The 115,343-nt window shown below is 49.5% G+C and carries 85 protein-coding genes, 1 pseudogene, 1 riboswitch and 2 other annotated features (2 of these 89 only partly in view); of the genes and pseudogenes, 21 read left to right on the top strand and 65 right to left on the bottom strand.

Features of this window, described 5'->3' with window-relative positions; translation table 11 throughout:
- Positions 1 to 348: the end of a spore photoproduct lyase gene (gene splB, locus DQG23_RS02995; protein WP_113029287.1), read on the top strand. It extends 720 nt beyond the left edge of the window; 348 of the gene's 1,068 nt are visible here — the last part of the coding sequence; its start codon lies off the left edge, out of view; it ends in the stop codon at positions 346 to 348.
- A gap of 92 nt (positions 349 to 440) precedes the next feature.
- Here splB and DQG23_RS02990 read toward each other — a convergent pair whose 3' ends face one another.
- From DQG23_RS02990 to DQG23_RS02980, 3 genes are read right to left on the bottom strand one after another with little or no spacing between them, the layout of a single operon-like run.
- Entirely contained in the window at positions 441 to 1,640 is a 1,200-nt protein-coding gene (locus DQG23_RS02990; protein ID WP_113029286.1) for an MFS transporter, read from the bottom strand.
- A gap of 2 nt (positions 1,641 to 1,642) precedes the next feature.
- A complete protein-coding gene (locus tag DQG23_RS02985; RefSeq protein ID WP_113029285.1) occupies positions 1,643 to 2,893 on the bottom strand; it encodes an amidohydrolase in 1,251 nt (416 codons plus the stop codon).
- 4 nt (positions 2,894 to 2,897) lie between these two features.
- The gene (locus DQG23_RS02980) at positions 2,898 to 4,157 is read right to left on the bottom strand and encodes an amidohydrolase (protein ID WP_113029284.1); all 1,260 of its coding nucleotides are present in this window, start codon (positions 4,155 to 4,157) and stop codon (positions 2,898 to 2,900) included.
- A 211-nt stretch (positions 4,158 to 4,368) separates the two neighbouring features.
- Between DQG23_RS02980 and DQG23_RS02975 the strand changes: the two genes are divergently transcribed.
- Positions 4,369 to 5,247 (top strand): LysR family transcriptional regulator, encoded by an 879-nt coding sequence (locus DQG23_RS02975; protein ID WP_113029283.1) that lies wholly within the window; start codon positions 4,369 to 4,371, stop codon positions 5,245 to 5,247.
- A gap of 313 nt (positions 5,248 to 5,560) precedes the next feature.
- On the opposite strand, the gene DQG23_RS02970 is transcribed toward DQG23_RS02975, so the two are convergent.
- Positions 5,561 to 5,971, bottom strand: a complete 411-nt coding sequence (locus DQG23_RS02970; RefSeq protein ID WP_113029282.1) for a VOC family protein — start codon at positions 5,969 to 5,971, stop codon at positions 5,561 to 5,563.
- A 187-nt stretch (positions 5,972 to 6,158) separates the two neighbouring features.
- Positions 6,159 to 7,061 (bottom strand): NAD(P)/FAD-dependent oxidoreductase, encoded by a 903-nt coding sequence (locus tag DQG23_RS02965; protein WP_113029281.1) that lies wholly within the window; start codon positions 7,059 to 7,061, stop codon positions 6,159 to 6,161.
- An 839-nt stretch (positions 7,062 to 7,900) separates the two neighbouring features.
- A riboswitch (PreQ1 riboswitch) is annotated at positions 7,901 to 7,944 on the top strand.
- A 133-nt stretch (positions 7,945 to 8,077) separates the two neighbouring features.
- Here DQG23_RS02965 and queC point away from each other — a divergent pair.
- The 4 genes from queC to queF are packed head-to-tail and all read left to right on the top strand — an operon-like array spanning position 8,078 to position 10,465.
- Positions 8,078 to 8,743: a 7-cyano-7-deazaguanine synthase QueC gene (gene queC, locus DQG23_RS02960; RefSeq protein ID WP_113029280.1), complete on the top strand. Its 666-nt coding sequence runs from the start codon at positions 8,078 to 8,080 to the stop codon at positions 8,741 to 8,743.
- Positions 8,743 to 9,186 carry a 6-pyruvoyl trahydropterin synthase family protein gene (locus tag DQG23_RS02955; protein WP_113029279.1) on the top strand — a complete coding sequence of 148 codons (444 nt, stop codon included), beginning with the start codon at positions 8,743 to 8,745 and terminating at the stop codon, positions 9,184 to 9,186. Before queC ends, DQG23_RS02955 begins: the two co-directional genes overlap by 1 nt.
- Positions 9,179 to 9,928: a 7-carboxy-7-deazaguanine synthase QueE gene (gene queE, locus DQG23_RS02950; RefSeq protein WP_113029278.1), complete on the top strand. Its 750-nt coding sequence runs from the start codon at positions 9,179 to 9,181 to the stop codon at positions 9,926 to 9,928. The genes DQG23_RS02955 and queE overlap by 8 nt, the downstream gene beginning before the upstream one ends.
- A 39-nt stretch (positions 9,929 to 9,967) precedes the next feature.
- A complete protein-coding gene (gene queF / locus DQG23_RS02945; protein WP_113029277.1) occupies positions 9,968 to 10,465 on the top strand; it encodes a preQ(1) synthase in 498 nt (165 codons plus the stop codon).
- Positions 10,466 to 10,533: 68 nt separating this feature from the next.
- Here the strand turns inward: queF and DQG23_RS02940 are convergent, their stop codons facing one another.
- From DQG23_RS02940 to DQG23_RS02870, 15 genes are all read right to left on the bottom strand, one after another.
- Complete coding sequence (locus DQG23_RS02940) at positions 10,534 to 12,078, bottom strand: histidine kinase N-terminal 7TM domain-containing diguanylate cyclase (protein ID WP_113029276.1); 1,545 nt, start codon at positions 12,076 to 12,078, stop codon at positions 10,534 to 10,536.
- 208 nt (positions 12,079 to 12,286) lie between these two features.
- Positions 12,287 to 13,372, bottom strand: a complete 1,086-nt coding sequence (gene asd, locus DQG23_RS02935) for an aspartate-semialdehyde dehydrogenase (RefSeq protein ID WP_113029275.1) — start codon at positions 13,370 to 13,372, stop codon at positions 12,287 to 12,289.
- 114 nt (positions 13,373 to 13,486) lie between these two features.
- Positions 13,487 to 13,745: a binding site (T-box leader), on the bottom strand.
- A gap of 100 nt (positions 13,746 to 13,845) precedes the next feature.
- Positions 13,846 to 14,157 carry a hypothetical protein gene (locus tag DQG23_RS02930; protein WP_113029274.1) on the bottom strand — a complete coding sequence of 104 codons (312 nt, stop codon included), beginning with the start codon at positions 14,155 to 14,157 and terminating at the stop codon, positions 13,846 to 13,848.
- A gap of 719 nt (positions 14,158 to 14,876) precedes the next feature.
- On the bottom strand, positions 14,877 to 15,521 hold the full coding sequence (locus tag DQG23_RS02925) for a YfbR-like 5'-deoxynucleotidase (protein WP_113029273.1): 645 nt from the start codon (positions 15,519 to 15,521) through the stop codon (positions 14,877 to 14,879).
- A 390-nt stretch (positions 15,522 to 15,911) separates the two neighbouring features.
- The gene (locus DQG23_RS02920; RefSeq protein ID WP_113029272.1) at positions 15,912 to 18,053 is read right to left on the bottom strand and encodes an MMPL family transporter; all 2,142 of its coding nucleotides are present in this window, start codon (positions 18,051 to 18,053) and stop codon (positions 15,912 to 15,914) included.
- 31 nt (positions 18,054 to 18,084) lie between these two features.
- Positions 18,085 to 19,230, bottom strand: coding sequence for an NAD(P)/FAD-dependent oxidoreductase (locus DQG23_RS02915; RefSeq protein WP_113029271.1), 1,146 nt, complete (start codon positions 19,228 to 19,230; stop codon positions 18,085 to 18,087).
- Between the two features lie 25 nt (positions 19,231 to 19,255).
- Entirely contained in the window at positions 19,256 to 19,966 is a 711-nt protein-coding gene (locus DQG23_RS02910; protein WP_113029270.1) for a methyltransferase domain-containing protein, read from the bottom strand.
- A complete protein-coding gene (locus tag DQG23_RS02905) occupies positions 19,959 to 21,110 on the bottom strand; it encodes a type III polyketide synthase (protein ID WP_113029269.1) in 1,152 nt (383 codons plus the stop codon). Before DQG23_RS02905 ends, DQG23_RS02910 begins: the two co-directional genes overlap by 8 nt.
- 295 nt (positions 21,111 to 21,405) lie before the next feature.
- Complete coding sequence (locus DQG23_RS02900; RefSeq protein WP_113029268.1) at positions 21,406 to 22,587, bottom strand: MFS transporter; 1,182 nt, start codon at positions 22,585 to 22,587, stop codon at positions 21,406 to 21,408.
- 597 nt (positions 22,588 to 23,184) lie between these two features.
- Positions 23,185 to 25,290 carry a glycosyl hydrolase family 28-related protein gene (locus DQG23_RS02895; RefSeq protein WP_113029267.1) on the bottom strand — a complete coding sequence of 702 codons (2,106 nt, stop codon included), beginning with the start codon at positions 25,288 to 25,290 and terminating at the stop codon, positions 23,185 to 23,187.
- A gap of 96 nt (positions 25,291 to 25,386) precedes the next feature.
- Positions 25,387 to 27,453 (bottom strand): glycosyl hydrolase family 28-related protein, encoded by a 2,067-nt coding sequence (locus DQG23_RS02890; protein ID WP_158560268.1) that lies wholly within the window; start codon positions 27,451 to 27,453, stop codon positions 25,387 to 25,389.
- A gap of 23 nt (positions 27,454 to 27,476) precedes the next feature.
- Entirely contained in the window at positions 27,477 to 29,432 is a 1,956-nt protein-coding gene (locus DQG23_RS02885; RefSeq protein WP_113029265.1) for a family 10 glycosylhydrolase, read from the bottom strand.
- A gap of 31 nt (positions 29,433 to 29,463) precedes the next feature.
- Entirely contained in the window at positions 29,464 to 30,342 is an 879-nt protein-coding gene (locus DQG23_RS02880; protein ID WP_113029264.1) for a carbohydrate ABC transporter permease, read from the bottom strand.
- Between the two features lie 146 nt (positions 30,343 to 30,488).
- Complete coding sequence (locus DQG23_RS02875) at positions 30,489 to 31,388, bottom strand: ABC transporter permease (RefSeq protein WP_113029572.1); 900 nt, start codon at positions 31,386 to 31,388, stop codon at positions 30,489 to 30,491.
- A gap of 62 nt (positions 31,389 to 31,450) precedes the next feature.
- Positions 31,451 to 33,127 (bottom strand): extracellular solute-binding protein, encoded by a 1,677-nt coding sequence (locus DQG23_RS02870; protein WP_158560267.1) that lies wholly within the window; start codon positions 33,125 to 33,127, stop codon positions 31,451 to 31,453.
- A 371-nt stretch (positions 33,128 to 33,498) separates the two neighbouring features.
- On the opposite strand from DQG23_RS02870, the gene DQG23_RS02865 reads away from it, so the two are divergent.
- Entirely contained in the window at positions 33,499 to 35,757 is a 2,259-nt protein-coding gene (locus DQG23_RS02865; RefSeq protein WP_113029262.1) for an AraC family transcriptional regulator, read from the top strand.
- A gap of 188 nt (positions 35,758 to 35,945) precedes the next feature.
- Entirely contained in the window at positions 35,946 to 36,239 is a 294-nt protein-coding gene (locus DQG23_RS02860; protein ID WP_113029571.1) for an RNA polymerase alpha subunit C-terminal domain-containing protein, read from the top strand.
- 40 nt (positions 36,240 to 36,279) lie between these two features.
- Here the strand turns inward: DQG23_RS02860 and DQG23_RS02855 are convergent, their stop codons facing one another.
- The 6 genes from DQG23_RS02855 to DQG23_RS02830 form a co-directional block, all read right to left on the bottom strand.
- Positions 36,280 to 37,335 carry an NAD(P)/FAD-dependent oxidoreductase gene (locus tag DQG23_RS02855; RefSeq protein ID WP_113029261.1) on the bottom strand — a complete coding sequence of 352 codons (1,056 nt, stop codon included), beginning with the start codon at positions 37,333 to 37,335 and terminating at the stop codon, positions 36,280 to 36,282.
- 239 nt (positions 37,336 to 37,574) lie between these two features.
- Entirely contained in the window at positions 37,575 to 38,000 is a 426-nt protein-coding gene (locus tag DQG23_RS02850) for a hypothetical protein (protein ID WP_146762240.1), read from the bottom strand.
- 58 nt (positions 38,001 to 38,058) lie between these two features.
- Entirely contained in the window at positions 38,059 to 38,943 is an 885-nt protein-coding gene (locus DQG23_RS02845) for a carbohydrate ABC transporter permease (protein ID WP_113029570.1), read from the bottom strand.
- A gap of 22 nt (positions 38,944 to 38,965) precedes the next feature.
- Positions 38,966 to 39,859: an ABC transporter permease gene (locus DQG23_RS02840; protein WP_113029259.1), complete on the bottom strand. Its 894-nt coding sequence runs from the start codon at positions 39,857 to 39,859 to the stop codon at positions 38,966 to 38,968.
- Between the two features lie 85 nt (positions 39,860 to 39,944).
- Positions 39,945 to 40,226 (bottom strand): hypothetical protein, encoded by a 282-nt coding sequence (locus DQG23_RS02835; RefSeq protein ID WP_113029258.1) that lies wholly within the window; start codon positions 40,224 to 40,226, stop codon positions 39,945 to 39,947.
- A 50-nt stretch (positions 40,227 to 40,276) separates the two neighbouring features.
- The gene (locus tag DQG23_RS02830; protein WP_158560266.1) at positions 40,277 to 47,548 is read right to left on the bottom strand and encodes a DUF2341 domain-containing protein; all 7,272 of its coding nucleotides are present in this window, start codon (positions 47,546 to 47,548) and stop codon (positions 40,277 to 40,279) included.
- 324 nt (positions 47,549 to 47,872) lie between these two features.
- On the opposite strand from DQG23_RS02830, the gene DQG23_RS02825 reads away from it, so the two are divergent.
- From DQG23_RS02825 to DQG23_RS02810, 4 genes are all read left to right on the top strand, one after another.
- Positions 47,873 to 50,119 carry a helix-turn-helix domain-containing protein gene (locus DQG23_RS02825; protein WP_158560265.1) on the top strand — a complete coding sequence of 749 codons (2,247 nt, stop codon included), beginning with the start codon at positions 47,873 to 47,875 and terminating at the stop codon, positions 50,117 to 50,119.
- 131 nt (positions 50,120 to 50,250) lie between these two features.
- The gene (locus DQG23_RS02820; protein WP_113029255.1) at positions 50,251 to 51,087 is read left to right on the top strand and encodes a helix-turn-helix transcriptional regulator; all 837 of its coding nucleotides are present in this window, start codon (positions 50,251 to 50,253) and stop codon (positions 51,085 to 51,087) included.
- A 110-nt stretch (positions 51,088 to 51,197) separates the two neighbouring features.
- On the top strand, positions 51,198 to 52,403 hold the full coding sequence (locus DQG23_RS02815) for a Gfo/Idh/MocA family protein (protein WP_158560264.1): 1,206 nt from the start codon (positions 51,198 to 51,200) through the stop codon (positions 52,401 to 52,403).
- A gap of 16 nt (positions 52,404 to 52,419) precedes the next feature.
- The gene (locus DQG23_RS02810) at positions 52,420 to 53,283 is read left to right on the top strand and encodes a sugar phosphate isomerase/epimerase family protein (protein ID WP_113029253.1); all 864 of its coding nucleotides are present in this window, start codon (positions 52,420 to 52,422) and stop codon (positions 53,281 to 53,283) included.
- A gap of 125 nt (positions 53,284 to 53,408) precedes the next feature.
- Here DQG23_RS02810 and DQG23_RS02805 read toward each other — a convergent pair whose 3' ends face one another.
- From DQG23_RS02805 to DQG23_RS02745, 13 genes are all read right to left on the bottom strand, one after another.
- Positions 53,409 to 53,747, bottom strand: a complete 339-nt coding sequence (locus DQG23_RS02805) for a hypothetical protein (RefSeq protein ID WP_113029252.1) — start codon at positions 53,745 to 53,747, stop codon at positions 53,409 to 53,411.
- Positions 53,748 to 54,084: 337 nt separating this feature from the next.
- Positions 54,085 to 56,751: a glucosidase family protein gene (locus DQG23_RS02800; protein WP_146762239.1), complete on the bottom strand. Its 2,667-nt coding sequence runs from the start codon at positions 56,749 to 56,751 to the stop codon at positions 54,085 to 54,087.
- A 38-nt stretch (positions 56,752 to 56,789) separates the two neighbouring features.
- On the bottom strand, positions 56,790 to 57,671 hold the full coding sequence (locus DQG23_RS02795) for a carbohydrate ABC transporter permease (protein WP_202865859.1): 882 nt from the start codon (positions 57,669 to 57,671) through the stop codon (positions 56,790 to 56,792).
- A gap of 26 nt (positions 57,672 to 57,697) precedes the next feature.
- Positions 57,698 to 58,588, bottom strand: coding sequence for an ABC transporter permease (locus DQG23_RS02790; protein WP_113029249.1), 891 nt, complete (start codon positions 58,586 to 58,588; stop codon positions 57,698 to 57,700).
- 73 nt (positions 58,589 to 58,661) lie between these two features.
- Positions 58,662 to 60,308, bottom strand: a complete 1,647-nt coding sequence (locus DQG23_RS02785; RefSeq protein WP_113029248.1) for an extracellular solute-binding protein — start codon at positions 60,306 to 60,308, stop codon at positions 58,662 to 58,664.
- Positions 60,309 to 60,474: 166 nt separating this feature from the next.
- A complete protein-coding gene (locus DQG23_RS02780) occupies positions 60,475 to 61,896 on the bottom strand; it encodes a response regulator transcription factor (RefSeq protein ID WP_113029247.1) in 1,422 nt (473 codons plus the stop codon).
- Between the two features lie 4 nt (positions 61,897 to 61,900).
- Positions 61,901 to 63,655 carry a sensor histidine kinase gene (locus tag DQG23_RS02775; RefSeq protein WP_113029246.1) on the bottom strand — a complete coding sequence of 585 codons (1,755 nt, stop codon included), beginning with the start codon at positions 63,653 to 63,655 and terminating at the stop codon, positions 61,901 to 61,903.
- 303 nt (positions 63,656 to 63,958) lie between these two features.
- Positions 63,959 to 65,008, bottom strand: a complete 1,050-nt coding sequence (locus tag DQG23_RS02770) for an HD domain-containing phosphohydrolase (protein ID WP_113029245.1) — start codon at positions 65,006 to 65,008, stop codon at positions 63,959 to 63,961.
- Positions 64,998 to 65,369, bottom strand: a complete 372-nt coding sequence (locus tag DQG23_RS02765; protein WP_113029244.1) for a response regulator — start codon at positions 65,367 to 65,369, stop codon at positions 64,998 to 65,000. Before DQG23_RS02765 ends, DQG23_RS02770 begins: the two co-directional genes overlap by 11 nt.
- 34 nt (positions 65,370 to 65,403) lie before the next feature.
- Entirely contained in the window at positions 65,404 to 66,324 is a 921-nt protein-coding gene (locus DQG23_RS02760) for a methyl-accepting chemotaxis protein (RefSeq protein WP_113029243.1), read from the bottom strand.
- Position 66,325: 1 nt separating this feature from the next.
- Entirely contained in the window at positions 66,326 to 68,662 is a 2,337-nt protein-coding gene (locus tag DQG23_RS02755; protein ID WP_158560263.1) for a hybrid sensor histidine kinase/response regulator, read from the bottom strand.
- Between the two features lie 684 nt (positions 68,663 to 69,346).
- A complete protein-coding gene (locus DQG23_RS02750; protein WP_113029241.1) occupies positions 69,347 to 69,736 on the bottom strand; it encodes an MmcQ/YjbR family DNA-binding protein in 390 nt (129 codons plus the stop codon).
- On the bottom strand, positions 69,726 to 70,190 hold the full coding sequence (locus tag DQG23_RS02745) for an acetyltransferase (RefSeq protein WP_113029240.1): 465 nt from the start codon (positions 70,188 to 70,190) through the stop codon (positions 69,726 to 69,728). The genes DQG23_RS02750 and DQG23_RS02745 overlap by 11 nt, the downstream gene beginning before the upstream one ends.
- A 296-nt stretch (positions 70,191 to 70,486) precedes the next feature.
- Here DQG23_RS02745 and DQG23_RS02740 point away from each other — a divergent pair, with 296 nt between their 5' ends.
- From DQG23_RS02740 to DQG23_RS02720, 5 genes are read left to right on the top strand one after another with little or no spacing between them, the layout of a single operon-like run.
- Complete coding sequence (locus tag DQG23_RS02740) at positions 70,487 to 71,230, top strand: polyphosphate polymerase domain-containing protein (protein ID WP_113029239.1); 744 nt, start codon at positions 70,487 to 70,489, stop codon at positions 71,228 to 71,230.
- The gene (locus DQG23_RS02735; RefSeq protein WP_113029238.1) at positions 71,223 to 71,909 is read left to right on the top strand and encodes a DUF4956 domain-containing protein; all 687 of its coding nucleotides are present in this window, start codon (positions 71,223 to 71,225) and stop codon (positions 71,907 to 71,909) included. Before DQG23_RS02740 ends, DQG23_RS02735 begins: the two co-directional genes overlap by 8 nt.
- A gap of 23 nt (positions 71,910 to 71,932) precedes the next feature.
- The gene (locus DQG23_RS02730) at positions 71,933 to 73,843 is read left to right on the top strand and encodes a carbohydrate-binding domain-containing protein (RefSeq protein ID WP_113029237.1); all 1,911 of its coding nucleotides are present in this window, start codon (positions 71,933 to 71,935) and stop codon (positions 73,841 to 73,843) included.
- A 32-nt stretch (positions 73,844 to 73,875) separates the two neighbouring features.
- Entirely contained in the window at positions 73,876 to 74,832 is a 957-nt protein-coding gene (locus DQG23_RS02725; protein WP_113029236.1) for a phosphodiester glycosidase family protein, read from the top strand.
- 6 nt (positions 74,833 to 74,838) lie between these two features.
- Positions 74,839 to 75,849 (top strand): bifunctional glycosyltransferase family 2/GtrA family protein, encoded by a 1,011-nt coding sequence (locus tag DQG23_RS02720; RefSeq protein ID WP_113029235.1) that lies wholly within the window; start codon positions 74,839 to 74,841, stop codon positions 75,847 to 75,849.
- Positions 75,850 to 75,907: 58 nt separating this feature from the next.
- Here DQG23_RS02720 and DQG23_RS02715 read toward each other — a convergent pair whose 3' ends face one another.
- From DQG23_RS02715 to DQG23_RS02700, 4 genes and pseudogenes are all read right to left on the bottom strand, one after another.
- The gene (locus DQG23_RS02715; RefSeq protein ID WP_113029234.1) at positions 75,908 to 76,420 is read right to left on the bottom strand and encodes a GrpB family protein; all 513 of its coding nucleotides are present in this window, start codon (positions 76,418 to 76,420) and stop codon (positions 75,908 to 75,910) included.
- Positions 76,421 to 76,609: 189 nt separating this feature from the next.
- Positions 76,610 to 77,086 (bottom strand): low molecular weight protein-tyrosine-phosphatase, encoded by a 477-nt coding sequence (locus DQG23_RS02710; RefSeq protein ID WP_113029233.1) that lies wholly within the window; start codon positions 77,084 to 77,086, stop codon positions 76,610 to 76,612.
- A gap of 265 nt (positions 77,087 to 77,351) precedes the next feature.
- Positions 77,352 to 78,344 (bottom strand): zinc-dependent alcohol dehydrogenase family protein, encoded by a 993-nt coding sequence (locus tag DQG23_RS02705; protein ID WP_113029232.1) that lies wholly within the window; start codon positions 78,342 to 78,344, stop codon positions 77,352 to 77,354.
- A 124-nt stretch (positions 78,345 to 78,468) separates the two neighbouring features.
- Positions 78,469 to 80,148 (bottom strand): annotated as a pseudogene (locus tag DQG23_RS02700) (glutamine--tRNA ligase/YqeY domain fusion protein).
- Positions 80,149 to 80,217: 69 nt separating this feature from the next.
- Positions 80,218 to 80,471: a binding site (T-box leader), on the bottom strand.
- A 223-nt stretch (positions 80,472 to 80,694) separates the two neighbouring features.
- Between DQG23_RS02700 and DQG23_RS02695 the strand changes: the two are divergent.
- On the top strand, positions 80,695 to 81,282 hold the full coding sequence (locus DQG23_RS02695; protein WP_113029231.1) for a sigma-70 family RNA polymerase sigma factor: 588 nt from the start codon (positions 80,695 to 80,697) through the stop codon (positions 81,280 to 81,282).
- Positions 81,260 to 82,021, top strand: coding sequence for a DUF4179 domain-containing protein (locus tag DQG23_RS02690; RefSeq protein WP_113029230.1), 762 nt, complete (start codon positions 81,260 to 81,262; stop codon positions 82,019 to 82,021). Before DQG23_RS02695 ends, DQG23_RS02690 begins: the two co-directional genes overlap by 23 nt.
- A gap of 103 nt (positions 82,022 to 82,124) precedes the next feature.
- Here the strand turns inward: DQG23_RS02690 and DQG23_RS02685 are convergent, their stop codons facing one another.
- The 7 genes from DQG23_RS02685 to DQG23_RS02655 form a co-directional block, all read right to left on the bottom strand.
- Positions 82,125 to 83,540 (bottom strand): alpha-L-fucosidase, encoded by a 1,416-nt coding sequence (locus tag DQG23_RS02685; protein WP_113029229.1) that lies wholly within the window; start codon positions 83,538 to 83,540, stop codon positions 82,125 to 82,127.
- 96 nt (positions 83,541 to 83,636) lie between these two features.
- On the bottom strand, positions 83,637 to 85,250 hold the full coding sequence (locus DQG23_RS02680; protein WP_113029228.1) for an ABC transporter substrate-binding protein: 1,614 nt from the start codon (positions 85,248 to 85,250) through the stop codon (positions 83,637 to 83,639).
- A 34-nt stretch (positions 85,251 to 85,284) separates the two neighbouring features.
- On the bottom strand, positions 85,285 to 86,181 hold the full coding sequence (locus tag DQG23_RS02675) for a carbohydrate ABC transporter permease (RefSeq protein WP_113029227.1): 897 nt from the start codon (positions 86,179 to 86,181) through the stop codon (positions 85,285 to 85,287).
- 12 nt (positions 86,182 to 86,193) lie between these two features.
- Positions 86,194 to 87,009 (bottom strand): ABC transporter permease, encoded by an 816-nt coding sequence (locus DQG23_RS02670; RefSeq protein ID WP_420330199.1) that lies wholly within the window; start codon positions 87,007 to 87,009, stop codon positions 86,194 to 86,196.
- A gap of 255 nt (positions 87,010 to 87,264) precedes the next feature.
- Positions 87,265 to 89,079: a cache domain-containing sensor histidine kinase gene (locus DQG23_RS02665; protein WP_113029226.1), complete on the bottom strand. Its 1,815-nt coding sequence runs from the start codon at positions 89,077 to 89,079 to the stop codon at positions 87,265 to 87,267.
- Positions 89,079 to 90,098, bottom strand: a complete 1,020-nt coding sequence (locus DQG23_RS02660; RefSeq protein ID WP_113029225.1) for a response regulator transcription factor — start codon at positions 90,096 to 90,098, stop codon at positions 89,079 to 89,081. The genes DQG23_RS02665 and DQG23_RS02660 overlap by 1 nt, the downstream gene beginning before the upstream one ends.
- Before the next feature lie 121 nt (positions 90,099 to 90,219).
- On the bottom strand, positions 90,220 to 91,578 hold the full coding sequence (locus tag DQG23_RS02655; protein ID WP_113029224.1) for a sulfatase family protein: 1,359 nt from the start codon (positions 91,576 to 91,578) through the stop codon (positions 90,220 to 90,222).
- Between the two features lie 85 nt (positions 91,579 to 91,663).
- Between DQG23_RS02655 and DQG23_RS02650 the strand changes: the two genes are divergently transcribed.
- The gene (locus tag DQG23_RS02650; protein ID WP_113029223.1) at positions 91,664 to 92,551 is read left to right on the top strand and encodes a helix-turn-helix domain-containing protein; all 888 of its coding nucleotides are present in this window, start codon (positions 91,664 to 91,666) and stop codon (positions 92,549 to 92,551) included.
- A gap of 212 nt (positions 92,552 to 92,763) precedes the next feature.
- Here the strand turns inward: DQG23_RS02650 and DQG23_RS02645 are convergent, their stop codons facing one another.
- The 3 genes from DQG23_RS02645 to DQG23_RS02630 form a co-directional block, all read right to left on the bottom strand.
- The gene (locus DQG23_RS02645; protein ID WP_113029222.1) at positions 92,764 to 93,570 is read right to left on the bottom strand and encodes a uroporphyrinogen-III synthase; all 807 of its coding nucleotides are present in this window, start codon (positions 93,568 to 93,570) and stop codon (positions 92,764 to 92,766) included.
- A 765-nt stretch (positions 93,571 to 94,335) separates the two neighbouring features.
- Positions 94,336 to 95,316: a zinc-dependent alcohol dehydrogenase gene (locus DQG23_RS02635; protein WP_113029220.1), complete on the bottom strand. Its 981-nt coding sequence runs from the start codon at positions 95,314 to 95,316 to the stop codon at positions 94,336 to 94,338.
- Between the two features lie 2 nt (positions 95,317 to 95,318).
- Complete coding sequence (locus DQG23_RS02630; RefSeq protein WP_113029219.1) at positions 95,319 to 96,875, bottom strand: ThuA domain-containing protein; 1,557 nt, start codon at positions 96,873 to 96,875, stop codon at positions 95,319 to 95,321.
- 230 nt (positions 96,876 to 97,105) lie between these two features.
- Here DQG23_RS02630 and DQG23_RS02625 point away from each other — a divergent pair, with 230 nt between their 5' ends.
- Positions 97,106 to 97,951, top strand: a complete 846-nt coding sequence (locus DQG23_RS02625) for a helix-turn-helix transcriptional regulator (protein WP_113029218.1) — start codon at positions 97,106 to 97,108, stop codon at positions 97,949 to 97,951.
- 142 nt (positions 97,952 to 98,093) lie between these two features.
- On the opposite strand, the gene DQG23_RS02620 is transcribed toward DQG23_RS02625, so the two are convergent.
- The 12 genes from DQG23_RS02620 to DQG23_RS02565 all read right to left on the bottom strand — a co-directional run.
- Positions 98,094 to 99,101, bottom strand: a complete 1,008-nt coding sequence (locus DQG23_RS02620; RefSeq protein ID WP_113029217.1) for an SGNH/GDSL hydrolase family protein — start codon at positions 99,099 to 99,101, stop codon at positions 98,094 to 98,096.
- 67 nt (positions 99,102 to 99,168) lie between these two features.
- On the bottom strand, positions 99,169 to 100,098 hold the full coding sequence (locus DQG23_RS02615; RefSeq protein ID WP_113029216.1) for a carbohydrate ABC transporter permease: 930 nt from the start codon (positions 100,096 to 100,098) through the stop codon (positions 99,169 to 99,171).
- Between the two features lie 4 nt (positions 100,099 to 100,102).
- Positions 100,103 to 101,026, bottom strand: a complete 924-nt coding sequence (locus DQG23_RS02610) for a carbohydrate ABC transporter permease (protein WP_238177716.1) — start codon at positions 101,024 to 101,026, stop codon at positions 100,103 to 100,105.
- On the bottom strand, positions 101,026 to 103,308 hold the full coding sequence (locus tag DQG23_RS02605) for a DUF5696 domain-containing protein (RefSeq protein ID WP_113029215.1): 2,283 nt from the start codon (positions 103,306 to 103,308) through the stop codon (positions 101,026 to 101,028). The genes DQG23_RS02610 and DQG23_RS02605 overlap by 1 nt, the downstream gene beginning before the upstream one ends.
- A complete protein-coding gene (locus DQG23_RS02600; protein ID WP_158560262.1) occupies positions 103,301 to 105,376 on the bottom strand; it encodes a YIP1 family protein in 2,076 nt (691 codons plus the stop codon). The genes DQG23_RS02605 and DQG23_RS02600 overlap by 8 nt, the downstream gene beginning before the upstream one ends.
- A 14-nt stretch (positions 105,377 to 105,390) precedes the next feature.
- Complete coding sequence (locus DQG23_RS02595; RefSeq protein ID WP_192894539.1) at positions 105,391 to 106,272, bottom strand: carbohydrate ABC transporter permease; 882 nt, start codon at positions 106,270 to 106,272, stop codon at positions 105,391 to 105,393.
- On the bottom strand, positions 106,269 to 107,186 hold the full coding sequence (locus tag DQG23_RS02590) for a carbohydrate ABC transporter permease (RefSeq protein ID WP_113029212.1): 918 nt from the start codon (positions 107,184 to 107,186) through the stop codon (positions 106,269 to 106,271). Before DQG23_RS02590 ends, DQG23_RS02595 begins: the two co-directional genes overlap by 4 nt.
- Positions 107,183 to 110,116 carry an extracellular solute-binding protein gene (locus DQG23_RS02585; protein WP_113029211.1) on the bottom strand — a complete coding sequence of 978 codons (2,934 nt, stop codon included), beginning with the start codon at positions 110,114 to 110,116 and terminating at the stop codon, positions 107,183 to 107,185. Before DQG23_RS02585 ends, DQG23_RS02590 begins: the two co-directional genes overlap by 4 nt.
- A complete protein-coding gene (locus DQG23_RS02580; protein WP_113029210.1) occupies positions 110,110 to 111,234 on the bottom strand; it encodes an ABC transporter ATP-binding protein in 1,125 nt (374 codons plus the stop codon). Before DQG23_RS02580 ends, DQG23_RS02585 begins: the two co-directional genes overlap by 7 nt.
- Positions 111,235 to 111,328: 94 nt before the next feature.
- Entirely contained in the window at positions 111,329 to 112,744 is a 1,416-nt protein-coding gene (locus DQG23_RS02575) for an extracellular solute-binding protein (protein ID WP_113029209.1), read from the bottom strand.
- A gap of 407 nt (positions 112,745 to 113,151) precedes the next feature.
- Positions 113,152 to 114,939: an alpha/beta hydrolase gene (locus DQG23_RS02570; RefSeq protein ID WP_113029208.1), complete on the bottom strand. Its 1,788-nt coding sequence runs from the start codon at positions 114,937 to 114,939 to the stop codon at positions 113,152 to 113,154.
- A 54-nt stretch (positions 114,940 to 114,993) separates the two neighbouring features.
- Positions 114,994 to 115,343: the 3' end of a right-handed parallel beta-helix repeat-containing protein gene (locus DQG23_RS02565; protein ID WP_113029207.1), read on the bottom strand. 931 nt of this gene lie beyond the right edge of the window; only the last 350 of its 1,281 coding nucleotides appear in the window; the start codon falls outside the window, past its right edge — the gene reads right to left on this strand; it ends in the stop codon at positions 114,994 to 114,996.

The raw sequence follows: 115,343 nt of genomic DNA, 5'->3' as shown, positions 1-115,343 counted from the left end.
TATCCGCTCGGATTTATCATAGCGCCGATCATTTGGCATGACGGATGGGAGGACGGATATGCAGCGCTCGTCAACAAACTGAAAGAAACGCTGCCGCATGATTCAACGTCCGATTTAACGTTCGAGCTAATCCAGCACAGGTACACCAAAACGGCAAAAAACATTATTCAGCAGCGCTATCCCAAAACAAAGCTCGAAATGGACGAAGAAAAACGGAAGTACAAGTGGGGGCGCTGGGGGCAAGGCAAATACGTGTATCCCGATGAACAAGCGACGGCGCTTAAAACATTTATTTCCGAGCAAATCAATCATCATTTCCCCCAAGCAAAAATCGAATATTTTACTTAACCGCTTTACTTATCGCCTGTAAAACGCACAAAAATCAGCTATGACAGAGGCGCTACGATCCACGCCCTGCAAGGCTGATTTTTTATTTTGCTTTACATTTCCCTTTCCATGCTGAGCAGACGACTCTTTCCTCCCAAGCGGCCAACAGTCACGAAGCTGCTGGCAAGCAGCACGAACGCGCCGAACAGATAAGGCAAATTCATATGGATATCGAATAAAATGCCCGCAAGGGCCGGTCCGAAAATATTGCCCAGGCTCATATAAGCATTGTTCATGCCTGCAACGAATCCCTGTTCCTCTCCTGCCTCCTTGGACAGCATCGTATTTATCGTCGGTCGCAAAATATTGTTAAACGTGAAGAAAAGCATCGTGATAAACATGACATAAAGAAAATTCCCTGATAACAACAAGAACGCGAGCGAAACGGCGGATAACATAAGCATGGAGCTGATCGTCCGCTTTTCCCCGAAACGGCGCGTCAACCGTTCGGTCAAGACAACCTGATTAAACGTCCCGACAAAGGAGCAAACCGTAATCAGGATGGCGATTTCACGGGTGCTGAAGCCATAGCGCTCAACAACGAAGAGAGGAAAGATCGCTTCAAAATGGGTGAGTCCGAACGTAGTCGCGAAAACAATAAGCAAGAGGATGAAATATCGGGATTTGATCGAGCGCACGATTTGCCGAATCGTATTTTCCTTCTTGATCTTAGATTCCCGATGCATCAAACGAACTTGCGGCGATAACGATTCCGGCAGCACTTTTATGCTGCATATCATTGCCAGTAGGCCGATGGCGGCCGCAGCGTAAAAAGGACCTTTGATGCCGAATTCGGCAAGAAATCCGCCGGCGCCCGGCCCGATGATGAAGCCCGACGACATCGAAGCGCCTAGCCACGACATCGCCTTGCCGCGTTTCTCATCGGATGTAATATCGGCTACATAAGCCATGATGGATGGCACTAAAGCCGCTGAACCTGCACCTCCGATTAGCCGGGAAACGAATAATAACGTCAAATCGGCGGAAACGGCCGCCAATATATTCGAGACGGCGAACAAGAATAACCCTAACAGAATCATCGGCTTACGCCCGTAATGATCCGACCATTTGCCTGCAATCGGCGAGAATAAAAACTGGGTCAGGCCGAAGCAGGATACCAAATACCCTGCCGCTTGTCCCCCGGCACCGAATTCCTTCAGCAGGTCGGGTAAAATCGGAATGACAAGCCCCATGCCAAGCATGGCGAGAAACATATTGATTAACAATAACGGAAACGCTGACTTGGCTAACATCTTTAAGGTAAGTTCGCAGCTCCTTCCGTCAATGACCCCGAAACGATCGCGCCTCCGAATAAAACCGCTTTCCGTTTCGCTCTCCGCGCTACCGCCTCTGCAGAGCAGCTTGCTTGCACAAATACGGCGTCGGCCGCGAGGCCGACTGAAGGCCACACTCGTTTGCCCTCGGCGTTAAGCGGCGTCACGCCTCCGGTAATGAAGCCAAGCGACTCGGCGAGCGAGCGTTCGTCGACGAACAGGTACAACTCGGCTAGCTTGCCGGCCTTCTCCAGACAGTCCCCGGTGCCGAAAGGCGACCAGTGGTCGGTGATGCTGTCGTTTCCGAGCTCGACTTGTACTCCTTTGCCGCGCAGCATCGGAATAGGCATAATCAAGCTGCCGAACGGCACCGTCGAGGTGATGGAAATGCCAAGACCCGCGAATCGCTCCGCCAGCTCGGCGGCCGCCGCAGCATCGCCTGCAAAGCCGAATGCGTGACTCACCGTCACCCTGTTCTGCCAGCCGGCTTGCTCCGTCAGCTCGGCGAGCCTGTGCATGGTTGATATCCCGGTTTCGCCGCGGTCATGAATATGAATATCGACGCAGGCATTCGTTTCAAAGGCGATGTCCATAATCGTCTGCAGCGATTTCTCGATGTTTTCGTCTACCGTTGCGGGGTCTACGCCGCCGACGTGAGTGGCGCCATGCCGCATCGCTTCGCGCACCAGCCCGACCGCATCCGAGCGAAGCAGTCCGTGCTGAGGGAAGGCGACTACCTCATGAGACAGCTTGCCGGAATACGTCTCTAACGCCTTCATCGTAGCCTCCAGATTTTTCAAGCCGACCACCGGATCGATGTTGCAATGAGTGCGGACATGGGTAGAGCCAAAGCCGAGAAGCAAGCCGAGCATGTTCTCCGCCCGTTCCTGTGCGGACGGCAGCAGCTTCGGGAGCAGCTCCCTCTCTTCTTCAATTCTGCCGAAAATATACGACACCGGCCTTACCGCTCTCCATGGCCCGCTAAAGTACGTTTTGTCGATATGAATATGCATTTCCTTGAAGGCGGGCAGCATTAACAAACCGGCTGCATCGTGCTGCGGGAGGCCGTCGTTCGGCAGACTGCCTGCCGCTGCCGGGACAATATCCGCGATCTTGCCGTTTTCAACGCGAATATGGCAAACTTCCGTTTCCGTTCCGGCAACAACGCCGTCCTCATAATGGTAGCCGCTTTCCAAACGAACGTTTACAAACCAATAAGCCGAGTTATTCATCCTCTCATCCTCTCTGCAGTGATCCCGAAACGATCATGCCCTTGTTCATGATAGCAGGCCGTTTCGCTCTTCTGGCGACAGCCTCAGCCGAACAGCTCGCTTCCGCAAAAACGATGCTTGCATCGACGCCGGGCTTTGGCCAAGCTTGTCGTCCTTCCGCATCTAAAGGCGTTACGCCTCCCGTTATAAAGCCAAGCGTCTCCGCCAGCGCTGTCTCGGTGCTTCTTCCGAAGCGTTCCGCCAGACGCCCCGCCCGTTCGAGTATATCTCCGTTGCCGAAAGGCGACCATGAATCGAAGATATTGTCGCAGCCTACCGCAACCGGAACCCGATTCGCATGAAGGAACGGAATAGGTGGAATCGTACGGCCGATCGGCACGCTCGTGATGATCGTGATGCGATTGTCCGCCAAGAGCTGCGCCATTTCATCGGCTTCCCGGCCATCCATATCGCCTAAAGCGAACGCATGGCTGACTGAAACGCGTCCCTGCCAGCCGGCTTCCTCCGTCAGCTGCGCCAGACGCTTGATCGTATCCAACCCGATACGGCCGCCGTCGTGCAGATGCAAATCGACATCGGCATCCGCTTCCACAGCCAGCTCCATCATTTGCTGCAGCGATTTCTCCATGTCGCCGTCAACGTTGTGAGGATCGACGCCGCCGACCAACCCGCAGCCGCTGCGCAGCGCTTCTCTTACAAGTCCGGCGCTTTGCGTGCGAAGAAGTCCGTGCTGCGGAAAAGCGACGATTTCGTATGACAATTTGCCTTCAAAAACGGCAAGCGCCTCCCGTACAGCTTCCAGATGACGAAGACCTGCTTCCGGGTAAATATCGACATGCGTGCGGACATGCGTCGAGCCTGCTTGCAGCAGTATGCCAAGCAGCGTTTCAGCCCGTTTCTTCATCGTCGTATCCAGCTTCGTCAGCGCATGCTTCTCGATATCGAAGCGTTCGAATATGGAAGGCGCCGGCCGAACCGGACGCCACTGGTCGCCGAGCAGCGTTTTGTCCAGATGACAATGCTTCTCCACGAAAGGCGGCAGTGCGAGCAGACCGTGCGCATCAACTACAGGCAGCGTATCTCCCGATTCGGCTCCTTCGGTCTTCACCTCATGAGGCTTCCCGCTTGCAGGAGCGATTTCCGTGATTTTACCGTTTTCGATTTTCATACAGTATAAATCCGTAGTCGTTCCGATGATCGTATCGTTTTCTTTCAGATGCCCGTTCTCCAGCCTGACGTTTATCAACCAATAAGCCGAATGCATGCTGCAGCTCCTCCTCTTAAAGATCCTTACATTCCAACCCAGCGCTTCATGAACGCGAAGGCCTTATTGCTGCTGTTCAACCGAACTATAGGCAGCTTTTCCCTTTCACACCGTCTTACCGTATGCTACCATAATGGATATGTATATGAAAAATATTAATAAAATTGAAATTGCATATGTTTTGCATATGGACGAAGGGGGGTTAAAGCGAATGGATATCAGACAGCTCCGTTATTTTATAGCAATCGTAGAAGAACGGCAAATTACGGCTGCGGCCAGAAGACTGCACATCGCACAGCCGCCGCTCAGCCAGCAGCTTCGTTTGTTGGAGAAAGAGCTCGGCGTCAAGCTCGTCGAACGAACCGGCAAACAGCTGGAAATTACGGAGGCCGGAAATATTTTGTACAAGCGCGCGATCGGCATCGTGAAACTGATGGAAGAGTCGCAAATCGAAGTGAAGGAAACGGGTAACGGGCTGAGCGGACAGCTTGCGATCGGGGTCAATACGCTTTCCGATGAAAGGCTGCCGGAGCTGCTGCGTACCTTTCGGGAGATGTTTCCAAGGATCACTTATAAAATTCAGCAGAATGAATCGGCCCAGCTGTGCAAAATGGTTAAGGAGCGCGCGATCGAGCTTGCGATCGTCCGGTTTCCGCTCGAGCTTAGCGAGTTTTCGATCATGCATCTGCGTACGGAGCCATTTTATTTTGTCACATCCGGGAAATTCAATGCCTCACAAAGGAAAGTGTCGATCGAACAAATCGTCGGTTATGAGCTCATCTTGCCGAGCACGACAGGACTGGGCGTTTATCAAATGATCGTAGAGGCGTTTACGCGGCAACAGCTGAAGCCGAACGTCATCTGCGAATGCTCGGACATCGCGACGCTGCTGGAGCTCGTTTCCACGGATTTCGCCGCGACCATCGTTCCCGAAACCATTCTGAAGGTGCACAAAGGCTACAACGTGCAAGCGTTCGAAATCGAGGGCACCAGCCTGTCGGCTTCATCCGTGTTGATCTGGTTGAAGCACCATGTGCTCTCCAAAGCTGCTCAGAACTTTATTGATATGATGGCGAAACAGCCGGTATAAGCGACAGCCGTAGCGTCTACCAGATTGGAGGATATGCTTGTCAAAACACAAGGATAAACGGCTTCGCCGTCCTTAAGGACAGGCGCGTTTACCGTTGAAATATGAGCACTTGATGGTGAAACATATAAATTCTTATATTTTAAGAAAACCGCCCGGTACATTCACCGGACGGTCTCATGTTCAAATCCTTCAATTGGTACTTGAGCAGGCAATGGGACTCGGTCTTTTGCGGTTTTTGAAATCGCGGCCGGATATATAATGGTATCCTTACCCATGAACATCCTTTTCAGCACGTCTGTCTCGATGTGCCGCTCTAGCCTAGATCCGCTTTAGGTTCGGCGGTAATCATCCACTTTATACCGAATTTATCTACAAGATCGCCGTAATATATGCCGAACGGCTGCTTTTCGATGGGATGCCCCACGCTACCGCCAGCGGCAAGCTTCGAAAATGCTTCATAGGCTTCGGATTCCGTATGATACGCTATCGTTAGGGCAACGCCGTTGCCTTGGATAAGCGGCTCCATGCTGTCCGCCATAAAAATATAGTTTTCGCCGGCAACGGACAGACACATATGCATGACTTTGTCCTTGAACTCATTTTGGGCACCCATAAGATCTCCATGCGTGCTTAACGACACGATCTCGCCGCCGAGCGCTTCCGTGTAAAAAGCGGCTTGCGCCCTCGCATCCTCCGAAATAATGTATGGCTTCATTACGCCCATCTTCAAACATCCTTTCCCTTGGCATTGAAATGTGTACAAGCTTATTTTATCAAAATGAAGCCTGTTTCATTTCTTATGAATTGCTAAGATGCTCAAGAAAGTCCCCTACCATTCCGAAGTTGAGTTAAATCGCTTGCAGCAACCTCTAGAAAGAGCTCCCGAGCGGCTTTCCCGAATGCTTTCGCAGCTACTCAAAATCTTCTTCCGTCAACTCCATATTTACGCCTGCGGCGGTACGGCTCCCTGCGGCCGCTGCATAAACCAATTGCGAAGGCATGAATTGCGCAGCATCCCCTGCGGCATATAAACCGGGTATCGAGGTTCTGCCCGATTCATCAATGCTGACCCCTCCGGCCTTCGTCATTTCACAGCCCAGCTGATCTAAGAACGGAGCGCTTTGCACAAGCTTCGGAGTCACGAAACCGCCGACCCTTGGAACTGCCGTCCCATCCGTAAAACGCACCTCCTCCAGCCGTCCGTTGTTCCCGGCGAAAGAAGCGATAGGCTTCTCCATCACTACGATCCCCTTCGATTGAAGCCGTATGATTTGTTCGCTCGTCAGGGATGAGACGCCATTCGTGCAGACGACCAAATTCTTGCTCCAATTCAGGAGAAGCTTGGCGGTATGAAAAAGGGACGGCTGCTCGGACACGACGACAAGAGGCTGATCCCGCAGCTCCCAGCCGTCACAATAAGGACAATTAAACAGGCTTTTCCCATATAGCGGATAAAAGCCTTCAATCTCAGGAAATATTTCCTTTACCCCCGTTGCGATAAGCAGTTTGCGCGCAAGAATACGACCGCCTGACGAATCAAGCACCTCAAACCCGGAATCGAGTCGGCGTGCCGTAACAATCTCTGCCGGCACATGCTCGACGGAAAGATAACGACGTATTTCTTCGTGTGCAATCCGGCGAAACTCGGACGGCGAAACGCCGTCTCTCGTAATGAAGCCGTGTGACGCATGCGTAACGGCATTTCTCGGCCGGTTATCATCAATTAAAGCGACATTTCTTCTTGCCATGCCAAGCACGAGGGCTGCATTCAGCCCGGCGGGTCCGCCGCCAATGATGGCGCAATCGTAAATCATAACATTCATCCTTTCCATATCCACTATTGTAGATTCATTATGTCTATAATTTAAGCAAAAAACTCATTTATCAAGCGCGAATGATATCCATAAGGCGATACCATTTCTTTCGCGGACTTATCGTATCTATAATATCCATAAAGTAATGACCGTGTCAAGCTTGTAGCTTGACCACTTATAATCCATGGCTTGCTGCCGCCTTTTCCTGAAAGATTGTTTGCATAACGGATAAGTCGTCCACATAAATCCCCACAATATTTCAAAGCTTAAGATGCATGCTCGATGCCACTGATGACTTGTGTTCTGGAGAAATAGTAAGGAAAAGTTTACTGTTCATAAGGTAAACCTCACTATCTCTCGCCAAATACCCGTGTTCTGGCGAGTTAATGAGGCAAACACAACTATTAGTGAGACAAACGAAAGGAATCGTTGCGTTTGCCTCACTATGGGGCGAGAACGAGCATATTACCTGCGAAACAGTGAGGGCAGCCTCATGAACAATAAGATTTTCTCCACTAATCGGACGGTTCGTGCAAGAGTTGGGTGCTATTGTGCCTCGTAAGAGCCATCGGTTTGTGGACGGCACTTTCATGACATGTGTGGGCAGCAAACCTTAGATCATATGCGGTCAAGGCACTTGACTCCCGCATCTAGAGGATGACTGCAAACCATTCACGAAAAACCGCTAAACAAAAACGCGTATCCGCCGCTCCTGACGATCAGACACCACACCGCCCCAATACCCTCCTATTCACAATACTCCGCATCTGTGCTATAGTACGGTAGAAAAACTAAAGAAGAAACTCCGGCTGACGAGCGCTGCACTTAGGCACTGCACACCGGGAGAGGTTCGCGAACTCCCTCTATAAAAAACTAAGTCAAAGCGATGACCGTGCAATGGTATCGTCGTTTTTGCGTTCGGCGCGAACCGGTAATCCGGTTCGCGCCGATTCTTTAGTTAAAGCAGGGAGCGTTCTTGAATCTCGTTCTTCTCTACAAGAGAGGGAGATACTTAGATGAATCAATCGAAAGCTGTCGTCGTATTCAGCGGCGGACAGGACAGCACGACATGCCTGTTTTGGGCACTGGAGCGTTATGTCGAAGTGGAAGCCGTAACCTTCGATTACGGACAAAGGCATAAGCTTGAAGTGGAATGCGCAGCGGCGATCGCCGATGAACTTCGCGCGAAGCACAGGATTATCGATATGTCGCTGCTCGGGCAGCTGGCACCCAATGCTTTGACGCGGAACGATATCGCCATCGAGCAGCAGGAAGGCGCACTTCCTACTACGTTCGTAGACGGCCGGAACATGCTTTTTCTGACCTTCGCCGCCGTACTCGGCAAACAGATCGGCGCGAAGCACATCGTATCCGGCGTTTGCGAAACCGACTTCAGCGGATACCCGGATTGCCGGGACGTGTTTGTCAAATCGTTAAACGTCACGTTAAATCTTGCGATGGATTATCCGTTCGTCCTTGAAACCCCGCTTATGTGGCTGAACAAAAAAGAAACCTGGGAGCTGGCGGACCGTTTGGGCGCCTTTGATTTTGTCAGGGAACGTACGCTCACCTGCTACAACGGAATCATGGCGGACGGCTGCGGCGAGTGTCCGGCTTGCGTGCTGCGGAGAAAAGGGCTTGACGACTATTCGGCCGTTCGGATTCGAGGTGTTTTGTCCTAATGCTGCATCAGCTGTATCCGTCCGTTCCTCACCACTATAGCTATGAGCTCAATAAGGATATGCAGTTTGCAGCCGCTCATTATGTGCCTGCCGAAGAGGCGGGCAAATGCAGGAACATGCATGGGCATACGTACTTCGCCAATATTACGATCGCAGGCGATACCCTGGACTCGGCAGGCTTTCTCGTTAATTTTTCCATTCTAAAGCGGCTTATTCACGATAGGTTCGACCATTCCGTTCTCAACTCGGATACCGTCAGCTTCAGCGACAAACGACCTGACCGTTTTCCGACGACGGAAGTCGTCGCCCGCACAATATGCGAGATTGTACAGGATTACCTTGACCGGACGGAAAATCGCCCGCGCTGCCTTCAGGTATACTTGCGTGAAACGCCGACAAGCTACTGCTTGTATCGCCCGAAGGCGGTGATTTCCAATGACTGAGCTTAACGGAAAACCACAAAGCCGGCTCATTCCGGTTATCGAAATATTCGGACCTACCGTCCAAGGGGAAGGGATGGTCATCGGGAAGAAAACGATGTTCGTCCGCACCGCAGGCTGCGACTACAGCTGCAAATGGTGCGACTCTTCGTTCACCTGGGACGGCAGCGGGAAGTCGGACATCCGTCAGCTTTCCGCACAGGATATTTACAATGAACTGTTGCAGACGGGCGGTGATACATTCGCGCATGTCACCGTTTCAGGCGGCAACCCTGCCCTTCTCCCGCAATTAGGCGAGCTGATCGAGGTTTTGAAACGTCAAGGGCTGAGCGTGGCTCTCGAGACGCAAGGCAGCCGCTGGCAGGATTGGTTTTGGTCCATTGACGATTTGACGATCTCGCCGAAGCCGCCAAGCTCGGGCATGAAAACGGACTTCACCGTTCTCGATTCGATCGCGGCTAAGCTGGCAGAGCGTGCACGCCATTATAGCTTGAAAGTAGTCGTGTTCGACGATGCCGACCTGCAGTACGCAGCCGAAATACATGAACGGTATCCGAATATTCCGTTTTATGTGCAGGCCGGAAACGGCCGGCTGCATGAAACCGATCCGGGTATGATGCTGCCTTATTTACTCGAGCGTTACGAATGGCTGATCGGCCGTACGATGGAGCATCGGCGTCTGAAGCAGGTCCATGTCCTTCCCCAGCTGCACACTTGGCTATGGGGAAATAAAAAAGGCGTTTAATAGGTAAGATTTCGTATAAATGGAAAGGCGGAATAACGTATGACGGGAAGATCGCAGGAAGAATTGACGGGCGTAACGCAGTTAGGCAGCCAAGGTACCGAATACCGGTTTAGCTATTCGCCGGCTATATTGGAATCATTCGAGAATAAGCATCCGGGACGCGATTATTTCGTTAAATTCAACTGTCCGGAATTCACAAGCCTTTGTCCGATGACCGGACAGCCCGACTTCGCAACTTTATATATCTCTTATATTCCGGATCGACGCATGGTGGAAAGCAAATCGCTTAAACTGTACTTGTTCAGCTTCCGCAATCACGGGGACTTTCATGAAGATTGCATGAACATCATCATGAACGATTTGATCGCCCTGATGGATCCGCGGTATATCGAGGTTTGGGGCAAATTTACGCCTAGAGGCGGCATTTCGATCGATCCCTACTGCAATTGGGGCCGTCCAGGCACGAAATACGAGCAAATGGCGGAGCACCGCCTGCTTAACCACGATTTATATCCGGAGAAAGTCGATAATCGTTAATCAATTACGAAAAAGCAAGCCGGGGACGCTAAGTCTCCGGCTTGCTTTTTTTAGCAGAACCAACAGGTTTACTGCACGCTGACTCGATTGCGGCCGCCGCGCTTGGACACGTAAAGAGCTTCATCGGCGGCGTGAAGCAGAGACTCCAGCGTATCGACAAGATCGGTGGCTTGTGCCGCGCCGAAGCTGGAGGTGACGACGATCTGGCCGTTAGCCGTCGGAAGCGGTTCAGCTTCCAAAGCAGCCCGCAAGCGCTCGGCCAGCCCGGCGGCTTCCCGAAGCGTAGCGGACGGGAGAGCAATCACAAATTCTTCGCCGCCATAACGGCCGAAAAGCATATCGCCGGTGAGCAGACGCTTGCAAACGGTGACGACGTGTACGATTAGTTTGTCGCCCGTATCGTGGCCGAAGCTGTCGTTCACGTTTTTGAAATGATCGATATCGAAAAGCACGACCGAGAAGGAAAGCCCTGTTTCGCGGCATTCCTTCATCATCTCCCGGCTCCTGGTAATGAATTGCGTGCGATTATAAATTTGGGTGAGACCGTCGTAGTAGGCCAGATGCTCCAAATCCCGCTGAAGACGTTTCAATTCCGTTACGTCGATCAGCATAAACAGGCTGCCTGCCTTGTCGCCGTTTCGATGCCTGACGACCGAGGAGCGAATCTGGTAACATCGCTGCTCACCTTCCGCCGTCCACGCCAGTTCCTCCAACATGCCTTCCGAATGACGGACGACGGGAAACGGCGATCCGGTCAACCTCTTCCAAACCTCGTCCAACGTGTTCCCGAACAGGGACGGACGAAGTGTTGGAATCATGATTGAGGCGGCCCGATTGAAGTCGATGAGACGTTCCTCGGTGTCGAGCACGATAACGCCTTCCCCCATGCTTTCGAAAATCGTTTCCTTGGCGATCGGAACGACGGTAAGCATTTTAACCGACACCATCGCCCAAATGTATAAAGCGGAAGTAATACACATGACGATCGGAACCGGGTCGAGGCCGCCCGGCGCGACACCCAGCAAATAAAGGAAAGCTGCGGTCATCGGAATCAGCTGTCCGCAGATCAAGGTTGCGAGCTGCAGCCGGTACGTCTTCCTCGTCTGATTCCAGCGGCGCAGCAGCATCACGACAGAGGCAAGCAGACAGCTGAACGTATAAATACCGTGAACGATGTACCATTCCCCAATTTCGATCCTGACGAGCGCAGCCGGCATCCCTTCTCTCAGCTGCATCGATTTGTAGAACAGGTGATGATAGTCGTTGGTCGCAACCATAATCAGGCTGATCGCCGGAATGACGAACATGGCCGCAGCGGCCTTTCCCGATACTTTTCTGCCTAAGTAGTTCAGTACGAGCAGTAAGCCCAGGGGCGCCGAAAAAGGCATACCGATATACTCGACCGTCGTCCATAGCTTGACTTGCCATAACGTATCGCCGGCTAACCCGAAAGCGTATCCGAAGCAGTAAATCGACAAAGCCGCCGTATATACGATAAAAGTGTTCGCCCCCGGTATTTCGCTTTTCTTGGAGAAAGCGTAAATACAAAGAAATACGTTGAACACACCGGATACACAGACTAGCGTAATGTACGTCGTCAATAGCGAATCCATCCGTTTACTCCATCCTTAGCGTCGATACATCAATGGTACCATATCGGTTGCCCGATCGATTGATTTTTTTCAACAAGAATGGAAAAAATTCGTGACCAAGTCGGAATTTTCGACAAGATCCTCATCCGGAGCTTTTAGCGATCAAAAAAAACAGCAAGCCCGAACGTTCCGGAATGCTTGCTGTTTGATATGACAACTTAAAGAGCCTTTATTTAGCTTGAATATATCCTTCCGCTTTCAGCAGCTCCGCGATCAGAACGGCACCGCCCGCGGCTCCGCGCAGCGTGTTATGCGATAATCCGACAAATTTAAAGTCGTAAAGGGAATCCTCGCGCAATCTGCCCGCCGAAACGCCCATCCCGCGCTCGATGTCGCGATCAAGCTTCGTCTGCGGTCTGTTTTCTTCTTCAAAATACGTGATGAACTGCTTAGGCGCGCTTGGAAGACCAAGCTCCTGCGGACGCCCTTTGAATTGCAGCCAACGCTCGAGAATTTCATCCTTCGAAGGTTTGTTCTCGAACGATACGAATACCGTAGCCAAATGTCCGTCCGTAACCGGAACGCGGATACATTGCGTCGTAATCAACGGCGCGCTTGCTTTAACAATTTCGTTATTGACAATGCTGCCCCAAATACGAAGCGGCTCCTGCTCGCTTTTTTCTTCTTCGCCGCCAATATAAGGGATCACGTTATCGATCATGTCGGGCCAATCGGTAAAGTTTTTGCCTGCCCCGGAAATCGCCTGATAGGTCGATGCAACCACTGTTGTCGGTTTGAAATCAAGCAGTGCGTGAAGTGCCGGCACATAGCTCTGAATGGAGCAATTCGGCTTTACGGCAATAAAACCGGTCGAGGTGCCGAGCCGTTTTCTTTGCGCCGCGATCACATCGATATGCCCCGGATTCACTTCCGGAATAACCATCGGGATGTCCGGCGTCCAGCGGTGTGCCGAATTATTGGAAATGACAGGCGTGCCCGTTTTGGCGTAAGCCTCTTCCAACGCTTGTGTTTCATTCTTTTTCATATCGACCGCACAAAAAATAAAATCGACCTGCGAGGCAACCTCCTCTACTTTGGAAGCGTCCTGAACTACGATGTTTTTCACTTCTTCCGGAATCGGGGTGGACAGCTTCCATCTGCCTTGAACGGATTCCTCATACGTTTTACCCGCCGAATTGGCGCTGGCCGCAATAGCCGTTACCTCGAACCATGGATGTTGATCCAACAATTGGACAAAACGCTGACCGACCATGCCTGTTCCGCCTACAATACCCGCTTTAAGCTTCTCTCTCATAGCATATTCAAATCCTTTCATAATAGATGATGGTTATAACGATCTGAGTTAGTATACCTTATGTTGCAAAAGAACTTAGCGGCAACAAAAAAATCCCACCCCCAAGACATTTGTCTTAGGGACGAGATTTGTAAACTCGCGGTACCACCCCAGATTCGCCAATATGTCGCCATATTAGCCTCTTCGAGTACGGCATAACCTTGACATGCTTATACTCTAGCTCTGTAACAGGAGCTCCTGGCACACCATCCCCCATGGGTTCCGATGCGCTGCTCTGAGGCTTTTTTCAATAAAAGGTTCTTTGCTCCTTCCCAGCTGACGGAGCTCTCTGTAAAAGAATCCATTTACCTACTCTTCTCTTCATCGCATTTCATTATTGGGATTATATTATCAAATATATCCGGTGAGGTAAACAATTTTTTTGAAAAGTTGGTTTTTGTTCATTTTTGCCGCCGATCGCCGGTATTCGCGCGTTATCCTTCAAGCACATCCGCCCGTAAATCGCTCGCAACCTCGATCATTAAGGGGATGACCGCTTCATTGCTGCCTGATACGTAAATATCTCCCTGATAATGCCGGAATGGGATTTTGGCGTCTCCGCAGCTCCACATGAAGAAATCTCCTGGAATGGACATGGTCGTAGCGCCGGTAACCGTATATACCGTAGTGTAAGTAAAATCAGGTTTGGACGTAAAATATTGCTTGCACTCATCCAAAGTAATGGGTTGCGCGGTATTGTTTCCATTCTCCTGCAATGCTCTTGTGATCCGATAACGTATACTCATGGACTGCCTCCAAATCATTCAAATACGGCTGTACGATTCGCCGATTTCTTAGCGGCAAACTCGGGATTCCGCGAAAGAAGCCGCTTCAGCTCAATGAAATGTTTTTGAAAGCATTATATCAAAAAATACCGGTCGATAGCGATTCTTAGGAACCGGCTGAAACTCGTACGCTCGTATATAGTTATTACCTGCAAATAGGCGGTTTACTTCGGTTACCCGTCAGCATATCGGCAATCATCTCAACCTGCGCTTCTTGGCCGGCCTCCGCGAACAGATAGTCTCCGGCAAAATCCGGAACCCGCTCGAGCGATAAGATATTGGATTCTTCATTAGCGCTTTCATCTGTTCGACCAAAGACGGCCGCTCGAAAACGACCTTTGCGGTATTATTGTCGAAAATAGTTGGCAAGTGAAATACGAACTCCCTAGGAGCGATCCACCAATGCCACCACATCGGGATAGATACGGTTTGAGATGGTTAACGCGGAAATTAAGTATTTGGAGAGCTGTCGGGTTAAGAATGGAAATGACAGCCTCTCCTTGTATGACGTATACAAGCTGGGCTGTTTTGGGATGCCAATGGGCTTTAATACTATCTCTATAACTCAGATACAAATCGAGCAAGCCTAAGTTTTGCATAATTTGAAAATTGCGAAGCAAACTGTGGAGGAGGAAATGTTGAGCGTTTTGTCGGAAAAACGGGGCTGTTCGTAAACGACTTCAGTTGCTTGCACCTTCAAGCGCCAATGCTTCTTCCGTTATGCGCTTAATATCGATGGATGAAAGAATTCTCTCATTTACCATATCAGGCAGAATATGATCCAAAAAATATTTAACGCAGTTTAATTTTATGTTTTTGATTTTGACTAGCGCATTCCTGTACATGACGATGAATTCTTTTTCCGTGTTTCCCCGCTGCAGCTCGGCAAACGCTTCATACACTTGATCCATCTTATCGGCAACCTCCAAAATCAAGCCTTCGACGGTGTCGTCCTTGCCCTCGCGCAGTTGATTATGAAAAATACTTTTATATTCCTGGGGAATATGCTCCTCGATAAAATTATAAACCATACCCTCTTCCACTTGTTGGATCAACGCTCGGAGCTCGGGTGAAGCATGCTTAACCGGCGTCTTGATGTCCCCGATAAAAATTTCGCCATAATCGTGGCTGCTTGTGATTTCGTACAGCTTTTTCCAATCGATCGTCGCGCCATTTTTCTCCTCGATGTCCGCCAGCGTTTTCGCATATTGAACGACTTTCCACGAATGCGCTGCAACGCTATGCTCTTCGAATTTGAATTTCCCTGGACATCGAATAATTCTTTCCAATTCATTTAACGACCTAAAATAAGCGTGAATCCCCATAAACCAATCCCCCAAATTTTAATTAGATTCTTGCAGTTATAGCATTGTGAAAATCGTATAAACCAGATTCCATTTACAACAATCATCAATATTCGACACAATTCTAGTATACGGATGGGATGTTAAATCTAAGTCATTTTTGTTGCGTTATTTTGTTAAAATGGAATTGCAGCTCCGATCTGACAAGCCTTATTATGAAAATCCGATAAGATCGACTTCATTGTTTGTGTAGGATATCCCGGTTTTGATATAATATTCGCTTTTCCGCCCATGACATTTAATGTGATTAACTATCGTCGGAGGACGATGGCATTCCTTAATCGATTCATTGATAAAAGCCTTCATCGCATAAGAGCTACTATTTCCAAGGGACCGTTTTCTTAACTCATGTTAGTATTTCCGCTTTCCTGGTGCCCACCAGTTCCAATTGCCAAGCATTTTCATTAAAGATGGAACCAGGATCATTCTTATGACGGTAGCATCAATGAAAATCGCCGTTGCTATACCGATACCCAACTGTTTCACTCCGACAACTTCACCGAAGGCAAACGGCACCGTGACCGCAATCATAATTGCAGCAGCCGAATTAATAATTCTGCCGATCGATGTCAGTCCTGCCAGTACTGCTCGACTGTTATCTTTAGTCTGCTGATATACCTCGTAAATTCGTGATACAAGGAACACCCCGTAATCCATACTGATACCAAAAACAAGCCCGAAAATAAACACCGGGATCATGATCGCAATACTGTTCGGTTCCATTCCGAAACGTCCGTCCTCAAAAATCCATACCAGAATACCGAAAGACGCACCGAGACTCAGGAGATTCATCAAAATTGTTTTTAACGGGATGAGAATGGACCGGAAAGCTATGAACAAAACCAAATAATTGGAAAGTAAAATAAAAAGGAGCACAAACTTAATATTTTGAAAAATCTCATCAAAAACCTCTTGGTGATACTTCGCTTCACCTCCCAGCAAAATATGAAGATTTGAAGATCCCCCTTCCCGCTCCCACAGTCTGAGCCAATTCATCACTTTATTCGAGGGTGGTTCCCCCCATAAAGTGACGCGTATCAGCAGTTTATTTTCTTTAACGAATTGTTGAAATATCGGCTCATATTTCTCTTTTAAGTTCGGTTTTTGCAATATGAAGAGCAATTGCTCAAACGGCAACCTCGAAAAAATGGATTCCACCCTCTGAACATTTGGATCGCTCTCCAACTTTTGAATAAGCACATAGGCGCTCAACCAATCATCTTTTTTCAAGTTCTGTGTATTTCCTTGAGCTACGATATAAACTTCCGAGTTCGTACGAGAAGCAAAGTGGTTCTGATAGGTCTCGAAAGCCATACGAGTACTATAGTCATGCGGCAAAGAAGCGGCATCTGGAATTGCTAATTTCATCTTGCTTAAAGGCAAAAAGCAAATGATTAACAAGAAAGAGGCCAACATTCCCATGCGGAATGGCCTTTTCATCACAAAGCTAGACACGGAATACCAAATATTTCTTTTCTTTATAGTAAGCAACGGTTTACTCTTGGCTTGGATTGCCGGCCACATAATTGATAATAGTGCTGGAGCTAATGTTATTGTCAATAATACCGATACCGTCAGTACCGTCATTGCTCCTATAGCAATCGAAGTAAACATCGGAAGCGGAATAAACAATGTCCCCGCCAATCCTAGAAATACGCTTAGCGCCGAAAACACGACAGCTCTTCCTGCTGTTTTCATAGTCGTAATCAGTGCCTGTACTGCGTTCCCCCTCTGCAGCTCTTCTTGAAACCGGCTGACTACCATTAACGCAAAATCAATACTTAAAGCCAACCCCACCATAGGGATGACATTCAGTACAAAGTTGGACATTTCGATTTTAGTCCCGATCCAATACATCATTCCCATGGTAGAGGTTACACCGATCACCCCAATGATAATAGGAATTAGAGCGGGAACAATTCCTCCAAAGGCAATCCAAAGAATAAGGAATGCAGCCGGGATTCCAATTCGTTCCGCCTTGCCTAGATCCTTTTGACTAGCACGATTCACATCTGCTTGGACTGCCGATTTACCCGTCATTTTCACCGAAATATCGCGATTGCTCGGCAGACGTTTTTGAATGTCTTCGAGAACCGGGTTCATTTCATGGGGAGATTGCTTAAACGCAAGCAGCGCATATGCCGCATTCCCTTTTAGCATTCCCTCTCTATTCAGTGGTGACACCATTTCGCTTAGACCGTTGATAGCCTGCAACGGCAGCAACGTTTGTTGAATAAACTCCCGAAATTGTTCCGGGGAAATAAACTCTTTCTTTTCAAACACAAGAATAATAGGGTCCTTAGGGATGTGAAAATCGGAAGACAAAATATGCTCGACTTTAACATATGCTCCGTTCGGCAATAGACCATGATCCTTTAATACTGCAGGTAACTTAGGAGCGTAAAATCCAAAAAAACCCAGGAGCAAGACCCAAACTAGGATAATTACTTTTGGATATCGAAGGGAGATGATGGCAAGCCTTTGAAAGTCCATGACCTTGCTCCTCATTGTGCTGATTTGATGCCTATGGATCGAATTCCTTCAGTCTTGTCGCGTTAACCATTCCAAAAGCCAACTCTGGTGCGAAATGTGCTGCGTTTACAAGCAGCCGGGGCACAACAGGAATGTCGAATAGCCATTGTAGAAGTCGTCCCCATCGTAACGGACCATTGAAATCCCGCCGTATCGAGCGCGAGTATTCATGCCGCCACTCGGATAGCGAAATATCCCCCGCTAAATAACTATCTGCAAGCGGTGCGCATAATAAGCTCGATCGCAGCGCCATCGACATCCCGTCTCCGCAAAGCGGCGGAATCATGATTGCAGCGTCTCCAACATGGGGAATGATATCCCATTCAAGCGGCTTGCGGTTTAGTTCTACAGGGGCAACGGCTGCTTGGGTGCCGGGGACCGGTACTGCATGAGCCAGTTTCTGATAAAGCTTCGGGTTTCTGCGGCATGCTGCTTCAATAAGTCCTAATATCGTTTTTTCATTATTTTGAAACGCTTTCCTCTTCAGCAGCGCTGCTACGTTGACAATCCCTCCTTCAATAGGAGAAACGCCTACATACCCGCCATCAAAAAAATAGAGCTCAACGACGGGCTCCATCTCTATCCCGCTAAAATGGGTTTTCACGCCTATGTACGTGTTCATAATCTTCCTATTCGGACGATGACCAGGCAAACATGAACGACAATTGGCGCCCCACGCGGCTATAGCAGCTCTTACGTATAATGTTTTTCTTTCTTCCCCTTGTTTTGTTTCAATCGCGTATCCTCTTTCACACGGAGTCACGGACGATATCATTGTCGCGGTCTGCATATGAACACCTGAGTTTACCGCTGCTAGTTGAAAGGCAGAATCCAGTGAATATCGACTGATTCCTATTGCATTCCCCGGTAGCGGGATTTCCAAGGCATTCCCATTGCCGACGATAACGCGTGCTCGATTAATAAATCTAGGTTGCAGCGATAACACTAGTTCTCTTAAACCTAGAGAGCCGAGCATAGTAAGAGATTCGGGCGAAAGAAATTCTCCGCAAACTTTGTGCCGCGGAAATTGCATACGGTCGATCAATACCGTTTCCCACCCGAGATCCGCCAGTGACTTAGCCAAACTACTGCCGGCAATTCCTGCGCCAAGTACCGCTACATCCAGGGTACGATTCATCGCTTTCAACTCCGATATTTTGTTATTAGCCGGCTTTCTTAATGGCGACCATATACCGGAACAAAGGTCTCCAGGCGTAGAACAGCTCAGAGCCGACCAATTGATCTTTAAGTTTCAGCCAATCCTCCGAACGAAAGCCTTTCGCGACGGACAGGGGCCCGTCGTTTAAAATATACCGATTATCAGAGACGATTCTTGTCACAAGCCACACCGCAGCCCATGGCAACCAGTGCCTATGGATATCATTGATCACAACGCCTATTCGGGATGCTTTCAACATACTTTCTACAACCTTGGAAAGCTCGTCCTCCGCAAAATGATGGACAAACTGAGTCCCTGTTATCACATCTGCGCTTCTCTCCGAAAGCCCGAACAAATCGGTTCGCAACACATGAATCCGCGGTTCGTTACAATAAAGAATCCTTGCCTCTTCACAAGCATCCTCCGTAATATCAGCCAGCGTAATTTGTAAATCAACCCTGTTCTCATCCGCCCATCGCAGTATGTGTCGATTTACATCTCCCGACCCGGAACCAATATCTATAATGGAAAAACGCCTCGGCTTGTCCGCTTCCACCCATAATCGCTTTACACCGTAAAGAGTGGGTGCGGCGGCAGCGAATATCCGATTAAGTAACCGAAGCTGCCGCAAAGCTTCACGCAGCTCTTGCCCTCCTGACGAATAGTCATCCATCAACTCGTGTTCTGTAGCTCTTTGCTTAAAACTCCTAAACATGGGCTTCATCCATCATGATTTTGTGAAAAGTGACGGATGGGATATAAGCGATCTGTATGATCTCACAGGTAATGCCTGGTCCGAATGCCAGCGCAACGCCGTTTGTAGGTCCGGAGCAGTGGCTAATCAGCTTCTGCCTCAATTCGTCAAGCACGAATAATATAGTTGCAGAGGACATGTTTCCATAATTGCGAAGCACGCTGCGGCTCGGGGATGTTTGCTCATCAGTAAGTGCGAGCACTTCTTCAAGTGTATCGATAATCCCCTTGCCCCCGGGATGAATCGCCCATAGTTCGGGCATTTGATCTTCATTTATCACACAGTTAAGCTGTTCTGGAACAAATCTGCCTATCAATTTCGGAATGTTCGGCGAAAGATAAAGATCGAATCCCTTATCCCCCACCTCCCACACCATCTCTTCGGCTGAGTCCGGCAGAAGGGTGGAATGTTCTTTTCCTAGTTGGAAAATTCCATTATGTTTAAGTCCAGTCGAACCTATAATGCAGGCTGAAGCTCCGTCACCAAAAAAAGAAGCGCCGAATAAAGCTTCTCGTTTGCTGGAGGGTTGGATGTGAAGCGTGCACAATTCAACGCAAACAATAAGTACTTTGGCTAAGGGATTATCCGATACGATTTGTCTCGATAGACAAACGGCCTTTAATCCGGCTGCGCATCCTAGAAAGGTAAGCGGAATCCGATTGACTGTGACGGCCAAGCCCAGATGTTGAACAATTGCGGCATCCATACCGGGAAGAAATTGACCCGTGCAGCTAACTGTGATCAGATGAGTAATCTCAGACATATCTACGTTTCCGTCTACTATGGCTTTTCTTGCAGCTTTCAGCCCCAGTGGTACAGCTTCCCGCTTATACTTTGCCATTCGCTCGGCAGTCGATGGAATGGAACGTTCCGATTTCCCTGCAAAGTAGCGGCAATTTTCGGCTGATTCCAGTAGGTTCCGTTCACAAGTATAACGGGCTTCCACTCCGCATTGCTTGAATATTCGTTTCACCCAACGTGCCGAATCGGGATTATCGCTTAGTGCTTCGGTTAATCTTCGCGAGGTATCGGCTTGATCTAGACGAAAATCTGGTACGGCTGTGCCAATTCCGAGAATCGCAATGATTGGATCTGCTTGTTCCATTACCGTTACCCATCCTCTCGTAAAATTCATTGATTGGTAAGACAAGCACCTTCGTTTAAACATATGTATTCACACTTTCGATGAAGTATGATGGAAAACACTCATTCACAATAGAAAAAACAGCCCTGTTATGACTAGAGCTGTTCTCCGGTTAAGCCATGAAGCGATTTGCGGTCATCAGGCTTGCGTTCACTCAAATAATTGGAAGCAACGCCGCAATATTCGCCGTTTCCGCTTATAATGACTCTTTCACTACGGCCAAATCAGAGTCTCGATCATTTTCGGATTCGAGATTCTATGTTCGAATTTTGCTTAATGCCATTAAATAAGCGGCGAGAAGAATACAAGAGCCGGCTAGAAACGGGGCAAACATATTTACATCAAATAAGAAGCCCGCAAGAGTCGGACCAAGTATATTCCCGATACTTATATAGGCATTGTTCATACCGGCCGCATATCCTTGTTCATTTCCTGCCATTTTGGATAATTTCGTATGAAGAGCTGGACGAAGCATGGCGGAAGCAAAGAAAATGCAGGATGTTACCAGAAAGATGCTCCAAAAATGATTCGCAAACAGAAGGACGACATAAGCGAATGATACAAAAAGAAGCGAGCCTTTTATCGTCTTATTTTCACCGAACTTCTTAATTGCTTTAGCCGCAAGCAGCGCTTGCATACCAACGCCGATAACGGCTCCCGCTGTAAGAATCACCGCAATGTGCTGCGGCGTGAAATGAAAGCGATTCGTTACATATAAACCAAGAACGGCTTCATAATTGGCTAGGCCAAAGGTCATCACCATAACAAGCAGAAAAATCATCGCATATTTGGATTGCAAAGATTTTACATACTGTTGTAGGAAAGATTCCCTCTTGGTTACCTTTGACCGCGCTTCTTTCATTTGTTCTTTCGTTAAACTTTCGGGCAGCCAAACCAACGAAACAATAACTGCAGCAATAGCTGCTCCAGTCGCTGCGTAAAGCGGCATTCGCGTTCCATACCCCGCAAGAAATCCGCCAAGTCCGGGCCCGACTACAAATCCGAAAGACATCGCCGCCGCCAACAGACTATTTCCTTTGGCGCGTTCTTCCATTGTTGTAATGTCAGCCACATATGCCACCATTGGCGGCACAATCAGAGCTGCAGCCACGCCTTCAAGCAGTCTTGAGGTATATAACATCCAGAGCGCATCACCGATTGCAAAAATAAATTTAGCAACAGCAAAAACGATGGCGCCTGCTATGATGAATGTTTTTCTCCCGTAACGATCGGACATTTGTCCGGTTTGAGGAGATAGCAGAAACTGCGTTATACCATAGGCAGCCACCAGTAATCCGATCGATTGTCCGCTTGCTCCGAACTCAACGATCAATTGAGGCATAATGGGCGTAATTAATCCGACACCTACCATGACAATGAATATATTGAACATTAAAATCGCTAGTATTTTTTTATTATTTCCAGTTATTTTACTCATATAGATCCTCCAACTTTTTTTGGGGTAAAATCGCAAGCTGAATATTACAAACGCAAAAAAACCTCCTATCCAGTCGTTTACCGGATAGGAGGCAGATGCAAACAAATAGAAACGCAGCTCCCCTCAAAGAAGCAACGATCTAATCGTAACCAGTTAAAGTCCGCACTAATCCTATCCAGAAAACTCGTTTATTTACGATTTTTCATTTGTGGAAAAGGATTAGTAGATCATCGGCTCGGGGTCACCCTTTCGATACTTATTGTCGAACAGCATACCATATGGATATGGTAAGCGGTCAATGGAAGAATAGGTATAATTAAAAAATCCAGAAGAGTTCGTCGTAGTCCTCAAGTCCGATTTTGCCCAATTGGAATCGCGTTCAGACACCTTCTATCGCCTGTACTCCGAATTTACCCCCTTGCAGCGGCTATTTCGCTCTGCACACCGGTTAATCCCTTATCTAAACAGGCAAATTCGGACTCCGGCATTATTCGAACCTTAGTTGGCAGGACGAACAAAAAAAGCTCTACGGATCGGCCGCTTCGAATGAAGCGGCTGATCTGTAGAGCTTTGAACTTACCATACATTGCATAATAACTAGGCTTGTATCGCTCCGTAGCCTTTCCACGTCCCCGAACTGCCCGCTGCCACGCATATCCAGCCCAAATAACCGCCGGCTGCCGGTGCCAGGTTCCGGACGATTTCCCCCGTCTCCCAATAACCTGACGCCGGAAAGGAAGATTGCTTGAAATCGACCGAATTGCCGATTTCAAAACGAGTCTGACCGGCGCCAACCGATGCCAGAACGGGGAGTGCGACCTTGCCGGCGCTGCCGGTGCCCAGCTTCTGGAATGCGCAAGCGATCGTATTCGCAGAAGAACCTACGGGAATGAGAATGGATTTAAAAACCCATTTGCCGGATCCGGAAGCCGATAACGTATCGGCATGGCTCGCCGAGCCGTCGTAACTGACTACCTTCACGTCGTTCCCGGCATCCGCCTTCACCCAAGCTCCGAACCAAACGAGCCCTCCCTGCAGCTCGGGTGCGTTCGTTCCTATTCCGGTAAGCGGTTTGCCCCACAACTCCGTGCCGTCCGTTAGCTCGAACGCAGGAAAATCGCTAAACCGCTCTTGAGCTTTCATCAAATCGCCGCTTGTAACTGCCAGTCTTACGTAACCGATGAAATTGGGATCGTAGTAGTTTTTGGTCCTCGTTCCGGAAATATCGATGTAATGGCCGCCGCTTACAGCCATCCCGGCATCGATGCCGATCAGCTTGACATCCGAACGGCTGCACGCTCGAATGATGACGTCTCCTTGGACCACGCTCGTATTGCCGTTGCCCCAAATCGTAAGTAAAGAATCCGTTTTCGACGTGTCGTAAACCTGCACGCTTTCAATCGTCATGTTATCCAAATAATTGCTGAACACGAAGCTCGTATTGTTGATCCCGCCGTTGTCTACCCCTTCGCTGTTAAGCGGCGTCCAGTGGATTCCGCTTATTTTGACGCATTCGATAGGCTTCGCCGGATCGATCCCGATCGTAATTCCGCCGCCGCCCAAAATGTGAATATCGCTTTTGACATTAACCGCCGCCGGGTTTTGCAAATCCGTATAGTCGAGACCGATCCTGGCATTCCGCTCGAAATAACTCTCCACGATATTCAAATTTTTCAAGTCGTATGCGACAACGCCTGCTTTGCTATTGCCTTCGATCGTGCTGTGGCTGATATTAACGTTTAACCCGTTGCCGACGCGAACGCCGATGCCGCCGTTAGAATAAATATCCGTCGCGAGCACGTTTACGTTATTATTGTAATTTTGCGTGCCGTAGCTGCCGATACCGTCGCCGTAGTTCAAAACGATCTGACAGCGGAAAAACGTGTTATTGTAGCCATTAACATGCAGCGCTTCAACCCGGGTTCCGGTAATGAATACGTTCTCGAACATGCTGTGCGTAATCATGTCGAAGTAAACGGCGCAGTCCGCTGCGGCATTCCCGTCAAAGGATAAATCTTTATACAACATCGAATCGGCTGTCGTTCCTACAAACATCGCGTGAAGCACGTTTGCGGAGACGGCTATCAGGTAAGTGACATATTGGCCGTCGCCATGAATGCTGGTTACCTGCGAAGGAACGTGAATTTCGGATGATATCGTGTAGACGCCTCCCGGAATATAAATGCTCCCCGGCCTCGTAATCGCGTTAAACGCTGCCTGAATGGCCGCGGTACTGTCGGTAAACGATTTGGCGCCGAACCAGCATACGTTGAAGGAGCCGCTGAACTGTCTCAGCCAATACCCGCCGCCCGAAGCCGCAAAAACCGTGCCTTCGTTCGGCGTTCCCGAACTCGCCCATTGAAACGTTCCGCCTCGCAGCGGATCGGACACGATGACGCATGTATGAGAGCCCCTTACGAATGCAAGAAGTGCGGGAATATCGTCTAAACAAGGCGTGCATGGACAATCTTCCGTCACCGGATCTTTCTGATCTTTCGGATCTTTCGGCTTCTTCTTCGCGCCCGCAGCATCGCTTTTCTCCTCCTCCGCTGCCGCCTGCGCCATCGCCATTCCGCCTGGAAGCAGCGTTCCGGCTGCTGCCGTAACGCCTGCCAAGCCGATCGTGGCAAGCAATTTGCGCCGGCTGATCAATCCGGCCCGCTCATCTGTAACTGATCCATACTCGTCACGCTTCTTCTCCATAAAATCAACACCACATATTCGATAGGATGATGGGTCGATAGGCGATGGATCAAGCAGAAGCCCATTACACTTGTAGAATGGATTGGACCAACACCGTTATTTGATAAATATGCCGAATTGTTCCCCGGCCGCGTTCTTCTTGACCGTATAACAGTAGGCGTCGGTTACCGTATTGCCCGCTTGCGAGCAAAAAAAGCTCAGCTTGCGGCCGGTTCCGGCAATGGAAGTGCCGTCGACCGCGAAAAACACAGCTGTAAACGCGTTCAAGCTATCATTCAGCTTGATCATAGGCGGTATCGTTTTTAGCACGGTGCCGGAGCCGTCCGCAATCTTGATTCCGACAAAATTGGCCGCATTCATCGTTTTTTTCATGATTGCTCCCACAATGAAAATCTCGTCCGACTGGATGGCGATCGGGATCGCCTTCGCAGGAGATTCGGTCATGAATTCGGAATATTTTCGCGGACCGAGCGGAGTCGCTAGATCGACGCCATATTGGTTAAAATCGATTTTGCCTTGCGCCGTTACCGGAACAGCACTTTCGAGATTATCGCGCAGAAAACCGAAGTCGACGGAAAACCCGCAGAAATCGCCCAAAGCTTGAAATATCGTCGCCTTCGCATTCCCGCTGTCCACCGTAAACCGCTGTACGCCGGAAACGCACGTCTTGATCTCCGCCGTGTTTGCGATATCGTATCTCGTGACGATACAATTGTTAAGCACGATCTGCGCATTGGTGAGCACGTGGTAGAAATTGTCGCTGATATCGATCGTCGAAACGATTTCCTTTAAACCGTCCGCATCCTGATCTCTTCCGAGCGAATGAAACTCGATAATCGAATCCCGGTTGGCTTCGAAATAATTGCTTCGAATCGTCCCGCTCGCCACGTTCGAGTAAATAACGATGGGATTCGGCTGTCCTTCCAGCAGATTTCCCTCGATGCGGAATTGTCCTTCCAGACTTCCCATGTACCCATAGGTGGGATCCTGAACGAGATCGAACTTGATTCTGCCGCCCTGCTCGGACACGTTGTTGATGAAATTGAAATTGGTCACGCCGGCATAAGCGTCGCTATAAACGGAATAATACTCTCCCCAAAATTCGCTCGAAGCGAAATAGGAGTTCGTTATATTCAACGTCCCGATGCCGAACAGCCCGTTCGCCCAAATCGCTTTCTTGAACTTGAAGAACCGGCAGTTGTCGATTACACAGGGCCTTGGCGGCGCTCCGAGCGTCGGCGACTGCGGCTCCGTCACTTTGACCGCCGCAAATGGACCGTTCAGATAACTGCGGAAAAAGCAGTTCCCGATATGAAAGCCGAAGTAGCCGACAAAAGGCTGCGTATGCTTGATGACGAATAGCGACTCGATCCCCTTGCCCGTCAAATAGCCGGTATCGATATGAATTTTGTAGCCGGACGGATTATCGCCGATAACGACAGCGGCAAATTTTGCATGGGTGCTGCCTTCCAAGCGAAAGTTGCCGTCGAATACATTCACCTCGTGCTCAAACAAAAAGTTCCGATGATTCAGCTTCATGGTGCTTACGCCCGTCTGGCTCATAGCGAGCAAACACTCTTCGAACGCCAAGGAGCTGTCCGTCCCCGTCACAACCGGAAGGCTGGCATTCGTCTCGTCTACGTTAGCGTCTCCGACCGCCCCGAACCATTCGGGAAGCCAGTACTCAAGGGAGCGGAAGCCTTGGAACTGGACTTGCAGCGTCCCGGAATTACGAATGTACGGAAAATCGAATACCCGGTAAGGACCTGCAATAAAACTGCCGTAACACGCGATCGTGCATGGCGCTTGCGGACGGAGCACCGCTCCGTTCTGAACGATCAATTCCACCTGAGCGGGGATCGTCAGGCTGCCGATCTTGTAATTGCCATTCGGAATGATGACGGTCAAGCCCGCCGATGCGTTCAAGACGTTCTGAATCGCCACCGTATCGTCGGCGACTCCGTCACCGACCGCTCCATGGTCCTGAACATTGATAAACAGATCCGGCATGGAGGCCGCCTTTACCTCTTTTTCCTTGGCATAGCCGACATGACTTGCGCTCATCAGCCCTTCGGCTGCGATAGCTGCGCCTGCCATTCCAAATGCTCCCAGAAGCTTTCTTCTGCTGATCGGCGCATCGCCCTTACGTTCATGATCCGTCATTTGCATTTCCTCCCTTAATCGAGCTATTGACAGTCTATGACGACCATCTGGTGGCAATCGATAACCGGAACCTTATAACGGATCACTGCGCCTTCTTGTTCGTAAGAAAGCTCCTCCAGCTGCGGCGCCAAGTAAACCCGGCTCACGCGTTCGGTCAATTTCAGCGAAACCTCAACATCGTAAATTGGAGTAATATCCTCGATAATTTCCATTTCTTTGCCGCGCTTGACCGGGTAAGCGTATATAAGATGGTTCACGTACCGCGAATGATCCGGTTGATGCTGCAGCGAAACGACACCGAGGGAAGGCAAGCTCGTTACGAGCGTTTTGCGGGAGCCCAGCAGCAAATCAAGCGCATGCAGGATCGTCTCTTTCACGAACAGACTGGCGTTCTCGCCATAGTCGAGAAACGCGTTCCAGGCCAGGTATATACCGTTCGCGCTTTCGACCATGCCTGGTCCCGCATTATTGCGGCAGTTCGGCGTGTGAGTGAAATAATATTCATTCGCGTCGCGGTTGAAGTAAGGATCCTCCCTGACGCCTAGTTCGGTACCGCCTGCGCCGAGCTCGACCTTCTGCCCCTGCGCATAAAAAACGAATGACCCTTCGCCCAAGCTGCGCGTCGCAAAATAAGGTCTGAAAAAGTCGGGCTGGAACGGATTCGCGCCGATCCAGGTTACGCCAAGGTCGATCGCAAACGCATCTCCGGCTTCGTTCAGTCCCGATTCGCCGGTAGCCAGCACCTTGCCGCCGTTCTCGAAATACCGCTCTAATTTAACGGCGAGCTTTGGCGTGATTCTTACTTTATCCGGCAAAACGACGACTTTGTAGGCGGCGAAATCGGAATCCGTATCGATGAAATCGAACAGGACGTTCCCTTCCTGCAAAATGCGGTACGCGCCGATATCGGTCCTCCCCATCCTTTCTTCCGAAGGACCGAGCGATTCGACGGCGAGGACGGCAACATCCGCGACATTTTCAACGCCTGTGCACCAAGACTCCTTCGCCTCCACTTCCCGGTATGCGTCTCCGACCGACTTGTAGACGATCGGATCCATAATGCCGTCCGGATGAAGATGGTCTCCGACCGAGCAGCGCGTTCCATGCGCCAGACAGAGAGCAGCTTCGAAGCGGAATGAGTTCGGATGCTTGTAGCCTCCGAATTCGCCCCAGTTTTTGTTAAAGCGTCCCGTCATCCCGACGATATTTTTCTCGATCTGCTGCAAGTACCTTGCCGAAATCGGAAAGTAGTCGTAGCCCCATCCGCCTGATGGGAGCGATTCGACCTCCAGATGGCTGTTCATCGCAGCGATATCTCTGCGTCCGCAGCGAATGCCGCTGTTATGGAAAACCGCCATATCGGGCTTGATCTCCCGCACCCGCTCGTTCACCTGTGCCGTGTAGTTGGCATAAACCCGCTCCGCAAGCTCCATGACGGCTTTCTCGTCGCGCGGATCCTTGCCTTCCGCCCGCAGCGTCATCCGGCAATTATGGCAGTAGCACGCCTTCGGATACACGATATCCAGAAAAATGCCGTCCGCATCGTAGCCGGAAACGACCTCTTCGATTTGCTGAGTAATACGCTCCAGGTAAGGCGAATGGAAGCAAAAGACATGCAGACCGGGTTCTTTGAAGCCCGCATCCCAAGTCGTCCGGTCATTCTCGTCGCGCATCAGCCACTCGGGATGGCGTCTTGCAAGCTGCTCGTCTAACCCGACATTGATGTAAACCGGCGTTCTCACGCCGATTTCGTGGGCAGCATCGATCATTTCGGCGAGCAGGTCGAACTGCAGAGCGGGATGCTTATCGAACTTCTTCGTATTGTAGTAGGCCCACCCATGAAAACATTTGGCGAAAATCGTGATCGAGTCTACATTCCCAAGCTGCAGCATGTCCTGAAACTGCTTCTTGGAAAATCGGGTGCCGATCGGCACATTCTCGTGGTTATGAAAATCGAGATGAATCTGCCTGAATCTCATCTGTTATCTCCCTCCGAATATGACGCATTGCTTATTCTTTAACGCTTCCGAGCACAATGCCTTTCATAAAGTACTTTTGCAGGAACGGATATACCACAAGCACAGGCAAAGCGCCCATAAATATTTGTGCCGCTTTTACCGTTCTGTCCGATATTTGCCGCAGCGCCTCCGAGTTCAGGTCTGTCAGCGTCGAGAAATCCTTCTGGATCACGATCGTCTGCAAATAGCTTTGCAGCGGATAATGCTCAGGCGAGTTCATAAAAATCAAGCCGTCGAACCAGCTGTTCCAATGACCGACCATCGTCAGAAGCAGAAGCGTGGCCAAAGCCGGCGTCGACAAAGGCAGGAATATTCGGAATAACGTCGTGAAATGCCCGGCCCCGTCGATAAATGCGGCCTCCTCCAGCTCCTTCGGCAGCCCTCTGAAAAAGTTAAGCAGCAAAATGACGCTGAATACCGGCACCGCTCCGGGGATGACAAGAGCCCAAATCGAATCGAGCAATCCGGTCGCCTTAATCATCATGTAATACGGGATTAGTCCCCCGCTGAACAAAATCGTGATGACGAAAGTCCAGACATACCAAGTTCGCGATTTGAACTTGGTCGACTCCTTGGAAAGCGGATACGCAAGCAGAACGATCATCAGCATATTAACCGTCGTGCCGAGAATAACCCGCTTCACGGAAACAAGCAGCGAACGAATGAATTCTTCCTTGCCTAGCACGTAAGAATAAGACGTCGTATTGAAGTCTACCGGCCAAAGCTTGACGATCCCTGCGGATGCCGCATGGTTCGCGCTAAGCGATACGGCGAAAACATGAACGAGTGGCAGCAAGCAAAGCACGGCCAGCAGTGACAGGAACGTGTAATTGAATAGATTAAAGCCGATTCTCCAGCCGGATGCCCGCATCGTATCTCCTCCTTTCTCTAATTCCCCACAAAGTGACGCCAACCTCCGATGCGTATTCCGAGTACTTTGCGGGGAGCCCCGACATTATTCCCCACACAGTGACGCAGGCCTTCGAAGCTTATTCCGAGTACTTTGCGTGGAGACCACTAAAAAATCCGGTAATTTGCAAAACGGTATGCCATGAAATAGGCGACCGAGATCAGCACGAACGAAACGAGCGAATTGAGCAGACCGATCGCCGTAGCCGGACTGTACTGGGCGCTAATCAGCCCCATCCGGTACACGTAGGTGTCGATAATATCGCCGCTCTCGTAAACCTGCGGATTATACAAGTTGAATACTTGATCGAACCCGGCGTTCAAAATGCTGCCTAAGCTGAGCGTCGCTAACAGCACGATGATCGGCCGCATCCCCGGAAGCGTGATATGCCACGTTTGGCGCAGCCGCCCGGCTCCGTCGACAATGGCCGCTTCATAGAGCGACGGATTGATGCTCGTCAACGCCGCCAAATAGATGATCGTGCTGAAGCCGAACTCTTTCCACTCGTTCGTAGCTACTAACACATAAGGAAACCAATCGTTGCTGCCGAGAAAATAGATCGGCTTGAAGCCGAAAAAGCCGATGAGCGAATTGACGATGCCGACGGAAGGAGACAGCAGATCGATCAATACGCCGCCGAGAATCGTCCATGACAAAAAATGAGGCAAGTAAATGAGCGTTTGAATGCTGCGCTTGACGAATTTGGTCATAATTTCATTGAGCAGCAAAGCGATCGTAATCGGGACGATCAATCCTGCGGCAATTTTCATCAACGCGATAAAAATCGTATTTTTCAACACCTCAAGCGTATCCGGCAAGCTCAAGACATATCGGAAATTTTTGAGACCGACCCATTCGGAGCCGAAAAAACCTTTAGCCGGTATATACTTCTGGAAAGCGATCACAATGCCGAACATCGGGCCGTAGCTGAATATAAGCACAATGAGCAGGCCCGGCAAGATCATCAAGTGCAGCGGCCAATTCGCCAGCTTCTTACGAAGGCGCATTCTCCCGTGGAGTGGAGAAGGAAGAAGAGGAAGCGATTCCTCTTCTCCGCCCGTCAACCGGCTTACTTGGTCGTTTTGTACCATTCGTTAATGTCCTTAATAATTTCGTCGCCCCCCTGCTTCTTCCATTGCTCCACGTATTTGTCGAACTCGTCGATGGATGATTGGCCCAAAATGATTTTCGTCATCGTCTCGAACTCCATTTTGCCCAGCGCTACCCCTTTCTCGATCATCGACGGCAGCGGAGTTGTAATGAACTCGTTGTTGATGTACAAATCATTTTTACGGTATTGGTCGGCAACCGACATGGATCCGCCTTTATTGAAAATTAAATTCCAGCCCCAATTGCTGAGATCGCCTGTCTGGAATTTTTGAATTTTCTCGTACACGCCTTTGTCCTCGGGCGTCAGCTTCGACATATCCTTCGTATCGAACGCCTCGATAATGCGCAAGCTTTCGTCGACGTTCTTGAACGATTTGTAAGCGGATACGGCATTGAGCAGCCAAACCTGGTTGCTGTCGACAGGCGACGTATTGAACTCTTTATAGATGTCGTCCGATTTGTTGTCGTAGAACGTTTTCAGCCAGAAGTCCATCATTTTGAGCACGGCTTCGGGATTTTTAACCCCTTTCTTCACGACCCAGTAGCCGCCTACGCCGAGCTCGACCTGGGATTTTGCCGGCTTGCCGTCCACCGACATGAGCGGAAACGCTTTCCATTCCATCGACGGATCCTTGTCCTTAGCCGCTTGCAGCGGATATAAACCGGCATACGGCCCGTTATAAAACATGCCGATTTTGCCGTTCGCGATCGACTCGTATACTTTGGTCATATTTTTTGCGCCGAATTCGGGATCGATTTGCCCCGCTTTGAACATCTCCTGCAGCTTCTTAAAGGCGTTTTTCATTTCCGGTTGAATTGTGCTGTACGTCAAGTTGCCGCTAGCATCCTTTACGTTAATGCCCCAGTACGCGTGGTAGCTGTTCAAAAAGCCGATCAGGATCCCAAAATCCTTATCGATGGCTAGTCCGTACGTGTCGTTTTTGCCGTTGCCGTCAGGATCCTTCGTCGTGAACGCTTCGCTGATGGCCAGCAAATCATCCATCGTTTTGGGCTCCGGCAAATTCAGCTTCTTCAGCCAATCCGTCCGGATATAAACCATCTGCGAGCCTTCTTTGGTCGGCGAAGTGAACGGGATCGCCATTAACTTGCCGTTAATGGTGGCCGACTTTAATGCCATGTCGCCGCCCTCGGTCATCAGCTTTTTGACACCCTCGCTCGCATGCTTGTTGTAGGCTTCGGTCATGTCGGCAAGTAAATCCGCTTCTGCCAGCTGCTTGAACTGCGTCGCATTCACTTGGAAGAAGTCGGGAATATCTCCGGAAGCGATCGTCAGGTTCATTTTTTGCTCCAGCTGAGTCGGATCGACCGCCCAAAGCGTCTTCAGCTTGATGCCGTATTCCTTCTCGTATGCGCGGGTCCATACGTTATTCTCAATGGAATCGCCATTCGCAAATTTGACTGTCGGCTGCTGCGCCCGTACGGTCGTCAGCGTGATCGGCGGATCGTACTTCCCGTCCTTCATCCCGTTCGCCGATCCGCTATCCTGCGGCTTGGCGCTTTCTTGCGGCTTGACGGATTGCTGAGGCTGTTCCTTATCTCCGCTGCCGCTGCAACCAGCAATGGCGATCGAAAGTGCGGACAGAAGCGCTACTGATGTGAGTCCGGCTTTTTTCATTTCATGCATCCCCCTCCAAATGTTTGTACCTGAATCGGCAAGCTGACCGTCGGAGCCGCTTGCATTTGTAGCGTAACCGCAGTTTCCGCCGCTGAAAAGCTTCCGTTTCCGCCGATTTATTCCGTTTCGGCCCTTTATGCCGGAAAATATCCGTGATTGAATAAATAATCGGAAATTGGATGTTCCCCCTAAGCCGCAAAATCGTCTATTATTGAAGCAAGGATAAACGGCTTCGATATCCTAAACGCTTTCGAAGAAAGCGACTTCGTAAGCATAAGTTAAGGGCAGGCGCGTTTAACGGGAAATCGAACTATCCGCGGAAATATACTTTCTGAGATTTCAAGAAGATAACTATACAGGGGGTGCCGGTGGTGATAAACGGTTTGCGGGTCAAACGGAACTCGTTGTTTACGAAGCTTCTTCTCGGTTTTATCGTCATCATTGTCATTTCCTTTATTTTCAACGCGTTGTCTTTCAAATTTTTTACCGGGAGCATTCGCGAAGAAGTGATCATGTATAACAAATCGAATATGAGCAATACCGTATCCAAATACGAAGAGCATTTTCAATTGATGGAAGAAGTGGCCATGTCTTTTTATAACAACAGGAATGTAACCGTTCTCAGCCGGGACAAAACCAACATCTTCGCCATGAACGACTTGGCGCTTGAGTTTTCGACGCTTGTCACGAACTATAAAAATCTCGGCTTGGATAATATGTTTCTCTATAACGGCCGCCATTCCTTCCTGGTCGACAAAAGCGGACTGATGAAAGAAGACGATATGTTCGCTAAGCAGTACATCAGCCCCGAGTACGACGCCGCTTTCTGGGCGAAGCAATTCGATGAGGATTACAGCATGCGTATTTTTCCTGCGGCGGATTTTACAAGAAAAATGTTTAACGGATCCATCGAGCCTGCCGGCAAGCTGTTCCCGGTTATCATTAAGAGCAAGCTGCAAAAGCAGTACTATATCGCCGCTCTGCTTGACGCCTCCGCTATCTACCATAAATATCATTTGTCGGTTTCCGACTTTTTCTATATGGCTGACGGCAGCGGGAACCTGTATTACAGCTCTGGTACGCAAGGGCAAACGGTATCTCCGCAGTCGTTCGACGCAACCGGGCATTATTATACGAAGAACGATAACTATTACTTCTACGCCAAGGGCGAGAAATCCGGCTTGACATACGTCAATGTGATCCCAAACCAGAACATCGCTTCCAAGATTTCTCGCCTTAGCGCGATTCTCGTCTTGCTGCTTGCTATTTCGATCGTGCTGAGTCTCCTTATATCCGTACTGCTCAGCATCAGATTCAAGAGTCCGATCCAGAAGATTATCGATTCCATGTATAAAATGAATCCGAACATTCAGCTCGGCAGCAAAATCAACGAATTCAACGCGATCGTCGATAATCTGCGGACCATCATTGCCTCCAACCGGAGCATCCATAAGGATCTGCAGAACAAAAATACGCTGCTTAAAAAATACGGCTACTGGAACAAGGTAAAAAGCATCCCGATCGGAAGCCGCGACGTGCAAAATTTGATCGATACGTCCAGGCCCTATTTTTTCGTCATGTTCCATATCCATTTCACTCGCCGTTTTCATGAGCTCATTACCGAGGAGCAGAAAAAGTCCCACATTCTCGAATTTATTCAATTAAATATTCAGCAGGCGTTCCCGCAATCGGAGACGGTGCAGTCGGAAAAGGATTTGATTTTCTCGATCGTGTTTGCGGATCCTGACGCTTCCGGCGACTTGCGCAACGTGCTGGACAGTATGAAGCATGTGTTTGACACCGACAGCGAGTATTATTATGTAACGATCGCATTCAACCCGATTCAGTACAGCCCCAGCGGTTTTACGGCAGCTTATGACGAGGCGCGCGAGATGGTAAGCCGGCGCAAACTGAACGACGAAACGCAGATCATTACGGATAACACCGATCAGCAGCCGGATTTTCATTTGACGCCGTCCGAGGAAAAGGAATTTACCGCGCATCTCGCGGCAGGCAACGAAGCGGATATTATGCAGATGATCGGCCGGATGATGAGCCGGCTCCGGGCGAACGGTACGGCCGAGCAATACAGGCAGCTGGCGAATGAGGTCGTATCCAAAACGCTGCTGGCGCTTTTGCTGCAAAATATTAATGCGGGGGATTTGCAAGAGGAGCTGTCGCCTTATGAGCAAATCAAAGAGTTTGTTTCGGAAGAGCAATTCGATGACTTCTTCAGAAGCTTGATCCGTTATGCGGTCACCCTCATGTACGAAAAAAGAATGGAAAAGGACACGATAATCGACTACGTGCTGGCTTATATGGAGCAGCATTACGGGGATGACATCGGCCCGGACGACGTTGCGGAGAAGCTGAATTTGTCGAGCGGCTACATGTGCAAATACATCAAGAACAAAACCGGAAAAACGTTCGGCGACTGCCTGGACGACATCCGGATCATGAAAGCCAAGCAAATCCTGGAGGCGACCGATTGCAAAATCCATGAAGTTGCCGTTCAAGTCGGCTATCAGAACGCCAATTCGTTCACGCGAATGTTTCGCAGATTGACCGGCGTTACTCCGGGCGAATACAGACGGGAGAAGCGAGTCGTTATCGCCGCCGACATACAGTAAACGGAGCCTCACGGCTCCGTTTGCTTTTTCCGATATTAACTTATGACTGCTTGTTTGAATATTCCAACACCGTTATTCCCGATGAGGCGGCTGTTGATGTCATCCAATCGCTGATATTTGCCATCGGCGAACATTCGTTCTATACTGAATACATTGATCATAATCCCAATGCGAAGGAGAAATCTCGAATGCCGGCTTCAAATAAAACGTTGAGAACATGTGCCAATGGACATCAATACTATAAAAGCAGCGATTGTCCGACCTGCCCGGTCTGCGAGCAGGAACATAGGCCTGAGAACGGATTTTTATCGCTTCTTTCGGCGCCGGCAAGACGAGCGTTGGAGCATCAAGGAATCACTTCTCTTCAGAAGCTTTCAGCCTATAGCGAGAAGGAAATTATGAAATTCCACGGTATGGGACCCGCATCTTTACCTAAACTTAGGACGGCTTTGGAGGAAAACGGGTTATCGTTCAAAAGCTGAACGCCGGTCGGCAAGCGCCCGTCCGCGCTTAGAAGCTCTTCTATTTCGTATACAAATGCTTCATAATCTCACGATTCTTTTGTGCGAACAGCTCGTTATGCGAAGAAACCATGCCGTGACCGTAAGCATCGGGCGTTATAAATTGCTTCGCTTTATTTACGGCGTTCGCCGCGTCCTGAAAGGCGCCCGCAATCAAATGAAGCTTGCCGTCATGATGCAAAATATCGCCGGCCGCGTACAACCCCGGTACGGATGTCTCGCTCATCGCGCTGCCTGCCACGTTGTATTCATTCTCCATCTTGATCGACAGCCGGCTGTTCTCAATCAGTTCTCTCTCCCGGTCGTAGCCGTGATTGATAATGACTTCGTCGACTTCCAGGACGATTTCTCTGTTGTCTTCGACTTGGTTCAGCACGACTTTTTCGATGCTTTCATGATCCGCGGCGGCGACCAGCTTTTCGATTGTCGTACTGAACAAGCATTCGACCGAGCTATTGTAGAGCTTCGTAATATCCGCTTCATGGCCTTTCATCTCTTCCTTCGGCTTCCTGTAGGTCAAATATACCTGTTTGGCAATCGGCTCCAGCTCGTTGGCCCAGTCGATCGCCGCATTTCCGCCGCCGGAAATCAGAACGGTTTTCCCTCTAAAACGCGCCAGCGATTTGATCGTATAATGCAGATTGGTCACTTCAAACCGTTCGGCGCCGTCGATCGTTAATTTGGTCGGCTTCAAGATGCCGTAACCTGTCGCGAGAATGACCGTTCTGGAATAATGCTTCTGAGCGGATGCCGTCTCCAGGACGAAAATCCCGTTATCGTCTTTCGTGATCGCCGTCACTTTTTCTCCCAGCACGACCTCCGGGTCGAACGTCTTGCCTTGCGCAACCAACTGCTCGATCAGCTGCTCGCCGGGAACCGGCGTTAGTCCTCCAACGTCCCAAATCATTTTTTCCGGGTAAACATGAACCTTGCCGCCCAGAAACGGCTGAAACTCGATGATTTTCGTCGACAATTCGCGCAATCCGCTATAAAATGCGGCAAACAACCCCGCAGGGCCGCCGCCGATAATCGTAACATCTAAAATACTCTTACTCATGTCGTAGTCTCCTTGCCATTATGTTTTGGATTTTGCATTTCCTTGACTAAAACGTCAATAAAAACAGGATTCGTTAATGCAATATCGTATGTATGATGAAATGGCTGCTGCGAAGCGAGCATCATTTGCAACCGGGAATTATCCTGCCTCAATCATCCTTTATACGGAATCAAGCAATAGTCCGCCTTGCATCCAGAGCTTTCACCGAGATATTCGTACCTTTCCCCATATGAAACACGCTAAACAGCTTCGGTTGGTAGCAGATATCGTTCAAAATCACCTCCGTATTTCCTTCCGCGAGATAAACGAATGCGCTGGACGGCACCGTATAACCGCGTATCCCCTTCATCAACGAACAAACTTGCGAAGCGAATGTCCATCACCTGCAGATGACTGTTCTTAAAAATAATCATAGGACTGTCGTAATGAAAACCATTGCTTCCTCCCGCTCTTATTCCTGCGCTCCACGTTGCTTCCTGGAAAAGTTTGTATCGGATAAGGTTGATAATGATTATCATTATTATACTATGAAAATAAATTTTTAAAAGCGTTTTTGATAAATCGTCAAATTTCTGTTTCTTTCCCGGCACACTCGGATCAAAAAGTAAAAAAAACCGCCATCCAAGGCGGTTTGCTGCAGCATGACCATAAACCGTTTTATTCATCAACCGGGACAGCACTGAATCCCGCCCAACCCTTTGTAAAACCAGGCGCTGCCGTCGCTTATTCCTTCACGCTGCCCAATACAAGTCCCTTCATAAAAAAACGCTGAAGAAACGGATATACGGCCAAGATCGGCAAAGCGCCCACAAAAATCTGTGCGGCTCTCGCCGTACGATCCGATACGTTGGACAATACCTGCAAGTCTTGCGACGAGAGCAAATCCATATTCACGCCGACGATCACCTTCTGCAAAAAGCTGGCAAGCGGATAATGATCAGGCGAGTTCATCAAAATAATTCCGTCAAACCAGGAATTCCAATGTCCTACAATCGTGAACAGCCCTACCGTAGCCAAAGCAGGAAGCGATAGAGGCGCGTAGATGCGCCACAATATCACCCAATAGCCGGCGCCATCCATAAACGCCGATTCCTCCAGCTCTTTGGGCAAGCCGCGAAAAAAATTCAACAGCAATATGACGCTGAAAACCGGCACGGCGCCCGGTAAAACAAGCGCCCAAATCGTGTCGATCAAACCCAAATATTTAATCGTCATATACCACGGAATAAGTCCCCCGCTGAACAAAATCGACATCACGAAAAACCATGCATAACCGGAACGGAATTTCAAGCTTGCCGGTTCTTTGGACAATGGAAAAGCCGTTACAAGGATGAGCAGCATACTAATTGCAGTGCCCAATGCCACGCGTTCGAGTGAAATGAACATCGCTTTCATAAATTTTTCGTTGGATAATATAAAAGAATAGGACTTTCCCGTTACATGGACAGGCCATAATGTCACTAATCCCGCAGATGCAGCGCCGCTGCCGCTGAATGAAACGGCTAGTATATGAACCAAGGGCAGCACGCAAAGAAGCGATAGCGAAATAAGAAATGTATAGTTAACTATTTGAAACAAACTGAAGCCCCAAGAAAGCCGAAATCGCATATGCATGCCGAGAACCCCTTCTTCAATAAATCCTGTATCTTACAAGCTTATAAGCAAGGAAATACGCCATGGAAATAAAAACGAACGAAATGACGGATTTAAACACGCCTGCGGCGGTTGCGAGCCCGTATTGAAAATCGATCAAGCCCATCCGAAACACCATCGTATCGAGAATATCGCCGCTTTCATAAACGACAGGACTGTACAAATTGTAAATTTGATCGAAGCCGGCATTTAAGATCTGACCCAGGCTGAGCGTTGCAAGCAATACGATGATCGGTCTCATGCCTGGCAGCGTTATATGCCACATTTGCCGGAAGCGATTGGCGCCGTCGATTACGGACGCTTCATATAAAGACGGGTTGATGCTCGTAATAGCCGCCAAATATACGATCGTATTAAAGCCAAACTCCTTCCAGACATCCGTAACGACGATGACATACGGGAACCAGCTGTTATTGCCTAGAAAAAAAATCGGTTCCATCCGGAATATGGTAAGCGTTTGATTGACGATTCCGTTTGTCGGCGACAGAATATCGATCATAATGCCGCTAAGTATGACCCACGACATGAAATGAGGCAAATAAACCAGTGTCTGAATCCAGCGTTTTACCATTTGCATGCTGACTTCATTCAGCATCAGAGCGATCGCGATCGGGAAGAGCTGTCCGGTGACGATTTTCATCGCGGCAATGAAAACGGTGTTGCGAAGCACGATATAAAAGTCAGGCAGGTCGAATAAAAACCGAAAATTGTCCAGGCCGATCCACTCCGAGCCGAACACGCCTTTCAACGGCACGAAATTTTGAAAAGCGATGACGATGCCGGCCATCGGAACGTAACTGAATAGCAGCACCAGCACAATTCCGGGAACCAGCATGAAGTGCAGCGGAAGTTGTCTCTTGACTCTATTCATCGTTCTCACACCTACTTATATAATTCCAAAAACGGAAGGGAGGCGATCTTCTGCCTCCCTCCGGCTTTTGTTATTTGTAAATGATTTATTGCTTCCCCGCCCACTCGTTTACTTCTTTGGTGATTTGATCCCCCCCGAGCTTATGCCAATTCGCCACGAACGTATCGAATTCGTCGACCTTCGATTCTCCCATAATAATTTTCGTGAAGGTTTCCATCATCATCTTCTCGAGGATTGCGCCTTTCTCGCTCATTGTTTTGGTCGGCGTTCCGAAAAACTCCTGCGATTGAATCAAGCCGTTATTCAGCTTGTCGATCACATAAGGCCAAGCGCTTACTTTGCCATACTTGCCTTCTTCTCGGAACATGGAAGTATCCCCTCAATTCACACCCACGCAATCGAACGGCGACTCTCAACTTAATCGCGGAGCTTGGCATACAGCCTGTAAATGACAGCTGCGCTCTCCGCACGATTCGTTTTGCCGTCCGGGACAAACATGCCGCTGCCGCGGCCTTCCATATCGAGAAGCCCTAAAGCGACGGCATCTAAAACGGAAGCTCTGGCCCACTCGCTTATTAGCTCGGCATCTGTGTACGCCGGTAACGTCACTGTGGAATCGTTACTATTCATATTCTTCGCATAACGATAAGCTCTGATTAGCATAACCGCCATTTCTTCCCGGGTAACGGCTCGCTCGGGCTCAAAATGCGTGCCGTCAATACCGTTTACCAAGCCGTTCTCCACGGCGGCGGCAATCGAATCAGCATACCATGCCTCGTTATCGATATCTTCAAACGTCTGACTCGAAGCTGTTTTCAAGCTCAAAACTCTTACGAGAAGCGCTGTAAATTCCGCCCGTGTCACTTGCTGCTCAGGTGCAAACCGCAAGTCGTCGATGCCTTCCACTAAATGCTTAGCGCTTAAAACACGAACGATCGCTGCCGCCCAATGCTCGGCAGGGACATCTTCATACGTTATATCGTACTCGATAACTGCGTATCGCCCCGGAATATACAGCTCCGTTTCGAGCATCCCGTCCTTGATCGTTCCGCCGGCGAATTCAAGCTCATTATCAACACCGATAGAATAAATTCCGAGCAGATCCTGGTTGTTTGAAGCCTGTATCGGAAAGCCGATTCGCATCGGCATCTCCAGTCCGTCAACGATTCGTTTGCTTCCGTCCTTCATGACCAGTGAAAATGTTAGCTGCAGCAAATCTCCAGTAAAGGATATACTCGCTTTCTCTTTTAATGCGATTCCGTCCTTAATCCCCCTCGCTTCTTTCGACTCGATGGGACGTGCTTCCAACTGGATTCGCGCATCGTTTTGATCTTCGATCGATAGCCGATCTGCCAACTGCCGCAGTAGCTCCACCGGCAATGACAATACGATCTTACCCAAAACGACTTCTAATGAATTTCCCCCGGTCAAATCCCCCGCAGTTATCGGAAGTCTGATGCCGAACTTGCCCTCCGGCAATACGATCGATATTTTGCCGCCGCTAGAAGGCCGTAAATCTTTCGCCGACAGTTCAAGCCAGTCCGAAGGCGCTAGCGCCGACGCAGGCTTAGTACCCGACGGTTCGCCGGAAATCGCCGGTTCGGTTACACGAAGGTTGTGGATGATGGATCGTTCGCCGAAAGTAACCGTAATCGCTGCATGACCCGGCTTCAACGCTCGAATTAATCCCGATGACGAAACGCTTGCAATTTCGGGATCGCTGCTCGCATACGCGGCGCTCGGCGTGATGTCCGCTGTTGTTCCATCGCTGTATACCGATTCTACCTGCAACTGTTGGGTACTGCCGACGCTCATCGAAGCCGGAGGGGAACGAAGCGACAAATGTTGCAGGATCGGAATTACCGTAAGAGGAACGGATGCACGATGCGTACCGTAGACAGCTTCAATTACGGTACTTCCCGGCTGCATCGCCGATATAACACCCGACAATGAAACGGCGGCAACGTCCGGATTGCTGCTGACAAACGACGAGTAAACGGTGACTGTAACCGTGCTGCTGTCACGTTGCATCATAAGCACTTCCGCCTGACCGGTTTCCCCTTGCAGCATGGAAAGCGGCAATCCGGTTATAGCGATGGAATCGTCATCAGGCACCTCGCTGTTCAAAGATTCCTCCACGCCAACCGAGGCTGCAATCGGCATAGGATCAGCGGTATCCTGAATGATCAGCCCATCGAGATATACATTCGTTCCGGCCAAAGTTGAGCTTTCGGATGAAACATGAAAATAATTGATAATGTTTTCGTCATGATAATAACCGATCGTACCTTTACTGATGCCGTCTACGATTATTTCCGCCACGTTCGTATCCGTATTGAAGCTAATTTCGATATCATGCCATTCATTTAGCGACAAGTATGCGGCTACAGGCAACTGGGTCCACTCGCCGGAAGATTCCCGGTATTGCAGCGAACCGTCCGGCGCGGCATATAGCGCGAACATGGTGCCTGGCGCATCCAATCCGCGGGAGTAGCTTTCCTTTAACGAGGCAACAAATCCGCTAGTCAGACTTTCTGCGTAAAGCTTAAATTTCACCCTTCCCTTCCGAATGCCGGTGCCGAAGCTTCGGGTACTCTCCGTTAGCGCATAAGTAGTCGTATCCTTCAGCTGAAGCGACCCCGCGCCGGAATATTTACGGGAATAGTTAACGTTGACGCCGTTCGATAGCTTCCACCAATAATTGTTATTCAAATCCGGGGATTCGAAATCGCTGAAGCCTCCGCTGCTTCTGTACAGCCACCTGTCAAAATCCTCGATTCGCGTATCGACCCAATCGTTATATTTATGGGCATATGACAGCGTCACGCTTCCGTCCGCCGCCATTCCGAAATCGGGTTGACTGAACAATAGTTGACCCTCTGGCGAAAGATAAGGCGTACGTGCCATTACATCCCTATACCCTTGCCAACTGTTCGTATCGTCCGACGAATAAGCCAGATTGAGCGGCGTTCGATAATAAGAAGCCGTTCCGAATGCGTTATTCCCCGCCCACAACAGTAAAATATCGTCATTATGCTTCATCGTCGCCGGCAATGTGTTCGTGGCATACACGATCGAATCGGCGGCTGTGCTCCACGTTCTCCCGTTGTCAGCAGATACGCTTTCACCGAAGCGGTATATACCTTGCGTTTGAGCACGGAAGTACAGCTTTAGTCTCCCGTCGGACAACTGGATGACCGACGGCTCCGTCGCCCCTGCTTCGTAGCCGCTGCCGGATATTTCAATATCGCTTGCGCTTTTGGCCCATGTCAATCCTTGATCCGTCGAATACATGACAGAAACACGGGAAGCTCCGTCATCGGTATACACATAATGAAACGGCAGTACGATATCGCCGTTGGCAAGCTCGATCGGGTTCGAGATCGTCCCGTTGTATCCCCATCCCGTATTAATCTTCATCGGAACCGACCACGTCTCCCCGGAATCGGACGAGCGAGTAACGTACAAATCGGTCCAGCATTCCGACAAACAATTCGTCTGTTGATATTTGCCGATTTGAACGAACGGAATAATAATGTCCCCGTTAGACAACACGACAAGCGAACCCATATTTTCCGTTCCACCAAGATCCGCGACAAGCGATTTCTGTTCCCATGTTTGGCCGTGATCAAAGGACTTGCGAATATAGACGTTGCGATCCTGATTGAAAGCTTCAAGGAATGACCCGTCCTTCAATAATGCGGACTTCGTTTGCCCTGCTGCTTTCGGCATCGGCGTAACCGTCTTATTGCCGTATTCTACCTGGAACGTATTCAACCCGTCCGATACGGAATCCGCACTGGCATTGCCGTAATACATATAAATCTCTATGCTGCCCGCCGCAGGCAAAAACGGAATGCGTACGTAAAATCCGCCGTCGGCCGCATAATAATACAGCTCCTTTCCTGTGCTGTCGGCAAATCTGACGTCAGCTTTGGTCGGAGACATCTTTCCTTCGGCAATTAATACCGGGACGGAGAGCTCCGTTTCGCTGATAAATACCGGACGGTCGTAAACCGCTTCGGAAACCGTATTTACCGTTTGAACGGCTTTACGGAACCGCCATTCTTCATTGCCGCCGAATGTCCAGCGGCCTGCCGGCATATTCCGAACCGCCATTATCCGCTGCAAATTTCCTCCGCGCGGCGAGAAGGTCGGCTCTCCGATATCGAAGTGCTGATGAACTTTAACATATCTCGCCGTCGCAGAGAAGTTGTACAGTACGGTTTGGTAATCCTTTTGTTTGATATCCCAATCTTCCAGCTTCGTATACGTTACATTATCGCTGCTCACATAAACGCTCAAATCGGTTTTTCGCAGCCGAGTTTCGTTATCCTTGTCATAGAGAACGATCTGATTGAAAACGGACTCGCTGCCGAGGTCGGCGGCTACGCTGTTCAGTGTAGTGTCAAATATGAATTCGCCGGTATATCCCCAATCGGATACAGCCCCCTTGCCAGGTGCGGCATCGTTTCGCAAATAACCTATCGCGGATGGCAGCACGTTACCGTCTTCGTTCGGTAAGCCTGTCAATTGAAATGCTCTTACATCTTTCTGCAATTGGTTAAGTGTCAAGCTCGCTGCATCATCGCTTGTATTGCTATGTAGCTTAATGTAACGAGCCTTGATGCCGGCAAACTCAAAAATGTGCACCATCCTGCCATTGACCGGAACGGATTGATAACTCCAATGGGGAATCGGGTGAAACATGACATTATCTTCGCTCGAATACAACGTGAAATGCATCCGATCCGCATCAATTGTTGCATCCGAATTCCACAACTCCAGCTTCGACACCGGTTTGCTGCTACCGAGATCTACACCAACGCTGCGGTTAAGAACATCGGCTTGGATTGCCGACTGCTCATTGCCCCATGCTTGTATCGCACCCGATATCGGGTCGATATCGCCGTCCGAATATCCGGCGGCGAGCGGCAGCCTCGTCTCGATCGGCGCCGAATAAGCGATGATGTCTGATTGCGGATCGGTTATCCGAAACGTGCCGATCGAGTCATTATATATTGTCGTTATTTTCAAATATCGGGCTTGAAGACCGGTAAAACGAAATGTATGATCTACCCCGCCGGACTCATACGCTTCCGATAACGACCAGTTCTCAACAGGGGTATACGAAATGTTGTCATCGCTTTGATAAACGAGGTAATCATCGCGGTTCAACCGCGTGCTTCCATTTACGCTTTTCAGCTGAAACGCGCCGATTGCTCTAATATGCTGCAGATCAATCCCAACGCTTCGTTTTTGTTCATCCAACATGATGCTTGACATTGTTCCCCAGTTGGCTAACGCCCCGCTTTCCGGATTTATGTCGGCTTCGCTATACCCCGCATTCATGTCTAACCTGGAAGTCAGCCGCTCCGTGAACACCATAATATCCTGCTGCGGATCAAGCAAATGGAACGTTCCGGCGTTATCGTTATAGGGCTGATGGATTTTCAAATAACGATATCCTGTCTGTCGGGGAAGTTCAACGCGATGGTACAAGTGCCCTTCACTAGTAAAAGCTCTGAACCCCACGTTTGGCAACTGTTCGTAGGAAATATTGTCCTTGCTTGCATATAACGTATAATCCGATTCCATCAATCTGGTGGCTCCGTCCGCATCCCGCCATTGAACGGCGTAAGCCTGTTTTATCGCACCCAGATCGACGCCGATGCTTCGAAGCGATTCATCCGCATAAACCGCCGAGGTTACGCCCCAATTCCCGATTGCGCCGGAAGCCGGCGACATATCATGATCCATATAACCGGCGATCATGGATGCGGGAATCTCGATGGAGGACGGAGCGGCGTCGGATGGAATATGATAAGCTTTCATATCGGTTTGCGGATTGGAAAGAATGAATGTCGCGCCAGTAGTGCCGGTATAGTCGGTTTTGATTTTCACATACTTGGCATCGAGACCTCCAGGAAAATCGATTGTATGGACTAGCCTGCCGTCTGCGACTCGCTTGGTGAAAATCCAATAATTGACCATCGTATACGTAATATTATCGCTGCTCGCATATATTTCATAATCGCTTCTTAGAACGCGGCTTGACGCATCGCTGTCTTTAAGCTCGATTCTCCCGAGCTTTTTGCCGTTACCGATATCGAGTGCTGCGCTCGTCCCATTGACATCCAAAGACAAAGCCGCTGTTTGGCCCCAACTGCTTACCGACCCCGTCACCGGGCTGGAATCGTTCAAAAGAAAACCATTCTTTGCCGCCGTTTCGGTTACAGGATACGAATCATCAAATGCACGATCGATAAAGACTCGAACGTCTTTTTGCAATTTGTTGAGCCCGAATGTGAACGCTGCATCGTTAAACAGGGAATGAATTTTTACATACCTGGCATCGACCCCTCCTTCGAATTCAAAGGTATGGACAAGCCGATTGTTTTTCGTATCGGATCGGAACGTCCAATCGGTTATCAACCGGTAGGAAGAATTGCTGTCGCTGACATATACCTCGTAATTCTCTTTCGTTTGTCGGGTCGACATGCTGTTGCTCCACAATTCCACTTTGGAAATATTGCGGATGCTTCCGACGTCGGCACCAACGCTTCTGAGCATATAATCAAGCCCGAATCCGCCTGTAACCGACCAGGATCCAAGCGGCAAGCTACCGTCGTCTCCAATGGCGACGTATCCCGTCTTCGAATTGATTTCAACAGCTCCACCTTCTCCGGGTTCGGGTTCTGGCTCGACTGGATCGTCCGGATCTCCCATGACAAAGATGCGAATCCCGTCCGCTTTCTCGATACCAAAGGTAAATGCATCGTCGGTATACAGTGAATGGATTTTGATAAACTTGGCGTCAACTCCTTCATCGAACTTGAACGTATGTACAATCCGGTTATTTCTCACATCGGTTTGAAAGGACCAATCCGTTATCAAACGGTAGGTCAAATTATCATCGCTGGCATATACCTCATACTTATCTTCCGTTTGCCGGGTGCTCGTAAACTTAGACTGATTCCATAATTCCACCTTTACGATATGACGGGCAGACGCGAAGCCGGCTCCGACGCTTCTCCCTCTGTAATCGAGCGCTGTGGCGGTCGAAGCATCCCAAGGCTGAAGCGGCTTGCTGCCGCCGTTATCGTTCAGTAAAACATATCCAAGCATCTTATTCATCGGTTCAAAGATCGGCTCTCCCGTCACAAATACTTTCAAACCGTCGGGTTTTTCAATAACGAAGGAAACGGTTTCTCCTGTGTGCAAGGAGTGAAATTTGATAAATCTCGCATCGACTCCGTCCCCGAACATAACGGTGTGAACGATCCGGCCGTTCCTAACTTCGGACTGAAACGTCCAATCATTGATTTGCCGATAGGCTGCATTGTCATCGCTTGCATAAACTTCATAATCCTCTTCTCTCTGCTTTGTCGCAACAGTCTTCGACCAATTCCACAATTCCACTTTGACGATACGGCGGACAGCTCCCAGATCGGCGCCGATACTTCTTGCCCTTACATCAAACCCAAATGCCGTAGGATCTTCCCATGATCGTAGAGGCAAGCTTCCTCCATGATCGTTCAAGGCCACGTAACCGATCTCCTTGTCCGTAATCTCTTGCACCTCTTCCGTATCCGCATGTACATATTGAGTCTGCAGCAGACCGGCAGGCATAAGTAAACATAAGGATATCAGCAATATCGAGATTTTTCTGAAGCTTTTCAGGAACATTCGACTATCCTCCCTCCAATTTTTCCTTCCTGTTCGTTTTAAATAATTCGGCCCAAATGCTCGCCGAATTTCCATTTTTCCGTCGCTAGCCATCACCCCTCCCCCTTTTTTAATGAATCCGCTTTCATGGTGATTGCGATTTCATCATACCTAAATCTGCGCTTTCGCTTGTACCCGCAATTTCACCTATCATACTCCGCATTGGCGAATAGCAAGAATTGAATAGATTCGGTTAAATTGCATAGCGTTCGCGTGCTGACGCATCCAACCGGTTGTGTTACAATGGGAATACAATTTTTTACATATGAAAAAGTGGTTGAGGAGATGGCACTTCTGAAAACGCTTCCTTCGTCGCTGCACAAAAATTCGCTTTTCACCAAGCTGTTGACGGGGTTCATCATGATTATCACTTTGCTGTTCTCATTCAATTTCTTTTCATTCCCCTACTTCAGCCGCAATGTCCAAAAGGAGATCATCGTAAACAATCAGCAAAATCTCTCTGCAACGGTTGAACGTTATGAGAATCATATCCTCATCGTCAAAGGAGCGATTACCCGGCTGTTTTCCAATGAAAAGGTCGTTTTGATGAACGAACTCGGCAACGGCACGAGATTCGATCCGGTCAATCAAATCGTCGACGAGATCAAAAGCATCCTGAGCAACGATCTGCTCTACTTGGATAACATTGTTCTGCAATTCCGCAAAAATGGCTTTATCATCGATAAGAACGGCACTAGCACCACCGGTAAGTACTTCACCAAAAACTATGCCAGCAAAGACTATGGCATTGAGTTCTGGGAGGAGCAGCTGGAGTTGGCTTACCCGATGAAAATCGGCAAACGATCCGAGTTCATCGACAAATTCAATGGACGAAGCAACGGCTCCTTCATCCCGATTATTTTCAAAAACGATAGTAACGCTCAATTGTTTATCGCGGTATTTCTTGATCCCGTCAAAATGCACAATGCCTTTCACAATTCCAATCAAAACCGTTTTTACGTAATAAACGACGACAAGCTGCCTTTGTTCGCTTCCCTGCCGGAACCGGTGCCCGATTTTCCGCTGTTGACGGAAATGGAAACGTATATCCAGGATGACGACTTGTATTATTTCTATAAAAAAGGGGCGTTAACAGGTCTCACCTACCTGGCCGTCATCCCGAACGGCAATATTGCGGCGCAAGTTTCGAGGATCATTTCCATTCTTGTTGTTTTTCTGGTAGCGGCCGTTGTGCTCAGCGTTGTCATTTCGGTCGTTTTCAGTATCAAATTCAACAATCCGATCCGGAAGATGATGCAGGCCTTGCAGCGCTTCCATCCGGTCGGACCGCTAAGCAGCAATATTCGCGAGTACAATTTCCTATATGACAATATCAAACGGATGATCCGTATCAATCGTGAAATTCACACGGACCTTGATCAGAAGAAACGTCAGTTGAAGAATCTGCATTATCTATACAAGCTGAAAAAAATTAATAACAACCTCGACTCGGACGATGAGGCGTTTCAGCCTTTTTATTTGATTGTCTTTCAACTTGCGATGACACCCCGGTATTATCAGCTTGTCGCCTCCGAGCAAGATCGGGCCTCTTATTTCATCAAGGAATTCGTCAGTATCGCGCTAGCCGATAAATTTGCAGATTCCGTCACGATGCAAATCGAGCAGGACCAAATATTGTCCCTAGTATTTGCCGATAACAACCAGGCGGAACGACTTATGGAGACGCTGCATGAGTTGAAACGGGTTTTTGACCAGGATGAAGAATATTGTTACTTGACGATTGCGATGCGTCCGCAGTTGTGTCATCCTGCTGAATTCGCAGAGGCGTACGGCGAAACATCCGCAATGGTACATAGACGGAAACCGAAACGCAGGACGCAAATTATCGCCCAGATGCCGCATGAGCCAAAAGACGCCAGCTTTACACCGGCCGAAGAGCAACAATTTCTCGTCCAGTTGCAAGCCGGCAATCGAAAAATCGCACTTGAGCTTGTATCCAGCATCCTGAACCGAATGAATAAAAACGAGGCTACTGCTGGCCAATATGTCGAGTTCGCTAAGGAGATCATCGCCAAGTCGCTCAAAACGCTCACCGCATTGGAGCTGGATATCAGTATGGTACTTGAGCTAAACGCTCCTTACCTGCGAATCAAGGAGTGTTTAACTCCTGACGAGTTCGAGGATTTTTGCAAGTGGTTCCTTACGGAAGCTCTTCTTATGATTCAGGATAGACAAGATGGAATTGATCCGGTCAAACAATTTATGACCGAGTATTTACATGAACATTGCGACGAAGACCTTTCGCTCGAAATGATGGCCGGTAAAATCAATATGTCCGCCAATTATTTTTCGAAATATTTCAAGGAGAAAATAGGCATGAACTTCACCGAATATTTGACCGAGCTCCGTATTCGGAAGGCGAAAAATTTGCTGGTGGAATCCGATCAAAAAATTCAGCACATCGCCGAACAGGTCGGGTATGTCAATGTCAATTCATTCATCAGAATGTTTAAAAAAGTGACGGGCACGACTCCCGGCGAATATAAGCGTATTCATCAATTGGGGAGATAACCCATTTAGCGGATATAAGGATAACCGGCTTCATATGGAATGCGCAATTCCGGCGAACTTGCTATAATGCAAATGAAGGTACGATCGGTTCCGTCGTTAGTTGCGGGCTGGACAGAATTAGGGGGAAGCAAATGAATGATCGGCTAGAGCGGTTCGGAGAATTTTTGGCCAACCTGCAAACGTCTATTTTCACGACATCCTTTCAGCAAGTCGGCTCGAACTGGGCGCACACGAATATCAAGCATGAATTCGATCTGCTGTATTATATCGTGGCTGGGCAATGTCGTATCCGGGCGAATAACGAAGATCTTTACCCCCGTGCAGGGCAACTCGTGCTCATTCCCGCAGGAACAACAATCACTACTTCCTCGGACGACGACCAATTCGCTAAATATTACTGCCATTTCACGGCATCCATCGGGGAAACGCGGCTGAATGAATTACTGCGTTTATCCCTGATAATCGATGTGGAAGACTGCAGCCTGATCGAACAGCATTTTCAACAGCTGCTTCAGCATTCTTCACAGCATGCTATGACCTCGGCATTGCGCTGCAAAGCGGTCCTTTATGAAATTCTTTGTTACTATATAGAAAACAGTCCAGTAAAAACGCTGCATGACACCGGCCATACTTCTATTGAGACGATCAGCGTCGTCATCAACTATATCGAAAGCCATTTGTCGGACAAGCTAAGCGTGGAGAAGCTGGCAGGCCTCGTCCACTTTCACCCCCGCTATTTTATAGAAGTGTTCAAAACGATGATGGGCTGCCCCCCTATGCAGTACATTACGAAGCTGCGATTTGAACGCGCGCGTATTATGCTTGCTACGACAACTTGGAGCAATCATGAAATCGCGGACAAAGTGGGCATCGTTCCCGAGTATTTCACTAAATTTTTCAAGCATCACTCCGGCATATCGCCTTCGGTATACCGGAACCATATGGCCGGCCCTTCATCAAAAATCTGACTTTTTTCAAGGTACGCCTTACTTATTTCAATTCAACTTCCGGTTTGTTTGAACTATGATTGGGATAGTTTTCAAACATTATGGCGGCAACGCCGACTGGAGGTTTTTTTATGTCCGCGCATCACCCGCTACGGCTGGCCGTTATAGGCGGAAACCGGGGTTTCTCCTACGCTAGAACGATCGACGCCTTGAAGGAGCACATCGAACTGAAAGTTGTATGCGATTTGGATGAAAATGTTTTTGGCAAATGGAAAGAACGCTACCCCGATATCCAGACCTCTACGAATTATGAAAAGCTGCTTGACGACGATTCGATCGATGCCGTTTTTATCGCGACGCCGATGCTGATCCATGCGCGACAGTCGGTACAAGCGATGCGCGCGGGGAAACATGTTCTGTGCGAAGTGTCCTCCGCGCATACCGTGGAAGATTGCTGGGAGCTGGTCGAGACCGTCGAGCAGACCGGCTGTGTATATATGATGGCGGAAAACTTCTGTTATACCAGATTGAATATGATGATACGCAATATGTCGGAGCAGGGTCTTTTCGGTGAGCTTACACATGCGGAATGCGGCTACATTCACGATGTGCGTATTGCAACCAATAATGAAGACGGCACTCTAAAATGGCGCGGCGAAATGCTGCGCGACTACAACGGCATCAACTACCCGACCCATTCGCTCGGACCTATTGCGCAATGGCTCGGTATTAACCAGAAGGACGGGGATTCCTTCGATTACATGACTACAGTCGTATCGAAGCCCGCGTCGCAGTGCGACTATTTCGCGGAATTGTTCGGCAAGGATCATCCGGGAGCGCAGCCGGACTATTGGAAGCAAGGGGATTCGGCATTAACGCTGATTCGTACGAAGAAAGGAGCAGTCATTTATTTGCGCAACGACTTTTCTTCGCCGCGTCCTTTCAACTATAAGCATCATGCCCTGCAAGGTACGAAAGGCTCCCTCATCCCGCCCAGATTTGAAGGCGAAGAACCGATGGTCTGGTTTGACAGCTTCTCGTCCGAAAGATCGTACAATGGCAACGTAACCTGGACGCCTGTCTGGGAATATGCGGACCGGTTCGAGCACCCGTGGTGGCAACAATCGCGCGAAAAAGCGGAGTCCGTAGCAGCCTTCGGCGATTACTTCATCATGAAGGAATTTGCCGAAGCCATTCGCGAAGGACGCCGGCCGGAGATGGACGTATATGATTCGGTTGCGATCAGCAGCGTGTTTCCTCTTTCGGTCGAATCAGCAGCCAATCGCGGGAAACCCGTATCGTTCCCCGATTTCGCCCGCAACAAATTCAAATTTTGATCGGCGGTGATATCAGATGAAACTGGGAATCAGTTCGTATAGCTTAAGCCGCGCCATAGCCGCGCAAGAAATGACCATTTTGGATGTTATCGAATGGGTGAAGAAAATCGGAGGCGAGCATATCGAGATCGTGCCTAGCGGCTTCGATTTGAACCAACAGCCGGAGCTGGTTCCAGCCATCCGCCGCAAAGCAGAGCAGGTCGGGATCGACATTTCGAATTATACCGTCAGAGCCAACTTCGTATGTGAGGATGTAGCGGGGATCAAAGAAGAAATCGAGCGAGTCAAAAGAGAAGTCGATATCGCTAACGCGCTTGGGGTCAAGCTGATGCGTCATGATGTTGCTTCAAGACCGCTTGAGCAATGCTCGATCGTTCATTTCTTGAAGGATTTACCCATTCTGGCGGAAGCCTGCCGCGAAGTTGCCGATTACGCATCCGAATTCGGAATCACGACGAGCGTGGAAAATCACGGGTATTATATGCAAGCTAGCGAACGGGTGGAAAGCTTAATCGACGCGGTCGGCCGATCGAACTTCAAAACGACGCTTGATATCGGAAACTTCATGTGCGTCGATGAAAACCCGATCCGAGGCGTAAGCAACAACATCGGCCTTGCGTCGATGGTTCATTTGAAAGATTTCTATCTTCGTTCCAAGCATCGCAATCCTGGCCAGGGATGGTTCGGGACGGCGGGCGGCGATTATTTGCGCGGCGCGATCGTCGGACAAGGTGATATCGATATCCGGGAGGTGCTGCGCATCATTAAAGCATCCGGTTACGACGGGTATATCTCGATCGAGTTTGAAGGGCTGGAAGACTGCCGCATCGGTACCGAATATGGCTTCCAGAATGCGAAGCGCATATGGGATGAAGTGTAAGATCGTGTACGTGATATAAACGGAATGATAGATTGGAATTAATTTTGAGCCTCTTTTGGACATAAAAGTCTCCCCCTTTCTATACCAAGGGGGGAGATAAATCATCAAATTAATAGAATATGTGATCAATTGCGATTTTTCACTTTCAATATTTCAACGTCTTCTTCTAATTTTGCAATCAAGTTTCGTTGAGCATCCAATCGTTCCGTCAGTGATTTCAAAACGGTAACGTCTTTAGCGGTCGACGCGACTTGAGCAAACGTTGCGTCTACCCTTTGTTCGATTCGGTCAAATCTTTCGAAGGTTTGGCGGAAACCTTCGTTCACCCTGTTTTCCAAAGACTCCATCTTTACTTCCATAGAATCCAACTTTACTTCCAAAGACGCCATCTTTATTTCCATATTCCCCAGCCGACCGTTCATATCCTTTACGGTATAAAGCAATTCTTTCAAAGTTTCTTCCATCTGCGAATCGCCCCTTTCGGATAATGAGATTATATGATATAAATATTAACGTTACAAGCATTTCATCCATATAAAACCCCCCGATAAAAATATTTATTGATATCGAAAAATAGAATATCTTTTTCGGGTAAGGTTTTACTTTACAAATATGTTTCGACTAAACGTTATTTAACTCACCTTTTCCCACTCTGGTTTCGACAAATAGCTCAACGCCTAATAAGAAGGAGCTTGCCGTTTGGCAAGCTCCAATAGACTTCAATATGTCAGAAATCGAATGGCAAAATCATTTGCGGACAAAAAATCATTATGCCTCATTTCATATAGCATACAGGTCTAATCAATCAAAAAACAGCTCGACTTCAGCAGCTCCGTCGAAATGGTCCAGACGCACGCACTCCTCTTCCGGCAAATAGACGCCTCCTCCCGACAGGCGGCTTGCCCGCTTGCCTTCCGGATGCGGAAGCCGCAGCAGTACGGTTTCAGGTCCCCGCTTCGGGTCGCAAACGATGCTCGCCGATAATCGCCCGCCTTCGGACGTTACCCGCAATGTGAAAGCGCCGAAATAACTGCATACGTCTTGCAGCTCAATCCGCTTTCCTTGTTCCAGCCATTTGCGCGGAATCCCCGGCAGCAGCTTGAGCGCGGAGCCTTCCTCCATGTACAGCATCCAGCGGGTTTGCATGAGAAACCAGCCTTCTTCATGCGTTTTATGAGGACTGACCTGGTAATAATGCTCCCAGAACGTGTAAGTCTCCCGATCGGCCAAGCCGGCGAAGGTGTTGTAATAAGCCTTAAGAAACGGCTTCACTTCACCGCGCTTCAAATGAACCCAAGGATGCATACTGTAATATGGCTGGCTGAACGCCACGTTACGCGTGTACATCAGCTCATTATGATAATTTAGAAGATGATCTGCAGCTTGTTCGCGCGGATCGATGACTTCTTGGAAAATAAGATACATCGGTCCCAGTATCGAATCCCGGCTCATGAAGGAGCCGTGTGTGTACCAATTCCCGCCTTCGGCATAAAGCGACAACGGGCCGCGATGTTCCGTCCAAGGCGGCGCCGTCGGAACCCACGTGCCGTCTCCGAGCGGGACGACGGGCGAGCGGGATGCCGCTTCGTCGAACGAAGTTCGGATATCCGCTTTAAGCCCTTCCGCATCGCCGCGTATTTGTCCGGCAAGTCCGGCGTCGATATCCGCCATCATTTCAGCCAAACGGCTGAGTCCGATATACGCATAACCGCTAAGCATGAAGGAATGGAACGGATCCTCGGGATCTGCGGTCTTGCCTTCCAGCATGCCGTATCCCCGCCCGCGCAAGCTTTCCGTTTCGTTGCGCTTCCGCCAGTTCATCAGATATTCGTAAGCTTTGAGCAGCTTAGGCGCAATCTCCCGAATCCAATCCGCATCGCGCGTATACCGGTAATACTCCCCTATGCACCATAGAGCGGCGCCGGTTTCCAGCATATAGCCGCCGAAATTTTGCATAAAACCGTTCTCATGCTGCTTATCCAGAAAAAAGCTTAACCCGCGCTTTGCCGTATCGTCCCGTCCCATCGCGTTCATAAACTGAATGATCGGCGAGCTTTCCGATCCGATCGCCGTGTAGATGCCTATCGCAGGCACGAGCGTTCCTTGCGGCTCGTTCCCGTAAAAAATCATATCCGTATGCAGCAAGCCTGCTTGAAGCATCTCCTCAATACGCGGCTCCGGTAATCGAATTTGCGCGCCGCCGGAAAGCTTCCCTTTCCAGAAAGCGCGGCATTCCTCGTGACGCGCCTGAAAATCTTGCCCGATCAGCTTAAGTGCCCGCTCATGCGAGATAGGCTCGTGAGGCAAATAAAATTCGAAGCTGGCCCGCTCGCCGGGCATGATCAGAACGGCCGTTTCCTCTGCATGCAGCGGTTTGCCGTTCAGCTTCGAAACGCCGAATACGCGATCGGGATTATACTGTCCGAACCCTGCAGTACCGTCAAAGGAATACGGGATGAGCCCGCCGTTCGGGATAATATTTTTGAACCATGCGTATCTCGGTACTGCGCCGGTGTTCTCGGCTGTAATTTGGCAGTAGTATACGGTCGTTTCCCCCTGCTCTCCTTTCTCTTGGAGGAGCCTTTCTCTCTCCAGAGCCTGGGCTTCCGTGAACATATGACCGAATCCTTGGCCGTCGGCGATCAAATAATGCGTGCCGTCTACATTTTCCTTAACAAGCGCGCGCGTTTCGCAGGAAACGAACGATACGGCTTTATAAACGATCTCGTCGTCTTCGATTGTCGTATGAAGAATCGGCAGAACGCCGTCCTCCAGCCTGCGGGAGATGCCGTCCGTACAACCCATCCCCCTGCCGGTCATATAATAATAGCGGACAGGCCGGCCGTCATTTTCAGGCAATCCCGCTTCTTTTCCGTGCTGTCTCGGCTGCACCCAATCCCATTGAAGCTCCGAGCCGCCTAAAGGCGGACTCCAGAAGTTGTTGCTCGGCCTGCCGCGAACCTGAAATTCGAAAATTCTCGTATCTCTGCCGATCCCTTGCCATATGGGACAAGGCTGGTTTTTCGTCGCGGCGCTTGCCGCTTCGAACGACTCTTCAGGCTCGTCTGCGATCTTCTGCAAATTCGTCCGCAGCCTTCTCCGCTCTATATCGGCTTGAAGCTCCTCATAGGAGCGCAAATCTTCCGCAGCGGTTACCGCAACGCCAAATTCGGGAATGTAAATGGGATACGCCGTATGAACATCTTCGATAAAAAAACTGAACGGATGCAGGCAATCCACAACGCTGACCAATGTTTTCCCTTTGCTTTCACCGCCTGTTCCGCCGTTTGACGGAAGCATATCGATCGTCAGCTCCAGTGTCAACGGCCCGTCGCCTGTGCTGTTCCAGCTCTCCCCTTCCGCATGTCCGTCCCCCGACTTAACGCGGACTTTCAGCAAGCTTCCGTTCATGACTTCAATGCGGCCTTCTGCGGGACCTTTAATCCAGACGATGTTTATGCTTTTCAAGCTGTTCCACATCCTTTATTTGTATGGCTCTCTAATCGTTACTCTTTCACCGATCCAAGCGTAATGCCGTGAATAAAATACCTTTGCAGGAACGGGTAAACGATTAACACCGGAATGATCGTGACGAATATTTTCGCCGCATTTAGCGACTTGTTCGAAAGCTTCGCCAATTCCTCCAGTTTTACGGAATCCGTTTCGTTCAGATCGATTTGCACCACCAGCTGTTGGATATAGGTTTGCAGCGGATAGTTTTCGGGCTTGCTCATCAGAATTAAACCTTGGAAGAAATCGTTCCAGTGCGATACGATGCTGAACAGCGTAACCGTAGCGAGTGCCGGAACGGCCAGCGGAATGTAGATGCGCAGCAGCAAATACCACGGACCGGCCCCATCGATATATGCCGCTTCCTTCAACTCCTTGGGCAAGTTGCGCAAGAAATTCATTACGAGAATAATATTGAAAACCGGAACGGCGCCAGGAATAACCAATGCCCAGATCGAATTGATCATACCGAGCGATTTGATCACCAGGTACCACGGAATCAAACCGCCGCCGAACAGCATCGTAAACACGATGATCCACATATATACGTTGCGGCCGGCGAATTCCCGCGAATTCAACGCTAATGGATAGGCCATCAGCACGGTTATGATAAACTGAATCCCCGCCCCAAGCGCTACCCGTTCAATCGAAATCGCAAAAGCGCGAAAAAACTTGCCGTCATCCAATATTTTCAAGTAGGCGTTCCACGTAAAATCGACAGGCAGAAACAGCACTTTACCGCCTTCTACGGCAGATTTATCGCTCAGCGAAATGGCGATCGTATGCCAAATCGGGGCTATGCATACGATCGTAATCAGCACGAGAAGCGCTGCAAGCAAATAGTCGGCCAACGTCAATCTATGTTTGGTAGTGTTCATGGCATGCATGGCTCTTTCCCTCCCCGTTAAAAGATGCGATAGTTGGCAAACCGGGAAGCCATCCAGTAAGAAATAACGATCAAAACGAACGATACGATCGATTTCATCAATCCGACTGCAGTTCCGAGTCCGTACTGAATATTCAATAACCCGACGCGGTACACATAGGTGTCGATAATATCCCCGGATTCGTACACGAGCGGATTGTACAGGTTAAAAATTTGATCGAATCCGGCATTGAGTATGTTGCCTAAGCTTAATGTGGCGAGCAGCACGACGGTCGTACGGATTCCAGGAAGCGTAACATGAAACAATTTCTGCAGCCGGTTCGCTCCGTCAACCTCGGCCGCTTCGTACAGATCCGGATTGATTCCGGTTAATGCCGCCAAATAAATAATTGTTTCGAAGCCGAACTCCTTCCAGGTATCGCTTGCTACGATGACATACGGAAACCAGTTATTGTCTCCAAGAAACATGATCGATTCGCCGCCAAACGTTTCAATAAGCCGGTTTATCGGGCCTTCCGAAGAAAGCAGTTGAATGACGATGCCCGACAAAATGACCCAGGATAAAAAATGCGGCAGGTAAACGATCGTTTGGATCCAGCGCTTCAGCCTGCCGAAACGCAGCTCGTGAAGCATCAGCGCGAAAATGAGCGGAATCGATAAATGGGCGATCATTTTCATCAGTGCGATAAAGACTGTATTCAAAATGATCGTCCGGCTGTCCCGAAGCTCGAACATAAAGCGGAAATTATCGAGGCCGACCCACTCCGAGCGGAGAAAGCCGAGACCCGGATTAAAATCCTGAAAGGCGATGACAACGCCAAACATGGGAATGATGCTGAACAAGAACAGAAGGATCATGCCGGGCATCATCATAAGGTGATAATGGACTTGAAAACGCCGATTTCTCATGGAGTGATTCACCCGCTCTTTCCGAAGAACGGGCGTTCGCCATATTGCTTTCTGGACGAACGCCCGAAACCGATTATTTCTTTAACTCTTCTTCTATTTCTTTGGTAATCTGTTCGCCGCCGCTTTTTTTCCATTCCGCAACAAAGGCGTCGAACGAATCAAGCGATTCCCTGCCCATAATGATTTTCGTAATCATCTCGGACTCCATTTTTTGCAGCGCCGGCCATTTCAGCCCCATCGACTTCGTCTGCGAATAAAACACGCCTGAAACTTTGTTCATCGGCGATTCCAGCGCTCCGCCCCCAACCAGGTAAGCATAGGCATACATCCAGCTGCCCGGGTCTTTGCCCGGCTCCGCATTATTTTTCACGACTTTGTCGTAAACGTCTTTCTCGTCAATTCTCAGCTGCTCCGGCTTGATTTGCCCGTCGAGTGCTTTCTTGATGCTTTTCAACCGGTTTGTCACGATTTGCGGCTCTACGAATGTGGCGCGCAGCGGAAAATAGGCGGCATTGACGCCGTTTATTAGTTTTGCCGTCGCCTCTGCATCGTTCTCGACGTTCGAGTACAGATTCAAGTATTTCACGATCGCTTCCGGATTCGAGTAGCCTTTTTTGACTACAAAATACTGCGAGCTGACAGGACCTTGAGTCGCATTGTATTTGCCGGATCCGTCAAGCGGAAGCGCATACGCTTTCCATACCGCATTCGGATTGTTCTTCACCGAATCGTACAATCCCCATGGCATCGACCAGCCGGCGTACAGAAACAAACCGGCCCGTCCGCCGTTCACAAGCTCAGCAGTATCTTTCCGAATCGCGTATTCCTTGTCCAGCAGTCCCTGCTCGTACCATCCTCTTAGCTTGGCAAGCGCCTCTTTCATTTCCGGAGCCGTCGTGCCATAAACGACTTTGCCCTCTTTATCCTTCAGCCACATGGCGGGATAAGCTTGAAACGCGGAATATAACGGCCCGAATGTATTGCTAGGATCTCCCAGGAGACCGAACGTGTCCGCCTTGCCGTTGCCGTCCGGATCCTTCTCGATGAAAGCCTTGGCAATCGCTTCAAGCTCGTCGACGGTTTGCGGAGGCTTTAAGCCGAGCTTGTCGAGCCAATCATGCCGTACCCAAAGCAGCTTGATCGGATCCTCGTCGACGTTCAAATTCGGCAGCGCCATAAGCTTCCCGTTGAAGGTCGCGCTTTCGAAAGCTTTCCCTTTCGTTGCATCGTACATTTTTTTCAGAGCCGGAGAAGCGAACTGCTCGTATACCTTTGTCAAATCCTCAAGCTGTCCGGCCTTGACCATCGTTTTCAGTTCTTTCTCGGAGACGACCATCGCATCCGGCAGATCGTTACTGGAAATGGCAAGCGCCAGCTTCTGATCATAAGCGTCTCCCGCAGCCGCAACCCATGCCGCCTTAAATTTCAAATTCAGCTTTTCCTCGAAATAACGGGTAAACTGGTTGTTTTCAACCGTATCTCCGGCAGGCAGCGTTTTGTCGTCGGCAGGCACGCCCTTCCCGATTGTCAATGTGACGGGCTGGGCGTATTTGCCGAACGGATCGGCCTTTTCTTGCTCCTTCGGCTGGCTGCTCGACGAGCCTGCAGGCGGGTCTTCCTTCTTCGTACCGCTACCCGGCGTTTCCGTATTGCTGCAAGCGGATACAAATACGAGTGAAAGTGCCATGGTCAATCCGATTGCCTTTTGTTTTCGTTTCATACCTTCATCCCCTTCTTTGTGTTAGTATCCCGGTTACATGTTAATCGTAAAACAAAAAGGGCAGCGTCCGGGAGACGCTGCGATCATGAAATTAGGACAATAATACATCCTGCACGGCAAAACGGTTCAAACGAGTGTGAAATAGTGAACCTTTTGAAGGAACAAATTATACCTTCGCCGTTTCTTGACGGTATTCGCTTGGAAGCATTCCCATTCGTTCGCGAAATACTCTACTAAAATACTTTTCGTTCGGATATCCGCACTGCTCCGCCACCCGATAGATCGGCTGCTTCGTTTGAACGAGCAGCAAGCGGGCGTTCTCGATTCTGGCATCACGAATATAATCGTGAAACGTTCGTCCGACGATTTCTTTGAAGCATTGGCTGAAGTAGCCTTTGCTCATGTTCGCTTCTCGCGCCAAATCGCTGTGTCGGAGGTCGGAATCGAGATGCTGATTGATATAATCCACAGTTTTCATAATACTGTTGGAAATTTCATCCGAGTACGAAGACTTGATGACCACGCCCCGAAGCCTGCCGCGAACGCCGTTCAGCCAGCTTGTCCACTCCTGCCAATAAGAGCGGGAACCGGGCATATCCGTCATATTTACAACTTCCTCCGGTACGATGCGAAGCCAGTTGTTTTTGGCCGTGTAAAAAATGCTTTCCAGCTGCGCGACGGACGGTCTCGCCTTGCCGATTTCCTGCAGCAGTTCATCAAAGACGTTTACTTGCACGATCCATTGCAGCGACGACCACGCTTCCCGATTCGTACGCAGCTCCTCGTCGGTCCAGCCCGGATATTCGGTATTCAATCGGTCGGCGGTAAACGTATAGTAAAATACAGGATTCTCATATTCGTAAAAAAACGATCTTTCTTTATACAAAAGCAGCCGTTTGCGCAAATTTTCTTTATCCGCGCCCTGCAAATCGTTTATCTCGATAATCGCTACTTGTTTATTCAAGCCTCGCTCGATCAGATCCGCCTTCATCCCCGCAACCGCTTCGTCAAACATTTCCTGCTCTAACAACACCGTCCACATGCCGAGGCTTATTTCTTGCATTGGTTTTCCAAGCAAGAACGGACAGCCCGATAAAAGGCTAAAGTCGATTTGCTGCCCGTCGACGGCAATAAAGACAAGCATGGAAGCGGCATCGATGCTTTGTCCCGCAGGCACCGTAACCGGAGCTTGGAAGGAGGACAACCGATTGCGGCCGATTCTCTCGCTGATTCTCCCCAGCACGTCCTCCATTTTGGCATGCTCGATTTGCGTCTTGGCAATGTAATCGATCGCTCCGATCCTAAGCGCCTCTTGGATTAATTCGAAATCCTGATGGAACGTCAGGACGACGAACCAAATATGCGGGTAAAGCTGCTGTACCTGCCGCATCAAATCGAGCCCCGACATGACCGGCATGGCCAGATCGGTAATGAGCAGATCGACGGCCTCATTTTTCAAAAACTCAAGTGCGCGTTCCCCATTGTTCGCTTCGCCGACAACCTGCATGCCGAATAAATCCCAAGGCATTTCCGCAATGATGCCGCGGCGCGCCATTTTATCGTCATCGACAACGAGCACTTTGATCATCGTTTCATTCCTCCCCTTCTCTCTCTTTATCAAGCGGGATTCGCAAGGACATCGTCGTTCCTTCTCCCGGTCTGCTGTGAATGTCGAAATTCGCTTCTTCGCCGTATTGCGTTCGGATCATGCGATTCACGTAATAAAGCCCGATCCCCATCCCGACTTTACGCCGCTCTCGGGACTGGTTCTCCATAAGCCGTTCAATATCCTCTTCCGTCATGCCGGCTCCGTTATCCTGCACCCGAATACTCGTATACCGCCCTTCAACCACCGCGATATGCACCTCGATTACGCCTTCGTCCTTCATACCGTGATAGAGGCAGTTTTCGACCAGCGGCTGAAGAATAAATCGGGGAATTTGCCGGCTAAGCACGTTTTCGTCCGCATGAATCGTTACCGTAAATTCAAAATCGTAACGTATGCGCTGCAGCTCGATGTAATCGGTCAATGCTTCGATTTCTTCCCGTATCGTCGTCGAGCCGCCCTTTCCCATGTTGTAATACAAAACGCGGTTTAATGCGGATATCAAATTATCGATTTCCAGCATGCCTTTCGACCGTGCCAGCCATCGTATCGTATCGAGCGTGTTGTGTATAAAATGAGGGTTAATCTGGAAAAGCAGCTTTTCGATCTCGACTTCGGTTTTTCGCTTTTCTTTCTCCTTTACCTCTTGCAGGAGCTCCCAAATTTGCTGTCGCATAAGCTGGAACTTGCGAAGTAAAAAATCGAACTCGATGATTTTCGTCATTTTGAGGGGCGAGTGAAAGTTGCTGTCGTGCAGCTGTTTGATTTCTTTGTTGAAGCGGCTTAACGGTCTTCTTACGGTTCTCCAAATGGTCCAAGCGAAAACGAGCGCAATGAATACGGAAAAACATGTAAACAACGTGAACTGCCGGAGCCACAAGTTTTTCTCGCTGTTGTAGCTTTCCTTCGGGATCACGGCAACAAGCTTCCAGCCTTGATCATGCGGCTCCTCGAAAAGAAAGCTGCTTTGGCTTTCGTAAATTCCCTCGCGATAACGTGCAGGCTCATACGCGGTCCCGACCGGAAACTGCTTGTTTTCGCTGTAGGTAATAAGATTTTGTTCGTTGACCAGCAAATGCGCGGCATTCATGGAGGAATTATCCGCTTGCAGCACGTTCTGCGTCAATTGGAAGCTCGTCTCGATATAGACGTAAAGATTATCGTAGCCGGGAACGTCCACTTTGCGGGTAACGGAGAGCACCGTCCGGTCGATAAAACGCGACAAAGTCGTGCGATGAGGACCGTAATACGTCATCTCGCCTTGCTGCAAAAGCTGAGGATAGTTGTCCGGAACGAATTTATCGCTCAGCATCGGCTCCGGAAACACATAGCTTTGCGTATCCGCAAAATAGTAAAACATGTGGCCGAGGTCGGGATTCGTAAATCGGATTAAATTGACATTATTCTGAATGTCTCTTCCCAGCTGATCCTTAAGCAGAATGTCATCGGTTTCGAAATATTTGGCAAGATCCCGTCCGACCGTACCGTTAAAGGCCAGTTGTTGAGATACGTGGTTTAGATTCGAGAGTGTGTTGATAAGGGATATTTGCACCTGCCGTAAATTGCTGTGCACGCCATTCTGAATTTTATTTTCCATGATGGAAGTAATGGAAAAGTAGGAAATGCCGCCGCTCAGCATAAGCGGAATCATCGTGCTGAGCAGCAGCACGGCAATGACTCTATTTTTCAACGAATGCAGCGAAAAACTTGCCATGCTCGGAAACGACAATTGCCACTCCATCTCTTCAACCACCTTGTTCAATTTTTAACATATAAGAAAAATGCTGCACCTTATTGAGTGCTTACTTTTCAACGGTAAACGTTCAGTGTCAAGACGCTTGCAGCCGTTTTTACGAAAATGCGAGATTGCTGGGCTGCATGTTCATCATAAGCTGTGACCCGAAAGGTCATGAACGTTTATCCTTGCCAGCCATTATAGCATAAGATTTTACGTGCAGGTTGGCATTTTGGGAAGAGGGACGACCGTACTAAAAAGCCCCGACCGCATAAGCAATCGAGGCGAATGTATGGATATGTATCGTTTTCAATCGTCGTCTCCCGGCAAACGCTCCTCCTCGTATAACCCGAGAAAAGCATCAACAACTTTAGGATCGAAATGAAAACCGCACTGCTTTTTCACTTCGGCAACCGCCTCCTCCTGCGACCAGGCCCTTTTGTAAGGCCGCTCATGAGTCAGCGCATCGTAAAAATCCGCCAAAGCCACGATTCTGGCTTCGATCGGAATTCCCTCCTCTTTCAGTCCTTCCGGATAACCTGTCCCGTCCCATTTTTCGTGATGAGACTTGGCGATAATACAGGCCAGCTTCAGCACGGCAAAGGAGCTTTCCTCCAGGATGCTGGCGCCGATCCGCGTATGGGCCTTCATTTGCTCAAATTCGCCAGGCTCGAACCGTCCCGGCTTCAGCAAAATCTGATCCGGGATGCCGATTTTTCCGATGTCATGGAGAGGCGCCGCCATACGAACCATATCCGCATGGTCCTCGGACAGTCCCAAGCGGCCAGCGATTAATCCGGACAGCTTGCCCACTCTTAACGTATGTCTGCCCGTCATATCGTCGCGGTACTCCGATGCGCGTCCCAGCAGCTGCAATATTTCGATTTTGGCCTTCTGCAACTCTTCCGTCCGCTCGCGTACCCGTTCCTCCAAATGGCTTTTGTGCTGCTGGATTTGAAGATATAACTGTCTCGTTTTGAGCAGATTGTGGATGCGCAGGATAACTTCCGTCCGGTTATAAGGCTTCGTCAAATAATCATTGACCCCCGCTTGCAGCCCCTTCTGTTTGGCTTCGGGGGTAACATCGGCCGTAAGCATCAACACCGGAAAAAATTCGTCCGGCTCGTTTTGTTCCCGAATGAACCGCAGAACCTCCAAACCGTCCATCTCCGGCATGTGCATATCGAGCAGAACGATGTCGGGGTCGATTTCTGTAAACGAAACCGTGATCGAACGCGGATCTTGAATGCTGTAAATATGCTTGAAGCCCGCCCGCACGAGAATGCGCTCCAATAACGTGATATTGTATGCTTGATCGTCCACGATCAATATTTTGGAGAGCAGGATATCATCCTTCATGGGTAACGAATCTCCTCATCTTTTCGAGCAATCTGTCCAGCACGACCGGCTTCGTGTCGAAATCGTCGCATCCGGCCTGATACGCTTTTTCTTCGTCGCTTTTCATGGCATGGGCGGTCAAGGCGATGACCGGAATATGACCGGTGCGGGCTGATCCCTTCAGGATCCGTGTCGCTTCCCAGCCGTCCAGAACAGGCAAGCTCAAGTCCATCAAAATAATATCCGGATTTATTTGTCCGGCAAGGTCTACTCCCTGTCTGCCGTCCTCGGCAGTAACGATCCGATAACCTTTGCGCTCCAAGCGTCTGGAAAGCATGTCGCGGTTCATTTCATTATCCTCGATAAGAAGGATGGTTATCATAGATGTGGCCTCCACTTTCGTATGCACGTCTCAATTATTGAATTAACATTTTGGCCTGTTCGTCCAGCTTTCCGGCTGCCTCGCCGATGCCGGCGAATTCATCCATAGCATTCCGAAGCTGTTCCCTGCTGCTGATAACGGCATCCCTCGAACTATTCGAGCTTTTGCTGACACGCCCCACCTGTTCGGCAATACCTTCGATCGAGGCTTGTATCTCTTTGGCCGCCGCTTGAACCTGTTCCGACAACCTGCGCACTTCAACTGCGACGACGTTAAACCCGCGTCCATGCTCTTTAGCATGAGCAGCCTCAATCGCAGCGTTCAGCGCAAGGAGATTCGTCTGCGAGGCAAATTCCCTCACCGTTTGAACGATGTTTCGTACGGATTTCGCTTGTCCCTCCAAATCATGCAGGTGACGGATGTTCGATTCATTCTCATTTACGACGTTATCCATTATATCGGCCACTTGCCGTCCGCGTTTTAACCCTTGATCGGAACGGTTCTTCACATAGGCCGCCATTTGCTGCAGCTCGTCCATCATGCGGATATTCGCCTGCTCCCGTGCCGTTATGTTCGTGGCTATTTTTAGGACCGCCACGGATTCCCCTAGATTATCGCGAATTGGCATGTAGGTCGCTTCTAGCCAAATGCTCGTACCGTTTTTGGCAACACGTTCGATTTTCTCTTGAAAAGCGCTGCCTTTCCTCAAATCATTCCAAAACTGCTCATACTCAAGACTTTTACTAAATTCGGCCGTGCAAAATTGCCTATGGTTTTTGCCTGTTAGTTCACTTGCTTGGTAGCCCATACAATAGGCGAACGGCTCATTTGCCCATAGAACTTCGCCTTGCATATTAAACTCGATCATTGCAAGCGAGCGCTCAATCGATGCTAGCACGGCGTTGCTTTCAAGAACTTGCGTTGACTCGTGAACAAATTGCTTTTCGAAAATCAACTTAATCCTCCTCCTGCATTCCCTTAGCAAATTCTATGAACTTTCGAATCTCTGCTATCAAATAACTGTAATCGAGTGAGCTCTTCAGCATTATGTTTTTAACGAATCCGTCTAAAATTTGCCTTTCTTCTGCCGTTATCGTTTTGGCGGTAATGACGACAACCGGGACATTGTGCCATTCTTCACGATTGCGCAGCTCGGCGATGAATTGAAAGCCGTCCATTTCCGGCATCATCAAATCCAGCAAAATAATAGAAGGTAGACTTTTGGACATTTGCTCGAGAGCATGACGCCCGTTTCTTGATTGGATTACCGAATATCCTTCTTTTCGCAAAAACTTGGTCATAATATCGGTGGTCGCCGCATCGTCCTCAATAACTAGAATTTGATGGTCGTCACGTTCGGTAATATATTTTTCCATAACTCTGATCAGTTGCTCCCGCTCAACCGGCTTCGTCAAATATTCTGAAACGCCAAGCGTATAACCCAGCTGCCGATCGCTGGTCATGGACCATATGACGACCGGAATATCCATTAGCTCCGGATCGTTTTTCAGCGACGCAAGCACACTCCAACCATCCATGCTCGGCATGAGTATATCCAGACAGATGACCTTGGGGCGCAGTTTTTTGGCAAGCTTTAGTCCTTCGGGGCCGTTATCCGCATAAGCCAACGTCCAGCCTGTTCTGGCTAAATAACGTTTCATCAGCTCGCGGTTGAATACTTCGTCGTCGATAAGCAAAATGCTGACCTCTTCAGCATCTTCCACTTCGAGTTCAATTGCATCGAAAGCGATCGGCAAAGCATAATTCGACGATTCTTCCGCAGCGACCGGCAGCCAGCACGAGAAAATCGTGCCCTTGCCGAATTCGCTTTCGACGCCGATTTCGCCGCCCATTAAATGTATAAAACGTTGACTGATCGCAAGCCCGAGACCGGTACCCCCATACTTCCGCGTCGTGGAAGCGTCCGCCTGCGTAAAAGGCTGGAACAGCTTGGCGATTTGCTCCGGCGTCATTCCGATCCCCGTATCCCGTACGCGAAACACATATCCGTTCACATTGGATCGGGATTCCATATAGGCGTCGAATTGGATCAGTCCGTCCTTCGTAAATTTATTGGCATTGCTTAATAAGTTAATTAAGATTTGCCTCATTTTCGTTACATCGATGTTTAGTTCTCCTTCTTCGATGCACTGTGTCCGAATTTCATTTCCGTTGCCTTCGAGCAGCGGCCTAATCGTCGTCAAAACGTCATGGATCAAATCCTGCAGGCTGCATGTTTCCAGACTAAGCTCCATTTTTCCTGCTTCGATCTTTGAAATGTCCAATATATCGTTAATCAAAGCAAGCAGGTGACTGCCGGCTTTCCTGATCTTGCCCAAATCCTCCGCGAAAATCGACTCCCCAAGCTCTTCGGCTTCTTCCTGAAGCATTTCGCTGTACCCGATAATCGCATTTAGCGGAGTCCGCAGTTCATGGCTCATATTGGCCAAAAACTGGCTTTTGATCAAGCTTGCTTGAATGGCCTCATCACGCGCTTTCGCGAGCTGTTCCGTACGTTCGGCTAATTCGGCCTCCGCTTTGACCCGGTCCGTAATATCCGATCGGATCGATATAAACTGCCTGGGCGCCCCGTCGCTGCCGAGGAACGGAACGATCGTCGTATTCATCCAATATTCGCTGCCGTCCTTGGCCCGATTTTTGACCTCGCCCCTCCAAACGCTTCCCCCTTTAATCGTTTCCCACATCTCTTTAAAGAAGGTTTTCGGATGATAGCCTGAGTTAATGAGCCGATGCGTTTTGCCGATAAGCTCGTCCCGATTATATTTGGAAATCTCGCAAAACTTCTCGTTAACGTACGTAATAACGCCTTTGTCATCGGTAATGGCGACGATGGAGGACTCATCCAAAGCATTTTCGATATCGCGCAAATTTTCGATCGTTTGGTTTAAAACCGTTTCGCTCTGCTTGCGGTTCGTAATGTCGGTTCCGATAGCCACATGCTGCAAAATCTCCCCTTTGTCATTCACAAACGGGATAATCGTAAGGTTAACCCAATACTCGCTGCCGTCCTTGGCCCGATTCTTCATTTCCCCTTTCCACACTTGCCCTTGTCCGATCGTCTCCCTTATATCCTGAAAATGCTCAATGGGATGAAAACCCGAGTTGATGATGGTATGGTTACTTCCGATGAGCTCGCTTCTCTCGTACTTGGAAGCTTCGCAGAAACGATCATTGACATAAGTAAACCTCCCTTCTCCGTCCGTTATCGAAACGATCATCGAGGCTTCAAGCGCCTCCATAGCTTTGGGGCTGTTCTTCAGTTCTACTAACATCATCTGCTCCTAACCGGCATTCGGATGAATGCTGTTTTTGTTTATTTCAATCCAGTTTTATCGGCGACAAATCGCCGGTCCTTATGTAACTATTTGAAATTCGGAATGCTCCTATCAATGGTTGAAAAATGTGACTAGAAAAGACGCCGTATTAAAGAAAAGAACGACGATGGAGCCCCTTACCCGGTTAAATGTACCAAATCATGCCTTCGACAATAAGTATAGGAGTTATGACCTAATTTCGTATATACCTTTTATGAAAGATTTTTGAAAATTATAGGCTCGAGCTGCCGCTCATGCGGAAAAGCCGAAAAAAGAGTCCGCAATATAACGCGGACTCTTGTTTTGATAAGCTAACCTCATGATATGACAGGTATAGGTTCGTTAGTAAAGTCTATGTGTAGAGATGCTACGATAACCAGCTACCTGGAAGGTGCCGTGAAGCGCGGCTTGGGGGGCTAACTGGAAAACATACAGTTATTTTCGGCTAAAAGGTGAGAAAAAGACAATTAGCTGGGAAAAATGCATGTAATTTGGTGCATTTCTTCATATTCGGGATTTTTCAACGAAAATAACTGTAGGTTTTCCATTAAATTCTACAATTCAAGGGGTTTTCCGGAAATTAACTGTATGTTTTCCATTAGTCATAACGACGCTTGCGAGTACCCTTTGTTTATCTGCGGTTTAAGCGTTGAACGACCTGCCGGCCACGAGCGCTTGAAGCTTCTTTGGCGCGCGCGCCATATAAGCGCCGCCGATCGCGCCGGCGATGTCTTCCCATTCGGCCTGGCGGTCGAGCCGCACGCCGATCCATCCGAGATGGCCGACATAAGCCGGGATGTAATAAATGTCCGGCTCCGCTTCGACAAGCAATGATTGAACGCCTGACGGCGCCGCGCACCATAACGCTATTTTGCCGTCTCCGTGATGGTTGTTATGGTATTGGACGAACGACTTCTTCTCGTTGACGAAAAATGTCGGCGCGCCGTGACTAATCCGCTCGCTTGTGCCCGGGAAAGACAAGCAAAGCGCTCTAACCTTGTCCAATAACGGATTGCAGCTTTCATCGCTCATCGGCGCTCGCCTCCGTTTTGCTTAAATGAAGCAGTGGAAACGGCCGTCCCGAGCTGTCCAGCTCCGAGCGTCCCGTCCGTACAAAACCGTAGCGTTTGTAAAATGCACACGCTCCCTCGTTCTGCTCATTGACATCAACTTGAAGATTGCCGCCCTTTATCGCTTCGGCATGTTTTATTAAGCGTGTGCCTATTCCTTTCCCATGATATTTCGGATCGACGAACAACATCTCGATTTTCGTTCCGTCCAGCCCGATAAATCCTCTCGGAACGTTATTTTCGTTTTGCTCCACCCACAACTCGACTTCATCCAAGGCGCCGTTTTTCACCATTTGATGATAAAAATCAATATCCTCTTCCGTCAAAAATGTATGCGTATCACGTACAGCCTCGTACCAAATTTCCACCAATCTATCGTGATCTTGTTCTTGAAAAGGGACAATTCCGATTCGCATGCTCCAACCTCCGTACTTGCTGCTTTTTTCGTTATTGTATCATTTTTTTAAATATAAGTTTATATGTTCCACCTATCAAGTGCCTATATTTCAACGGTAAACGCGCCCGTCCCAAAGGTAGGCGAAGCCGTTTATCCTTGTTACGGATTGCCTCACGTTCGATCCAAATACAGCAACATTCAGCAGTCTTTCAGCGAACGCTCATGAATCATTCAACTTGTCTTCAGAGCCCCTTCAGTTTAAGGAGATATACTTCGAATAGTGACGGAAACGAACGCGGAAAGGTGAGCTGGAATATGGCAATTGAAGTATTCAACCGATATGAAAATAAATATTTGCTTGACGATACGGCCGTTCACCGGTTTTACAACAGACTGCTCGGCTATATGGAGCCCGACGATTACAACAAAGAGCATCCGTTCTATTCCATCAGCAACATTTACTACGATACATGGGACGACGCGCTTATTCGTAAAAGTCTCTCGAAGCCGAAGTATAAAGAAAAGCTTCGATTGCGAGGATACGGCGTTCCGAAAGAAAACGCAAAAGTGTATTTGGAGCTGAAAAAGAAGGTATTCGGCCTGGTCAATAAACGAAGAACAGCTCTTCGGCTCCAAGAAGCCTATGATTTCATGAAGCCCGGAATTGAGCTTGAGCTTAAGCCTTATATGAACAAGCAGGTGATTCAAGAGATTCAATATTTTATGCAGCGATACGAGCTTATGCCTAAGGTATATTTGGCATATGAACGCAAAGCGCTGTTCAGCATCGATAACCGCGATCTTCGCATTACGTTCGACACCAATATCCGGTCCAGGCGTTGCGACCTGAAGCTGGAGGACGGCGACCACGGCGAAGCCTTGCTCGAACAGGGGCGATGGCTGATGGAAGTCAAGGCGGAGAAAACGATGCCGGTCTGGCTGTCGAAAATGCTTTCGGAGCATCACATGTTTCGAACGAGCTTTTCCAAATACGGCAACGAGTATAAAAAGTACGTCGTAAACGTCAAAAGCCGTCAGGGGGATTCCCAATATGCTTGAATCCATCTTTACATCGACCGAGGCTGCGACGGATTTAACGTTAACCCATGCCATATTAACCATCTTGATTTCTATTTTGTTGGGCTTGATCATCAGCTTCACTTATATGAAGACAAGCTTACGCAGCGGCTACTCGCCCAACTTTACGTTAACCATGGTCGTGCTGCCTGCAATCGTAGCCGTCATCATCCTCTTGATCGGAAGCAATATCGCTAGGGCATTCAGTCTGGCGGGAGCTTTCTCGATCATTCGATTTCGCAGCGCGCCCGGCGATCCTAAAGATATCGCTTACGTTCTGCTCACAATGGCGGCCGGACTGGCTGTCGGCGTAGGCTCCTTCGGTTATGCCGCATTATTTACCGTTTGCCTTTGCGTGCTGATGTTCATTTTGAACGTAACGAAATTCGGACTTAAGAAATCAGCGCAGCGTTTGCTTAAGGTCACGATTCCCGAGGACCTCGCCTATGAAGAAGCATTCGACGAAGTATTTAAAAAATTCAATATCGTCTATGAGCTTAAGAAGGTCAGAACGACTGAGCTTGGCAGTCTTTATGAATTGGTTTATTTGGTTACGATGGATCCTGTCACGAATCAAAAACAATTTTTGGACGCGATTCGAGTCCGTAACGGAAATTTGGACATCGCTTTAACGATGAGTCCCACGACTACAGACTATTAAACATTTCGGAAAGGATGATCAAAATGAGCAAATATCGTACAAAGCTAGGGGTCGTTCTTCTATGTACGGCAGCCGTCTTGGCCGGATGCAGCGGAAACGGCGGCAGCAACGGCAATTCCACAAGTATTCCCCCCTCTTCGCAATCCGATTCCGCAGCTGCGCCGACAACTGCCGCGGCGAATGCTTCGAATGCAGCAGGCGCACCTGAGAAAGCGACTTACAAAGACAACGATTACGCTGCCGATTGGACGAAAGAAAATCCGACCATGATCCGTTTTAACGGTGCAACTGCAAGCGTCGAAGGGTCTGGTGCGAAAGCGAATGACAAGTCCGTTGCCATTACGTCACCGGGTACCTATGTGCTTAGCGGAGCTTGGGATGACGGTCAAATCTCGGTAGACGTGGCAAAAACGGAGACGGTGCATTTGGTTCTGAACGGAACGCAGCTTCACAGCAGCGACAGCGCTCCGATCTACATCAAGGAAGCGGACAAAGCGATCATTACTTTGCAGGAGGGAACAAAAAACAGCATATCGGACGGCGAAACTTACGCCTCCGCGGACAATGCCGACGACGAGCCGAATGCGGCCGTCTTCAGCAAAGCGGATCTAACCGTGAACGGCACCGGTTCGCTTGTCGTTCACGGCAACTATAACAATGGCTTGACAAGCAAGGACGATTTGAAATTAACAGGCGGCACAATCGAGGTACATGCAGCGGATGACGGGATTATGGGACGGGATCTGGTAGCCGTCAAAGACGGGACCATCACCATCGATGCGGGCGGTGACGGCATCAAAACGACGAACGATACCGAAGCCTCAAAAGGAAACATCGCCATCGAAGGCGGAGTGTTCACGATTAAAGCCGGGAGTGACGGCATGCAATCGGCTGCCGCCATCAGGATCGACGGCGGCACCTACGCGATCGTTTCCGGCGGAGGCAGCGCAAGCGGCGCGGCGAAAACAACCGACGCCAAACAAGGCATGGGCGGGTCCCGAAGCTCCGCACAGCAAGCTGCAAATGCGGATACGCCGAGCGCCAAAGCGGTAAAAGCGGCTTCGAGTATTGCCGTATTCGCCGGAACGTTCACGCTTGACTCCGCAGACGATGCGCTGCACAGCAATGGATCGATTGCGATCGCAGGCGGTGAAATGAAAATCAACTCCGGCGACGACGGCATCCACGCGGACACTTCCATTGAAATCACGGGAGGAACCATCGATATCGCCAAAAGCTATGAAGGTATCGAAAGCTCGGAAGTAACGATTTCAGGCGGCGACATTCACCTCGTCTCAAGCGATGACGGCGTCAATATTTCAGGAGGCAACGACGGTTCTTCCGTCGGCGGACGTCCGGGACAAAATCGCTTCTCTTCCACAGCAAGCGGCAAGCTGGCGATCAAAGGCGGCTCCTTAACGGTGGATGCAGCCGGCGACGGCTTGGATTCGAACGGTTCGATCGTCATGACCGGCGGCACCGTTATTGTCTACGGTCCGACAACGAATAATAATGGCGCTTTGGACTATGACGGAACCTTCAATTTGAGCGGAGGCACCTTGATCGCGGCGGGAAGCTCCGGCATGGCCATGGCTCCTTCCGAGGATTCCGGTCAAATGTCCGTCGTTATGACATTTCCCCAAACGCAAGCGGCAGGCAGTTTGATACAGCTTAAAGACGGCGAAGGGAAAGTTGTCGCAAGCGTCACACCGGCAAAAGCTTATCAAACGGTCGTTATCAGTTCGCCGGAGCTGCAAAAAGACAAAACCCTCACCTTCTTCTCGGGTGAAACGAAGGTCGTCGATTTCACAATAACGGGCTCCGTCACTTGGTTGAACGAGTCCGGCGTCACGACCTCCCGCAATGCGGGTCCCGGGGGCGGCGGAATGGGCGGAGGCCGCGGCGGAGCGGGTGGAGACCGGACCAGACCATAAAGCTAAGCTAAAGAAGAAAGGGTGGCGAAGTTATGTTTTTCAATCAACGTCCGCGCTTGCGAAAACGGCTCTTCATTGCGGCGGTATGTATCGCAGTTGCAGGCGGCATCCTTTTCAAGCTCGCAGATCGATACCTGATCGAGCATGTCGAGACCATCGTGGCCGCTCCCGCCCCCTCAGCGGAACCGGATTCCAACCTTGCAGCGGATCAAGAGAGCAACGTCGAATCCGAAGTGAAATCCGACGATTGGAGCTACAGCAGCGACGATCTTAGCATCTCGATCGAACAAGTGGCAACCGGCGAAGGCGGCGATCGGATTACGTATTACGTAGCCGACGTCATAACTTCGGACGCTTCGGTGCTGCAATCCGCCTTCGCCAAAAACAAATTCGGGCGAAACATCATCGAGAATACTTCCGACATCGCTTCCGCTCATCAAGCCGTTTTTGCAATCAACGGCGACTATTACGGCTTTCGCAGCGACGGCGTCATCATTCGTAACGGTACGCTATATCGGGACGAACCGGCCCGGGAGGCCGTCGCTTTATACAAAGACGGTACAATGGCCTCCTATGACGAGCAAAAAGTATCCGCACAAACATTGCTTGATTCCGGCGTCCTCCATACGCTTTCATTCGGTCCCGTGTTGATTGAAAACGGACAGCTTCTCCAGAACTTCGATAAGGTCAAAATCGATACGAACTTCGGCAATCGTTCCATTTCGAACGCTAACCCGCGTACGGGCATGGGGATGATCGCGCCGAATCATTACGTGTTCGTCGTTGTCGACGGCCGGCAGAGCGACAGCCGGGGGATGACGCTGGATGAATTTGCGCAATTATTTGCCGATCTCGGAGCGAAGGAAGCGTACAACCTGGACGGCGGCGGTTCATCGACAATGTATTTTATGGGCCGCGTCGTGAACAATCCGCAAGGCAAGCAAGCGGAGCGCGGAGTAAGCGATATCCTTTATTTGGGGGAGGAGTAAACGATCATGACCGTATTGATTCCTTCATATGAACCGGATTACCGTTTGGTGGAGCTGATCGAGCGGCTTAGGGCCATGACGGATGCGCCGATCGTCATCGTTGATGACGGCAGCGGCGAACGCTTCCGCGGGATATTCGAAGCCGTGAAAGCGGCGGGCTGCACCGTTCTGACTCACCTCTCGAATATGGGCAAAGGGAGAGCTTTAAAGACAGGCTTTCAATACATTATGGAGCACGGATGGAACGAGGGAGTCGTCTGTGCGGACAGCGACGGGCAGCATGCGCCGAAGGATATCGTCGCAGTCGGCCAAGCGATTGAAGCTCGCGAGGCGACGATCGTTCTGGGCAGCCGAAGATTTACGGGGAAGGTGCCGCTCCGAAGCCGCATCGGAAACCGTCTCACAAGCAAAATATACGACGCGGCGACGGGGATCGGCATTGGCGATACACAGACCGGCCTTCGCGGATACCCGAACCAGATGCTCGGCTGGTTATGTCAAGTGCCGGGAGAGCGGTTCGAATACGAAATGAATCTTCTGCTGGAAGCTCCCGCACAAGGATACGGCATTTCGGAGCTTCCGATCGAGACGATTTATTTGAACGATAACCGTTCCTCCCATTTTCGTCCGATTGCGGATTCGTTCAAAGTTTATAAACCAATTTTGAAGTTTTGCACATCCTCCGTTATTTCCGGCGTTTTGGACTTCGTGCTCTTGCTGCTTCTTCAGTTTCTGACCTCGAACCTGCTCGTTTCCGTCGTTGGCGCAAGAGTCGGGAGCTCGGCAGCGAATTACGCTATGAATCGGCGGTTCGTTTTCTCTCGTCCTGCGAAGAGAAAGGTCATAAAATCCATGTCGCGATATTACGCGCTGGCAGCCGCGATACTCGCGTTTAATTACGGGCTTCTCTATGTTTTGCATACCTTCTTTGCTATTCCCATCGTGCCGGCAAAGCTGGCCACAGAATGCCTGTTGTTTGCAATCAGTTACTGGTTTCAGCGAAAGTTTATTTATTAGAGATTGTCGCTAGGCAACCCATTTCATAGTTTTAAGTTGAAAAGCTTCTCATGCGCTATTAGTTCCTAAACCAATGTAACGCCGTTCTTTCCAGTTCTTTCACGAATTCATCTTTACCGTCCATATAAGCTTCGATATCGTTTGGAAATTGCTTGGCGAGATTTTCTTTTAAATCCCCATACTGTACGACTGCCTCGGCATGCGTTCTGAGATAGTCCCTTACAGCCAAATGACGCTCGATATCTGCTTTATTATCAGCCTGAAAAGCATGCACTTGATGCGTTCGATCGTCGCCGCCTTTTCTGAAGTACCTTCTCCCTTTCATGCCAAGCTCGCCCATGCATTCGTAGCCGAGCTTCGTCATTTGCTCGTTGAAGGAATCGATTTTTGCGATGTCTTTCACAACCGGCATCATATCGATGATCGGTTTGGCCTTCAAGCCCGACACCGAAGTGCTGCCAATATGATGGATATCGATTAGCTCCTCGCCAAAAATCGTTTTAATTTTGCTGGATTCTTCTAAGAACATTTGATTCCAATTATCGTTATACGCTGTAACTACGACCTTCATCCGACTAACCTCCACATTCCAAAGGATATACTGTAAAAAATAAAATAGGGCTACGCCAAGACATCCCTTGGGTCAGCCCTATACATATGGCCCGCAACTGTAAAATCGTCCTGCCTCTTTCGATCGTCAGACCTGCATCGGTTTGATAATAGCTTACGTTCTTTCCATTCATCAACGGAAAATATCGATTTACTTATTCGTTCCCAAGTATTCGAGCAAAGCATCGCAGCCTTTGTCGACAAGCTCGTACACTTCCTGAAAATTCCCCGTATAATAAGGATCCGGAACGTCTGCTAGCGCAACCTCCGGAAGCAAATCGAGCAGCTTGATGATTTTCGCGCCCGTATTTTTACCGAGCCGATTCAGATCGGCTTCATTCTGCGAATCCATTGCAACGATGCAATCGTAATCGGAGAAGTCGGCTGAGGCAACCTGTCTCGCACGCTGCCCTTCATGACTGATTCCGTACTCGTCAAGAATCTTCCTCGTTCCGAGATGCGGCGGTTGACCGACATGCCAGTCTCCCGTTCCTGCCGAATCGATCCGAAAACGGCCCTCGATTCCCAAGTGCCGAACTTTATGCCGAAAGATAGCTTCCGCCATCGGAGAACGGCATATATTTCCTAAACATACAAATAAGACGCTAATTTTCTTATCGTCAGCCATTTCTCTTCCCCCTGAAAAGTCATGCCTCCTCTTGCTAACGCTGTCTTCCCAGCACATCTGCAGTTAGAAGGTTCTCTTTTGCTCTAACGATAGCATAGGGGCTGCCCGTCTGCAAATTTCGGTGGGTTACTCATATCACCATTGCCGGAAACCGCTCAACCTTCTAAGGTACTCCTAAACTACTTTCCATCATAGAAATGTCCCATCGTCAATACCCCATTATATGGTATTCACCAAGCGGTCTTCTATTTATTTATCAACTTTCCTATATGGAAGTCAGAAAAATTTTCCCATTATTACCCTCTGCACTTCTAGCTGCTTGAACGGCTTCCCGTACCGACGATAAATCGTAAAATGACGCCGGCTTCATAAGCTCCAGCTTTTTGTCTGTTATAAGTGACATCAACCGGTTAAAAACTTCATGCCATGCCTGCCCGGTTACTTGTTCATTCCAATGCCGCAAATGAAACAATTTGACGTTAACATTCGTCTTTTGTGTAACCTCCGCCCATTGAACAGGCATACCCGATAAAAGCCCTATGGTCAAAATCGTACCGTTTGAACGCAAGCTGTACGCCAAATCCGCGCCATCCAGACCGCCCACCGAATCAATAGCTGCGTTCGCCCCAAGCCCCTCCGTAAGCTCCAGTACCGCGCTCCGCAAAGATGTTTTTGTCGTGTTGATCACATAAGAAGCACCAAGCTGCAGCAATTCCTTCGTATAAGAGTCGTTTCTAGTAACGGCAATCAAACGAAAACCGAGGATCTTTGCAAGCTGCGCAAAAATACGGCCGATCGAAGAGCCGCAAGCATTTACGACTAATACATCGTCCTGCTGCAAATGTAAAACCTCCGTGCAGGCAAGCCACGCCGTTACCGGATTGATGTATAGCTGAGCGGCCGTGTAATCCTCTATGCAATCAGGTACGCGGACTGCCCATTGAGCCGGAGCTTTAACGAATTGCTGCCATGTCCCTTCCCCCCGCAAAGGCAAAACGCGTTTGCCGAGAAGCTCCCGTGAAACGGAATCGCCCGCTTCCTCAACGATGCCGACCCCTTCATATCCCGGTATGGCAGGAAGCGAAATCCGATGAGCATAAGCACCTGTAATCGGAATCAAGTCGGACGGATTGATGGGCCGATCAAGCATGCGTACCAGAATTTCGCCGTAGCCGGGTTTTTCGACTTTCTTATTTTCAACCGTTACTACTTGCTCGGGAATACCGAACCGGGAATATGTAACACATAAGCCATCCATCAAAAACCTCCTTTGTTCTTAATAAATTTTACATCATTTTCTTCATGATACGTACGGGTATTACTGAAATAAAAAAACCGGTCCGCCTCCGCAAACCCGAGCTCAGACCGGTTCTATACAGCTTCTAACGTTTGTTCCAACTATCCTTCAACGGAACGATGCGGTTACAAACAAGCCTTTCAGCAGTAGTAAGCTTTTTATCTACACAAAAATAGCCGTGACGGAAAAATTGAAATTTTTGTTCCGGTTGCGCATGTTTAATAGAAGGCTCGAGCAAAGCATCCTTTACGACAACAAGCGAGTCCGGGTTTACCGCATCCTTCCAGGTCTCGCCCTCCTCGTTCGGAACGTTCGTTTCAAGGAGCAGCCTCTCATATAGATTGACGTCTACTTTGACTGCGTGTTCCGCGGAAACCCATTGGATTGTCCCTTTTACTTTACGGCCGGAAAATCCTGTGCCGCTCTTCGTCATCGGATCGTACGAGCAGCGAAGCTCGATAATTTCCCCTGTGTCCCGATCCCTGATCATTTCCTCGCACTTGATAAAATAGGCACCCTTCAGCCTGACTTCGGCATTCGGACTCAGTCTGTGAAAACCTTTGAGCGGATGCTCCATAAAATCGTCCCGTTCGATGTAGATCGTCTTGGAAAATGGGACTTCCCGTTTACCAATCACCTCGTTTTCGCTGTTGTTCTCGATCGTCAGGAGTTCCGTTCGTCCCTCCGGGTAATTGACAATGACGATTTTCAGCGGCTTCAAAACTGCCATGATGCTGATCGTTTTCGTTTTTAAATCCTGCCTTAAACAATGGTCCAACTGTGAAATGTCTACCGTACTTTGGGTACGGATGCCGCCGATTTCTTCAATGAAGCTGCGTATGCTTTCCGGCGTGAATCCCCTTCTTCTTAACCCGCGCAGAGTAGGCAGCCTGGGATCGTCCCAGCCGTCTACATAGCCCTCTTCTACCAGTTGGCGCAAAAACCGTTTGCTTGTCACAACACCTGTTAAGCTAAGTCGTCCGAACTCTCTTTGCCGGGGCGGCTCAGCAATTTGGAGTTTATTTAACACCCAATCGTACAACGGACGATGATCTTTGAATTCGATGGAGCATAAGGAATAAGTAATGCCCTCAATCGCATCTTGAATCGGATGGGCGAAATCGTACATCGGATAGAGACACCATTCATTCCCTGTTCGATAATGCTCGGCATACAGGATGCGATAGATGACGGGGTCCCGCATGTTGATATTCGGAGAGCCCATATCGATTTAGGCGCGCAACACTTTGGAGGAGGCTGGATAGCGGCCATTTTTCATATTCATAAAAAGCTCCAGGTTCTCCTCAACCGTCCGGTTTCGATAAGGACTGTTTCTGCCCGGCTCGGTTAGCGTCCCTCGGTACTCTGTAACTTCCTCCGGCGACAAATCGCAGACATAAGCTTTTTCTTGCTTGATTAGGCTAATTGCGGCTTTACATATTTCTTCCGAGTAGTCCGAGCCATAGTAAATATGAGCTCCCGGATCGTAGCCGAGCCACTTGATATCCTCAATAATCGCGTTCACATATTCGATATTCTCCTTAAGCGGATTCGTATCGTCAAAACGCAAATGGAACGTTCCTTTATACCTTTGGGCTATTGTGTAATTGGTGTGTATGGCGTAGGCGCTGCCGATATGAAGATAACCGTTGGGCTCGGGAGGAAATCGCGTACACATAGTTCTGGTAAATGGCTCTGATTCCAGCTCCCCGCCAATGAGTTTCATCAAAAAATGCTCCGTATGGAGCCCCTTCTCGTTTTCCATGCCGACTCCTCCAATGAACGTATTTAGCGATTTCCGCACAAAAAAAACCTCACCTCCAAGACCACTTGTCTTGGGGACGAAATTTTCGCGGTACCACCCCAGGTTCATTAATATGTCGCCATATTAACCTCTTCAAGTACGGCACTGGATCCAATGCTTATACTCTAGCTCTGTAACGGGAGCTCCCGTCATGTCATCCCCCGCGAAGGTTCCTTCATGCTGCTCAGAGGCTTGGTTCGGGGAGAAGTTCTTTGCTCCATTTCAGCGGGCGGAGCTCTCTGTGAAAGAACGTTCTTCCTTACTCTTCTCTTCATCGCGTTTTGAATATTTCTCCTATAATAACAAATCGGTTCCAGCTTCGCAAACGGCAAATTTCCTAGCTATAAAACGATTAGGCATTCGTTTGGTTTTTGGCAACTTATACAAGGAACTGCAATCGCAATAATCCCCTTATTTATTACGTCAATTATATAATTTTATTTTTTAGTGAACGTTTCCCGGCTAAGGAGCCAATACATCGTGTATACAATTTCAGGGGGCCCTCTTATGAATGATCAGACGCTCGAACTGTGGCTGGAACGCCTGATGTCCGGAGATCAGGAAGCGATGGAAGCCATTTATCAAATGACCCGCAAAAAGGTGTACGGTACCGTCGCCGTGCTGATTCGCCGCAAAGAAGATGTCGACGATATCGTTAGCGAAATTTATTACCAGCTTTGGCGCTCGCTTCCTGCTTATGACCGAAGTCGGCCGTTTCATTTTTGGCTAAACGGCATCATGATCAGGCAAGTCAATAATTGGCGCAGACAAATTTGGAGAAGATTTCGACTGCTGGAGAAGAACGACCGTTTGGGTGAAAAACCGCATGCGGAAATGCCGGATGAAGCTTGGATTGAAACGGAGTCTCAAAAAGAAATCCAACACGCGATCAATCGCCTGCCCTATAAACTCAGAATCGTAGTCATCTATCGGTTTTATTACGATTACACTTACGATCAAATCGGCGAACTGCTGCAAATCCCGCAAGGCACGGTTAAATCAAGAGTTCATCTGGCATTGAAGCAATTGCGCAAAAGGTTCGACACCAAACTGGACGGGGAGGCTTACCGGCATGTCTATCTCAAAAAAAATTGAACAAGCACTAACGAAGCATGTTGAAGAAATTGAAATTCCTGAAGAAGTCGATCAGCGTGTCAGACAAGCTTTTATCCAGTTTCACCAACAAAAGGAGACGAATAAAATGAAAAAGAAATTGATCGTATTCAGTATTGCCGCCGCCGTTTTGATTCCGACGGGAGTATTCGCCTCCATCGGCGGTTCATCCTATTTCTTCAACAAGGAGGCCAATATCAACGGCCTGGTGGATAACGGCGTCAAACAAGCGTTATCCGAAGGATCGTCCGTGCCGCTCGACGTGAAAATCAAGGATCAAGGCATCACTGTTCATTTCAAAGAATTGTATACCGAAGATACGAAAATTCTCATTCATTACAGCATGGAGCTGGAAGATGGCAGCTTGGTTCCCTATGTTTTCGATACGACGGGTTTAAACGTACGTTCGGATGGAAAGGAAAACGGAAAGCAAACCGAAAATCCGACCTATCAACAATCTGGGCTTGAAGGATTCAACGTGCTTCCTTTCATTGGCACGGATAAAAAAGACAATCTTCCCTTTTACCTGACGGATAGCGCAGGGAAAGAAATCGAAACGGGAATCGCGGAGAAGGATAAGCCGGAAGGCGTGATCGCTTTTGTAACAAGCGGAACGAAGCTTCCTCAATCGGTCGATTTGAATGTGAACATTAACCGGATCGGAACGATGACAGGCAGCTGGAAGGGGAAAATTTCGATTGATGTAGGTAAAATCAAATAAGCACTACGGTCGCTGCATCCACTTGGATTGTAGGTCGCTGCAGTCGAAAAACACGAAAAAAGAGCCTTGATCGCCATCTATTAGGCAATCAAGGCTCCTCTATTTAGCTCCTATAAACCTCAAAAGCGGACAATGTCGGACACCATCTCGACTCCGTAATCGTGATCCGTACGTACCTTGATGTAACGGCAGGGAAACGGCATATTCGCTTATAACCGATAACCGTACCGGCATAAAACGGCTTCCATTCGCCCGCCGCTTCATATTCCAGCTTGAACCGTTCTATTCTTTGACTGTAACGGTGTTCTTGCAGAACAATATGGTCGAACGAGGCTTCCCGCTGCAAATCAATCTCTAGAAGTGCTTGCTCCGTCCCTTCTTCCGGGGCCCAATACGTATCTTTATTTCCGTCCAAAATGTGCCCTGCCTCAAAGCCGCTCCTCTGCTCGGAGGCGGAAGCCGTGGCCATCGCAGCTAAATTATGCTGGAACGTTCGGCGAAGCACATCGCCGAATTCCCGAAGCCGTTTCACGTCGTTTTCGTGAATCAACCCTCTCCGGTCCGGGGGAATATTCAGCAGAAAAGTCGCATTGCCGCCGACGGAGCCATAATAGACGTTAAGCAGTTCTTCAACCGATTTGACTTGATCGTCCTCCGAGGCATGATAAAACCAGCCCGGCCGAATAGACGTATTGACTTCCGCCGGATACCAAACCAGCTCTCGCTCATGGCTGATGATCGCCCTGCTCCCGAGATCCTGATCCTGCGAATCGTAGCGCTTGGCGAACTCGCGGTCATCCGCTTGCTGCGATTTTTCCTGAATCTTCTCGTTATCCCGCAGGGAAGCCGGGACGACGCTCCATTCCGATTCCCGGCATCGCCCCGCTTCGTTTCCGCACCACCGAATATCGGGGCCGCATACCGAGATGACCGCATTCGGCTGCAGCTCGCGGATCAACGCATAATAAGCATCCCAATCGTACACTTGACGTTTGCCGTTCGGTCCTTCGCCGCAAGCGCCGTCAAACCATACGCAGAAAATATCCCCATATTGAGTCAGCAATTCTCTCAATTGATTCTTAAAATACTCGTTATACCGCGGTGTATCCCCGTACGAACGCTCATGCCTGTCCCAAGGCGAAACATAAATGCCGAATTTCAGACCGCCTTTGCGGCATGCATCGGCAACCTCCTTCACGATGTCGCCTTCGCCGCTGCGCCAAGGGCTGTTCTTGACCGAATGCTCCGTATAACGGCTCGGCCATAAACAAAATCCGTCATGATGCTTGCATGTAAGAATTAGCCCGCGCATCCCGGCAGCTTGACAAGCCTCCACCCATTGGTTCGCATCGAATTCTACCGGGTTGAAGATAGCCGGATCCTCGGTACCATCGCCCCATTCTTTGTCCGTATACGTATTTACCGTGAAATGTATGAACGAATAAAATTCCATTTCCTGCAGAGCCAGCTGGCGTTCCGAAGGCTGTATTTGCGCAGCGTATCGAATAAAATGGTCCATGACTGCTTCCTCCTGTGCTGCGTATGATCGCATGTCAAACCTAATTATGCATCCCGCCGAGTCAGGTTTCAACGATTAATTTGTTTTCCTTTGCATTCATTTCTTTTGCTTTGCATCGTACGCTTCCTGATAGATTTGCAAATAACGCTTGAGGTTCATGCCGTCCATTTTTTTCAAATACCCGTCCCATTCCTTCTCGACGTCGATATCGCCGGTTACCGCTCTGGCCAAAAACTCTTTCTTGTAGTCGGTTATCGTCTTGCTTAACCCCGCGAGCTCCTCCGACTGATCTTTCGTGAAGAACAACGGCGGCACCACTTTATCGGCATCGATTTTGGATGGCTCATATTTTTGCTTCGTCTCTTGGTACAGAATCGTTTCCTGCGTGCCTGGCGCCGCCGCTTCGCTTAAGCGAAACGCACTGGTGCGCAGCGACGGTCCCGTTTGCGACCATCCGTAGTTTTGCAGGCCCGTCAAGGTCACTAAACGTTTCCATTTGGCCGGTTCTCCCGCAATTGAAACATCGTTTGCGCCTCCCTTAGCCCATTCCTGATCCGGACGGCCGAAAACCGCTCGCATCGTCGCTTCTTCGCTAAACATGAAATCCGCCAGGCGAAACGCCGCTTCGGGATTTTTGGCCTTGTTCGAAATTACATAGGCCCCTTGCGAAAGCCCGTACGGATTAAGGGAAACGGATTTCATACCGCTTGGACCTTTCAGAGGAGGGACGGCTGCATAGTCCTTCACACGATCGGCGCTAGGCAAGAAGGAACCTGAATAGTTGGATGGAGCCGATCCGAGAATGATTTCCGGATTGCCCGACATTTTTTTCATGCCGTTTAAGTCCTGCGTAAACGTTTCCGGCGCAAGCAATCCCTCCGCGTACAGCTTACGCATATACGAAAGCCCGTCCTTCCACCCTGGCTGGGTGAATGCGACATCAATTTTCCCGTTATTTATAATCATATCGTTCATGTCCTTCTCGACGAACGCGGACATCAGGAACATTTCGGGACCGGAATTCACGTATCCAGACATCGGAATTTCATCTTTCTTGCCGTTGCCGTTCGGATCTTTCTCCTTAAACGCTTTCAACACCTCATAAAATTCATCCGTCGTCGCCGGCATTTGAAGTCCGAGCTTCGTCAGCCACCCTTGATTAATCCACATTTTTTGGGACATGGTGCAATGATAACATTCGTTGACCTGCGGCAAGCCGTAAATGTTGCCGTCCGGCGCCGTAATCGTTTCCTTTGCATAGGTAACCGTATTAAACATCTTTTTCGTTTCCACGCCGTACTTCTCGATCAGATCGTTCAAAGGAATAAAAACGCCGTCTTTCCCGTAAAGCGACATTTGTACCGGCGTTACGTTAAATCCCATAATGACGTCAGGGTAATCTCCGCCCGCCAACGTAATATTCAGCTTTTCTTGCGCCGATTTTTCGGGAGCCACTTCCCACTCGATATGAATATTCGTTTTCTCTTCCAGCCATTTGGTATATTCATTCGTTGCGAAATTTTCGACCAGACTGTTGCCGTACATCAGGACCCTCAAGGTCGTTTTGTCAGTCGTAATCGGCAAACTTCCGGCATCCGTCACCTTGGCTGAGCTTGCGGCCTCCGGCGTTTCTTCCTTTTGGGAACAAGCGGCTAGAAGCAGCGACAAACTTAATGCCGAACTTAGAACGATGCTCATCTGTTTTTTCATGCGACAATCTCCCCTTTTCGATAATTAGCTGTGATTAGCCCTTGAGCGATCCTATCATCATCCCTTTGACAAAATGCTTTTGGATGAACGGGTAAATGATGAGTACCGGAAATGTCGAAACGACGATTAACGAATACTTGAGCAGCTCCTTGAGCCCTTCCCGCGCCATGGCTTCCTCAACATCAACGATCATCGAGGAATCCACCTGGTTTTGCACCAAAATTTCTCTAAGCACAAGCTGCAGCGGATACATGTTCTGATCTTTCAAGTACAGCATCGCGTTGAAAAACGAATTCCAATGTCCTACCGCATAAAACAGCGTTATAACCGCAATGATCGGCCCCGATAACGGCAGTACGACCTTCCATAGGAACTTGAAGTCCGAGCAGCCGTCCATTTGCGCCGCCTCCAATAATTCGTCCGGAAACGTCGTGCGGAAGTACGTTCTCGCGATGATGACATTCCAAACCCCGATCGCACCCGGCAGAAGCAGCGCCCATCTCGTATTTAAAAGCCCCAAATCTTTAACGAGCAGATACGAAGGAATCAGCCCTCCGGAGAAAAGCATCGTAAACACGAAAATCGCCATGATCCAATTCCGGATATAAAAATCTTTTCGGGAAAGCGGGTAAGCCGCCATCAAAGTAAAAACGACGTTGATGATCGTGCCGACGCCTGTATAAAACAGCGAATTCAAAAAGCTTGTGCCGATCAGCTTATGCTTAAATACCGCTTGATACCCTTCCAGCGAAAAATCGACGGGCCACAGCCACACCTTTCCCGACATGACGGATTCGGGCGAGCTGATCGAAGCGCTCAAAATAAAAATCAACGGATACAGCACCGATACGGTAAACAGAAAAAGCGTCACATAAATCAAAGCATTGAACAACCGGTCTCCATTCGGTTCTTTAATTGCCGTGCTTTTCATCGTTCTCCCCCTTTACCAAAGACCTTCTTGTCCGACTTTTTTCGAAAGCCGATTGACAAAGAGAAGTAGGATTAAGCTGATAATGGATTTAAACAGACCGATTGCCGTCGAATAGGAATAATTGATTGCCGTTGAAGCGAGACCCACCTTATACACATAGGTATCGATCACTTCCGATACGTTCAGATTGAGCGGATTTTGCATGAGCAGCACCTTCTCGAATCCCGTATCCAAAATGCGGCCCGTATCGAGAATTAGCAGAATGACCGCAATGGGAAGTATCCCCGGCAGATCAATGTGCAACATGCGCCGAGCTTTGCTCGCCCCGTCCATTACCGCCGCTTCGTGTAGCGAAGGATCGATCGAGCTTAAAGCAGCCAAGTAAATAATGCAGGAAAAACCGACATTTTGCCAAAGTCCGGACCATACGTAAATGGATGAAAAATATCCCGGGTTGCTTAGAAAATTGACCGGCTCCATCCCTAAAAACTGCAGGATCGCGTTAACCACGCCCGTTCGCGGATCCAACACTTGAAAAATGATGCCGACCATGACTACCACCGAAATAAAGTGCGGGGCGTACGTAATCATTTGCACGGACTTCTTGAAGAACGCATGCTTCACGTAATTCAAGCATAACGCCAGCAAAATCGGAAAAGGGAAGCCGACCAATAGTTGATACAGGCTTAACCAGATCGTATTTTTCATGATGCGCCAAAACTCGTACGATTCGAAAAACCGTTGAAAATATTTGAGGCCGACCCATTCGCTTCCGATAATCCCTTTGGAAGGCACGTAGTTTTTGAACGCGATAAGCGCGCCGTACATGGGCACATACTTGAAAATCACGATGTACAGGACAGGAAGCAGCATCAACACGTACAGCTGCCAACCTTTTTTCATGCTGCGAAGCAGTGCGTTTCCACTCTGAGAGGTCGTCAAGTCTACACGATGCCTTTCCCTGCTAATATCCAATTCCAAAGCTCCTTTCTTGGCATGGTATAAGTTGCTGCAACTTGATTACAATCTTAGCTTCGCTTCGTCCTGGAAACATCATCATAATTTATTGTCGTATGAACGATTTTACGTTACCGGCAGCTTCCCAGGCGCTCGGGCGGCGGGCATCCGAAAAAGAACTGTAGTTCCTTCACCGGGCGTGCTGGTCACGGACAGCCCGTACTCGTCGCCGAATACCATCCGAATACGGCTATGCACATTTAATAAGCCGATGCCGCCATCCGTTTCGAGCTTCCCTTCGAGCATTTGCGACGGTTCATGGCCTTTCAGCCTGCTTTGGATCTCGGACAAGCTTTCGGCGGACATGCCGGCCCCGTTATCCGAAACCTCAATCAGGAACAAATCGTTCTCGATCTTTGCATCGATTGTTATCGTATGGAATTCTTCAATGCCGTCCGGAAAAGCATGCTTAAACGCATTTTCCACGACAGGCTGCAGCGTAAGCGTGACCATCTTTTCCAAAAGCAGCTCGGAAGGAATGGCTACGTCAAGCGGAAACTCCCGTTCAAAACGATGATTCATGATCGTCATATAATGCAGCAAATGCTTCAGTTCATTGGCGACCGTCACCTCTTCGAGATCCGTTCGAATGGCATAACGCAGCATATAGGCTAAAGCTCGCACAATTTCCCGTATTTCCTTGGAGTCTTGAATGATGGCGTAGCTGACGATCGTTTCCAGCGTGTTATACATGAAATGGGGGTTGATTTGCAGCTGCAGCGCCTGAAACTCCGCGGTTTTTCGGTGCAGAAGATTCGCCCTGTTTTCCAATTCCGTCTTGTACACCTGGTCGACCAATCCGGACAATCGGTCCACCATGATGTTGTAGCTCAAAATGAGTCTGTCGCGCTCATCCTTCTTGCCGAGCAAAGGAACGCGCGTCCAATTTCCTTTTTCCGTTTCCCTCATGGCCGCAACCAGCAACTGAATGGGCTTCGTAAAGGACCTGCCGAATTTGAACGCGACGAGCAGCGCAGCCAAGCAAGTAAGAATGGCGGATACGATTGTCGTTTGTCTGACATTCACGATCGGTTTTCTCATTTCCTCGAGCGACGTTGAAGCCACAAGCGTCCATCCGGAATATTCCGATCTTTTGTTATAAAAAACGCGGTTTACCCCTTCCAGCTCGGCTGTTACCGACGAGTTTCGATGATCCATGATCAGCGTAAACAAATCGCCGTCCAGCTGTTTGCCGATCTTCCTGGAGCTGGGATGATAAATGATTCGCCCTCGATCGTTCACGATAAAAAAATACCCGCTATCGCCCAGATGAATGCCCTGCCAAAGCGTTTTGAGCTCCTCGATTCGCATTTCGATGCCCAATATTCCCTTGAACGCTCTCGAGGTTTGCCGATCCGCAATTTTCCTTGTCAGCGCAACCGTTCCGTCTATAAAACTGTAATCCATCACCGTCATCCGCCCGTCTTCTCTGGATTGCTGCTTCAATTCTTCAAGGCTTTCCAGAATCGCCTCCTCCTTGGAGGCCGTTACGTTGTTGATATCGGTTATGATTTTCCCGTTATAGCCGAGCAAATAAACCATGACGATTTCCGGATTGGTTATCGAAACCGGCCGGAATACGCGTTCTATGATTTCCTTGGATTTCGAATAATATTGATAGACGTTGCTGTCGTCAAGCTCGAGAAACTCTTTGACAAGCGAAGAAGTTAGTACGGAAAGCGTGGCCCGCTCGTATTTTTCCAAATACAGGTCGGTATGGTGCAGGGCATTGTTCACGATTTGCGTCAGCATCTCTTCGTTATGCCGCTCCAATTCGGCGGATGAACGGACGTATATGGAGAAGCTCGTAATGGTAAGGGCAAGCAAAATGACGGCGACAAAGCTCATAAAAATTTTGAAAGTCAAATTCGACCGTAACATTACTTGATCCCCATCATGGCGCGATATTCGGTCGGCGAATAGCCGGTCATCTTTTTGAAAACCTTATGAAAATACGTATAGTTGGGAAAGCCTGCTTCCAGCCCGGCATCCACTACTTTGTACTGCGGCATCTCCAGCAAAGCTCTCGCCAGCTCGATCCGTTTGCGCATACGGTATTGCACAAACGATTCTTTGGCTATTTTCTTGAAATAATGACTGAAATACGCCGGTGTTAATCCAACCTTTTCCGCAATAGTCTCGAGACTAACATCTTCTTTAATATGTAAATCGATAAATCGTATCGCCTCATCGAATAGCTTCTTTTGGTTTCCGCTTCTGTAGTGCAAAATTTGGTTGGCGATTTCGCGAATCGCGTTTTGAAAATAATCGGCAGCCTCGCGGATGTTTAATGTGCTAATGACGTTTTGCGGCAAGACAGCCTTAAAACCTCGCGCTTGAAGCCTTCTTTGCAAAATATCCAACCCGTCGGCAACGAGCTGCTGACATTGACTCACTTGAACGCCCTCTTTCGCATAAGTCGTTCTCCAACGGTCAAGCAATTCCTCAAGCCGGATGTCGTCCAGCGTCCATATGGCCTCCTCCGCGTCCTTCAGCCACTCTTCATACAAAGATAATGAAACGGCGGTATGCTTCTGCAGAGAAAGCAGCTTATCCAGAACGGGATAAAGCTCCGCCTCCGTAACCGGCTTCAATAAATATTCCTTGACTCCGTAAGAAATGCATTGCTTCGCATATTGAAAATCATCGTAACCGGATATGATGACGACGCTCGTATTCGTCTTCGTTTCATGAATCGCTTTGCTAAGGGACAATCCGTCCATTTTCGGCATCCGGATGTCGGTTAGTACGATGTCCGGGGAAAAATGCTGCATCTTTTGCATAGCGTCAAGCCCGTTATTTGCGGCACAAACTTCCAGCTTGGGGTCATATTTTTTCACTAATGCTAAGAAGCCTTTCCGGATCATCGGTTCGTCGTCAACTATAAGAATTCGCTGCATAGGATGCACCTCTTTATCATGATAAAAGCCCACCTTGTTGACTGCGTTAAAGGCGCAATCTACTCAGGTGAGCGTAGCACAATTTCTACCGGATCGTCTGCCGTCCGCTAGTGGTAAAATATCACAGAAACAAACCGGCGTAAGGATCATTAACGCGCTGCATCCAGCCGGCCAGCTCCCGCTCAAGCTCTTCGATTTGCGGCCGGTATCGGGGGTCGGAAGCCAGGTTGTTCAATTCCCAAGGATCGTTCGCCAGGTCGAACAACTGCACGAAATCGCTTCCTAGACCGGTTTCTGCCGAACGGCGGTACCGGATCATTTTATAGCGGTCGTCCTTCACCATACGTTGAATATCTTTATATAACGAATAGACCGTGTCTCTACCCCGGTTCGACTCGCCGCGGATCAATGCGTTCACGCTCTTCCCTTCAATACCGGATGGCGCTTCGATGCCCGATAAATCGCAAAGCGTGGGGAATATATCGAATTGGTAAACAAGCTCTTCGATACGCTTGCCGGCAGGGACTCCCGGACCTTTGATCAGCCATGGCACGCGAATGCTGTGATCGTACAGATTTTGCTTGCCCAGCAATCCATGCTGTCCGACGGCAAGGCCGTGATCCGCCGTGTAGACGATGATCGAGTTATCCGCTTTGCCGCTAGCAGCCAGCGCTTGCAGCACTTTACCAATATGATGGTCCATATGGGATATCATCGCGTAATAATCGGCAATATGCCGGCGTACCTCCTCTTGCTTGCGCGGATATGCGGCCAGCTTCTCGTCACGGATATCGAGCTCTCCGTTATCGAAAGGATGCTCCTCCATATAACTCGGCGGAAGCGGGATATTCTCCGGATCATACATGCTCGCATAAGGCTCGGGCGCCGTTCTCGGATCATGCGGGGACGTATAAGCCAAATATAGGAAAAAGGGATCGTCGCTTTCGTATTGCTCAATAAAATCGATGGCCGAATCGGTAAACAGCTCCGTCGAAAATTTCGTTTCGAGCCGCAGCGCTTCAGGAGGATAATACCCTTCAGCGTTATAATCGAAAACAGGCACCTGCCGATGCTCGCTCATCCCCCCGAAAAACAGTGCTTCGCCGCTGCAAAAACCAGCTGTGAAGCTGGCCCTGTCATTGTGCCACTTGCCGATCGCGTGCGTATGGTAACCGTGCGAGCGGAACCATGCCGGCATCGCAGCCGCACGATTCCGAATGACATTCGTACGCGAATGATCGCCGATTTTCTGGCTTTCCGTCGCCTGAAAAATATGAGTTCCCGTATTCACGCAAGCCCGGCAGGGAACGCAAACGGCTCCGTCGACTCCTCCGATCATATGCGTCGAAGCCATCATCGTACCGGCATGGGCTATCGCATCCAGCACCGGCGTTCGTACCGTCCTGTCGCCTGACGCTCCGATGGCGCTATACCGGTGATCGTCGGCAATGATGAAGATAACGTTAGGTCTCGCAGCCATAAAATCCTCCTTGAATTCCATGTCATGATGGCTATAATTATAGTCGTCACAACACGGAAACTACATGGCATAAAGGAGGAATCGCATGTCAAAAAGTCTGACGAATCACGAAGCCTCCGTCTTCCTGGACTCCCTGCTTCATCTAGCGCTTTCCTCGCAGACGTTCCATATTCATACCTGCTTTAACGTGACGGTTCCCTCTTCTTGGCGCATTGAAGAGCGCGTGCTCGATGAGATTCATATGTTGTATGTCAGAAGCGGAGTTGTCACCTATCAGGTAAACGGATTTCCCGTGAAACTGTCGGCAGGAAACCTGCTCTTTCTGTCCGACGGTGCGCAACATGCGGCGTATAGGGATTTGAATGAGCCGTTAAGCATCATCCCGATCCGCTTCAAAATAAGGCGATATGAGGACAGCAACAGAAATTTCGTCACTACGCCGGTCCCCTGCTATTTCTCTTTACTTCCGCGGGATACGCAAAAATTCCGTTTGCTGTTCGAGACGATTCACCGCCATTACTGTCTTCCGCCTACCGTCAGAAGAGACGCGTTGTGTCATGCCTCCGTCAGTCAAACGCTTGCGGAAATGTCGCACGAGCTGGAGGAGATCGAACGAAGCAAGCCGATTCATCCCGCCATGATGCACATAAAGAATCATATGGATACGAATCCGGCAGACCGGCTTACGGTCAAAGAGCTAGCCGCTCTATCCGGACTTACACCCAAATATTGCTCACAGTTGTTCCATCAAATGTTCGGTTTGACGATCAAAGAGTATCAGATCAAAGCGCGTATCGAATATGCGCGTTACTTGCTGGAGCATTCGGATCAATCCGTCAAGGAAATCGCCTTTCATCTCGGCTATCCCGACCCTTTCGTCTTCTCGAAGCAGTACAAAGCCATCACGGGTTTAGCGCCTTCCCAGACGCTTCGCGAATGCCGTTCATCCGGTGGACGATCAGCAAACGTTTAAATCATATGCGGTCAGCCTGCTAGCTTGCCGATGAAGCTAAACGTGGGGGGATGCCTGCCCCTCGCTAAGGAGTCAAGCTCTAACGGAAGCGACAGCCTTTATCCATCTAAGAAAAACCGTCCGCAAATCACGGACGGTCCTTTGGTGCATGGCTATACGTTTGTGCGTATGGGAGGTAGCGGGTTGAGGTTTTCAACCGCGCTTCGCCCCAATTAATTCTGATAAAAGCGTGAAATCTCAATGATCATTGCGCCCATCCGCTCGCTTTCGGGCGCGATCACGCGTTCGACGCCTTCCTCCTTCAAAGCTTCCGCCGTCACTTTGCCTACCGCGACAGCTAGCACCTTCGTATTGAATCTATCAACCATTTCCGAATGGCAGTTATTCGCTTTGGCGAACTGAAAGAAATAACGGACTTGAACCGCCGTCGTAAAGCAGACCGCATCGACGGAACAATCGGATATCTCTTCGCACAAAAGGAGTGAAGTTTCCATCTGAGGTGCGATATGTTTATACGGCAGTATCGCTTTAACGACGGCTCCTTTTTGTTCCAAAAAGGCTGTCAATGACGGCATGGCTTCCCCATGCAATTGAATAACGACGCCTAGACCGTCGAACGCATAGGCTTCAAGCGAACGAATGAGCCCCTGGGTCGTGCCATCGTCATCCACGGCAATGGGACGTATCCCCAATTGCTTCAGCATGGCAAACGTTTTGTATCCTCTGGCCGCGACCTTCGCTTTCGTAATAATATCGAGCAGCTGCGAACGAACGCCGATTCGATCGGCCTGATTCAGCAGCGCTTCAAGACCGGTTCCGGTCGTGAAAATCATCCAATCGGCCCCGCTTTCGACCACTTGACGTATATCTCGCTCTACCTCGCTGACGTCGAGCACCAACGAGCCTTGCTGAGAGCGTACGAGCGTGGAACCGCCTTGTTTTTCTACGATAACGCTTAGTTCCTCTATTTTGCGGGAGCCCGCTAAAACAATCCGTTTTCCACTTAAGCCGCCAGACATCTTCAGTACCCCTTTCTTCTCTTAGCCTTCCATTATACATATAATCCTATTAGTTTACTATGATAAATGGATTAGCGTGAAAATGAACCATCCAAAAGATCATGAATTGTTACCATCCAATGCATTTTACATGAAAAGCAAAAACCGCGCAGTAGTATTTGTTAGCTTGCTTATGCAAAAACTGACGGACTGCGGCGGACGTGATAAGAAACCCGCTTTGCGGCGGGCATTGGTGTTCGATATACGTTTGTTTGTTGACGTGGCAACGGGTATAGGCTTTCAGCCTTCGAAATCGTGTTTCGTTGAACTTATTACAAGGGAGAAACACGATTTCAAAGACTGCCCCTAGCGAAGCTCCTTTGCCGGCCTCCATACCCATTACCTCATGTTCGTCTTTGGTGCTTTCTATCGCCTCCTCCAACCGGTATTCCTACCAGCTTACCCTTCCAGTCGCTTGCAGTCCGATTTTACCCACATGGAATCGAGTACGGCTTCCTTACCCCGCCTGCAGTCCGACAACGCCTACTTGCAGCGGGTATTTTGATAGGTACATTGGTGAATCCGTTCTCCAAGCCGGCAAAATCGGACTCCAGCGTAGGGCGAACCTCGATTCCTTGCTCCATGTGGGCTATTTCGGATTACAGCATATAAAGGCGCCTTAATAGCAGCGTAGGGATCGACTTTGCCGTCCTTGATTCATGAAACATGTAAATTCAAAAAAAACGCACCGGATCCCTGATCCGGTACGTTCTCCACATGAAGCGACTAGTTCTCCTCTAACCGGCTCCAATCGAATAAAATAAACATCTCTTCGAACCGGCGGTTCGCCAAACCGTCATAGGCTTCTTGCGCATCATGCGGAGACATGAGACGCGAATACGATTTGACATCCAGGAAGCCTTCGGCGAGCCATTGCAGCGATAAACTTAAATTTCCTCTAATGCTATGCGGCTGAAAATGACCTGGGTGCATCGGAAGCTCCCACTCCCATCCGCTTCGTAATACTACATAATGATGAAACACAAGTGACAGCAGCTCTTGCGCGTAATGCTCGGTATATCGTTTCCAGGGTACGCCGATCATCACGACTTCTCCGCGCGGACGGACGATGCGGCAAGCGTCGAGCACAGCCGATTCATGTCCCGAGCAATCGACGACAAGAGCGACATGATGCTTCCAAGCAGGGTCATCAAGCGGGAACGAAGCTGCCGTCTGCGCGATGCCGGACGCTCTCGCCGTTTCCAAACGACTCGTTATCGGATCTACGACCAAAACCTCATAGCCGATGCGTTTTAACATATGCGAGGCGAGGAAACCTACCGGCCCCGCGCCAGAAACAATGACTTTATCGCCCGGCCGAGCCGTGGTCGTCATCAACGTCGTCATGCTGACATTCATTAAACGGGAGATCGCTGCCGCTGCCGGATCAAGTCCCTCCGGAACCAATACCGCATCGCCGGCCGGAATATGCTGAAAGCTTTGATGATTGTACATACATAATATGCGATCGCCGGGCTTGAAGCCGTGCACGTCTTCCGCAGCCTGCTCGACTTCAAATACGGAAGCATAACCCGGGAATGCCGGCTCTTCGCGATCCTTCAAATAAACGGCATGCAGCTCCGTTCCCGGGCTGATGAGCGAATACAGCGTTCTCCCCAGCAAATGGCCTGGCGCCGGCCGTGTCGGTTTCTCAAGTGAGCCGAGATCGGCTGCTTGTTTTCCAATAATGCGTATCGCCGCTTCCATCGTCAGTTTCCTCCTTCCGGCAATTTCCCGCAGGTCCATAAAACGGCTCGCCGCAGCATTTCTTGCACTTCCGGCACTTGGTATGACTCTTCGTCGTGTCCTAGCAGGGTTTGATAGACGCGTGCGCCCTCATACTCCGATGTCCACGCGAGCGGCTCTTCTTTGCCCGTCACTTGGGATGTTGCCGCATATAGAACATGAATATCGGCTGTGCCTTCTTGGTTGACATACAGCTCATCCGTCACGGCGAATCCGGCAATGCCGCGTGTCGTCGCGTGCTCGGGATCAACGATCCGCACTTCGAACGAGCCGTATGCATCGTGAGCGCTTGCTCCATGATGATTCCAGACTCGCGGCACTATCCGTCGAAACTCCGGCCAATCCGATGCTCCCGCTTCCGGCAGCGAGAAATGGAAAGCTCCGTTTGCAAAATGCAAAATAAGCAATCCGCCGCCATTGCGCAAATAGGTCAGTAAAGCTTCCTTCGCCCGCTCGCTCAACCCTTGCGGATCCTGCCAATTGCAATAGTTTAGTGCTATCGTATGGAATAGGGCTAAATCCATTTCGGCAAGCGATTCGATGTCGGTCGTTACCGTCACCGCAATCCGCTCATCCTGGCGGAGCGCTGCGCAAATGGATGGCATCGTCCGTTCCCAAAGATGCCATTTATGATGCTCGTTGCCTGAAATAAGCAGAACATGGATCGGTTCGGAGTCGACAGCGCCTCGGCCGGATCCCTGCACGCCGTCCAATACCCCTGCGATAGCTTCATCATCATAGTAATGCGATATCACGCCTCCATACGGGATTTCCAAGCCGGCGGCCCACATGATCGCGTTTAAATGAGCTTTGCGGAAATCTTCATTTTCCCATAACGAATAGGAATGACCTGCCGAGGTGACGAAGGCTCGTCCCCCGTCTTCGCGCTGCAGCGCCCAGCCTACTAAATTGGCCGTAGGATCGCCTTCGTCGGTTAAGCCCGGTACCCGCCAGATCGGCGTTATACGCGGATCATCGGGTGTAAATCTAAGTCTCCAATAAATTTCATCGTGTAATTCAATAGAAGCGCTTACCCCATTCGCGATCGGATGAGCCGATGCCGCCAATTCGAGACGATCGCCCTCGGATATATGAGAATACCAATTGCGCTCGCCCGCTTCGTCTTCCCATTCAAAGTAGCCGCCGCCCCACTCAAGAACCTTTTTCCCTTCTTCCCGCGTAAAGAAGGTGGAGAAATGCAGCAGCATAAGCCCGCAGCCTCTTTCCATCAAGCGCTCCATTAGAGAAATCCGCTCCTTTGTCTCTACAAAAGGCACATCCCTAAACAGAAATCCGTCACGGCCGTCTGTGGCGAATAACACAAGATCGGCGTCCTCCAATGTACGCTCATCCTCCGGCCAGCCTCCAGTATGATACTCGACTTGAAGCTGATCGCCTGCCGTGGACTGCTCAAGCATCACTTTAAGCAGCCGGACTGTTTTCACATACTCATGCGCACCTGGGCCATGACTAAGTTCACCCGCAATCAGCACGATCTTTTTGGTTAATGGCCGTATCATGGAATCTATCCGCTCCTCCCCGTGTGAATGTTTGACCTCTTCACTATACGTTTGCGCCGAGCGATTGAGAATGGCCGGAAATGCGAAACATCTATCTGAAAATATTCCTCCAGCTCGCTAAATCTCATCATGTATAATAAGACAAGGTTCAAATCAGGCTTGTGCGAATGCTAGGCACGGATAGCATTTTTTCATGAATATCTCACCGTATACGAAAGAAGGTAATTCACATGTGGGGAGCAGATTTGTTCGAGATACGGATTCATCATTTGGAAGTAGGACGAGGTTTTTGTCCCGACGGTTGGGTGCATGAGAAAACCGTCCCATTTGGAATCATTGCGCAAGCCACTTGCGGAACGTATGAATTGCAAACGGAATCGGGTACTTATGTCGTTACCGGCTCGGAAGCGTTTCTGACTCCGCCGCATCTCCCCTTGCGGATTAAACATATTGCGGATGCAGCAACGGGCGTAATGACAATGCGATACGTTCATTTTCAATTTTATTTGATGGATACGTTCGATCTGTTCCATCTTTATGAGCTGCCCCATAAATGCAATCCTGAGAAGGGACAACAGTTCGGCGAACTGATCGAAAAGCTGCTTGCTTTGAGGGATACCATCCCTAGCGGAGCCGCATCAATTACCGCGATCGTCACGAAAAACGAGCTGGCGTACCGTCTTTTATCCTTACTGTTAGAACTGGCAAAGCCGTCGGAAAACAGCGCTTCCTTACTCAGCGCCGCTCAGGAGCTTCAGCCGGTGCTTGCATTCATACGCGATCACTGGTTTGAACCGATCGATATCGATTTGCTGCTAAGCAAGTTTGCGGGATCGCGCTCCATATTATTTCAGCTATTCCGCAAGCAATTTCAGCAAACGCCGATGGAGTATGTGAAATCCGTGCGCCTAAACGAAGCGTATCGGAAGCTGTGCACCTCGGATACGCCGGTTGCGGAAATCGCACTAACAAGCGGGTTCGTCAATTCGTTTCACTTCAGCCGCGAGTTCAAAGGCAAGTTTCAAATGACGCCGACCGCTGCCCGCAAAGCCAATAAACTATGGATGTCTATGTAAAAGCCGACCCCCTCCTTCGCAGGATTACGGTCGGCTCCTTTAACGATTCGTTCCTTCGATTATATAGAAAGGGCAGGCCAAATCCGTGAATTTGACCTGCCCCTTGTTTCGGTAAGCAGCGCATGTACGCTGCAGCTTAGTTTCAAATAAGGTGACGGAACGCGCGAAAATAAATCCCATGCCCGTAATCGTTCGGATGATTCACATTATTCAACAGCAGGCTCTCATGGGATTTCCCCGCCTGAAGCTCCTGCAGCCACAGCTCATGCACATCTGCGACGCAAGTTCCCAGCTCTCTGGCCAGCCGCAGCAATATATCCGAATAAATGGCGAGATCGCCGCTTGAATGAACCCAGAGCGGATTGGATAGGCACGGTGTGACCAGAATAATGTCCGCATCCGTTTGCTGCTGAATACGCTGCACCATGTCTCGGATATTTTCCTCGTATGTTCCTGGAGGAACATTATTTCGGATATCAGGTCCCATCTTGCATTGATCGTTCATGCCGTAGCCGATGCTGACCAAATCGGGTTGAAGCGCAATGACGTCCTGCTCCACCCGATTCCGTGCGGTTGTGGTGGCTTCGCCTCCAAGCGAATTGTTGACGACCTCAATCTTGGATTCGGGATAGTGTTCGCTTAATGCAGAGGCAAATCGGCTATAATAAGCGAGCGACTCCCGGCTCGCTTCGCCTCCCGTGCTTATGCTGTCTCCGAATACGACATATCGCACCGGCTGCTTGTCCGCGAGCTTCCTATGAAGGCGTTGCAATGCATTCACCTGAGTCGGTACACCGGCAACGGAAGGCGCTTCGTCTTCAGAAGTATATTCATAATCGATATAGATCGTATAAAGACGATTACTGTAATCCGGATAATCGTTGTGATTGAAACCCGTTATGCCGTACATGGGATGATTCGACCAATCCGGAATCCGGCTGTGCGCCGTTCGTCTTATTGTACTTGCCTCATAATCGATGATATAATCCTCATTTTCGATGTACACCTTATTGTCCTCATCGGTTGAATAGGCATGACTTCTGACATAAGCGCCCGCCTGAATGCCGGTATGGCGCAGCCTGCTCGCCTCCTCCTTCACAAGGACAAGCGTCTCCAAATGCTTCTTGCCGTTCGTCTTACCCGTTGACATGGCACAACCCTCCTATTTTTCCTTCCTATTCACATCCTGTTCTTATACTATAACTCCTTTTAGAGGGTTATTCTACCATTCCAGTCCGCTCCACTCCTTCAACGAAATACCGCTGCAGGAACATATACAAGAGCAACGGCGGTCCGACGATGAGCAGAGTCGCAGCCATTTTAACCGGTTCGTTCATATCAAGCTGTCCTCTGGCCGCATTCTGATAATCCAGAAAATGCTGAAGTTGCGTGAATTGCAGCGGCAGCACCTGCCATTCCGGGTTATTCAAATACAAGAGCGCTTGATGCATATTATTCCAATTCCATACGAACGAGAAAAGAAACACGATGATCAAGGCCGGTCTGGCAAGCGGCAGCATAATTTTAAAGTACGTGCGTATGAGACCTGCGCCGTCTATTTTCGCGGATTCCTCCAGTTCTTTAGGAAGCGTGTTGAAAAACTGGCGGCATATGATGACGAATAACGCTCCCTTCAGTCCTTGGCTGAACATGGCCGGAATAAAAATGGGAAGCGGCGTATTTAACCAGCCCAGCTTGGCAAAAAGCATGATCGTCGGAATGGTAATGGTCTCGGGAGGAATAACGAAGGTGAGCACCACGATCATAAACAATATATTTTTGCCGGGCAGGTACAATCTCGCGAAAGCATAACCGGTAAGCGCGCAAAAAAACATTTGGATGACAGCCGTTAACGCGGCAATAAGCAAGCTGTTTCGGAGCGTATGCAAATAGTTCAAGCCCTCAAAAGCCGTTCGATAGTTATCGAATTTAAGCGAATGTGGAATCCACTTTACCGCCGGATTAAACAGATCGTAAACGTCTTTGACGGAAGTGGAAATCATATGGAATAAAGGCGTTACATATAAAACCGTGATCGCGATTAAAATGACATACAAGCCGGTTTTGAACAATAAACCGTCGTTCAGCCTTTGCCCGATAAGCAAGAGCTTCGTCTGATCCTTGACCTTTCGATAGCGGTCCGTCATCTCCTCACCCTTTCTTCCCCGAGCTGAACAATCTGGCCAAGCCGAACAATACCCCGACCAAAAGGATGATAAATGCAAAGTAGATCCACCCTATTGCACTGGCATAGCCGTACCCTGTATCAATCTTAATCATATTAAGCAAGATGTGCTTTAAAATGGGATTGAACGGACTAAAGGACAAGTCCACGACCGTATAAACCAGATTAAGAAAAATGAAAGGGACGATCGGCGTGAACGTAATTTTCCAGAAGCTTTCCCAGGGTGTCGCCCCGTCGATTTGCGCAGCTTCATAGACCGACTTCGGTATGGTCTGAAAAGCCGCCAAAAAGATGACGATCTGAATGCCGGAAAACCACAAAATGATGACGAACTTGCCCAATATGCCGACCAGCGGCTCCGCAATCATTTGCGGCAAGGAGTTGTATATCAACCCTTCCACATCGTATTGCTTAGCGAAGGAGATCTCTCCCTGGCCCTGATCGAACAAAGCAAGCAGCACTTGCCCTGTCGCAAATATGACCGGCAAGAAGAAGATCGCCCGAAACAAAAATCTTCCGGGAAATTTCTGGTTGAGCAGGATCGATACGAGCAGCGCAAAGATGACGGTAATCGGCACGATCAGTAACGATTCGCGGACGAACAGCATAAGCTCGATCGGAAATACGTTGTCGCGAAAAAAAGCATATTTAAAATTGTCCATCCCGACAAAATCATATTTGAATCCGCTGCCGTCAGGCGAAATGCCTACTTTCTGAAAGCTAAGAAACAGGGAGTAAGCTAGCGGATATAGAACAAAGCTGATAACGCCGATCAACCAAGGAGCCAGGAATAGCAGTCCTCCTTTTGCCATATGCCATTTCATACGGCGGCCGTGCTTGCGATGCTCCGCAGCGCTCATGCGTCCTTCAACAATTTGCGGTTCGTTCATTATGGCAGCCTCCCTTCGGCCACGATACGGAAGGACAACGGATCGACGGTATGACCATCGGCGTTATACGGAGTGGAATTGTAGTTCACCCATATCGTTTTTCCGCCCTCGTAAACCGTCTCAAATACGCCTTCCGCCAGTTTGCGATGATTGTCGATGAACATTCCCTGTACGTTTCGGCCTGCTTCCGCATATCCGGCATATTCATCCAAAATCTGCCCGCGGTTAATTTCAAACTGCGAGCTGAAAAGCGTATTCGCCTGCGTATTGCGCAGGATGCGCGGATCCTCATGCGTGAGCGTATAGTTAGGCAGCGCCCCGTATTCGATATCGCGGAGGAATCCCTCAACCGGCTGCGGCCGCTCATTGCCTCCTGTAGAAGAATAGGTGACAAGCCCATGCAAGGCGATCGGATAAAAGGGAACCTGCTCGCTCAGCGGCATATCGTAGTTATACTCTGTCGGGAATCCGAAATAATGGTCAACGTGGCCCAAGGTGTAGGCTTTCGCCCCCGAAGTGTACACTTTCACGAACGCGGACTTCGCCGTGTCGAGCGCCTTATTGTACGCAGCGGCTGCGGACTCTCGATCCGTATACCGCTTCCGGTTAAAATCGCTGTACAGATATTCGCCTAAACCAACCAGCGACACTCGATTGATCGGCAGCCGCTTCATCTGCTCCGTAATGGAAGGAACGTATTGCTCTGCGATCAAATTCGGATTGAATTGAAAAAGCTTCTGATCGATCCGGCTAAACTTATTAATCTCTCCGGTAATCATCCTTGCCGCATCGTCGGTTGAATAGCCTCCGCCGAATTTATCTCGCGCGTAGGTAACGTTCTGATCCAGTCGAACGGGAATGTCCAAACGTTCGGCCAATCCGGCCAGCTCGGCGAGTCCTTTCTCGCCTCCGACCGCAGCTTCAATCGAGAGCTTCTTCGGAATATGGCCCGGCAGCCCGCCCGGATTCCAGCCGACGAAACCAAGCTCCATATTTTTGATACCCGCTAGATGCAAATTTTCCGCCATCGCCTGAGCTTGTGCGAACGTTGTGGCCACGACCGTCTTTGTTCCAAGCGGCCCTTTCTCCATCGCCGCCATCAGTACATTGAGGAAGAGCGGCGGTTCGACGCCGGTTTTTTCAAGCTTCTTCAGCCCTTTCGTTTCCATCAGATACGCGCGGTATGCTTTCGCCATGTCGGCATAGCCGGTCCGATTTGGCTTCAAGAGCATGTAACGAACGGTTGAAGCGAACTCGAATCTGCCTTTCTCAAAGACGGCCGTTTTGCTGGTTAAGCCTTTCGGCTGGTAGTACGGACGGCGTACATTAAACTGTGCGTTCGCCTGGTTGAATATGGTCTGCAGCCCCGCCGGGCTTGCGATAATGTCCGCATGGAACTCCCCCTGCTCAATGACGGCAAGGAACCCGCTTTTTCCGCGGCTGATGCCGAACACCGGAAAAGCGATATCGTCACGTGTGAAATAATCTTCCGGCGGGGGTGCCGAGCTGTCTGTGCCATACACCGGGTAATCGTAGGGCTTCCATTTCGCATTCACCTCGCTGTTGAAGCGAATTAAGCCGCCCGGTCCGTCAGGGACGAACAGGAAGCCTTCCGGACCGTTAAGCGAGGCGCCGAGAAATGGGAACACTTGATAAGTCGCCAAGCGATGCCCGCTTTCCTCCACTATGCCTTGCTTAGGCAAATGAACGTTGAACCCCTGCTCGGTGAGTGTACATTCGACGTATAGCGAAATCCCCAGACTTTCCATCACATAGCGAATGCCGACACCGCCCTCGATTACCCGCCATCCGACCTTAGCCTGCTGCTCAAGCGTATTGCCGGCTGTAAGGTTCGCACCCTTTTCTTCTTGTTTGATATATTCAAACAGAACCGGCGCTTGCAAATTGGTCGCCCATAACCCTTTGCCTCCAGCCGACTTTACTTCTTCCTCCGCAGGCCTGCTGGTCCACCAGGTGCTTGCGTCAGTATCCTCAATCGCAATATTGCCGGCGAGCGGCTCCAGCCATAGCTGCAGATTCCCGTGCGATGTCATTTTGTACCAGTCAAGACCGCCCTTGCTGACCCGATCGTTATCGGGAACGCCGGTTTCGAACGTCATGGCATTCATAAAGCTGACGGCCCGCTCCTTCGAATAATCGCCTTCCATGACCCCGCTTGAACCGGCGGTAGCCGCGATGTACAGTCCGATCATGATTAGGCCGAAGACTGTGATCAGCATGATTCGTTTCTTTCTTATCCAAGCCTTGATCGACCTAACCACGCTTGACCAACTCCTGTCCCAGCTGCGTAAAGAAATCCATTGCGCCGTACACCAGCCCTCCAAGCGCAAAAGCAAACAGCGAAATACATACCAAGCTGAATAATGAAACCGCCGACATGCGGATCGATTCCTTCAAATTGTAGTTGTGCACCATCATCGTACCGATGAACATAAGGACAAGCATCCACAGTTGCATAATACGCATCGCCGCATCATAAAACGCCAGCTCCTGCAGCGTCAGCGCATTGGATAACAGCTGAAGCGGCAGCGTGAACAACAGGACAGGCGCCATCGCATAAGCATTAACCGCGAATACTTTCTTCATCGTCCCTTCGCCCTGCATAACCGATCCGGTCAAATAATTGGCAAGCACCCATACCAGCCAAAGTCCCAGAAACGCACCCGCTTCAACCATTAGGTTTAGATCCCGAAACCGAACGTCGGAAAATATAAAGCTGACGACAGCCTTGCCGGCAATGTTTACGATGAAGGAAGCTGCAACAATTGCGACCGGGACGGCAAATTTGATCCGGTTTGAGTTTGCGATATCATACAAGGTATCGGCAGGCTTCCGCAAAATGCGACCGATGATTTGAAGAGAGTAAAACCAGTCATTCGCAGTTTGAGACCTGGTTCCCCCCTGTTGCCGCAGCCGTTTGCGGCGCTGTTTGAGGTAGCGTCTCAGCACAAACAGTACAGCGCCGGCAACCAGCAAAACGGTCATGGCGCTTCCAAAGTAACGCTGCATCCCGATCATCCGATACTCCCAGAACACTTCCGAATAACCGTCCTTGTCCCGGGCAATGGAGAAATTATCCATCGCCTCGGCGAATTGTTTATTGCCGAACTGCGCTTTGGCTATGCCCTGATAAGCGCGTTCGAACGTGCCGTTATAGCGCAAAATATGTTTCCATATGGGCAGCGCCTCTTCATAATCGCCTTGCGAAGATAAGCTGATTGCGCGGTGTACAAGCTCGCCGAATTCGGTCCGAACCATCCAATGCAGAATATCCAAATCCCCGTCGGCAATAATCAGATCGCCGCGCGAGTTGACAACGAGTCCGGTCGGCCTCTGCAGCAGCCCGTAACGATCCTCCTTACCGCTTCCGCCAAAGGTGAATATGACATTGCCGTCGGAATCGTATTGGTCAATAAAGCCGCTGCCCTCTTCGATCGCCGTGATCATTCCCCTGGAGTCGACGGCGATATCGAGAAAGTTTGTCTTGCTCATCGCATTGTCCCACGGGGCGAAATTAATATCTCCCAGAAGATCGTAGCTCGCGGCATTCAGCCTTTTGATCTGCCCTCGCGCCATGTTGCGGTTTATCGTATAGATAAAGCCGCGCTCATCGATCGTCATATTCGAGATGACGCCCGGCAGCTTTTTGTCTTCCTCTGCCAATTGCTGTTCGGTATAAAACTTGCGCTTGATGCGGTCGATCCAGTCCGCCTGCACTTTGTTGGAGCCGAAAAACCCGGCGAATTCGCCTTCGAACGTCAATTGAAGCAATCCCTGGTAGCCGCCTTTATTCGCAATATACAAATAACCGCGCGGATCGATGACGACCTTGGAGGGGACGAATAAGTAATTCGCGGGAATAAACTGCGAGGGCGGGCTGACGTATTCCCGCTGATAAGTCGCCTTACTGTCAAAAACGGCAACTCTGCGATTTCCGGTATCAGCCACATAAATACTGCCGTCTTTGCTGACGAAAACTCCTTCCGGCCCGCGAAGCTGCGCCTTTTTCCGGGCATCCTCGACTTTGCCGGTTTCGGATGGAATATAACGAACGACGTTGCCTTCCGCATCGAGATGGACGATCCGGTTATTTTTCGTATCCGCCACGTAAATTTCATCGTCCGCCGTAATAAATAGATCTTCCGGACCGCTGAATCCCTTCACCGTCTTAAGCGGCTTGTAGGCATCCGGGGACGGTATCCCCTCTCCCGTATAATCTGTGGATGAAGTCCGGTAAGGCAGCGCAGCATATGCCGGCAGTGCCGAACTGGCCGCAACTGCAAAGGAAATCAAGAGGATGACCAGTAATTTAAAGAAATATCGCCGCATCTCCATCCCCCCCTTCATTTGATTCCCGAGTTCGCCATCGTCGCGATCACTTTGCGCTGGAACAGCAGGAAAATGATCAGGTTCGGCAGGAACATCAGCAGGGTGACTACCGCCGCAATCCCTTGGCCGACCACATTATTCGCCAGCCCGTTCGTCAGCGTCATCGCATAATACGGCAATGTTTTGAGCGACTCGACCTGCGTGAACAGCGTCGAGGTTTCCGACTGCGACCACGTTCCTTGAAAAGTCAAAATGCCGATCGTCGCGACAGCCGGCATACATACCGGAAGAACAATCCCGTAGTAAATGCGAAACTCTTTCGCCCCGTCTATTTTCGCCGCCTCAATCAAATCTCTCGGAATCTGGTCGACGAACTGCTTGAACAGAAATACGGATACCGGAGCGGCGATAAACGGAAAAATATGCGCAAAATACGTGTTCATGATGCCGAGCTTCGCTACAACGAGATAACGCGGGATGATGACCGCCTCGGGAGCGAACATGAGCGAAACGATCGTTAACGCAAAGAACAGCTTTTTGCCCGGAAATTCATGCTTCGAAAACGCGTACGCCGCCAGCGAGCTGACGAGGATAACCGCGATCAGCGTCGCCGCCGAAACGATGATGCTGTTGAACAAATAACGCGTGAACGGAATGGCCGTCGACTGCGTCTTGAACATCAGGTTAGTGACGTTTTCCAGTGTCGCATGCTGGACGAAAAAACGCGGCGGATACAAAAACAGCTCATTGATCGGCTTGAACGCATGGTTAAAAATAAAAACGATCGGCAGCAGCATGAACGCTGCGAGCAAGGTCAACAGGACGAGCAGCATTTTCTGAAAAAAATCGGTGCTCTTCCAATGCCTCGCCAGCTTTTTCACAAAGCGCTTCATCATTCGCCCTCCTCCGTCCCAAACAAAATAAAGGCGATCCGGGAGGCTCCGTAAACGATTAGCAGCAAAATGACCGACAGCGCTGCAGCATAACCGAACTCGTAACGAATGAGCGCAAAGTCATCGATATGGTTGATCATCAGATGGCCGGAATATTGCGGCGTAACCGCTTGCCCGCTCGCTTTGGCGAGCTCGTTCCCGATCAGCCCCGCCTTCAAGGTGCCGACGACGGCCATAACGGCGCCAAACAGCATTTGCGGTTTAATCGCCGGGATCGTAATGTAGAAAATCTCCTGCAGACGATTGGAAATGCCGTCGATCGCTCCCGCTTCGTACATTTCCTTGTTGACCGTTTGAAGTCCCGCGAGCATGGCGAGAAAACCGACGCCCATCGCGCTCCAGATCGAAATGACGATCATGATGTTCATGAAATGCTTGGGATTCTGCAGCCACAGCTCAGGTTTGCCGATCCAGCCGACATCCAGTAAGAATCGGTTGAGATACCCCATCTCGTCGCCGCTGAAAAAGACGATCCAGACGACGGCCATCGCCACGCCGCCTGCAATCGAAGGCGCATAGATGGCCAGTGTATAAATGTCGCGCATAGACTTGGGCAGCTGATGAATCAGCCACGCAAGCAGGAAGGAAGCCGCGTACCCCAGCGGTCCGACGACAACGGCAAATTTGAACGTATTGGGTATTGCATATTGCAGAAATATCCGGTCATTATTCACGATGGACAAAAAGTTCTGCCACCCGACGAATTCCGGTCTGCTAATGCCGTTAAAGGTAAAAAACGACAGCACAATTGCCGCTGAAACCGGAATGACGATAAAAAGCAGGAACGAAATCAGGAAAGGGGCAATAAACAGATATGAAATCCGGTTATCCCAAACTTTGTGCAGCATCCGCGTCATCGCCCTTCACCTCCTTCTTTTCGTTCACGCAGAACGGACGGCAGCATCGGTTTTTTCACTATATTTCCTTCCACATCCCTCAGCCCGAATTCGATCTGCTTACGCGACATTTCCCGATTAATATCGATAAACGCTTTCTCCAGCGAACCCTTTGCCTTCTTCTTGGCCACCACGACATCATTCCAGGCGAAATCCAGCTGTCTTGCCGTAAAATATCCGCCGGGCACCTGCGGAATTTCCCTATACCACTCGAGCTGCGCTTGAATGATCTCCAGATCCTTGCTAGGCCAAGGCAAGGTGCCGAGCGCCTCGCGGTTGGCCGTATTCCAGCGGTATTCCGGGCCGTACTGCGCTTCAATCTCATTGCCGAACCTGGCTTGGATCTCGTCCGATGTCCACCATTTCAGAAACCGCCAGGCATCCTCCTTGCGCGATGTCTTTTGGAAAATGACACCTGCCTGCATGGCTCCGCCCGCCCAACGTTCAATCGTACCGTCCTCCGCCTTCTTCGTCCCCGGAATCGGGGCGATCGCCCATTTACCGGCGATCTCCGGAGCCGCAAACTGAAGCTGTAAGTAGAGGTTAAAATCGATGATGCCGATCGGAATGTCTCCGAGCCTGAAGTGAGTGAAAAATCCCGGCAAATCCGAGGGCAACTGATATAAGGTGAACAGATCGGTCCATTGCTGGAACGCCTGCAGCGATTCAGTAGTATTGAGTCCCGATTCCAACGCATCATCGGTGTAATAGCTTGCTCCATTCTGATACATGAACGGCAGATGGTCTTTCGGGTTTACATAGAAGTTGTAACCGTTCTGCTGCAGCGTCGGCAGCATCCCGTACAGATCATCCCACGTATCGGGGGCTGACAGTCCAAGTGCGCCAAGTATATCCTTCCGGTATACCAACAAGCTGAAGTTTTGATTTTCAGGAATGGCGTAAGTCCCTCCGTCATACGAAAAAACGTCCATCTGCTCGGGCCGGAATCTGCCCGCTACTTCCGCGAAGTCATCAAACCGGGACAAATCGAGCATGGAACCGCGAATGGCAAAATCGACCGGCATCGTATTATCCAATCCAAGCGCTACATCCGGCTGGATGTCTGCGGCGTTTCCGAGAATGAACATGTTCGGATCAGGCACAAGATTTACGTTCACGGCCACGCCTGTCTCGCGTGTAAACGTCTCGTCTGCCAGCCTTTGGATCAGGTCTGCATAATCGCGCCCGCGATTCACCCATACATCGATCGCACCCGGCGTTTTCCGGCGGTAATCATAATCTTTCGTAAATGTCCGGATGAATGAAAGCGACGTATGCCCAAGCTTCTGCAGCATGGTCGGCTCCGCCTTCGGCAGCTTCGAGCCGGGCTTGGCAACCCACAAATAGTCGAGCGCGAGCGGCTGATCCTGCAGCCGAAACAGCCATGTACCGAGATTCGATTGAATTTTCGTAAACACATCGAGCCGGTTCGCCATTTCACGCGGGTGATCGCGCAGCTTGGTCAATTCACTCACGGCCATGCGAAAGCTGTTCTCCGTATCCGTAGTACCTGTCGACATGGCGGCCAACCTGCCGGCTTGAACATTCAAATCATCTATGATTTCATTCATCCGGTCGTTTAAGTCAGGGATATACTTAACCAGATCCCAGTCCCGGTTCAAATCGATGTTTCCGGCACCCGAGGAACGATCAAAATTGCCCGTTACTTTGCGGATGGAATATTCAAGATCGGAAATAAGCTCGATATTGCGAATCAGACTCTGATAAATCGGCATCGCAGTCGCTGCGTTAACCGTCATTCGTACGGTATGCTCTCCCTGATCGAGATAAAATAACATCGCTTGCCCGCCGTTATCGTTGAGCGTCATATTATGCCATTCCGTACTATATGGAAACCCTACGTTCAGCATGGATTGATTAGGCACAACTCCATCGATAGAAAAAGTCCGGAACGCATAAAATTGATTCAAGTAAGATTGCAAATATTTCATGCCTATTTCATAATAACCGGCCTCCGGCACCTCAAAGCGCCATTCCACCCATTGTCCTTGCTGCTTGAACTGCTCCCCGCCAAGGGCATTGTAAATCATACTCCCCCCCGTTGACGGCGAGATCGTCGCATGGTTTTGGGAGGTAATCTGAATCGAAGTATTCGATTTGCGGTATATATTTTCCGCTTCTACAATCTGGACCCAGTCCCCTTGAAGGTCTTGCCCTGCAGCAGGCTCAGCATATTCGCCCAATATCCGGGGCGACTGAATGCGCAAGGATTTCAGCTTCATGGGTTCCGATACGGCTACCAAGCGGATCAAATGCTCGCCCTTAGTCAGATGAAAGCGCAATGGAGCAGGGTCCACACTGTAATCGACAAGCTGTATGTCTTTCCACCCTTGGGCAATTATCGATCTTGGCCGCATATGATTGCCGAATTCGTCCTTCTGAAACGGATATTGGTCATGTACATACGACTTTTTCAAACGGATATTCTCAGCCTCATTGTAGGGATAGCTTCCATCGATTTGCAGCCCGCGCACAATGTCCACCGGACGGTCGCCGGCAGCATCATAAACAGCGTTAATATTGTAGAAGCCATCCTGCGGTACGCTGACCTTCCATTCAATCCAGCCATTTTCACCGGACCACAGCAATCCCTCTTCATCTCCCGTAAAATGGGCCGGGTCGGAAATTGCCGCAAACTGTTCGGCCGTAATGGCGATATCGACGTTTTGGCTGTCGCTCACTCCCGTTTTACGCAACTCGCCGAGCCATTCCAAATAACCTCCTGGCGTGAGCAAGCCCTTGCCGCCTTCGCCGCTTACCGCTCTGCTGAGCTGCCTGCCGGGTTGGCCGCAGCCTGCTGCAACAACCATTAGCAATGCAAGGGCAGCCAGCGCATATCGCAACCTCCTGCCACTGCCGGCCCTTAGCATATTCGAACCTCCGTCTCCGGATCGAAGAAGTGAGCCTGGTTCATATCAATGGCGACCCGAAACATCTCGCCGACCTGGATATCGCCATGAAACGCATCTACGCGGACAGTCAGCATATGATCCTTGTTATCCAGATGCAAGAACATGTCCGATCCCAAAAATTCGACCATGTCCACACTGCCTTCCAATTGGCTTTTGGCAAAACGAGGAAGCTCCGCCTGTTCTCCGGCGACGATTTTCTCCGGACGGATGCCAAGGATGATTTTCTTGTTCAAGTATCCTCCCGCTGCCAGCACTTTGGCTTTATCCTTGTCAATCGTCAGCATATAACGCCTCGTTTCGAAGCAGTAATCGTTCTCCCCTTGCGGCAAGGTAATCCGCCCTTCAATAAAATTCATTGGCGGAGTGCCGATGAATCCGGCTACAAACTTATTGGCCGGGGTATGATAAATTTCCCTTGGCGTTCCAACCTGCTGAATGACTCCCCGGTTCATGACAACGATCCGCGTTCCCATCGTCATCGCTTCTATCTGGTCATGCGTCACATAAATCATCGTCGTATGGAGCGTTCGATGCAGCTTTGTAATCTCTTCGCGCATTTGCACACGCAGCTTCGCATCCAGATTGGATAGCGGTTCGTCCATCAGAAATACCGCCGGTTCGCGCACGATGGCTCTCCCAAGCGCCACACGCTGTCGCTGTCCCCCCGACATATGGCGAGGTACCTTATCCAGCAAATGGGCGATGTCCAGAATTCGCGCAGCTTTGGTAACCCGCTCATGAATTTCATGCTTCGCCATCTTGCGCAGCCGCAAGCCGAATGCAATATTTTCATATACTTTCATATGCGGATACAAAGCATAGTTCTGAAACACCATCGAGATATCGCGATCCTTGGAAGACACATAGTTTACCATGCGATCGCCGATATAGATTTCACCTGCCGTAATTTCCTCCAGGCCCGCCAGCATTCGAAGCAGCGTGGACTTGCCGCAACCGGAAGGACCGACAAGTACGAGAAACTCGCCGTCTTGCACATCCAAGTGGAAATCATGAACCGAATACCGCTTCTCACCGGGATATTGCTTGTGGATATGATGAAAGGTGACTTTCCCCATTCGGACACGCGCTCCTCTCTCTAATTAGAGAATGACACCGGTATACCCCATGCGTGCTTAGGTGGCATACCGATGTCCAACTCCTATAGGCCGCTTATTTCGTTGTTTTGGACCAAGCTTCCGCAAACTCCTTGTTCAGCTTCTCTACCGCTTGCGGATAATAATCGTAGGCGGTTTTTCCTTCTTCTTCCGCTTTCCTGAATCCTTCGTAAGCCGTCATTCCCTTGTCTCCTGCAGGAACGGTACCCCACATGTCAGGCTCTGTCACACTTGCTGCGATCGCAAGCGCTTCTTTGTTTACTTTGCTGTAAACTTCCGCATTTTTAAAAGCGTCGACCAATTTCTCATCATTGGTGGCCGGGAACGTTCCGCCGATATCTTGAAGAATGCGCTGCGCATCCGGATCGGTAGTCCACCATTTCATAAAGGTCCAAGCCGCTTCCTTGTTTTTCGATGCCTTTGCCAGAAACATCGGACTATTAAACCCAATGCCCTTTTGCTGAGCTGTTCCTGCCGGCAATGGGACAATGTCCCAGTTGAACTTCACTTGGCTGTTATAAACAGGGATAATCGGCGAAGGCTGAACGGTGATAGCCGCATTGCCCGTCATCCAGGTGTCCCCTTCAATTTTGTTCTCGCTCATCAATTTACTTGTCAGTGCAGCACCGTCTTTTAATTTCAAATCCTGAAACCATTGCAAGTCTTCCAGTACTTCCGGAGAATTGGCAATGCTCGTGCGATGATCTTTGCTTAACATCCGCGTATTCGTCGTGTGTCCATTGCTGTATGGAATGACACCTGTAATAAACAATTCCCATGAGGAAATATCTTGCAGCCCCCAAGTCTTCTTCCCGGGATCGGTCAGAGCGATGGCCGTCTTGCGAAAATCGTCCCAAGTCCAATTGTTCTTCGGCAGATCTACGCCGCGCTGGGCGAATATATCTTTATTGATAAAGAGTAAGAAGGCGTCATTACCGCGTGAAAGCGCCCACTGCTGCCCATTGATTTGGAAAGAGTCGATAACCCCGGGCTTAAATTTGAATGCTTTAAAATCCGGACTTTTCTCGATATACGGGGTCAGATTCTCCGCATAACCTTCGTCGACGAAATCCCGAAGCGTCGAACCCCAGAACACGTCATAGGGCTCCTTTGCTGCAATTTGCCTGTTCAACGCTTCCTTTACTTCCGAACCCATGCCTGTAAAAATAAACTCCAGAGTAATCCAAGGATATTTCTTCTTAAAATCTGCAGTGAACTTGGCCCACGTTTCCTTATTTTCCCACGCCTCGTTATACAAGTTAGTTCCAATCCGTATCGTTACCGGATCTTGATTCGGTTTTTCGGTTTTGTTTGCGTTTTCATTATTCTCAGTAGCTTTCGGCGAAGATGCCGGTGATGGAGAACTGCTCGGATTGCTGCCGGAGCCGGATGAACAAGCGGTGGCCGTAAGCGCTGTAATCACCAATCCGGAAAAAAGTTTTAATTTCCAATTGCTAACCTGTTTGATCATGGATATTCCCCCAATACAAGTATTGAAAAGCAAGTTTTCTTCCTGTTTCCTTACCTGACCTCTATATAAGCGCCCTCCCCTTTCGCGTTTGCAGAAAGCCTGAATACTTGCTAACTAGATTATAGGTTTCCGCATAAAACTCCCTCTACAGGCTTATCTTGTCTTTCATTTGCCAAGTTTGCCATCTTGAATGAACCTGCTTTTGTCCCCATCCTCCACGCTTGTTCGTCGCTGCATGCGCTGGAGTCCGCCAAGATGCTTCCGAACCTCACACCGGCTATTCCTGACGAAAAACGATTATTCCCCCGTGTGTTATGCTCGTTAAAGCCGCTGTCACGATCCACTTTGCGTAAACGCAAAAAGCCCCCGTCACGATTTGACGGGAGCTGCGTTCTATTGTTTTCGGATTACCGAATTAGTTCTACTCGATGACTCGGCGCAAACAGCAGCGAAGCGTTAAATCCCCCTGCCGAACAGAAATGCGGCACGAAAAACCGGTCGATATAGTGTGTATCGTCATTGAAATCAAATTCGTGTACATGGAGGTACGCCCGGTCCAGATCGCCGACAAAAGGCAGAGCAGCCAATACGACTAATCCCGCTTCGCCGAATCCGAACACCTCAATGGAGGAAAACGCTTTTTGCCGCACGGTTCGATAGAATTGCAAAAACTCGTGAACCGCTCTTACCGGTTTGGACATATTGTACGTATGATAATGCGCGGCTAACGAACGATCTGCTCCGAACGGTCGAAAGGAGTCGCCGGCTGCAATCGTATAAGTAAACATTTCTTGAAAATTCGCCCTGCGATCTTGCAATAAAGCTTCCAGTCTTTGATCGCCTTCTGCCGATCCTGCATCTTTCAGCCTCACAATTATTGCTGCACTGCCGCTTGCTTGAACGTCTTTTTTGCCCAAACTATCCAGATCTTTATCCAAATCCGTATCCAGCTCAAATACGTGCTCTAACCGCTTAAAAAGCCGGTTCGTTTCTCCTTCCGAATCTTCCTGTGAGATCTTTCCGTGTCCTTCAATCGTACTTTTAATTTTGTCGATTACCTCAGCCAAAAAAGCTGCTTTCTCCTCCTTCAGCTGCGCGAATAAGCACATAGCATACCTTTCATCCTTTTTCTCGCTCTCCATCCGGATCGGATAAATTCTCAACATCGAGCAGTCTTCCCCAAAATCAACGGGCTGCTCATGCCACCAGTCGTCTTTGCCGAGAAAATGGCTTCGGAAAAAGCGATATACCGCCTCGCGGGTCTTCTTATTGTAGTTGTGAGGCGCATCGTCAAAAAAGCTGCCGACCCGATCCTCAGCTCCATATAACCGATAGATATTCCGTATAGCAGGAAACTCGACAGTCTCGAGATTGCATGTCCAATCTCCCGAGCAACCGGTTACAAGCATCGGTTTAGGCGCGAAAACCGAGGCAATTTCCACATTATTCGTGACGATGCGAAGATTGGGCGCATTTTCACATCGGCAGCCTCCTTGCATATGGGCCGAAATCATATTAACCGGCGCCAGCAGCTTCAGTCTATCGTCAACCGCTCCTAGCAGCATCGCCTGAGTAGCCCCGCCCGATGCGCCTGTACAGCCGATATTATTCGAATCGACCTCCGGAAGCGACGACACAAAATCAAGCGCTCGTATACTGTTCCATAGCTGCAGCCCTAGCAGGCTTATCCCCCATAACGCGTGCAATTCTCCCTCAAACTGATGATCAAGCTGCCGGCTGTCTACGTACCCGACCATATCATAGGAAAACGAAACAAAGCCCATTTTAGCAAAATTAGCATTGCGAACAGGCTCCTGGACGGAGTCCGGCGCTTCGTAGGCTTGTTTTCGATTGGCATAATCCAGCCTGCCTCCCAGCCAATGGCCGTGCGGGTTTAATATGGCCGGCACTTTCCCGGCAAGGAATCTCGGCTTATACAAATTCCCCGTCACTTCAAAACCGGGCAGGCTAGTAAACGTAACCTTTTCGACAGTAAAATCATCGAATTCCACCTTGTCGAAAATTTTGACATTCAACTCGTCTTTTTTAGGAAATGGCATAAGGCCGGCGCTGAAAAGAATGCGCTCCCGTATTTTTGCGCGTTTGCGCTCCCATTCCTCCAGCGTTGAATATTCGGTCAAAGGGAATTTGTAGTGAATATGCTTTTCCTCATGCTCATCTGCAAAACTAACCATTCGGCAACTGCCACTCCTTTCTCGAATGACGATTAATCTCCGCGTCTCACGCTTTCACCCGTTCAAATGCCTCATCGCTCCGGCGGGAACAGGCTTATGCTCGACGTCAAGCGCTTGCTCGGGCAAAGCCGTCGAAAAATTGATCAAGGAAGTCGCAGAATCCGCTGAGAGCAAAGAATAGCCGGACGTCCTGTTGCCGTCGATATATCCTATGCAGCCGGGATGATTCACATAAACGCCCGAAAACAATGAATCTCTTTGGCGCTCAACTGCCGTAAACGCATTGCCGATTAAACGCACATCTTCCGCAGCCGCGTCGAAGAAAAGCTCCGCATTTCCCGAATCTGCGCAGTTGTCTTGAAATTCGTTATGGGCGATCAGCACCCTGTCGCCGGACCGTCCGC

It is taken from the genome of Paenibacillus contaminans (genome assembly GCF_003285015.1).
GTDB lineage: Bacteria > Bacillota > Bacilli > Paenibacillales > NBRC-103111 > Paenibacillus_V > Paenibacillus_V contaminans.
Note: the sequence above shows the minus strand (reverse complement) of the source record. Positions and strands in the feature narration are given on the sequence as shown.

Bases quoted from the DNA above. Each gene is read 5' to 3' on its own strand.
- DQG23_RS02990 (WP_113029286.1), bottom strand. From the start codon at position 1,640: ATGTTAGCCAAGTCAGCGTTTCCGTTATTGTTAATCAATATGTTTCTC.
- DQG23_RS02985 (WP_113029285.1), bottom strand. From the start codon at position 2,893: ATGAATAACTCGGCTTATTGGTTTGTAAACGTTCGTTTGGAAAGCGGC.
- DQG23_RS02980 (WP_113029284.1), bottom strand. From the start codon at position 4,157: ATGCATTCGGCTTATTGGTTGATAAACGTCAGGCTGGAGAACGGGCAT.
- DQG23_RS02975 (WP_113029283.1), top strand. From the start codon at position 4,369: ATGGATATCAGACAGCTCCGTTATTTTATAGCAATCGTAGAAGAACGG.
- DQG23_RS02970 (WP_113029282.1), bottom strand. From the start codon at position 5,971: ATGGGCGTAATGAAGCCATACATTATTTCGGAGGATGCGAGGGCGCAA.
- DQG23_RS02965 (WP_113029281.1), bottom strand. From the start codon at position 7,061: ATGATTTACGATTGCGCCATCATTGGCGGCGGACCCGCCGGGCTGAAT.
- queC (WP_113029280.1), top strand. From the start codon at position 8,078: ATGAATCAATCGAAAGCTGTCGTCGTATTCAGCGGCGGACAGGACAGC.
- DQG23_RS02955 (WP_113029279.1), top strand. From the start codon at position 8,743: ATGCTGCATCAGCTGTATCCGTCCGTTCCTCACCACTATAGCTATGAG.
- queE (WP_113029278.1), top strand. From the start codon at position 9,179: ATGACTGAGCTTAACGGAAAACCACAAAGCCGGCTCATTCCGGTTATC.
- queF (WP_113029277.1), top strand. From the start codon at position 9,968: ATGACGGGAAGATCGCAGGAAGAATTGACGGGCGTAACGCAGTTAGGC.
- DQG23_RS02940 (WP_113029276.1), bottom strand. From the start codon at position 12,078: ATGGATTCGCTATTGACGACGTACATTACGCTAGTCTGTGTATCCGGT.
- asd (WP_113029275.1), bottom strand. From the start codon at position 13,372: ATGAGAGAGAAGCTTAAAGCGGGTATTGTAGGCGGAACAGGCATGGTC.
- DQG23_RS02930 (WP_113029274.1), bottom strand. From the start codon at position 14,157: ATGAGTATACGTTATCGGATCACAAGAGCATTGCAGGAGAATGGAAAC.
- DQG23_RS02925 (WP_113029273.1), bottom strand. From the start codon at position 15,521: ATGGGGATTCACGCTTATTTTAGGTCGTTAAATGAATTGGAAAGAATT.
- DQG23_RS02920 (WP_113029272.1), bottom strand. From the start codon at position 18,053: ATGGACTTTCAAAGGCTTGCCATCATCTCCCTTCGATATCCAAAAGTA.
- DQG23_RS02915 (WP_113029271.1), bottom strand. From the start codon at position 19,230: ATGAATCGTACCCTGGATGTAGCGGTACTTGGCGCAGGAATTGCCGGC.
- DQG23_RS02910 (WP_113029270.1), bottom strand. From the start codon at position 19,966: ATGTTTAGGAGTTTTAAGCAAAGAGCTACAGAACACGAGTTGATGGAT.
- DQG23_RS02905 (WP_113029269.1), bottom strand. From the start codon at position 21,110: ATGGAACAAGCAGATCCAATCATTGCGATTCTCGGAATTGGCACAGCC.
- DQG23_RS02900 (WP_113029268.1), bottom strand. From the start codon at position 22,587: ATGAGTAAAATAACTGGAAATAATAAAAAAATACTAGCGATTTTAATG.
- DQG23_RS02895 (WP_113029267.1), bottom strand. From the start codon at position 25,290: ATGGAGAAGAAGCGTGACGAGTATGGATCAGTTACAGATGAGCGGGCC.
- DQG23_RS02890 (WP_158560268.1), bottom strand. From the start codon at position 27,453: ATGACGGATCATGAACGTAAGGGCGATGCGCCGATCAGCAGAAGAAAG.
- DQG23_RS02885 (WP_113029265.1), bottom strand. From the start codon at position 29,432: ATGAGATTCAGGCAGATTCATCTCGATTTTCATAACCACGAGAATGTG.
- DQG23_RS02880 (WP_113029264.1), bottom strand. From the start codon at position 30,342: ATGCGGGCATCCGGCTGGAGAATCGGCTTTAATCTATTCAATTACACG.
- DQG23_RS02875 (WP_113029572.1), bottom strand. From the start codon at position 31,388: ATGCGCCTTCGTAAGAAGCTGGCGAATTGGCCGCTGCACTTGATGATC.
- DQG23_RS02870 (WP_158560267.1), bottom strand. From the start codon at position 33,127: ATGAAAAAAGCCGGACTCACATCAGTAGCGCTTCTGTCCGCACTTTCG.
- DQG23_RS02860 (WP_113029571.1), top strand. From the start codon at position 35,946: ATGCCGGCTTCAAATAAAACGTTGAGAACATGTGCCAATGGACATCAA.
- DQG23_RS02855 (WP_113029261.1), bottom strand. From the start codon at position 37,335: ATGAGTAAGAGTATTTTAGATGTTACGATTATCGGCGGCGGCCCTGCG.
- DQG23_RS02850 (WP_146762240.1), bottom strand. From the start codon at position 38,000: ATGAATAAAACGGTTTATGGTCATGCTGCAGCAAACCGCCTTGGATGG.
- DQG23_RS02845 (WP_113029570.1), bottom strand. From the start codon at position 38,943: ATGCGATTTCGGCTTTCTTGGGGCTTCAGTTTGTTTCAAATAGTTAAC.
- DQG23_RS02840 (WP_113029259.1), bottom strand. From the start codon at position 39,859: ATGAATAGAGTCAAGAGACAACTTCCGCTGCACTTCATGCTGGTTCCC.
- DQG23_RS02835 (WP_113029258.1), bottom strand. From the start codon at position 40,226: ATGTTCCGAGAAGAAGGCAAGTATGGCAAAGTAAGCGCTTGGCCTTAT.
- DQG23_RS02830 (WP_158560266.1), bottom strand. From the start codon at position 47,548: ATGTTCCTGAAAAGCTTCAGAAAAATCTCGATATTGCTGATATCCTTA.
- DQG23_RS02825 (WP_158560265.1), top strand. From the start codon at position 47,873: ATGGCACTTCTGAAAACGCTTCCTTCGTCGCTGCACAAAAATTCGCTT.
- DQG23_RS02820 (WP_113029255.1), top strand. From the start codon at position 50,251: ATGAATGATCGGCTAGAGCGGTTCGGAGAATTTTTGGCCAACCTGCAA.
- DQG23_RS02815 (WP_158560264.1), top strand. From the start codon at position 51,198: ATGTCCGCGCATCACCCGCTACGGCTGGCCGTTATAGGCGGAAACCGG.
- DQG23_RS02810 (WP_113029253.1), top strand. From the start codon at position 52,420: ATGAAACTGGGAATCAGTTCGTATAGCTTAAGCCGCGCCATAGCCGCG.
- DQG23_RS02805 (WP_113029252.1), bottom strand. From the start codon at position 53,747: ATGGAAGAAACTTTGAAAGAATTGCTTTATACCGTAAAGGATATGAAC.
- DQG23_RS02795 (WP_202865859.1), bottom strand. From the start codon at position 57,671: ATGAACACTACCAAACATAGATTGACGTTGGCCGACTATTTGCTTGCA.
- DQG23_RS02790 (WP_113029249.1), bottom strand. From the start codon at position 58,588: ATGAGAAATCGGCGTTTTCAAGTCCATTATCACCTTATGATGATGCCC.
- DQG23_RS02785 (WP_113029248.1), bottom strand. From the start codon at position 60,308: ATGAAACGAAAACAAAAGGCAATCGGATTGACCATGGCACTTTCACTC.
- DQG23_RS02780 (WP_113029247.1), bottom strand. From the start codon at position 61,896: ATGATCAAAGTGCTCGTTGTCGATGACGATAAAATGGCGCGCCGCGGC.
- DQG23_RS02775 (WP_113029246.1), bottom strand. From the start codon at position 63,655: ATGGAGTGGCAATTGTCGTTTCCGAGCATGGCAAGTTTTTCGCTGCAT.
- DQG23_RS02770 (WP_113029245.1), bottom strand. From the start codon at position 65,008: ATGAAGGATGATATCCTGCTCTCCAAAATATTGATCGTGGACGATCAA.
- DQG23_RS02765 (WP_113029244.1), bottom strand. From the start codon at position 65,369: ATGATAACCATCCTTCTTATCGAGGATAATGAAATGAACCGCGACATG.
- DQG23_RS02755 (WP_158560263.1), bottom strand. From the start codon at position 68,662: ATGTTAGTAGAACTGAAGAACAGCCCCAAAGCTATGGAGGCGCTTGAA.
- DQG23_RS02750 (WP_113029241.1), bottom strand. From the start codon at position 69,736: ATGAGCGATGAAAGCTGCAATCCGTTATTGGACAAGGTTAGAGCGCTT.
- DQG23_RS02745 (WP_113029240.1), bottom strand. From the start codon at position 70,190: ATGCGAATCGGAATTGTCCCTTTTCAAGAACAAGATCACGATAGATTG.
- DQG23_RS02740 (WP_113029239.1), top strand. From the start codon at position 70,487: ATGGCAATTGAAGTATTCAACCGATATGAAAATAAATATTTGCTTGAC.
- DQG23_RS02735 (WP_113029238.1), top strand. From the start codon at position 71,223: ATGCTTGAATCCATCTTTACATCGACCGAGGCTGCGACGGATTTAACG.
- DQG23_RS02730 (WP_113029237.1), top strand. From the start codon at position 71,933: ATGAGCAAATATCGTACAAAGCTAGGGGTCGTTCTTCTATGTACGGCA.
- DQG23_RS02725 (WP_113029236.1), top strand. From the start codon at position 73,876: ATGTTTTTCAATCAACGTCCGCGCTTGCGAAAACGGCTCTTCATTGCG.
- DQG23_RS02720 (WP_113029235.1), top strand. From the start codon at position 74,839: ATGACCGTATTGATTCCTTCATATGAACCGGATTACCGTTTGGTGGAG.
- DQG23_RS02715 (WP_113029234.1), bottom strand. From the start codon at position 76,420: ATGAAGGTCGTAGTTACAGCGTATAACGATAATTGGAATCAAATGTTC.
- DQG23_RS02710 (WP_113029233.1), bottom strand. From the start codon at position 77,086: ATGGCTGACGATAAGAAAATTAGCGTCTTATTTGTATGTTTAGGAAAT.
- DQG23_RS02705 (WP_113029232.1), bottom strand. From the start codon at position 78,344: ATGGATGGCTTATGTGTTACATATTCCCGGTTCGGTATTCCCGAGCAA.
- DQG23_RS02695 (WP_113029231.1), top strand. From the start codon at position 80,695: ATGAATGATCAGACGCTCGAACTGTGGCTGGAACGCCTGATGTCCGGA.
- DQG23_RS02690 (WP_113029230.1), top strand. From the start codon at position 81,260: ATGTCTATCTCAAAAAAAATTGAACAAGCACTAACGAAGCATGTTGAA.
- DQG23_RS02685 (WP_113029229.1), bottom strand. From the start codon at position 83,540: ATGGACCATTTTATTCGATACGCTGCGCAAATACAGCCTTCGGAACGC.
- DQG23_RS02680 (WP_113029228.1), bottom strand. From the start codon at position 85,250: ATGAAAAAACAGATGAGCATCGTTCTAAGTTCGGCATTAAGTTTGTCG.
- DQG23_RS02675 (WP_113029227.1), bottom strand. From the start codon at position 86,181: ATGAAAAGCACGGCAATTAAAGAACCGAATGGAGACCGGTTGTTCAAT.
- DQG23_RS02670 (WP_420330199.1), bottom strand. From the start codon at position 87,009: ATGTACGGCGCGCTTATCGCGTTCAAAAACTACGTGCCTTCCAAAGGG.
- DQG23_RS02665 (WP_113029226.1), bottom strand. From the start codon at position 89,079: ATGTTACGGTCGAATTTGACTTTCAAAATTTTTATGAGCTTTGTCGCC.
- DQG23_RS02660 (WP_113029225.1), bottom strand. From the start codon at position 90,098: ATGCAGCGAATTCTTATAGTTGACGACGAACCGATGATCCGGAAAGGC.
- DQG23_RS02655 (WP_113029224.1), bottom strand. From the start codon at position 91,578: ATGGCTGCGAGACCTAACGTTATCTTCATCATTGCCGACGATCACCGG.
- DQG23_RS02650 (WP_113029223.1), top strand. From the start codon at position 91,664: ATGTCAAAAAGTCTGACGAATCACGAAGCCTCCGTCTTCCTGGACTCC.
- DQG23_RS02645 (WP_113029222.1), bottom strand. From the start codon at position 93,570: ATGTCTGGCGGCTTAAGTGGAAAACGGATTGTTTTAGCGGGCTCCCGC.
- DQG23_RS02635 (WP_113029220.1), bottom strand. From the start codon at position 95,316: ATGGAAGCGGCGATACGCATTATTGGAAAACAAGCAGCCGATCTCGGC.
- DQG23_RS02630 (WP_113029219.1), bottom strand. From the start codon at position 96,875: ATGATACGGCCATTAACCAAAAAGATCGTGCTGATTGCGGGTGAACTT.
- DQG23_RS02625 (WP_113029218.1), top strand. From the start codon at position 97,106: ATGTGGGGAGCAGATTTGTTCGAGATACGGATTCATCATTTGGAAGTA.
- DQG23_RS02620 (WP_113029217.1), bottom strand. From the start codon at position 99,101: ATGTCAACGGGTAAGACGAACGGCAAGAAGCATTTGGAGACGCTTGTC.
- DQG23_RS02615 (WP_113029216.1), bottom strand. From the start codon at position 100,098: ATGACGGACCGCTATCGAAAGGTCAAGGATCAGACGAAGCTCTTGCTT.
- DQG23_RS02610 (WP_238177716.1), bottom strand. From the start codon at position 101,026: ATGAACGAACCGCAAATTGTTGAAGGACGCATGAGCGCTGCGGAGCAT.
- DQG23_RS02600 (WP_158560262.1), bottom strand. From the start codon at position 105,376: ATGCGGCGATATTTCTTTAAATTACTGGTCATCCTCTTGATTTCCTTT.
- DQG23_RS02595 (WP_192894539.1), bottom strand. From the start codon at position 106,272: ATGATGAAGCGCTTTGTGAAAAAGCTGGCGAGGCATTGGAAGAGCACC.
- DQG23_RS02590 (WP_113029212.1), bottom strand. From the start codon at position 107,186: ATGACGCGGATGCTGCACAAAGTTTGGGATAACCGGATTTCATATCTG.
- DQG23_RS02585 (WP_113029211.1), bottom strand. From the start codon at position 110,116: ATGCTAAGGGCCGGCAGTGGCAGGAGGTTGCGATATGCGCTGGCTGCC.
- DQG23_RS02580 (WP_113029210.1), bottom strand. From the start codon at position 111,234: ATGGGGAAAGTCACCTTTCATCATATCCACAAGCAATATCCCGGTGAG.
- DQG23_RS02575 (WP_113029209.1), bottom strand. From the start codon at position 112,744: ATGATCAAACAGGTTAGCAATTGGAAATTAAAACTTTTTTCCGGATTG.
- DQG23_RS02570 (WP_113029208.1), bottom strand. From the start codon at position 114,939: ATGGTTAGTTTTGCAGATGAGCATGAGGAAAAGCATATTCACTACAAA.